Consider the following 87212-nt stretch of genomic DNA (forward strand, 5'->3'; position numbering starts at 1 on the left):
GCCGCGACGACGTCCACGCCGGGGGCGCTGATGTCCGGCTTGAGCAGGTCACCGGCGCTCAACCTCGACGGGCCGGCCGAGGAGAACGCGGCGACGGAGGGCGCCTCGACCGTCTCCAGGGTGCTCGCCGAGATGGTCGCCGTGGCGTTGCCGGCGGCGACGTACGTGAGGACCGTCGCGGCGTCGACCTCGTTGATGTGCACCGACGGAACCGCGTGGACGTCAGCGTTGAGCGAGTTCAACGTGTCGTTGTACATCACCATGCCGACTCCCCCGGCCCGGGCGACGGCGATGCTCTTGTCGGCACGCGGGATCTCGCCGCGCAGACACATCACGATCTTGCCCTTGACCTTGGCCGGGTCCAGGACGTCGTCGGCGCAGAGCTCGGCGGCGTAGGTGTTGTTCGGGTCGATCGCGCTGTCCCGCGCGGTGACCAGCGGCGCCGGCCCGACACTCGTCTCGCCCATGCCCACGCCCTCGACGGTGGTGCCGTCGCCGAGGGTGAGCGTCCGGGTGTACTGCTGGTCGGTGGCGCTCGCGGCCACCGTCGTCACCCACGGGGTGGAGTTGTCGACGGTGCTCGGCGTGGGACCCGCGTTGCCGGCGGCAGCCGACACGAACACCCCGGCCACCGCGGCGTTGAAGAACGCCGCGTCGATCGCGTTGAGGGTCTCGTTGTCGTCACCGATCGAATAGTTGATGACATCGACTCCGTCGGCGACCGCGTCGTCGACGGCGTGCACGATGTCGATCTCACTGCCGACCGCCGAGCCGGCGCCGTCGTCGTACAGCGCCTTGTAGACCGCGAGCCGGGCGGCCGGCGCCATGCCGGAGATCGTGCCGAGGTCGCGGCCGCCCGAGGTAGCCCGTACGCCGTTGTTGCCGGCGGCGGTGCTCGCCGTGTGGGTGCCGTGGCCGTTACGGTCGCGGGGCGAGAGGAAGTCGTCGGGGAACGCCTCGGCGATCCCGCTGTCGTTGTACCAGCGCGCCCCGATCACCTTGTTGTTGCAGGTGACCGGCGCTTCGACGCCGACGTCGCAGGTGCCCTTCCACTTGCCGTCGATGACCGCCTGGTCCGGGCGCGGGGTGGGCAGCGGCGCGAAGCTCGCGCTCTCCGGCCAGAAGCCGCTGTCGATGACCCCGATGATCATGCCTTCGCCGGCGTGCCCGACGTCGCCGAACTCCCGCCGCCACACCCCGCTGCGACCGGTCAGGCCCAGGTAGTCGGGGGTGTGCGAGGTGAGCGCGTGCACCTTGCGGTCCGCGTAGACCGCCTGCACGCCGCGGGTGGCGCGCAGCCGGGCCGCCTGCGGCCCGGTCAGCTCCGCGACGAAGCCGTTGAACGCCGTCTCCATCGTGACCCGCGGCTGCGCGGTGACACCGACACCGCGGAGCACGTCGGTGCGTTCGCGGCGCAGGTGCTCCCGGTACGCCCGGGCGCTGCCGGAGTCCCGGTTCAGCTTGCCGCCACGGGCCGGCCTGGTCGCCGCGATCCCGGCCACGCCGCCGGTGTAGGTGGCCAGCGGCTCGTCGTCGAGCTGGACGAGATAGCGGGCCGTCGGTCCGCCGCTGCTGGTCGGCGCGGCCGCGGCGGCACCTCCCGCCACGCTCGTCAGGATCGCCGCGACCAGTGCCGCGGCGGCCAGCATGCTGACCCCGCGCACGGTGCGCCCGGACCTCTGCACGTTCGGTTCTGGCACGTCGTTGTCCTCCGCGTTGTGTGCCGGCCGTCACGCGGATGGTGACGGTGGCCGAAAGGTAGGAGCGACGAACGATCATGCGGAAGCGCCCGTAACCCAGCCGTTACCTCGGAAACAAGCTCGTAACGTAACGGGTACTTTCCATGTCATTTGGCGGGCCGCGAGCCGCGTCGAGCGACCGTTCGGTCACTCCCGGCCGACCGCCGGGAGACCCGGCAGACATCGACCGGTTCACCCTCCACGGCGGACGTTCAACGAGCCGTCCACCGCTCGTCCGCACCCCGCCAGGGCACCTATCCAGTAGCTGACTGTACGGAATTCGCCGGTCACCCGGCGCATACGCTCCGACGTGCCTGCCCGTCCCACCAGGCATTCTTCCCGTCGGCAGCCCGATCCCCGGGGATCCGGGCCACCTGCTCGAATGAGGTCCGCATGGCCAAAGTGGTGTACGTCGCCGAGCCCACCGTGGGCTGGCGACGACGTCTGGGGGCGATACCGGTCGTCCCGGTTCTCGTCAGCGCGTTGCTGCCCGTTCTGGTGCTGAGCAGCCCGGCAGCGGCAGCCGATCTCAACATGACCGTCCGGGTGACCGTCGAGCGCGTCGAAGGCCACGACTTCGGCGAAGACCCCGACTTCTACAGCTACGTGGAGATCGCCGGAGAGTCCTTCAACAACGAGGACACCCCGGCGACCGACCCGTTCGAGGACACCTACACGATCGAACCGAACTGGGAGTTCTCCAAGCAGGTCGCCCTCTCCAGCGGCACCGTCCCCATCTACCTGGAGATCCGCGACGAGGACGGCTTCCTCCGATTCGACGACGACATCGCCGACCTCGACCCAGACGGCGACGACCCGGACGACCCCTCGGACAACGACGACGACACCGACCAGTCGCTCGGCTTCACGCTCGACCTCAACACCTGCACGGTGACCGGCGACCTGAACGGCGCCTGCGGCGTGTTCACCAGCACCGGAACGCCCGACGAGTCGGCCTCCATCCGGCTACGGGTCGAGGTGACCGAACCACCGGCCGCCCCGGGCATCCGGATCAGGTGCATGCACACACCGCTCTTCCCGCAGGTCGGCGACACCGTCACCATCACCGCGGAGTTCCTCGACGGCGCGCTCAGCCCGGCACGGGCCGACACGCTGGAGATCTGGGTCAACGATCGCACCGCCCCGGACGTGAGCGCGGCCAACTCGCTCACCCTCACGTACAACCACACCATCACCGGCGGAGGCAGCTTCAGCTACGGCTGCCGCGGCGTCGACGGCAGCGTCCCCATCTTCACCGGATGGCGGTCGGTGGCGGCGACCGCCGGTGCCGGCGACGAGGTTCCGGTGCTCTACACCGGCAGCACCTACAGCCGGGTGGACTGGGTGTTCGTCGGTGACTCCGACGACTACAGCGGCGCCGGTGACCCGCAGTTCCAGTCGGATGTGCAGCAGATCATCTACAACTCGTTCTACAGCTACGACCCGTTCCTGGTGCACCAGGACGCGATGAACTTCTGGCTCCAGGTCGGCACGGGCCAGGCGGACCCGGCCGAGGACGGCTGCGACCACGTCGTACCCGACTCGGGCTGGGCCGACAGCGTGATGGTGGTGCACGTGGACTCGTTCCGCGACTGCGCGATGGGCGGCTCGAACGTCTTCTCGGGAGAGAACAACAGTTTCAGCACCATCCGCCACGAGTCCGGGCACCGCCCGTTCGGGCTCGCCGACGAGTACTGCTGCGACGGCGGCTACTACCAGCAGGACGTCTACCCCAACGTCTACGAGGAGCCGGAGGACTGCGCCGACGACGCGCCCGACCTCGGCCGGACCGCCTCGGACTGCCGCGAGTTCGAGGAGGAGATCGAGAACTGGGACGACTTCGACTGGTCGGTCTCCGACCCGGCCACGAACGACCTGATGGTGGACAACACCACCGCCCAGGCGGCGGACATCAGACGCATCGAGTGGTACTTCGCCGAGTGCCGCGGCGCGAAGTGCTGAGGGGATGAGGACGATGCGCATGACAACCAACTCACGCCGTCGCCTGGCCTGGTGGCTGCTGCCGGTCGCGGTCGGCGTGGCGCTCTGGGCCGGGGCCCCGGCCTTCTCGGATCCGGCCGACGACCCGACGATCCAACCGATTCCCGACTTCGCCGCCGACACCGCGGCCGACGAGGCCAAGTCGATAGTCGTACGGGTGTCGTTCAACGGCCGCACCAACGCCACGGTCACCGACATCCAGGTGGTCGACGAGCGCGCCCCCTCCCACCTGGGCGCACCACCGCTGTCCAAGGTGGACGTTCTCGGCGAGTCGGGCGACCTGATCGGCACCTTCAACGACTGGCACCCGATGTGGGAGCTGGGCGAGAAGACAGCCGGCGGCGGTGAGACCCGCCGGCTCAACCCGCACGCGTCGGGACGTTGGATCACCCCGTTCGACCGGGACGCGACCACCATCGTCGTCACCGACATCGCGGCCGCCGACGAGATCGTACGGGCCGACCTCACCGACGCGATCCACGACTTCTGCCTGGCCCACCCGGACGACGAGGACTGCCTTCAGGCGGACCTCGCGGTCGAGGCGGTCACCGTGACCGCCGCGCCGCCGATCGGCCTCGTCGGGAAGGACGCCACCGTCACCGTCGGCACCGTCGTGACCAACAACGGCCCAGACGGCCCGGCGGACGCGGCCCTCACCACGACGGCGACGGCCGGTCCGGGTGTGACGGTGACTCCGGCCACCCGGACGGCGACGCTGCCCGGCGTCCCGGTCGGCGCCGACGTCACCGAGTCCGACCAGTGGACCGTGCGGTGCGACACCCCGGGACAGCACACCGTCACCTTCACCGCCACGGTGGCGACCACCCACCCGGCCGACGTCGACCTGGTTGCCGCGAACAACACCAGGTCCACCACCCACACCATCGACTGCGCGGTGCCGGTCACCGTCAACATCAAGCCCGGCGGCGACCCGAACAGCATCAATCTGGGTGCCGGCGGGAACAACGCACCGCTGGCCGTGCTCACCACGACGGCGGGCGAGTACGGCAACCCGCTCGCCTTCGACGCGCGCACCGTCGTCGCCACGACGGCCCACTTCGGGAACCGGGCGGTGGTGCTCGGCGGCGGAGGCGCCGCCGAGACGCACAACCGGCGGCACGACGAGCGCAGCTACGAGCTGGACGAGCGGACCCGTGACGCCGACCTCGACGCCGTCCTGCACTTCCGTGCTGCCGACGGCGGCTTCACAGCCGGCGACACCGAAGGCTGCCTGATCGGCAAGTTCACCGACCCGGCCGGCACCTTCACCTTCTTCGGTTGCGGGCCGGTCCGCATCGTCCCCTGACGTCGGGCCCGGCCGGCCGTGGTCCTTCCGGACGGGGTGGGGAGGGACCACGGCCGCCGGACAGGCCGGACGCCGGGTCACGGCTACCGCGGAGTGGACCAGATGCACTACGGCTCGTCACCGGTGTCGGTGACGAGCCGTGGACCTTCTGCTGAATATGGTGGGCGATACTGGGTTTGAACCAGTGACCTCTTCCGTGTCAAGGAAGCGCGCTCCCACTGCGCCAATCGCCCGTGGTGACCGCCCGGCGCCCGGGACAGCCGGGCATCGTCGGTCGAATCTGCGAGCGGACGACGGGATTCGAACCCGCGACCCTCACCTTGGCAAGGTGATGCGCTACCAGCTGCGCTACGTCCGCACGTCCCCGGGCGAGCGCCGGCGACAGGGAGAACTCTACCCGATGCCAAGATCGGCCCGCACGGCACCCGGCGGTTGCGTGGTTGCGCCGTGCAGCGGCGGGGTACTGAGTCCCCCGACAGCGCACCACATCCCCGCAGAAGGAGGCTGTCATGGGTATCGGAACCAGCATCTTTCTGATCGCGGTCGGCGCGATCCTCACCTTCGCGCTCGACGCGAGCCCCGGCGGGTTCGACCTCGACGTCGTCGGCTGGATCCTGATGGCGGCCGGCGTGCTCGGCCTCATCATGACCACGATCATCTGGGGCCGTCGCCGGTCCGCGGTGGTCACCACCGACCAGCCGGTCCGCCAGGTCGAGGAGCCGGTCGAGTACCGCCGGGTCGAGGAGCCGGTGGAGTACCGCCGGGTGGAGGAGCGCCGGGACGTCGCCCCGCCGCTGTGACGCCGGGCGCCGCCATCGACCTGCCGAGCCCGGCGGACTCGAGCATCGGGCGAGCCGACCCCCTCATGACGAGGTGGTCGGCCCGCCCGATCGGTGCCGCCTTCGTCAGGACTGGCGGATCGCCTCGGCCGCGATCTCGATGCGGACGTTCTTGCCGACGAGTACGCCGCCGCCCTCCAGCGCGACGTTCCACAGCAGGCTGTAGTCCTCACGGTCGAACTCGGCGGTCGCGGTGAACCCGAAGATCTCCTGCCCGGATAGGTCCGTACGGGTACCACCGAACTCCACCTGGAGGTCGACCGGCCGGGTGATGTCCTTGATCGTCAACTCACCCTTGAGTACGAAGCGACCGGAGGCACGAGCCGGCGGTGCGCCGAGATCGCTCCCGACGCGGCGCCCGAGGCGGTTGTTTCCGCGCAGCCGTGCCCAGAAGAAGATCGGATCGACCTCGTCCTGGGGTACCACCCCGGTACTGCGGTACTCCAGCGCGGGGAAACGCTCCACGTCCAGGAAGTCGGGACTTTTCAGGTGCACGTCCCGGTCGTCGTGTCCGGTGACGATGCTCGACGATCGGATGGTGGCCACCACCGAGGAGCGCAGTGGGTCCTCGTCGACGACGATCCGGGCCTTCCCCTCGGTGAACTCGCCACGCACCGGGCTGACCATCATGTGCCGGCCCACGAAGCCGATGCGCTTGTGCGCCTGGTCGAGTTCGTAGGTGCCGGCGGCTGGGATCGTCATGCCCTTCCACACCCGCGTGGCTGGACCCGTCATCGTGTAGTGCCTTTCCCTGACTTTCGGGTCCGCCTGGCCGCTCGCCGTACCTGCCGCGAGGGCCGCGGACGCCTGCCCCGGCGCTCAGACTAAGGCGTGTCGAATTCACCTTGGGGGGAGCGAAATTGATGGCGGGCATTGACTGACGCCCGCAACCGTGACGATCGCACACCCCTCCCGTACGGCGGATCCCCTGGCAGCAAAGGGATTCGGTGCGACGGGGCACGCCCGGGGCGACGAAAGCCGTCGATCCCGCCGACTTCATCCACTTCTGCGAAGCAGTTCAGTGCCGTGAAGAATCTCACGGGCGTACGAGAACTGTTTGTCCTTGTGCACGTACGAGAAAGCCAGCAATTGCGACAGATTCGACCGCCGCCCGCGCGCGAATACGAGTGGCAGTGAAGTACACGCCGGACGGAGTCGCCACGTCCACTCCGCGCCCCACCCGTGGGGGCCGCCGGAGCGCGGGAGATCGACTAGAGTTCGCGGCCATGACCGCCGTGGAGGCGCCCGTCGCGCCGGCGCCCGCCGCCCCGATGGAAGCAGTGACGCCGCCGCCGGTGACCACACCGCGCCCGCTCGGTCTCGCCGGCTGGCCGCGCGTCGTACGGATGCTGATGATGATGGCCGGCGCGGCCGTGGCGCTCGGGGTCGCCTACACCAGCCCCGACCGGCTCCTGCCCGAGTCCCGCAACCAGTGGCTGCTGTGGGCGTCCGCGGCCGGGCTGCTCGGCGCGCTCAGCGGATCGACCATCGGCTCCGGGGTGGCCCGCTGGCACGACCTCCAGCAGATCCAGCACGTCCCGGTCCGCCGCGTCTTCTCGTCGGTGCTGGTCTTCCTCGCGTTGGTGGCCGGTGCGGTGGCCGCCGCGCACGCCATCCTGGGCCGCGGACTGACCTGGCGGTTCGGGGTCTTCCTCGGCATCGTCATACTCGGGTCCCTGCCGGCCGGAGCGACCCTGGCGGGGCTGCGCGTCGTCTCGATGCGCGGTCTCACCGGCACTCCCGGCGAGCAGCTGGCCGCGCTGATGCGGCTGCGCCGGATCCTCGCCCGGGTGCTGCAGATGATGGGCTCGTTGCTGCTCGTACTGGTGCTGATCGGCGCCGCGTCGGTCGGTTGGGGCAGCTCGGAGACGATCCCCCAGTCCACCGCGCTCGTCATCGGCGCCGCCGGCTCGATCCTCATCGCGTTGATGCACATCCCGTCGGCGACCCTGCTGCGTCGGCGCTGCCAGGTGTACGTGGACGAGTTCTCGGACATCGCCCACGCGCCCAAGACCAACCTGATCAGCGCGGCGGAGGACCGGATCAAGCTGGAGGAGATCCTCGGCGTCAACCGCACCAGCCTGAGCGAACTCCAGTCGGGGCTGGTGATCGTCGGCCCACTCCTCGCGACCTCGATCGCTGCGGTCATCCCCAAGCTCTGACCGGTCCGGTCGTTCCGCCCTGCCGTCGGGACTCGCCGGCGGCAGGCAGCGGCGGTTCCTCCACCGGCCCACCGGCCCACCGGCCCAGCGGCAGGAACGAGAACAGCTCGCCACCGATGTCCGGTGACGAGCTGTTCTCACTACTCATCCAGCTGGTGGGCGATACTGGGTTTGAACCAGTGACCTCTTCCGTGTCAAGGAAGCGCGCTCCCACTGCGCCAATCGCCCGAGTCTCTGTCTTACGAGGTGGGGACGGGATTTGAACCCGCGTACACGGCTTTGCAGGCCGTTGCCTCGCCTCTCGGCCACCCCACCGAGGTTGCCCCCGTCATGCGTGGCGGCATCTCCGAGCGGACGACGGGACTCGAACCCGCGACCCTCACCTTGGCAAGGTGATGCGCTACCAACTGCGCTACGTCCGCACGCCATCGGTGTTCCCCGGTGACGGATGGGAACTCTAGCCGAGGTGGCGAGCCGTTGCCAACTCGGGGTGCTCAGTCGGCGCGTCCCTACCCCGTTCGACCGGTTCGGTCACGACTGGGCCGTACGTCGCAGCCGGCCGGGCATCCTAGGAGACTGGTCCAGTCGCCGGCGGTCCGCCGACCGGCGAACGGCGCCGACCGAAAGCCTGGGCGAAGTGTCCGCCTTCCGACTCTTTGACAAGCCGATCAACGCTCGGCGGTAACTGCCCGTGTTCATCCGGATGGGTTACGGTAACCGGCGTGATGAGACGTGCGGCCGAGATCCGCCTGGATGCCCTGCTGCGCACGGCCTGCGACGTGATCGCTGAACGCGGTCTGGCCAATACCCGGACGGCCGACGTCGCGCAGGCCGCCGGGGTGAGCCAGGCCCTTGTCTTCTACCACTTCGCCACCAAGGAAAGGCTGCTCGCCCAGGCCTTCGAGTACGCGGTCGAGCAGGACCTGGCCCGCCTGGACGCGGTGGTCCGCTCCCCCGCCCCACCGCTGACCAAGCTGCGCCGGATCCTCAAGCTCTACACCCCGGCGGGGCGCCCGACCTCCTGGTCCATGTGGATCGACGGATGGTCGGAGTCGCTGCGTACCCCCGAACTGGAACGAGTCTCCCGCCGGCTGGACCTGCGCTGGCGGGAGGACCTCGCCACGGTCATCGCCGACGGCGTACGCGATGGCACCTTCGAGTGCGCCGACCCGGCCGGGGCGGCCTGGCGGATCAGCGCAGTGATGGACGGCCTGGCGGTTCAGCTGGCGGTGCACGACCGGGTGATCTCCCGGCGGCAGTTCACCGAGTGGGTCCGCCTGGTCACCGTCCGCGAGTTGGGCCTGGACCCGGCCGAGCTGGACTGATCGAGCAGCCCCACGTGGGAAGACCGGGCATAGCCGCTCGGTCCGCCCCGGGTGGCCGCGACAATCGGCCTCATGGACCTGCTGGAGAGCTATCGCCGCAGCCTGGCCGACTTTATCGACCGGGTCGAGCGGGTCAGCCCCCGGCAGTGGTCGGCGCGGACGCCCTGCCCGGACTGGGATGTCCGTACGCTGGTCAACCACGTGGTGAACGAGGCCCGGTGGAGCGTTCCGCTGTTCGCCGGCCGCACCGTCGCGGAGGTCGGTGACCGCTTCGACGGCGACCAGCTCGGCGACGATCCGATCGCGGCCGCCCGGGAGGCCGCGTCGCAGGCCGAGATCGCGGCGTCCCACCCCGGCGCGCTGGCGCGCAGCGTCCACCTCTCCTCCGGCGACCTCCCGGCGACCGAGTACCTGCATCAGCTCCTCGCCGAGCACCTCGTCCACGGCTGGGACCTGGCTGTCGCCATCGGCGACGACCCCCGGCTGGACGCCGACGCGGTCCGGGAGTGCGCGAGATGGTTCGCGACGCACGCCGGCGACTACCAGCGCGTCCAGCTGACCCGGCTCGGTGTGGAGGTGCCCGCCGACGCCGACGCGCAGGACCGCCTGATCGCCGCCTTCGGCCGCGACCCGCGCTGGACGCGGGCCGGCTGAACCACCCACCGGGCACCGGGCCGATTATCACCACGAGGTTGATGCGGTGTTCGCCTTCAGCCGCCCCACCGCCGGGCAGGACGTGGCCAGCCGGCACAGCACGCGTAGCGCTCACGCGAGGACGACTCGCACCGCGGGCCGCCCCTCGCGGGGTCGGCCCCGGGCCGCCGCCGGGTCGTTCTGCGACTCCACACGGAGACCTGCCTGTCAGGTGACGCTCCCACCAGCGGAAATGGACGTAGGCCCATAGCCACCGCGACACTGGATCGTTTCACACCGGGATGTACGGGATAAGTTTCCGCGCCGCCGATGCGGCGAGGCGTCGTGCGAACGGGTGGGGCGGGAACATGAGTCAGCAAGGCCGCGTCAACCGGTCAGCCTTCCGTGGTGACATCGAAGGCCTGCGGGCTCTGGCAGTGCTGCTCGTCCTCGTGGGTCACACCGATCTCGCGGCCCTACCCGGCGGCTTCGTCGGCGTGGACGTCTTTTTCGTCATCTCGGGCTTCCTGATCACCGGTCTGCTCGTGAAGGAGTTGTCGGAGACCGGCCGGATCTCAATCGCCGGCTTCTACGCCCGCCGGGCCCGCCGGCTCCTTCCGGCCGCGGCCGTGGTCCTCGTCGCCAGCCTGCTACTGGCGTACCTCTTCCTTCCCCGGTTGCGGTGGTCGAGCACGGGCTGGGACGTCGTCGCCAGCGGGCTGTACGCGATGAACTGGCGGCTGGCTGAACAGTCGGTCGACTACCTGCAGTCAGACGAGGCACCGAGCATCCTGCAACACTTCTGGTCGCTTGCCGTCGAGGAACAGTTCTACCTGGTCTGGCCGATGCTGCTGGTAGGTGTCACGTGGACGCTCTTCCGGCGCGTCCGCCGCACCGGACCGGCCAGCCGGCGCCGCTTCGAGCGACGCCTGCTGATTGGACTCGCGATGGTGGCCCTCCCGTCGCTGGCCTGGTCGATCCACCTGTCCCAGAGCAACCCCGCCCAGTCGTACTTCCACAGCACCACGAGGATGTGGGAGCTCGCGCTCGGCGGCGGTCTGGCCATCCTCAGTCACCACCTGACCCGGCTACCACGCCCGCTCGCTGTGGGACTCGGCTGGGGCGGCGTTGGCGCGATCATCGTTGCCGGACTGGCCATCACACCTGACCTGGCGTTCCCCGGTTATGTCGCCCTGCTGCCCACCCTCGGCGCCGCGGCCGTGATCGCCGCCGGGCCGGCCGCCGGCCGCGCCGGCCCGACAGCGCTGCTCGGCCTGGCCCCGATTCGCCTCATCGGGGCGCTCTCGTACTCGTTGTACCTGTGGCACTGGCCGCTGCTGGTGGCCGCCGAGGCGCAGTTCGGCGAACTGGCCCCGGCGCAGGCTGCCGTGGTGGTGGCGCTCTCGGTCGTGCCGGCCGCGCTCACGTACCGGCTCGTCGAGAACCCCGCCCGCTTCTCGCTCCGCCTTCCCCACCAGGCCGCCAAACTCGCGGCGGTGGCCACCGGCATACCCGTCGTCGCGGCCATCCTGTTCCAGCTGACCGTCTGGCCGCCGGCGCGGTCTCCGGCCGATCTGACGACGGTCATGCCGCCGCTGGCCGTGACCGGCTCCGCCGAGGCAACTCAGCCGAACTTCGGCGCAGGAGCTCTCGGCGACGATCCACGGGGCAGCGCCGCCGGCGAGCCGGTCGACCGGGTGGAGACGATGACGCCGGACGCCCTCGCCGCCCGGGAGGACTTGCCGGCGACGTACCGCGGGCGGTGCCTGCTCCAGGTGACGGAGGCAGCGTTGAAGGCGTGCGTGTACGGCGATCCGAACTCGAGCTTCAAGGTCGTGCTCGCCGGTGACTCGCACGCCGCGCACTGGCTGCCGGCGCTGCAGCCCGTGGCCGTGGCGAACAACTGGCGGTTGGTCACGCACATCAAGGGCAGCTGCCCCGTACTGAGCGAGCCGATTCTCTACCGGAGCAAGGCCTTCGACACCTGCACCGAGTGGAACGAAAAGTTGCGGAGCGCACTGACCGGACCCGAGCGCCCTCAGCTGCTCATTCTGTCCAGCCTCACCTACGACCCTGCGCCGGGCGGCCAGGTGCTCACCGGCGCCGCAGCCGAGCGGGCCCGGATCCAGGCCATGCGCGACACGTGGACGCAGTACGCACAGGCTGGTCTGCGGGTCCTGGTGATTCGGGACGTGCCCTACCCCGGCATCGACGTACCTGAGTGCGTCTCAGAGAACCGCACCAAGCTCAGCCGCTGCGCTGTCCCGAGGGAGGAGGCGTTGCGCCTGAGCGAACCGCAGGTCGAGGCCGCCAAGGGCGTGAAGGGCGTACGCCTACTCGACTTCACCGACTCGATCTGCCCCGCGCAACGATGCGCCCCGGTCATCGGCGGCGTGCTGATCTATCGGGACGAGGGACATCTCACCGCGACGTACGCGCGCAGCCTGGCCCCCCGGCTACGGGACGCTCTGCGCAGCGAGCTCGAATGAACTGAAAGAACCGGCGTGCCGCTCCGGGCCTTGCCGCCCCGCCCACCTCCTGGTATTCACAGATGCACATGCGTGCGCATGCACGGCCGGCGGGGTGCCGGTCGGTCGCTCCACGAGGAGGTCCCGTGCCACACCCGGAGTGGTCACCTTGGATGAGCCGGCGGCGCCGCCGGCTCATCCCCGTCCTGGCGGCGACCGCGGTGGTCGCCGCGCTGCTGCCCACCGGCGTCAGCTCCGCCGCGCCGGCCGGCGGCGCCGCCCCCGCGGAGCGCCGCTCCGGTCCCTTCGCCGAGGGATACCAGCACGCCGATGTGGACAACCGCGCCGGCAGCGCCGCGCCCGACGCCCGCCAGCGTGGACTCGCCCGCAAGGCCGACCCGGACGTACGGTGGAACAAGCTGGGCACCCCGCACTCGCTCGGCCCCGGCGCCGCCCCGCTCGCCAGCGGCCTGCCCGCCGAGCCGGAGGCCGCCGCCCGCGCGTACCTCGCCGACAACCGTGACCTGTTCGGGCTGGACGCCGCGGCGGTGGCCGACCTGGAGCGGGTGCTGGTCCGCCCGATCGGCAGCGGCGCGGTGGTCACCCTCCGGCAGCGCTTCGGCGACCTTCCCGCCGGGTACGACGGCCTGGTCACGCTCGCCGTCAGCAAGGGCAAGGTGCTCTCGGTCAGCTCGTCGCTGTCCCGGGACGCCGCGACGCCCACCCCGGCCACCCTCAGCGAGGAGCAGGCGTACAAGGCCGCGCTCGCCGACGCCGGCCTGGACGCCGCCGCGGTGGCCAGCCACAGCGTCCGCACGGTCGCGGTGCCGACGCCGCTGGAGGGCCCGCGCAGCGCGTACGAGGTGACGCTCATCGGGTCGGACACCGATCACCCGGCGGCGTTCACCACCTACATCGACGGCATCACCGGGAAGGTGCTGGTCCGGGAGGACCTGGTCGACTTCGACTCGGAGAACCCCAGCTGGGCGGTCTTCCCGGCCACCCCGCCACGCGACCTCGGCCCGGGGAAGGACCCGCGGGTCCGCTGGTGCGCCGACCCGGCGCCGGGCTGCCGGGAGTCGTACCGCGACCCGGCGACCGGCAACGCGTGGGACATCGACGCGGCCACCGACACGCCGACGTTCACCTCGCGCGGCAACTCGGCCAACACGGTGGTCTCCTGGGGCGCCGGCAACCCGATGGTGCCCGCCACGACCAGCCCGGAGCGGCGGTACGAGTACCCGTTCACCGACCAGTGGCACCAGGCGAAGTGCAACCCGGAGGTGTTCACCTCGGCACAGCGCAACGACACCGACGCCGCGATCGGCAACCTCTTCGCCATGCACAACCGGATGCACGACTGGGCGTACCAGCTGGGCTTCACCGAGTCGGCGTGGAACCTGCAGGCGGTCAACCTGACCCCGGACGGTCTGGGCGGCGACGCCGAGCAGGGCCGGGCCCAGCAGGGCGCGCTGAGCGGCAACCGCAACAACGCCAACCAGGGCACCCCGCGCGACGGCCTGCCGCCGACCACCAACATGTACCTGTGGCAGCCGCAGGCCGGCGGTCCGTACCCGCCCTGCGTCGACGGCGACTACGACATGACCGTGATCGGTCACGAGTACACCCATGCCATCAGCAACCGGATGATCGCCGGCCCGGACAGCGGGATCGGCGGCCACCAGGGTGGATCGATGGGTGAGTCGTGGAGCGACCTGCTCGCGACCGAGTTCCTGTTCCAGCACGGCCTCCGGGCGCCCGGTGAGACGCCGTTCATCGTCGGCGGATACGTCACCGGCAACCTGGTGAGCGGCATCCGCAACTACGACCTCAGCCGCAGCCCGCTGAACTACTCCGACGTGGGCTACAACACCGGCGGCCCGGCCGTGCACGCCGACGGGGAGATCTGGGGCGCCACCAATTACCGGGTCCGCTCCGCGATGGTCAAGCGGTACGGCCTCGGCACGCCGAAGCTCCAGCTGGAGTGCGCGCAGGGCAAGGTGCCGGCGGACCGGTGCCCGGGCAACCGGCGCTGGTCGCAGCTGGTCTTCGACTCGTTCCTACTTCAGGCGGCGAGCCAGGTGAGCATGCTCGACATGCGCGACAACATGCTCACCGCCGACCTGCTGCGCTTCGACGGGGCGAACCAGGACCTGATCTGGGCCGAGTTCGCCCGCTCCGGCATGGGCCGGGACGCCGTCACCAACGGCGCCTCCGACACCGACCCCACGCCGAGCTTCGCCTCGCCGAACGGCGGCAACGCGACGTTCAAGCTGCGTCCGCGCGGGGAGAGCGCCGACGCGCCGATCCGGCTCTACGTCGGGGCGTACGAGGCCCGAGCCATGCCGATCGCGGACACCGACCCGGCGACGCCGCTGGGCGACACCGTCGATTTGGTGGCCGGCACGTACGACCTGATCGCGGTGGCGCCCGGCTTCGGGCACCAGCGGATGCGCGTGAACGCCAAGGCCGGCCCCAAGGCGCGGCACCTCGACCTGAAGCTCGACCGTAACCTCGCGTCCACCGCGTCCGGCGCCACGGTCAGCGGTGACGGGGTCAACCTCGACCGGATCGCCGACGACACCGAGGCGACGAACTGGGCCTCGCGCGACGGGGTGGCCGGCAAGCAGGTCACCGTGGCGCTGCCCGGCGACAAGCCGCACGTGGTGAAGCGGGTGAACGTCAGCGCCATGCTGCGCCCGGCCATCGGTGGGGACGCCGACGCGGGCAACCAGAACGCGCTCAGCTCGCTGCGCTCGTTCGCGGTGCTGGCCTGCAACGCGAAGAAGGCCGATTGCACGAACTCGGCGAACTTCAAGCGCGTCTACACGAGCAAGAACGACGCGTTCCCGGGCGGGGCGTACCGGGCGTACACCCGGGACATCAACCTCCGCGAGTTCCGGGTGCCCACCACCCTCGCCACCCACCTGCGGCTGGAGGTCCTGGCGAGCCAGTGCACGGGCGGGCCGGCGTACGCCGGTGAGCAGGACAACGACCCGGCGACCACGACCGACTGCGCGACCGCGAGCCCGGCGCGCGACCAGGTCCGGATCGCCGAGTTCCAGGTGTTCTCGAAGTGAGCACCGCCGGGGCCGGCCCACGGGCCGGCCCCGGCCCCGACGAGCGGCCCCGTCACGACCGTGGCGGGGCCGGTTCGTTGCCGGCTCTCGGCAATTACCGCTCGTGGTGGTGCCGTCCGGGCGGGGCCGTCCCGGGCCGCCGGCGGTTTGGCAGAATCGGCGGGTGTCCGAGCTCAACAGCACCTTCGTCCGGCTGCACGCGCGTCTAACCCCGGTGCCGTTCGTTCCCGAGGTGCGGCTGCACCAGGCGGACGAGCCGATCGGGCTCTGGGAACTGACCGAGGGTGAGTTCCGCAGCGACCAGCCGCCGCCCTTCTGGGCCTTCGCCTGGGCGGGCGGGCAGGCGCTCGCCCGCTACGTGACCGACCACCCCGAGCTGGTCGCCGGCCGCCGGGTGCTCGACCTCGCGTCCGGCTCCGGGCTCGTCGCGATCGCCGCCGCGCGGGCGGGCGCGACCGCCGTCCGCGCGGTCGAGGTCGACGAACTGGCGGTCGCGGCGGTCGCGCTCAACGCCGAAGCCAACGGGGTACGCGTCGACGCCGAGTTCGGCGACATCCTTGACGGCGACGCCGCAGGGGCGGAGGTGGTGCTCGCCGGGGACGTCTTCTACAGCGAGGAGATGGCCCGGCGGATGCTGCGGTTCCTGCTCCGCGCCGCCCGGGCCGGGGCGCGCGTGCTGGTCGGCGACCCCGGGCGGGCGTTCCTGCCCCGCGACCGCTTCGACGAGCTCGCCGCGTACGACGTCCCGGTGCCACCGGCGTTGGAGAGCGTCCCGGTCAAGCGCACCACGGTGTGGGAGCTGCGACCCGGCCGGCCGAAGGCCGACGGCTAGCGAGCGGGATCCGGCCGCCTGACGAAAGTCAGGTGCGGGTGATGCCGTTCGGGCGCGGCTGAGCGCGCACCCGAACGCCTAGCGTCGGCGCATGATCACATTACGTGGGTTGACGAAGCGGTTCGGGCGTACCACCGCCGTCGACGCCCTGACCGTCGACATCGCACCCGGCCGGGTCACCGGGTTCCTCGGCCCGAACGGCGCCGGCAAGTCCACCACCATGCGGATGATCCTCGGACTCGACCGGCCGGCTGCCGGCCAGGCGCTGATCGGCGGGCGCGCGTACCGGGACCTCCGGCACCCGCTGTTCGAGGTCGGCGCGTTGCTGGATGCCAAGGCCATCCACCCGGCCCGCTCCGGGCGGGCACACCTGCTGGCCACGGCCCGCAGCAACGGCATCCCGGCGCGCCGGGTCGACGAGGTGCTCGCCACCGTCGGGTTGGACGACCGCGCGGCCGCCAAGCCCGGGCGTACCCTCTCGCTCGGCATGGGCCAGCGGCTCGGCATCGCCGCCGCACTGCTCGGCGACCCGCCGGTGCTGATGTTCGACGAGCCGGTCAACGGGCTCGACCCGGACGGGGTGCGCTGGGTACGACAGCTCATGCGCCTCCTCGCCGAGCAGGGACGGACCGTCTTCGTCTCCAGCCACCTCATGACCGAGATGCAGCTCACCGCCGACCAGTTGGTCGTGATCGGGCGCGGGCGGCTGCTCGCCGACGCACCGATCGAGGAGGTCATCGCGGGAAGCGCGGGCGCGGTGCGCGTTCGCAGCCCGCAGCCGGACGGGCTGGCCACGCTGGCGGACCGGCTCACGGCGGCCGGCGCCACCGTCGAACCGGCCGGGCCCGACGCACTGGCCGTCACCGGCTCCACCGTCGATCGGGTCGGCGACCTGGCGTACGAGTTGGGCGTACGGCTGCACGAACTCAGCCCACACGACGCGTCACTGGAACGGGCGTTCATGGAACTGACCGCCGACAGCGTCGAGTACGCCGGCGTCCCCGGTCCGGAAGGAGAGACCCGATGACCGCCACCCGCATCCGGCCCACCACCCGCTCGGCCGGTTTCGGCGGTACCGTCGCCGCCGAGTGGACCAAGCTCTGGTCGGTACGCAGCACCTGGTGGACGTTGCTCGCCGCGGTGCTGGTGACCGCGGCGACCGCGGGGCAGCTGGCCATCTACGCGGCCAACGCGAACACCAACGACGACCCGGCCGACGACCGTGGGATCGTCACCGTCGGCAGCATCGTCATCGGCTCGATGGAGCTCACCCAGTACGCCGTGCTCGCGCTCGGGCTGCTCGTCGTCACCAGCGAGTTCACCAGCGGAACCATCCGTACGACGTTGCAGTGCACGCCGTCGCGCGGCCGCGTACTGCTGGCGAAGGCCGTCGTGACCGTGGCGGTGACGTTCCCGCTCGGCCTGCTGCTCGGCGGAGTCGGCGTGCTGGTGGCCGGGCCGGTGCTCGACGAGTGGGGCAGCGCTCCGATGGCGGGCACCCTGCGCGACCTGCTGGCGGTCTCCGCCTACCTGGCGTTGGTCGGGGTGCTGGCCCTCGGGCTGGGCGCGGCGCTACGCAGCGCGGTGCTCAGCCTGATCGTGCTCGTCGCCACCCTGATGATCGTGCCGCTGTCGCTTCAGGAGCCGGACATCACCCTGCTCAACCGGATCGCGGACGGCTTCCCCGGCGTCGCGGGCGGGCACTTCCTGGCGGGCGACACCGAGCCCTACCGAGCGGTGTGGGGCTTACTGCTGCTGGCCGGTTGGGCGGTCGCCGCGCTCGTGCTCGGCCGGGCCGCACTGCGCCGCCGCGACGCCTGAGCCGGCGGACCGGAACATCGGATTCGCCCGGGCGGCAACCTTTTGGATCGTGAGCACCGTTCAACCGCGTGTCGTCACACCACGTTCGTCGCTTCCTCGCCGTCCTCTCGTTACTGACGCTTTCCGCGTCGACCGCCTGCGCGGACGGGGCTCGGCCCGCCGCCGGCAGCCCGCCGGTCTCCGGTGGGCCGAGCCAGTCCGCGCCGCCGTCGCCCGCGACAACGCTCTCCGGTCCGCCCGCGAGCCCGTCCGCCCCGCCCGCGCCCAAGACGTTGGCCTGGTACCTCGCCCAGGTGCCGGCCTTCCCCCCGGCGCGGCCGCCGCAGCGGGTGCAGCTGACCCCGGGTCCCTCGGTTCCCCTCTGGTTCCGGGTGCCCACCGACCAGAAGGTCGCCTTCATCACCATCGACGACGGTGCGCTGGCCCGCCCACCCGCGGTGATCGACTTCATCCGCGAGGCGCACATCCCGGTCACCATGTTCCTGAACTCTCCCGCCGCTGCCGCGCACCCCGACTACTTCAAGCAGATCGAGGCGGCGGGCGGAATGATCGAGAACCACACCATCTCGCACACCTCGCTGCCCGGCCGGTCGTACGCCTACCAGAAGCACGAGATCTGCGGAGCGGCCGACAAGCTGGAGCAACTGTTCGGCAAGCGACCGACGTTGTTCCGCCCGCCGTTCGGCAGCCGCGACGCGAACACCCTGAAGGCCGCCCGCGACTGCGGCATGATCGCGGCCCTGCACTGGCGCGAGACCGTCGACAAGGGAAAGGTGCGCTACCAGACCCCGACGAAGGTAGTCAAGCCCGGCGACATCATGCTGATGCACTTCCGGCCGGCACTCATGGATGACCTACTCGGAGCGCTGCGGGCGATCCACAAGTCCGGGCTCACTCCGGCATTGCTGACGGACTACATCCAGTGACGGACCCGGCCGCCGCCGCTCACTGCCCGACCAGCCCCGCCTCGTAGGCGATGATCGCGGCCTGCACCCGGTTGCGTACCTCGAGCCGGGTGAAGATGCTGGTCAGGTACGTCTTCACCGTCCCCTCGACCAGGTGGAGCCGGCGGGCGATCTCGGCGTTGGACAGGCCCGCCCCGACCAGTCCCAGCACCTCCCGCTCCCGCTCGGTGAGCGCGGCCGTCCGGTCCCGGGCCGCCGGACGCCGGGCCAACCGTTCGCCACCCAGGTCGATCACCCGGCGTGCCACCCGCGGCGACAGGTACGCCCCGCCGTCGGCGACCGCGTGCACCCCGGCGATCAGCTCGCGCGGGTCACCTGCCTTCAGCAGGAAGCCGCTCGCCCCGTGCCCGAGCGCCCGGGCGATGTGGTCGTCCTCGCCGAACGTGGTGAGCATGACCGCTGCCGTCTGCGGCACCAGGCGGCGGATCTCCGCTGCCGCGTTCAGCCCGTCCAGCTTGGGCATGCGGATGTCCAGCAGGGCGACCTGGGGCCGGTGCGCCCGGACCAGCTCGACGGCAGCGCGGCCGTCACCCGCCTCGGCGACCACCTCGATGGTCGGATCGGTGGCCAGGATCGCCCGTACGCCGGCGCGGATCATCGCCTCGTCGTCGGCGAGCACCACCCGGACCGGCGCTGCCACGTCAGTTGTCACTGGTCGATCCGCTCCTTGCTGACGAGCCGATTTCCGGCGAAGCAGAGCCGCCACGTCGGCTGGGCGAGGGGAAAGTTCCCGTCCGTGTAGTACTCGCACCCGTCCCGGTCGGCGCCCGTCGGCCGGTCGAGCTGCCGGTGCGGCAGCCCCGGCAGGTCGGCACGCGACGCACCCACCCGCAACCCGTCGAAGGCCGCCCGGTCGAGCACCGTTCCGGCCGTCGCCACCGGGTAGTAGACGAGCGAGAGCACCAGCGCGAAACCGGCCGGGGCGCCCAGCGCCGCCAGCAGGCTGCGCCGGACCCGCCGCCGGGCGTCCTGGAGCCGCCGCTCCGCCTCGGTCGGCGCCTGCGCCGGCCGCACACGGTCCGGCGCGAGCCCCTCGCCGTCCATCGGCCACCTCGACGGGGACACCGGAGCCGACGCGTCGACGGGGGCACCGGGCTCCGGTCCCTGCCCGTCCCGTGGCCGCACGGGCAGCCGGGCCCGCACGGCGAAGCCACCGTCGTCGCGGGGACCGGCGTCGAGCGTGCCGCCGGCGAGGCGTACCCGCTCGGCGAGCGCCAGCAGGCCGCTGCCGTGCGACGGCGGACCGGGCAGCGGACCGGCCGGTGGCGGGGCGTTGACCACGGCCACCTCGATCCGGTCACCCGCCCGGGCGAGGCTGACGGTCACCGCTGCGCCCGGCGCGTACCGGGCCGCGTTCGTCAGCGCCTCGCGGACCACGCGGTGCGCGGCGTGGCCGACCACCGTGGGCAGCTCGTCCGCGTCGAACTCGGCGTCCAGCCGTACCGCGATCCCCGCCTCACGTGCGCCGTCGACCAGCTCGGCGACGCTCTCGTCGGCCGGCCGGGTGCCGGCGCCCTCCTCCCGGAGCAAACCGATGATCTCGTGCAGCCGCTCCGTCGCGGTAGCGACGCTGGCCCGCAGCTCGCCCGCCGCGACCCGGTGCCGGTCGTCGAGGTCCGCCGCGACCTCCAGGGCGGCCGCGCGCAGCGCGATCAGGCTGAGATCGTGACCCAGCGAGTCGTGCATCTCCTGCGCGATACGAGCCCGTTCCCGCAGCCGGATCCGCTCGGCCGCGCCGCGCTCCTCCCGGGCCGACGCCTCCGCGTGTCGGCGACCGGCCTCCACCAGCTCCTGCTGCTGCCGCCGGTACCGGCCGACCAGCCACGGGAAGACCCCGGCGAAGAGCAGCACCGAGGCGAGCAGGAACCAGGTGGCCGCCGCCGTGCCGAGCAACGCCAGGTTCAGCACCGTGCCGCCCGCCGCGATCAGCGCGAAGACGACGACGGCCGGGGCGGCGGCCGCACTGCGCCGGCCGACGAGGTAACTGAACACCGGGATGGCGAAGACGAAGTTGCCGTCGACCAGCGAACCGAGCACCACCAGCACCATTGCGACCAGCGGCCGACGCCGGCTCACGGCCACCGCCGTCGCGAGCATCAGCAGCTTGACCACCAGCAGTGGCAGCGCGTACCGGGGATGCGGCGGGGTGACGCCGGCGTAACCGACCGGCGCGGCGAGCACCGCGAAGAGCAGCACGTCCCGCACGACGGCGGTCCACCCCGCCACCGCGTGCCCGACCGCACGCTCCCACAGTCGGGGCCGGTGGCCCGGCGGGCCACCTTCCTCGCGGCGGTCCCGGACACCTCGCCAGCTGGTCACGGCGGCCAGGCTACCCACCGCCGACCTGCCCGGACACCGACGAAAGTCAGATGTTCAGCCGATCTCCTCGGCCCAGGCACGCCAGTCGTCCAGCACCCCGTGCAGCGCCGGGGTGAGCCAGCCCGGGGCCGAACGCCGGAACACGCCCGGGTCCATCGCGCCGGCACCGGCCGGCAGCGCGCCGAGCAGCTTCGGCACCAGATCACTGAGGTTCGTCCAGTGGACCAGCTCGGGCGCGGTGGGCCAGGCGCCGACGACCACCCCGGCCGGCACCGCGCGGCGGTCCAGCGCCTCCAGGGTGAGCGCCGTGTGGTTGAGCGTCCCCAGCCCGGCCCGGGCCACCACCACTACCGGGGCACCCAGTGAGACGGCCAGGTCCGCCACCGTCCACGGCTCGCCCGACGGGCGCAGCCCCATCGGCACGAGCAGCCCCCCGGCTCCCTCCACGAGCACCAGGTCGTGCTTCTCGGCCTCCTCGCGGACCGCGTCGACGGCCGTGTACAGCTCCAGCGGCTCCAGCTCGGCCACCCGGGCCGCGGTGAGCGGGGCCAGCGGATCGGGGTAGCTCGCCAGCGTCCGTCCGGTGAGCGGGGCGGCCAGCCGCTGCACCGCGTCCACGTCACCGGGCAACCCGGGGGCCGTACCCGTCTGGCCCGGTTTGACGACCGCCACCCGCAGGCCTGCGGCCTGGGCCGCGGCGGTGATCGCCGCGGTCACCACCGTCTTACCCACCCCGGTGTCGGTGCCGGTCACCACCACCGGTCCCTGCCACGGCTCGGTCTCTGGGCTCACGGCGCACACCCCACGACGACGTCCAGGGCGGCGACGCCCAGCCGTTGCGGTGCGGGGGCCGCCCGCTCGGCGCGGCGGTCGCGCGCATCCAGCAGGTTCGCCACCGTCACCCCCGTCGCCTCGTACGCCGGTCGCCACCGACCGCCTCCGCCGGCCGAAGTTACCACCCGCCGGGTCCCGCCCCGCGGATCCACTCGGCCCGTCCGGGGCCACCGTCACGCCCAGCGACCGGGCGTTACGCGGGGCGGAAGGCTTGTAGGGTGAGCGATGCCAGAGAATCCCCGGCGGTACGCAGTGGACCGCCCAAACGACGACCGCGCGCCGGCGCGGCACCGGAGGCGGACGGCGCTGCCGCCGCTGCCGGGCGGCCGGTCGACGACCGACGTCGAGCATGGCGAGATCGGGGGCTGAGTCCGGTGCCGGAGCTGCAGGGGCGAACGGTGACACTGCGACCGGCCACGGCCGCGGACGTGCCGGCACTGGCCGAGATCCGGGCCACGCCGGAGGTCCGGCGCTGGTGGCGCGGCGGCGACGACCTCGCCGCCGCCGTCGAGGCCGACATCGCCGACGAAACGACGACCGTCTACACCGTCCGTCGAGACGAGCAGGTGGTCGGCGCCATCCAGTGGTCCGCCGAGGAAGATCCGGACTACCGGCACGCCAGCCTCGACATTTTCCTCGCCCCGGACGTGCACGGTCTCGGGCTCGGCCCGGACGCGATCCGTGCGCTGGTGCGCCACCTCGTCGAGGCGCACGGCCACCACCGGTTCACCATCGACCCGGCCGCAAGAAACACCCAGGCGATCCGTGGTTACGCCAAGGTCGGCTTCCGCCCGGTGGGCGTGTTGCGCCGGTACGAGCGCGGCGAGGACGGACGTTGGCACGACGGGCTGCTGATGGAGCTGCTCGCCGACGAACTGGCCCACTGACGAGCCGTCTCCACGAAATCCTGGACGGTCCGTCCTGGCATACGGGCGTACGGTTGCTGGCCCGCCCCGGAACGCGCGACAGTACGCGACACCAGCGGTGCCATCGACGCCGCCGCTCCCCTGGATGATCCTGAGGAGAACGCGATGGCACTACGACTCGCTGAGGGCACCGCCTGGCCGGACACCCTCGCCCGTGCGGTGGCCGCCGTCCCGGAGTCGTTCGGCGCCGAGGTCGACGGTGTGTCCAGCCTGCACAACCTGATCGAGGGCGACTGGCGCGCCGTCGGCGCACCCATCCCGGTCCGGACCCCGGTGGACAACACGGTCCTGATCAACCTGGCCCGGCTGGACGCGGAGAGCGCGCGGGCCGCCGTGAGCCACGCCGCCGCCGCGCACCGGACCTGGGCGCAGACGCCGCTCGCCGAGCGGAAGGCCCGGGTCATCGAGGCGCTGGACGCGCTCGGCGCGCACCGCGACCTGCTCGCCCTGCTGCTGGTCTGGGAGATCGGCAAGCCGTGGCGGCTCGCGTGCGCCGACGTCGACCGGGCGCTGGACGGCGTCCGCTGGTACGTCGGTGAGATCGACCGGATGCTCGCCGGTGGCCGGGAGGCGTTGACCGGGCCGGTCAGCAACATCGCCTCGTGGAACTACCCGATGAGCGTGCTCGTGCACGCCGAACTCGTGCAGCTGCTGGCCGGTAACGCGGTCATCGCCAAGACCCCGTCGCAGGGCGGCGCGGTCTGCCTCACCGTGGCGCACGCGCTGATGCGCCGGGCCGGGCTGCCCGCGACGCTGCTCTCCGGCGGCGGCGAGGAACTCTCCGAGGTCCTGGTGCGGGCACCGGAGATCGGCGCGGTGGCGTTCGTCGGCGGACGCTCCAACGGCGGGAAGGTGGCCGCCGCGCTGCTCGACTCCGACAAGCGCCACTTCATCGAGCAGGAAGGGTTGAACGCCTGGGGGATCTGGAACTTCTCCCAGTGGGACCTGCTGGCCGGGCACCTGAGGAAGGGCTTCGAGTACGGCAAGCAGCGCTGCACCGCGTACCCCCGGTTCGTGGTGCAGCGCGACCTGGTCGACGAGTTCCTCGACATGTACCTGCCGGTGGTCCGCTCGGTCCGGTTCGGGCATCCGCTCGCGGTCGAGGAGGACTGGCGGCCCGGCGACGCGCTGCCCGAACTGGACTTCGGGCCGCTGATCAGCGCCGGCAAGGCCGACGAGCTGCGCCGCAAGGTGGACGAGTCGGTACGGGGCGGGGCCGTGCCGCTGCACCGGGGCAAGCTGGACGGCGCGCCGTTCCTGGCCGGGCAGGACACCTCCGCGTACGTGGCGCCGGCGGTGCTGCTGGCCCCACCCGGTCGGTCCCGGCTCATGCACGCCGAGCCGTTCGGGCCGGTCGACACGATCGTCGTGGTCGACACCACCGACGAGCTGCTGGCCCAGATGAACGCGTCCAACGGCGCCCTGGTCGCCTCGCTCGCCTGCGACGACGAGGAGTTGGCCGGCAAGCTCGCGGTCGACCTCCAGGCGTTCAAGGTGGGCGTCAACAAGCCCCGCTCGCGTGGTGACCGGGAGGAGCCGTTCGGCGGCCGGGGCGCCTCCTGGAAGGGGGCGTTCGTCGGCGGCGACCTGCTCGTGCAGGCGGTCACGCAGGGCGGCGACGAGCGGCTGTACGGCAACTTCCCCGACTACAGCCGCTACCCCACCACCTGACCGGCGCGGTCAGCGGCAGGGTGAGCGTGAGGATCCCGCCGTCGACCTCGGTACGGACCGCACTGTTCAGTCGGTCCACGGTGCGCAGCATCGCGGTGTCGTCGGCCTGCACGTGCAGCACCAGCGCGGCGTACCCGGCCCGGTCGGCGTGACGCACCAGTCGGCGCAGCAGTGCCGAGCCGAGCCCGCGGCGCTGCCAGTCGTCACGTACCAGCAGTGCCACCTCGGCCTCGTCTCCCTCGCCGAGCAGGTTCGCCACGGCGACCACCGACTCCGCCGTACCGTCCGCGGTCACCGCGACCAGGGTCAGCCCTCGGGCGGGCTCCAGCAGCCGGCGTATCCGGGCTGGCGGTGGCGCGGCGGCGGCGCCGAGGTAGCGCCGGTACCGGCTGCGTTCCGAGCACCGCTCGTGCAGGTCGCGTACGCCGGGCAGGTCATCGGCGACCGACGGCCGTACGGAGACCTCGGCCCCGTCGGGCAGTACCAGGGTGACCTGCTCGGCCCGCCACCCGGGTCGGCGATCAGCATGGTGCCGCGCCCGATCCCGGCGACGGCGCCCGACGTCTCCGGCCGCCAGGTCACCGTGTCCGCGGCGAGCAGGGCGCGCAACGTCTCACCGGCCGCCTCCGGGTCGCGGACCAACCGGTTGGCCAGCCCGAGCACCCGGTGGGCTGGTCGGCGGGGATGTTGACCCCGCGCAGGGCGAGGCTCGCCGTGCGCACCGACAGGTAGCCCGGCCGGTCGTCCACGGTGGCTCGGATCCGCCACAACGTCATGGTTGGCTCCCTTCCCCGGGTACCACCCTCACCGGTGCCTGTTGCCGGCCGATTGCTCCGCCGTGACGTGTCACCTCCCCGAGGTGACGTGCGACACGCGCCGGCTCGACCGGAGGCCGTCGGGACCGGCGGGAGAACGCCACGGCAGGGCCCGGCCGGCCCTGCGGGGACCTCTTACTCATACGCTTTCGAGCTGATGTCGCGCACGCATCAGAGTCACGCACGCATCAGAGTCTTGACGCGTCAGCGCCGACACGTGATGTCACAGACGACTCAGCTCCAAAGCCTCCGTGGGGCTGAGCATCGCGCCTCGGCTGAGCGTCGCGCCTCGGCTGAGCATCGCCCCGAGGCGACGAGCCAGCGGTGCCGGCGGCGGCTCAGGCGGTCCCCGGGGGCTGGCCGACCAGGTCGAGCCGGTCGCCGAGGATCACGGCGCTGGCGCGCACCAGCTGCGCCAGCCGATCGACCTCGGTGGCGTGGAACGCGGCGGCGGTGAGCGGTTCGGTGTGCTCACGCGCCACCACCAGCACCAGCCCGGCCCGGCCGAACGGCGCGACCGCGTGGTGGGTGCCGCCGGGCGAGGACATCGAGCGGGCCCGCAACGGGGTCACCTCCGGCAGGGCGGGTGGTACGGGCGCACGCCAACTGGCGTGCGCCACGGTGGCCGCACCGCCGCCGGTGCGGGACGCCCAGTCCATCGGCACCATCGCGGCCACCGCCCAGTCGGCGGCGAGTAGTCCGGGAACCGCGTCGACCAGGGTGGCCAGCCCGTCGGCCGGGTTCGCCGCCACCTGGGCCAGCAGCTCGGCGTCCTGGCCGGTGGTGGTGGGCGCGCCGATCGCCCGCCACACCCCGTCCACCCGTACGCCGGGAATCGCCGCGAGCCCGGCGAGCAGCCGCTCGACGCGGGCCGCGCCCGGCCAGACGACGGTGAAGTCGTCGATGGCCCGCCCACCCAGCCGCTCCAGCACCACCACCTGGACGATGTCCGCCCCGGACACGCCCAACGTGCGGGCCACCTGGCCGAGGGTGCCGGGACGATCGGGAAGGGTGACCCGTACTCGCAGCAACATGTTCGTCCCTCCGCTCGGCGGGCCGGCGGTGAACGGCCGGCAGGCTGGCCCCCAGCCTGGCCAATGCCCATTTCGTCCCTGTTGCCACGGCATGTCCCCGAGGCAAAACCGGACCTTGACAACGTGAGTGAGCTGCCATCAACTAATCGGATGACCGATCCGGCCGGTGTCGACCTCGATCGGCTCGCCGACTACCTGGCCCGTCACCGCCCCGACCTGGCCGCCGGCCCGCCGCACGCCCGGCTGATCGCCGGCGGGAAGTCGAACCTCACCTATCTGCTGCACATCGGCGACCGCGAGCTCGTGCTGCGTCGTCCGCCGCTGGGGCACGTGCTGGCCACCGCGCATGACATGGCCCGGGAGTTCCGGGTGATCTCCGCGCTGGCGCCCACCGAGGTGCCGGTGCCGGGCGCGCTGCTGCACTGCCCCGATCCGGACGTGATCGGCGCGCCGTTCTACCTGATGGAGCGGATCACCGGCGAGGTCTACCGGACCCGGGCGCAGACCGATCCGCTCGGCGGGCGGCGGCGCCGCGAACTCGCGATGGCCATGATGGACACCCTCGCCGCGCTGCATCGGGTCGAGCCGGAGGCGGTCGGCCTGGCCGACTTCGGCCGCCCCGAGGGCTACCTGGAGCGGCAGGTACGCCGCTGGACGGGGCAGTTGGAGCGATCCCGCAGCCGGCCGCTGCCGGGCGTCGACGAGCTGCGTGACCGGCTGGCGGCGACCGTGCCGGCGAGCGCCAACGCCGGACGGATCGTGCACGGCGACTACCGGCTGGACAATCTCCTCGCCACCGTCGAGCCCGTGGCGGTCCGCGCCGTGCTCGACTGGGAGATGGCGACCCTCGGTGACCCCCTCGCGGATCTGGGGCTGTTGCTGACCTACTGGGACGTGCTGGGCGGCAGCGAGACGACCGAGGGCAACCCGGTCGCCGATGGTCTCGGTCCGCGGGCCGGTTTCCCGACCGGCACGGAACTGATCAAGCGGTACGCCGACCACAGCGGCGTCGACGTCGGTCCGCTGCACTGGCATGTCGCGCTGGGTTGTTTCAAGCTCGCGGTGATCTGCGAGGGCATCCACTACCGGCACACGCTCGGACAGACCCTCGGAGAGGGATTCGACCGGATCGGCGAGATGGTGGCGCCGCTGATCGCGTACGGGCTGACCGCCGCCGGGGAGCGCTGATGGATTTCGCGTACGACAGCCGCACCGAACACCTGCGGGCCGAGCTGACCGCGTTTCTGGAACAGCACGTCTACCCGGCCGAGGCGCTGCACGCCACGCAGGTGGCCGAGGCGGGCGACCCGTGGGCGCGTCCGCCGGTCATGGCGGAGCTGAAGGCCGAGGCGCGCAAGCGCGGGCTGTGGAACCTCTTCCTGCCCGACCGGCGATACGGCGCCGGGCTGACCAACCTCCAGTACGCGCCGCTGGCCGAGCTGACCGGGCGCAGCCCGCACCTGGCTCCCGAGGCGCTCAACTGCGCTGCGCCCGACACGGGCAACATGGAGCTGCTGGCCGAGTTCGGCTCCGAGCGGCAGCGGGAGCGCTGGTTGAGTCCGTTGCTGGAGGGGGAGATCCGCTCGGCGTTCTGCATGACCGAACCGGACGTCGCCTCGTCCGACGCCACCAACATCGCCACGCGGATCGTCCGGGACGGCGACCACTACGTCGTCAACGGTCGCAAGTGGTGGTCGTCGGGGGCGATGGATCCGGATTGCGCGGTCTTCATCGTGATGGGCAAGACCGACCCGGACGCCGACCGGCACCGGCAGCAGAGCATGGTGCTGGTGCCGCGGGACACTCCGGGCGTCTCCGTCCGGCGGGGCATGAGGGTGTTCGGCTACAGCGACGCGTCGCACGGCGGGCACGCCGAGATCGACTTCTCCGACGTACGGGTGCCGGTGGAGAACCTGGTCGGCGAGGAGGGCGGCGGCTTCGCCATCGCCCAGGCCCGGCTCGGCCCGGGACGGATCCACCACTGCATGCGCCTGGTCGGCATGGCGGAGCGGGCCCTCGAACTGCTCTGCCGCCGGGTCAGCGAGCGGGTCGCGTTCGGCCGGCCCCTCGCCGAGCAGGGCGTGGTGCGGGAATGGATCGCCGAGTCACGGGTCCGCATCGAGCAGGCCCGCCTGCTGGTGTTGAAGACCGCGTGGCTGATGGACACCGTCGGCAACAAGGGCGCCCACACCGAGATCCAGGCCATCAAGATCGCCACGCCGGCGATGGCCGAGTGGGTGATCGACAAGGCAATCCAGGCGTACGGTGCGGCCGGCGTCAGCCAGGACACGCCGCTGGCCGCCCTCTGGGCCGGCGCCCGGACCCTGCGTCTCGCCGACGGCCCCGACGAGGTGCACCGCGCCTCCCTGGCCAGACGTGAACTCCGCCGCCGGCCCTCCACGCACGCCTGACCCAGCCCACCTCGGCACCGCACACCCCGTCACCCGCCGCCGCTGATCATGAGGTTGGCGGTGCGGGAGCCCGGTTCGTCCCCGCCAACCTCATGATCATCTGGCGTTTCGCCGGAGGTTGCGGGGTCAGGCGGAGGTGCGGTGGACCAGGTGGGTGTCGAGCAGGACGTGGGGAGCGGGCAGGTCGTCGCCGCGGATGCGGGCGACCAGCAACCGGGCCATCTGCCGCCCCATCTCCTCCACCGGCTGGAAGACCGTGGTGAGCGGCGGGTCGGCCTGCCGGGCGATCGGGGCGTCGTCAAAGCCGACGACGGCCACGTCGTCCGGCACCCGGCGGCCCGCCTCGCGCAGCGCACGCAGCGCGCCGAACGCCATCAGGTCTGACGCGACGAAGACCGCGTCGACGTCCGGCCGGACCTCCAGCAGCCGGCGCATGGCGGCCGCCCCGCTCTCCTCGCTGAAGTCGCCGAACGCGACGAGGTCGGTGTCGATCCCGCCACGGGTCGCCGTGATCGCTTCGGTGTAGCCGGTCAGCCGGGCCAGGCCGGCGCCCATGTCCTGGGGACCGGCGATCGTGGCGATGCGCTGCCGCCCGCGTCCGGCCAGGTACTGCACGGCCTGCCGGGCGCCGCCCACGTTGTCCACGTCGACGAACCACGCCGGCCGCGCTCCCGGTCGCAGCATCCGGGCCGGCCGGCCGCCGAGCACGCTGGGCACGCCCCGCTCCTCGAGCAGGCCGGGAAGCGGGTCCGCGTCGTGCAGGGAGAGCAGGAGTACGCCGTCGACGTGCTGGTTGGTGAGGTGGTGCTCGACCCGCTCACGCTCGACCGCCGACTGCGCCATGGCCAGCCAGAGCTGCATCGGCGTCTGCAACAGCGCGGAGCTGATCCCGCGGACGATGGCCGCGAAGAACGGCTCGGTGAAGATGCGGTCCCCGGACTCGGAGACGACCAGCGCGACGGAGTCCGTACGCCGGGTGACCAGTGCCCGGGCCGCCCGGTTCGGCACGTACCCCAATTCGGCGATGGCCTGCTGCACCGCGGCCCGTGCCTCCGGACTCACCTGGGGGGATCCGTTGACCACGCGGGAGACCGTCCCGCGGCCGACGCCGGCGCGGGCGGCGACCGCGTCCAGGGTCGGCCGCCCGAGCGACCGGGTGCGCTGCGTTGTCATCGTCTGCTCCTCCGGCGGAGGACGACACCGGTGCCCACCCCGGTCGGGGTGGGCACCGCGCCGTCCGTTGGTGGCTGGCCCCTGCCTATTGTGCGGCCAGACCGTTGCCGTGGGATGACCTCGGTGTGCACCAGGTGGCCGCAGCCGGCCACCGCGGATCACACCGAACCGTCTCGAACACCCCGGTACCGCTCGGCGTCCGCCCCGGAGCGCCCCTGTGCAGCGGCCGCGTGGCGACCACCGGACCGGGTCACCAGCCTCGGAAGGAGCCTTCCATCCTGGCCTCGTTGACGAACTGTTTCCAGGCCTGCTGCTTGGTCGCCTCGCCGCTCTCGTACGCGCGCAGCGCCGGCTCCAGGGCGTTCTCCTTCACGGCCTGGTGCTTCGGGCCGAGGTGCAACGGCTGGATCCGCCGAACGCTCTCTCCGAAGATCTTCCCAGTCGGCGCGTTGTTGAAGTACTTGTTGGTGTAGCCGGTGAAATCGGCGTTCTGCAGCGCGTCCAGGTTGGTCGGCAGGGGGCCCTTGAGCTTGAACGCGGCGATCTGACTGTCGGCGCTGGTCAGGTACTCGGCGAGCTTCGCCGCCTCCTTCGGATACCGGCTCTGCGTCGGCACGCCGAGCCAGGAACCGCCCCAGTTGCCGGCGCCGCCGGGGACCGGCGCCACGTCCCACTTGCCGGCGTTCTTCGGTCCGGAGTTCTCCGCCACGACGCCGAGCATCCAGGAGGGGCAGAGCGTCGCGGCGAAGGTGCCCGTCTTGAAGCCGCTGGACCACTCCGGGGACCAGGTGGCCGCCGCGGCGCTGATCTTCGCGTCCGCCATGGCGATCGCAGTGTCCCAGGCGGCCTTCACCGACGGGCTGGTCTCGGCGACGATGTTGTCGCCGTCGTCGTAGAACAGGTCGCCGCCCTTCTGGTACATGACCGCGCTGGCCGCGGTGGTGACCGAGTCGAGCATCCCCTTGCCGGTCGCCTCGCGGTACTTCTCGCCGGTCTCGATGAACCCCGTCCAGTCCCGCCAGAGCGCCGCGACCTTGTCCCGCCTGGTCGGCAGCCCGGCGGCCGCGAAGAGGTCCCGGCGGTAACAGACCGCGAGGCTGCCCACGTCGGTGGGCAGGCCCAACAGGCTGCCGTTCGGGGTGACGCCCAGGTCGTACTTCCAGGCCAGGTAGTCGTTGCTGTGGTCGGCGACCAGGCCGCGGAGGTCGACCCAGTTGTCCGGCTCGACCTTGAACTCGTTGAGGATGCCCTCCTCGAGTGCGACCACGTCCCCCGCGCCCTCGCCGGTGGCGATCGCCTGTACGAGCTTCGGCCGGTAGTCGTTGAGTTGGGCGGTCTTCCGCAACTCGACCTTGATGCCGGTGTCCTTCTCGTACTGCTTGACGATCTCGTCGTAGCCGAACTCACCGAACGTGTCCACGACCAGCTTGGCGGGCTTCTCGCCGGCGGCGTCCTCGCCACAGGCCACGAGGCCGCTGAGCGCGGTGATCGCGGCCAGGGCGGCGGCCGTCAGCCGGACGCGCCGCATGGTGAGGCTCATCGGGACCCCTCTTTCGATGGTGAGGCTGGGTACGGGTGGTGGCGGATCCGCACCGGCCGCCGGGCCGGTGTGACGACCGGCGCCGGCAGTCGCGAGAGGACCGGGCCACCAGGGTGGAGCGCTCCCAGCGAGCGTGCTGACGAGATCCTCGCCTGTCAATGCTCGGGTGGGAGCGTTCCAACAAACGTTACCGTGCCCGGTGGAACCGGCCGCTCAGCGCCCACGGGCCACCAGGAACCGTCCCGGATCCACAGCCCTGAATCCGGGAGGCCGGCCGCGGCTCACGGCCCGAGGGTCAGCAGAAGCGGCGCAGCAACGTGCCGGCCCGCCCGGCGTCGAAGGCCACCGGGTCGAACGACTCCCCCGCCCACTCCCGCATCGACGCGTGCTCGGGGTGCGCCGGGTCGGCCAGCGCGGCGAGCAGCAGCTGGTAGCCGGCGACACCGCCGACGCCCTCCGGCGGGCAGGCCCGCTCCCCGTCGACGCAGGCCGGGTAGCGCTCCTCCGGGTCGGCGGTCAGCGCGTCCTCGATGACGACGTCGTGCTCCCACCAGTCGCCGAAGTCGTAGGTGTACTGGAACCGGCTGCCCTTGCCGAGCACCTCGTCCAGGCGTACGTCCAGCTCGTCATCGAGCGCCAGCTCGCCGTCCGGGTCGGGTTCGCCGTACTGGAGGCCGTCGATATCGAACGAGTGCAGACGACAGTCGCGCCACCCCATCGAGTGCTGGATCACCCGGTGCAGCCGGTCCAGGGTGTAGCCGGCCGGCACGAGCACCCGGCGCCAGACCGGTGGACGGACTCCGGTCAGAGAAATCCTCAGCTGGAAGATCTGGCGCGACATGCTGTCCCATCCTCCTCGGCATAGGCTGCGAGCATGATCTGCCGAGCGTGCCGAGCGAGACGGCACGACGACTGTCCGGGGCGGAACTGGTGCGACTGCCAGCACCGTACCCCCCGACCCACCCCTCCGGTCAGCGGTCCGGCCAGCGAATGAGCGTCGGAATCCCGATCGGTCGAATCTGGCCCGTACCGCCGGCGGAGTCGCTGACCGACGCCACGCTGACCGAGCTCTACGGGCGGGCCGACCAGCCACACCTGCGGGTGAACTTCGTGTCGAGCCTCGATGGCGCGGTGAGCGTGGACGGCTACTCGGCCGGCCTCTCGGGGGAGCCGGACAAGCGCGTCTTCGGCCTGCTCCGGATGCTCTGCGACGCGCTGGTGGTGGCCGCCGGCACGCTGCGGCACGAGGGCTACCGGGCGATACGGCTGGACGAGCGCCGGCGGGCCTGGCGGCGGGAGCAGGGCCTGCCCGAGTACCCGACACTGGTGGTCGTCTCCGGCTCACTCGACCTCGACCCCGCCCAGGCCGCGTTCGCCGACGCGCCGGTACGGCCGTTGGTGCTCACGCGCGCCGAGGCCGCACCGCCACCGGGGCTGACCGAGGTGGCCGAACTCGTCCGCTGCGGCACCGACCGGGTGGACCTCGCCGCGGGCCTCGCCGAGCTGCGCCGGCGCGGCCTCGACCAGTTGCTCTGCGAGGGCGGTCCGCAACTGTTCGGCGCGCTCACCGCCGCCGACCTGGTCGACGAGCTCTGCCTCACCGTCGCTCCACTGCTGGCCGGCGCGGGCCCCGGCCGGATCACCGCCGGCCTTCCCAGTCCGCCCCGGCGGCTGCCGCTGCGGCACGCGCTCGCCGCCGAGGACGGGACCCTCCTCCTGCGCTACGCCCGCGATCGCCTCGCACCCCACGACGCGCCGCCCGCTGCCGCCCGGTGACACCGGTCTCATGATCACCTGGCTGGCGTGGGGCGATGACGGCAGCGGTGAGCGGTGGGTACGGATGGTGGTGGCACTGTGACGCTCCGCTGGGCGGAGGGCGGACCGGCGTGGCGTACGCCGCGTCGCGTGGCAACCTGTCGTACTCCTCGGGCAGGATGCACCACGTGTGTGCCGACCGCGATGACCGACCGAGCGGAGTTGCCCGATGAGCGATGACGGGTTCGACGCCCCGGTCGAGGGGGTCGGCCGGGTGCTCGGCACCGCCGACGCCACCCCGCTGCAGTTCTGGACGGCCGTCTCCCCCGGCAGCTACCTCCAGCTCGACGACGTAGTGGTGACCCGGCGCGAGCTGCCCGACCGTGAGCCGGTCACCATCGCCGGCGTGGTCACCCAGGTACGGGCCCGCCACGAGGGCGCGCAGTTCGACTCCGACGTCTTCGCCATCGCCGACGGCACTCTCCCCGCCCAGGTGCAGGAGGCCGCCGAGGTGACCACCACCCGGGTCGATCCGGAGTTCTACGTGCCACCGACCCCGGGCGCGGTGGTGCACCGGGCCGAGGGCGACGCCCGGGCCCGCGCGTTGCACTTCGACCGGATGGAACGCCGCATCCCGATGGGGATGGGCCGCGACGGCGTGCCGGTCTACCTCAACGCCGACTTCCTCGACGGCACCCGCGGCGCACACGTCTCGATCTCCGGCATCTCCGGTGTGGCCACCAAGACCAGCTTCGCCACCTTCCTGCTCTACTCGGTCTTCCGTTCCGGCGTGCTGGGCGGTGACGCGGTCAACGCCAAGGCGCTCATCTTCAACGTCAAGGGCGAGGACCTGCTCTTCCTCGACCACCCCAACGCCCGGCTGGACGACGACACCCGGGCGGCCTACGCGCGGCTCGGCCTCGACGCCGGCCCCTTCCCCGACGTCCGCGTGTACGCCCCGCCCCGGGTCGGCGACTCCTCCGGCACGCCCGACGTGAGCAGCCGGCTCACCGGGGTCGACAGCTTCTACTGGACGCTCAGCGAGTTCTGCGCCGACCGGCTCCTGCCGTACGTCTTCGCCGACGCCGACGACGAACGCCAGCAGTACACGATGGTGGTCCACTCGGTCACCGCGCACCTGGCCCGCTACGCCCAGCCCGCCGACGGCGGGGTGAGCATCGACGGGGTTCGCCTCAGCGGCTACGCCGACCTGGTCGACCACATCGTCGAGCAACTCAACGACGACGAGACCCGCTCGGAGTGGGCCGGCAGCGCCGTCGGCCTGGGCACCGTCAACGCCTTCGCCCGCCGCCTCATCGGCAGCAAGAAGGACCTCGGCCGGATGATCCGGGGCGACCTCGCCACGCGCCGCCCGCACAGCATCAACACCGCGGAGAGCGCCCAGGTCACCGTCGTCGACCTGCACAACCTGCCCGACCGGGCGCAGCGGTTCGTGGTCGGCGTGACGCTGCGCAGCGAGTTCGAGCGCAAGGAGAAGGCCGGCACCGCCAAGCCGCTGCTCTTCGTGGTGCTCGACGAGCTCAACAAGTACGCCCCCCGCGAGGGCTCGTCGCCGATCAAGGAGGTGCTGCTCGACATCGCCGAGCGGGGCCGGTCGCTCGGCGTGGTCCTGGTCGGCGCCCAGCAGACGGCGAGCGAGGTGGAACGGCGGATCGTCACCAACTCGGCGATCCGGGTGGTCGGCCGGCTCGACCCGGCCGAGGCGTCCCGCCCCGAGTACGGCTTCCTGCCCCCGGCCCAGCGGCAGCGCGCGCTGCTCGCCAAACCCGGGACCATGTTCGTCAACCAGCCGGACATCCCGGTGCCGCTCTGCCTGGACTTCCCGTTCCCGGCCTGGGCGACCCGGGTCAGCGAAGCGGGCCGGGCGCCGTCGCAGACTCTGCGCTCGATCACCCAGAGCGCGGATCCGTTCGCGGTGGTGGGCTCGGCCGGCGGCACCGACGACGACATCCCGTTCTAGGGGGCCTGGTGAAGATCCTGCACACCTCGGACTGGCACGTCGGCAAGGTCCTCAAGGGGCGGTCGCGGGCCGAGGAGCACAAGTCGGTGCTCGCCGGCGTGATCGACATCGCCCGTGCGGAGCAGCCCGACCTCGTCATCGTCGCCGGCGACCTCTACGACACGGCCGCACCGACGCCGGAGGCCACCCGCCTGGTGACCCGGGCGCTGACCGCGCTGCGGCGTACCGGCGCGGACGTGGTCGCCATCGGCGGCAACCACGACAACGGCGCCGCGCTCGACGCGCTGCGTCCGTGGGCCGAGGCGGCCGGCATCACGCTGCGCGGCAGCGTCCGGGAGAACCCCGACGAGCACGTCATCGACGGCACCACCGCCGGCGGGGAACGCTGGCGGCTGGCCGCGTTGCCGTTCCTCTCGCAGCGGTACGCGGTCCGCGCCGTCGAGATGTACGAACTCACCGCGGCCGAGGCCAACCAGACGTACGCCGACCACCTGCGCCGGGTGTTGGGCCGGCTCACCGAGAGCTTCACCGAGCCGGACCGGGTCCACCTGGTCACCGCGCACCTGACGGTCACCGGGGCCGCCGCCGGCGGTGGCGAGCGGGACGCCCACACCGTGCTCGGCTACGCGGTCCCCGCGACGGTCTTCCCGGCGACCGCGCACTACGTCGCGCTGGGGCACCTGCACCGCGCCCAGCGGATCGACGGTCCGTGCCCGGTCCGCTACTGCGGCAGCCCCCTCGCCGTGGACTTCGGCGAGCAGGAGAACGTCCCCTCCGTGACGATCGTCGAGGTCACCGCCGACACGGCCGCCCGCGTGCGGGAGGTCCCCGTGACGGCGGCGGCGGCGCTGCGCACCGTGCGGGGCACCCTCGCCCAGCTCGCCGAGCTGGAGCAGCCGGACGCCTGGCTGCGGGTGTACGTACGCGAGCAGCCCCGGGCCGGGCTGCGCGAGGAGGTGCAGGAGCTGCTGCCGCGGGCGCTGGAGATCCGCATCGACCCCGAGCTGGTGCCCGCGCCGGGCAGTGGCGCCCGGATCGCCCAACGTTCCGGCCGCTCCCCCCGGGAGCTGTTCGGCGACTACCTGAGCAGCCGCGGGCACGCCGACGACGGCGTGCAGGAACTCTTCGACGAACTGATCGAGGAGGTCGACCGCTGATGCGACCGATCCGGCTGGACATGGCGGGCTTCACCGTCTTCCGGGACGAGACCACCATCGACTTCACCGACGCGGACTTCTTCGCGCTCGTCGGCCCGACCGGCTCCGGCAAGTCGACGGTGCTGGACGCGATCTGTTTCGCCCTCTACGGCACCGTGCCGCGCTGGGGTGGCACGCGTGGCCTGGCCAACGCGCTCGCCCCGTCGACGGCCGAGGCCCGGGTACGCCTGGTGTTCGAGTCCGCCGGGGCCCGTTACGTGGCCACCCGCGTGGTGCGGCGGGACAGCCGGGGCAACGTGAAGACCGCGAACGCCGGGTTGCAGCTGATGCCACCCGGGTTCGACGTGACGAAGCTGGACACCGGGCTGGCCCCGGAGGACCTGGGCGAGGTGGTGGCCGGCACGCCGGCCGAGATGGACGAGGCGGTGCTGGAAGCGGTCGGGCTGCCGTACGAGCAGTTCACCAGCTGCGTGGTGCTGCCGCAGGGGCAGTTCGCCGACTTCCTGCACGCCAGGCCGGCCACCCGCCAGCAGATCCTGGTCAACCTGCTCGACCTGGGCGTCTACGAGGCGGTGCAGAAACGCGCCACCGCCCGGGCCGCGCAGGCCGAGGCGAAGCTGGAGGCGGTCGACCAGCTGCTGACCGGGCTCACCGACGTGGACGACGACACGCTCGACCAGGCCACCGCCCAGGTCGACCGGATGCGCAAGCTGGCCGAGGCGGTGGCCGTGGCCGTACCCGAGCTGGAGGCGGCACGGGCCTCGGCGCGGGGGGCGACCGCGGCGCTCGACGCGCTAGACGGCGAGCTGGCCGTGCTCGGCGCGGTCCGGGCGCCGGAGGGGGTGGCCGAGGTGGCCCGCGCGGTGACGGCCGCGCGCGCCGACGCCGAGGCGGCCGTCGACGCCGTGTCGCTCGCCGAGGAGCGCGAGGAGAAGCTCCGCGGGGAGCTGGCCGCCGCCGGTGACGAGAGCGCGCTGCGGGTGCGACTGACCGCGTACGCGGAGCGGGAGAAGCTGACCGGGCAGGCCGAGACGGTACGCGCGGCACTGGCCGCGGCCGACGCCGAGCATGACGCGGCCGTGCGGGCGCTGGCCGAGGCGCGGGCGGCCGCGGACCGGGCGGAGCAGGAGCTGGCTGCGGCGTTCCTGGCCCACGAGGAGGCGAAGGCCACCGACCAGGCGATGGCGTTGCGGGCGCACCTGGTCGACGGGGCGCCCTGCCCGGTCTGCGAGCAGGTGGTCGCCGGTGTGCCGACGGTGCCCGCCGGTTCGGCGGTGGCCCACGCGGTGGAGGCCGGCAGGGCGGCGCGGGTGGCGAGCGAGGCCGCGAAGCGGGTCGTGCAGGAGCGCGACGCGGCGGCACGCGAGCTGGATCGGGCGCTGGTACAGGCTCGGGCCGGGCAGGAGCACCTGGACGCGCGGCTCGCCGAACTGGACGGGCAGCTCGCCGGGGCGGCCGGCGTTGAGGCGCTGCGGGAGCAGCTGGCCGAGCACGCCCGGCTCCGGCGGGCGCTGGACGAGGCGGGCGCCGCGGTTCGGGCCGGGCGGGAGGCGGCTCGCCGGGCGCGTGGCGCGGTGGACTCCGCCGAGGAGCGGCTACGGGCGGCCTGGCGAGGTTTCGACGGCACGCGGGACGGGTTGGCACGCTTCGGCCCTCCGGCCGCCGACCGGGACGACGTGGCCGGGGCGTGGGCGGTGCTGACCGAGTGGGCCGGCGCGGAGGCCCGGCGGCGTGCGGCCGAGCGGGCGGGGCTCGCGGCGGCGGTCACCGAGGCGGAGGCGGCGGCGACCGCGGTGACGGAGCGGATCGCCGGTGTCCTCGCCGACGGCGGCCTGCCCGCCGCCGAAGATCCGGTTCGGGTCGCCGCGGTCGCCGTCGAGCGGGCCGAGGCGGACCGGCGCCGGTTGCTGGAGCGCCGCGAGCAGGCCGCCGAGCTGCGCGGGCAGCGGGCCGGACACGAGCGGCAGGCTCAGGTGGCGCGGGCCCTCGCGGGGCACCTGCGGGCCAACAACTTCGAGCGGTGGCTGCTGGCCGAGGCGCTGGACCTGCTGGTCGACGGCGCGTCGCGGATCCTGCGGGAGCTCTCCGGCGGCCAGTACGACCTGGTCCACGACAAGGGTGAGTTCTTCGTCGTCGACCACTACGACGCCGGGCTGCGCCGGGGCGTACGCACCCTCTCCGGCGGCGAGACGTTCCAGGCGTCCCTGGCGCTTGCGCTGGCGCTCTCCGAGCAGCTCGCCGGCCTCTCCAGCACCGCCGCGAGCCTGGAGTCGATCGTGCTGGACGAGGGCTTCGGCACTCTCGACGCGGCGACCCTCGACACGGTCGCCGCCACGTTGGAGAACCTGGCCGCCAAGGGTGACCGGATGGTCGGGGTGGTCACCCACGTGCCGGGGCTGGCCGAGCGGATACCGGTGCGGTTCGAGGTCCGCAAGGACGCCCGCTCCGCCCGGGTGGAACGGACCGGCCGGTGACGTCGCCCGGCGGCCGGTTCTACGTCGACACGTGGGACCCGTCGTACGGCGCTTCCTTCGAGGCTTCGGCGACCGGTCCGGCCGCACCGAGCAGTGCCCAGGTCGAGACGGACGCGGAGCTGCCGGCGGTGGACTGGCGGGCGATCGACGTACGCCCCGGGGTGCGCGCGCCCGACGTGGTGCTGCTCGTCGACGGGGTACGCCGAATCGATGCCAGCCTCTGGACGGCCGAGGCCGACGGTGGTTCCTTTCCGGGTGTGGCGGCGTCGTACGCGGCCGGTGTGGTCCGGTGCGACCTGGAGCGGGGTGCGGCGCAGCTGGCCGGTACCCGGGTCGGCCGGGGATTGTTCACGGCGAGCCCGTCGGCGGAGGACGTGGTGGCCGGCTCGATCCGGTACCCGGTCCACCGGGTCAGCGGCACCGGGGAGCTGGCCAAGCTGCCGGCGGCCGTGCAGGCGCCGCTGACCGCGCTCGAGGTGGCGGTCTCCGACGCGGCCCGCAGCGACGGGGATCTTCTGGTGGTCGACGGGCCGCTGCGCAGCCGCCGTAACCTGCCGCGCACCCTCGGCTACATCAAGACGCAGCACAGCCAGTACCTCGACGCCCGGCTGACCGCGGTGGTGACCGGCCTGGCCGCCGGGCAGCGCTCGCCGGTGTTCCGCGTCGGTACCGCGTGGGGCGGCTGGTCCTGGTATCTGCGACTGCCGGTCATGGCCGGCGCCCCGTGGGCGGGCATCGTCCGGGTGGAGTGCTCACCCGATCTCGAGATCTCCGAGGCGATCGAGCTGGCCGACCGCTCCCTGGTCACGCTCCCCCGGTTCGCCTCGACCCCGTACAAGGATCCGCGGGCACCGCAGAACCTGATCCCGATCGCGGGGCTGGAGCGTCGGCTGCGCGCGCTGCTCGGCGACTCCCGGTTGCTGCATCGGGCGCTCACCGCCGCGGCTCGCGCCGGCGCCACCCGCCGCTGACCGCGGGCCGGGCGGGTCACAGCACCGTGTCCCGGCAGGACCCGACTCGACGTCGCGGCCCGGGGCCACGCGGCCGACAGCCGGCAATACCGTCACCAGCCGTAATCGACCCCCTGCCGCCAGACGCTGCTACGGACCGTAATCGACGGCGCGACAACATCACCTGCTCGAATGGCCGCCGATCAAGTATCACCCCCACCAGCTGCGGTTAATCCGATCGACCGCGCGGGACAGCGAACCCGCTACCCCGCCCTTTGCTCTGCACCCCCATGCGCGCCAGCTACACCTAGTAACCGGCGCGTATGAGGGTGCAGAGCAAAGGGGACACGAAGGGGGCGGCGGCCGAGCGGGACCGTCACTCTCCGCGCAGCCAGCGAGGAAGCGTCGCACCGAAGCCGCGACCGGCGAACGCGGCCGGCGTTAGGACGTCGCCGTCCCGGCCGGTGGTGGCCCGGCGATGATCGAGGGTACGAGGGCGGCAGGGATACTGGTGTCGTGGGGCGGAAACGGGCCGACGGCCGGGTGATCGAGCAGGTGGAGACCGGCCGGGCGGAGCTGGTCCCGGACCGGGACCGCGCGGGCTCGTGGACCCTGCTGCTGGACGGGGCCCCGCAGTCACACGTCGACCTGACCGACCCCACCCACCTGGAGTTCGAGTACGTCCGTCGCCTGGCCACCGCGATCGACCTGGTGGCACCCGCCGGTGCTCCGCTGCGGGTGCTCCACCTCGGCGGTGGGGCGCTCAGCCTGCCCCGGTACGTGTCCGCGACCCGTCCGGGTTCGACGCAGCGGGTGGCCGAGGTGGACGGGCCTCTGGTGGAGCTGGTCCGCCGGGTGCTTCCCCTACCACCTGATCCCCGGCTGCGGGTGCGGGTGGCCGACGCGCGGGAGGTGCTCGCCGGCAGCCGGGACGGCAGCTACGACGTGATCGTCGCCGACGTCTTCGCGGGTGCCCGCACTCCGGCGCACCTGACGTCGGTCGAGTACGCCGCCGAGGTCGCCCGGGTGCTGCCGCCGGGCGGCTGGTACCTGGCCAACCTGGCCGACGGTCCGCCGCTGCGGCACGCCCGCCGGCAGGTCGCCACGGTCCGCTCGGTGCTCCCGCGGGCCGTCCTGATCGGCGACGCCGCGGTGCTGCGGGGCCGCCGGTACGGCAACCTGGTGCTGGTGGCCGGGCGCACCGAGCCACCGGTGCCGGAGCTGACCCGCCGGGCCGCCGGCGACTGGTTCCCGGGGCGCGTCGTCGCCGGTGACGACCTCGACCGGTTCGCCGGCGGGGCGGCCGTCGTCCACGACGCGGACGCCACCGACTCCACCCCGCCACCACCGGGCCTCTTCTCCACCGGCAGCTGACCAGCGGCGTCGGCGCCTGCGTGACCACGGCAGGAAGAACCTCAGCTGCCTGCCCGAGGGGACGCCGAAGGCGCTTCTGCCGCCCTCGGACAGTGCCGGTTCCGACTACGGAGACTCCGGCTACTCGTACTGACCCACGCTCACGGTGGCCGGTCGCAGCCGGAGCGGGCGAGGCCGGCCACCGGCACGTCAGGGGACGCCGGACACACCGCCCGGCCCGTACGGCCGGGTCGGCCCGCGCTCGTGGCACAGTGGCGGGATGACCGGGACCGAGCCGAACGCCCGCCGGGTGCTGCGCCCACCGGCGGAGTACCGGCTCGCAGCTTCGGTACGCCCGCTGACGTTCACCCCGAACGACCCGTGCGCCCGGATCGTCGACGGCGCCCTCTGGTGGGCCACCCGCACACCGGCCGGTCCGGCCACGCTCACCCTGCGTCCCGAGCCCGGTGAGCTGGTGGCCGAGGGGTACGGGCCGGGCGCCGAGTGGGTGGTGGAGCGGGCGGACGCGATCGCCGGTCTCCGCGACGACCTGACCGGTTTCGCCGAACTCGCGGTGGCCCATCCGCTGGTGAACCGGCTCGCTCGGGAGCACCGGGGAATGCGGATGCCGGCCACCGGGCTGGTCTTCCCCCGGGTGCTCCGGGCGGTGTACTCGCAGAAGGTCACCGGCAAGGAGGCGTACCGCGCCTACTCCGCGACGGTCCGCCACTTCCGCGAGCCCGCGCCCGGCCCGATGCCGCTGCTGCTGCCGCCGGAGCCGGCCGCGATCGCCGCCGCCCCGTACTGGGTCTTCCACCCGTTCGGTGTCGAGCAGCGCCGGGCCGAAACGCTGCGCCGCGCCGCCGCCGTCGCCGAGCGGTTGGAACGGTCCGTGGACGCCGTCGAGGCGACCCGCCGCTTGACCGCCGTGGCCGGGATCGGTCCGTGGACCGCGGCCGAGGTGGTCCGGGTGGCGTACGGCGACCCGGACGCAGTCAGCGTCGGCGACTACCACGTGCCGAACACGGTCGCGTGGGCCCTCGCCGGCGAGCCCCGGGCCGACGACGCCCGGATGCTCGCCCTGCTGGAGCCGTTCCGTGGCCACCGGGGCCGGGTGTGCGTACTTCTCGAGGCGGTCGGCATCCATGCTCCGAAGTACGGGCCGAGGATGCCGATCCGCTCGTTCGCCCGCTTCTGACCCAGCGGTCGGCGGTGGCCGAAATGCCAGATCCAGGTGCCCGCCCCTGCACGGGCGGGCACCTGGATCGTCGTCGAAACTCAGTCGACCAGGGCGGGATGCTCCTCGGCCGGGCGCAACTGGTCCTCGACGGTCGGCGGTTCCTGCGGCTGCGAATCGTCCTCGACGACGCGGAACTCCTGCAGCTGCTCCGTCGGCACCACCGGCACCGCTCCGCTGGCCGGCAGGGCGGGAACGGGCTCGTTGAGGAACACACGGCGAACGACCCGCTCGGATGCATGCCCGTCGTCCAGGTAACAGAAGCGCTCTCGGAATACCTTCCGGGCGACGGTCGCCTGCTCGCCGAAGACGGCTCCGGACCGGAACAGCTCGACGAGTTCCTCCTCGGTCCGCGCGGCGGCGCCCGGCCCCTCTGCGAACACGTCCAGGTAGGCACCCCGGTTGGCGCGGTAGGTCTCCCAGTCCGCGGCGAAAATCACGAGGGGGCGGTCCAGCACTGCGTAGTCGAACATGACGGAGGAGTAGTCAGTGATCAGGACGTCCGCCGCCAGATAGATGTCCTCGACCCGCGGGTGGTCGCAGACGTCGATGACCCGGGGGTGGTCACCGGCGACGATGGTGCGGTCGAAATGGTGCACCCGGACCAGAAGGACCGTCTCGGGCGACAGCTGGTCGGCGAACCGCCCGACGTTCAGCAGCGCGTCGCTGCCGAACTCGTAGTCGCGGTACGTCGGTAGGTACGCGACGGCGAGCTGCCCCGGCTTCAGCCCGAGCCGCTCACGCGCCTCGGCCACGTCTTGCTCGGTGGCGTTGGCGAGCACGTCGTTGCGCGGGTAGCCGACCTCCAGGGTCTCGTAGCCGCACGGGTAGGCCCGCTCCCAGATCTCCGTGGTGTACGCATTCGGGCTGATGCTGTACGTCCAGCGGTCGCAGCGCTTCAGCAGCCAGCTCATGTTCATGCCGCGGATGCCGGCAGGGAACTTCAACTGGTCCACACCCATCGCCTTGACGGGGGTGCCGTGATTCGTCGACAGGTGCACCGCGCCGGGCCGCTTGCGGACCCAGCCGGGGTAGTTCACGTTGCTCACCAGGTACTTCGCCCGGGCGAGGGCCCGGTAGTGCGGGAGCGTGCCGATGGTCACCGTCTCGACGCCGGGGGGAACGGATCGCTCCTGCCCGCGCTTGACCTCCCACACGCCGCGGACGCCGGGCGCCAGTTCGGTCATCTTCTCGTACACCGCGCGCGGGTTGCATCCGTAGCCCTTGCCCCAGTACATGGAGAAGACCGCCAGGTTTTCGTCCATCGGCCTGCGCACGTGGTAACGGTAGTAGCGCATCCGGAGCCGGCTACGCAGCCGCACCTTCCGCTTCACCCGCGTCACCTTGGTCTCGATCTTGCGGCGCAGGCCGAACAGGACCCGCATCACCAGCCAGACCGCGAAGGCGCCGCGGGCGACGAGCAAGTGCTTCACCCGTTCCCGGCCGTCCGGCTTCGAATACCCCTCCGGCGGCACGTGCCGGGCGAACGCCTTCGCCAGCCCGTGGAAGAACGCCCGCTGTTGGGACGTTGCGACGCGGTCCGGGTTCTCCAGGACGAGCAGGCACTGGTACATCATGCGCTCGAAGACCAAGCGCCGGAACGGGGCGGCGCGCTCTCCGATGCCGTCGAGCACCGAGAACAGCCGGTCGTACTGGTCGAAGACCTCGAAGTGCCGGTAGCCCGGGGTCGAGGTGATCGCGCCCTGCCGGCGCTGGCGGTAGTAGATGCACACCCGTTCGAGAACGGTGATCCGGTCCGCCAGGATAAGCACGGGATAGCCGACCGGCACGTCCTCGTACAGCCCGCCAGGGAAGGAGATCTCGTTGCGCACGAGGAAGTCACGCCGGAAGATTTTGTTCCAGGCCACGTGGAACAGCTTGATCATGTTCGGGTACTCAGCCAGCGTGAACACGCGCGGCAGCGCCTCGTCCCGGACCAGGTTGGAAAGCTTGCTGCGCCGGCTCTTGTTGTTCCACCAGACCTTGGCGTAGTCCACCACCAGCACGTCTGGGTCCACCGAGCGGAGGCGGTCCGCCACCGCGGCCAGCGCGCCCGGGGCGATCCAGTCGTCGCTGTCGACGAACCAGACGTACTCGCCGGTCACGTGCCGCATCCCGACGTTCCTGGCCTCGCCCAGGCCGACATTCTCGGCCAGGTGCACGACGCGCAGCCGGCTGTCCCGCGCCGCGTACTCGTCGAGTATCGCTCCGCAGTGGTCAGGGGAGCAGTCGTTGACGGCGATCACTTCGACGTCCCTGAAGGGTTGCTGCAAGATCGAGTCGAGGCACTCCCGGAGGTAGGCCTGGACCCGGTAGACGGGGAGAACGATGCTCAGCAGCGGCACCTGATCACACCTTTTTCTCAAGCGGGATACGTCGACGGAGGTCCACGGGGTTGTCGCCGGACCGTCGCCGGCGTGGAAACGACGCCGCATGGGCGCGGTCAACGCCCGCCAACTCGCCGATCGCCCTCTCACCGCATCCCCGTGTACCACTGGCCAGTGCGCATCAGGCGCACCTCGACACCCGGCTCCAACGGGCGACCCCGCGTGAGCGGGGTCGATGTCGGATGCGGGCCGAATCGTTGTCGCCCACACCGGACAGCGGCCGCGGTGACGCTAGCAGTCTGGCCGATAAAGGTCATCCGCCGAGTCACCGCGACCTGACGTGACTGCGGGGGCTTTGATGATATTTAGCTGAACTACGCAAAAATTTTTTAGCCGTTCGGCCGAGCTGCGGGTGCCAATTCGGCCGAGTGCCGCGATGTGCGCCGAGCCAGGCGGCCGCGCGCTGCGGACTCGGGGCATCGGGATCGAATCCGGGCGTCACGCACCGGCCTCGGTCACCCCCGGACTGACCATGAACGGCTCCTCGCCCCGCGCCGGCTCGCCGCTCGTCGTTGACGGCCCAGCGCGCTGGCCGCAGCCTCGGCTGCCCAGCCGGGCAATGGCGCCCACTGCCGCCGCCACCGCCGGGACGCCGGCGCGGCCGAGCACCGGCCCCGCGCGGGCCGGTGCGTTCAGGCGGCCTCGCGGAGGTCGGCGAGGGTGAGGGGGGTACGCCGGCGCAGCAGTTCCTCCAACTCGCTGATCGAGCCGACCTCACCGAGCACATTCTTGCCACCGCCGAACTGGCGCGGGTAGCGGTGCACCAGCCGGTAGCGGTAGCGGCCCCGGATCAGCTCGACGCTGACCCGGTACCGCTCGCAGCAGGCGCAACTCCACTCCGGCACCCCGCGAAAGTAGCTCTGACCTGCGGTTTTGTGATTCGCCCGCGGTGTGACGAGGGGGACGGCGGCGGACACCACGCGCACCGCCCGGCGGTGATGTGCCTCACGGTTGTCGGTGCCGTCTGGTTGACTGGTCGCCGTGGAGCTGCCCATCAACCCGCCGGTCGAGCCGATGCTCGCCAAGAGCGTCCCGCGGATCCCCACCGCGCCCGGGATGACGTACGAGCCGAAGTGGGACGGCTTCCGGTGCATCATCTTCCGCGACGGCGACGAGGTGGAGTTGTCCAGCCGGGGCGGCAAGTCGATGACCCGCTACTTCCCGGAGGTCGTCGAGCAGGCGCGACGGCAGCTGCCGGCGCGCTGCGCCGTCGACGGCGAGCTCATCGTGATCCGCCGGGACGGCCCGGGCGGGCAGCCGCGGCTCGACTTCGAACTGCTGGGCCAGCGCATCCATCCGGCCGCGTCCCGGGTGAAGCTGCTCGCCGAGAGCACCCCGGCCGACTTCGTCGCGTTCGACCTGCTGGCGATCGACGACGAGGCACTGCTCGACCAGCCCTACCCGCGGCGTCGGGCCCGGCTGGAGGCGGCGCTGGCCGGCGTACGCCCGCCGGTGCACGTCACCCAGGTCACCACCGACCCGGACACGGCACACCGCTGGTTCGACGTCTTCGAGGGCGCCGGGCTGGACGGGCTGATCGTCAAGCCGGCCGACCTGCCGTACCAGCCAGGCAAGCGACTGATGCTCAAGGTCAAGCACGCGCGCACCGCCGACGTGGTGGTGGCCGGCTTCCGCTGGCACAAGTCCGGCCCGGTGGTGGGCTCACTGCTGCTCGGCCTCTACGACGACGGCGTGCTGCACCACGTCGGGGTCAGCGCGTCCTTCAGCATGGCCCGCCGCAAGGAGCTGCTCGACGAGTTGGCGCCCTACCGGGACACCGGCGGCGAGCACCCGTGGGTGCACGGCGACCACGAGCGCGGGCAGCGCATCCCCGGCGGGGTGAGCCGGTGGACCGGCACCAAGAACCTCGAGTGGGAGCCGCTCCGGCCGGAGCTGGTGCTCGAAGTCGGCTACGACGCGATGGAGGGCGACCGGTTCCGGCACACCGCCCAGTTCGTCCGTTGGCGGCCCGACCGCGATCCCCGGTCCTGCCGATACGACCAGCTCGACCGCCCGGTGCGGTTCGACGTCGACCAGGTGCTCCGCGGCGACCCGGCGGCCACTGCCACGCCGGCCGCCTCCGGCCCGGCGTAGCCTGGCCGCGAGACGATCACGGAGGGCCGACTCGTGTACCGCACCACCGACCGGCTCCGCCGGGTCCGCTTGGTTCTCGCCGGGCTCGCCGCCGTCGTGCTGCTCACCGCCGGCTGCACGTTGCCGACGTTCGCGCCGCGCGTCGAGTCCGCGGGGGAGCCCTCCGGTGCGGTCGCCGCGCCGGGCGCCGCGCCGACCTGGCGGGCCTGTCCGGAGGTCGCCGATCAGCTCGTCGGGCGCGGCGCGCCCGACATGCGCTACGAGTGCGCGCGGATCGCGGTGCCGCGCAACTGGGGCACCGGCGGCGGCGCCACCGCGGGTCCGGGCACCGGCGAGACGTTCGAAATCGCCCTGCTGCGGGCCCGCTCGACCAAACAGCGCGACCGGATCGGCTCGCTGGTGATCAACCCGGGCGGCCCGGGCGGGTCCGGGGTGGACACCGCCGTCTTCCTGTCCTTCGGACCGGCGTTCGGCGGGCTGCCCTCGGCGGTGACCGAGCGTTTCGACATCGTCGGTTTCGACCCGCGTGGGGTTCAGCGCTCCAGCCCGGTCGAGTGCATCTCCGACGGCGACCTCGATGCGAGCTTCGGCTACGACCCCGACCCGCGCGCCCAGGAGTCGTTCGACGGCTTCGTGGCGCTGAACCAGAAGGTCGGTCAGGGCTGCGGCGCGAAGTACGGCGACCAGTTGCCGCTCTACGGCACCGAGCAGGCGGCCCGTGACATGGACGCGGTGCGGGCCGCGGTCGGCGACGACAAGCTCACCTACCTCGGCTACTCGTACGGCACTCTGCTCGGCGCCACGTACGCCCAGCTCTATCCGCAACGGGTGCGGGCGCTGGTGCTCGACGGGGCGATCGACCCGCGGCAGGGGCCGGTGGCCGGCTCGGAGAGCCAGGCGAAGGGCTTCGAGCGGGCCTTCACGAACTTCACCAAATGGTGCGCGGCGAACGCCGGGCGCTGCCCGATCGCCCCGGACGCCCGGGCGGCCGTGACCTCCGCGATCGACAAGGCGCGGGTCTCCCCGGTGCGCGGCGCCGACGGGCGGGAGGCGACCGCGGGCTGGGTATTCTACGCGGTCATCTCCTCCCTCTACACCGAGCAGGGCTGGCAGGAGCTGGCCCGCGCCATCGAACGGCTCGAGGGCGGTGACCCGAAGGACGTGTTCCGCCTCGCCGACTCGTACGCCGGCCGCGACAGCGACGGTCACTACTCGAACCTGTTCGACGCCAACCTGGCGGTCAACTGCGCCGACGAGGACGAGAAGCCGAGCGTGACGCAGATCCGCCAGTTGCAGTCGCAGTGGCGGGAGAAGTATCCGCTGTTCGGGCCGGCGCTGGCGGTGGGCCTGCTCGGCTGCGCCGAGTGGCCGGGCGGGCGGGACCCGTACCCGACCGGTGCGGCCGACGGCGCGCCGCCGATCGTGGTGGTGGGCACCACGGGCGACCCCGCCACCCCCTACGAGCAGACCGGTGCGCTCGCCTCGATGCTCGGGGTCGGCCGGGTGCTGACCTGGGAGGGTGAGGGGCACACGGCGTACCCGCAGACCTCCTGCATCACCGACGCGGTGGACGCCTACCTGATCGACCTGACGGTGCCCCGCGAAGGGCTGCGCTGCCCGGCCCGCTGACCCGTCGGTGGGGCGGGCGCCCCCCGGGAGCGCCATGATCGTTGTGCGAGGCTTACCGCATGGCTGACGTGATCTTCCGGGAGGCGGCGCAGGCCGACCTGCCCGCCGTGCTCGCCCTGCTCTCCGATGACGTGCTCGGCAAGGCGCGCGACTTCGTCGAGGTCGACGCCGCATACGAGAAGGCGTTCGCCGACATCACCGCCGACCAGCGGAACCAGTTCATCGTCGCGGACGCCGACGGCGAACTGGTCGGCTGCTTCCAGGTCACCTACATTCCGGGCCTCAGCCGGCACGGCGCCGAGCGGGCACTGATCGAGGCGGTACGGGTTCGTTCCGACCAGCGCGGTCAGGGGCTGGGCCGGCGGATGATGACCTGGGCGATCGACCAGGCTCGGCAGCGTGGCTGCGCCCTGGTGCAGCTCACCACCGACAAGTCCCGCCACGACGCGCACCGCTTCTACCTGAACCTCGGGTTCGTCGCGAGCCACGAGGGCATGAAGCTGGCCCTCTGAGCGCCCGCACGGCCATCGTGCGGGCGAGGCGGGTGGCCCGCACGCGGCGCGGTTGTGGTGCCCGGACCAGCCGGAACACCACAGCCACGCCGTCGACCACGTACGTGACGATCAGCCGTCGACCAGCCGGCCGTCGCGGATGGTCAGGGCCCGGTCGGCCAGCTCGATCAGGTTGAGGTCGTGGGTGGCGACCAGGATGGTGGTGCCGCGCGCCTGCACCACCGCCCCGAGCAGATCCATGATCGATCGGCCGGTCTCCGAGTCGAGCTGACCGGTCGGCTCGTCGGCGATCAGCAGATCGGGGTCGTTGGCGAGCGCGCGGGCCACCGCGACCCGCTGCTGCTGCCCGCCGGAGAGCTCGTACGGCCGCTGCGCCGCGTGCCCACCGAGCCCGACCAGTTCGAGCAGCATGGCGACCCGCTCCTCCCGCTCGGCGGCCGGCACCTTCGCCAGCCGCAGCGGCACGCCGACGTTCTCGGCGGCGGAGAGGATCGGCACCAGACCGAACGTCTGGAAGATGAAACCGATAGTGCCGCGCCGCAGCCGGAGCAGTTCCTTCTCCCCTGCGGCCGTCACGTCGTGCCCGGCCACCACAACCCGGCCGCTGTCCGGCCGGTCCAGGCCACCGATCATGTTGAGCAGGGTGGTCTTGCCGGCCCCGGAGCGGCCGCGGACAGCGAGCAGCTCGCCCCGCACCGCGGTGAACGACACGTCGCGGACCGCGTGCACGGCGTGCTCGCCACGACCGAAGGTCCGGCTGACCCCCTCGACCCGCACCACCTCTTCGACGGACCGCGTGGCGGTCGTGCCGAGCAGACCACTCGCCACCGTGCCGTCCCGGCCGTCCGCCGAGCCGGCGACCCGACCGGCCGTCCCGTCCCACCCGTTCATGCCTCTGCCTTTCCTTCGCCACGGGACTGCTCGCCCGGCCGCACCTCCACGTGGTCCGGCTCCAGGTTGAGCCGGACCCGGTCCCGCAACTCCAGCGCCTCCACGAACGCGGCCGGCAGCTGCATCCGGCCGGTCCGGTCGAGCACCGCGTACTCCTCGCTGACCAACTCGGTGCTGCCGTCCGCGCCGACACGGGCGGTCCGGCGTACCTCCGAGGCGGTCCGGCCGTCGCGGATCGCGACGGTCCGCCGGACCTGGCTGGCGACCGCCTGGTCGTGGGTGACCACGACGACGGTGACGCCCAGCTCGGCGTTGATGGTGCGCAGCGCCGCGAAGACATCCGCGCCGGTGGCCTCGTCCAGCTCGCCGGTCGGCTCGTCGGCGAAGAGCACCTCCGGGTCGTTGGCCACCGCCACGGCCACCGCGCAGCGCTGCTGCTCGCCGCCGCTGAGCTGGCCGGGCCGCCGATCCGCGCAGTAGCCGACGCCAACCATCTCCAGCAGCTGCCGGGCCCGCTCACGTCGCGCCCGGCCACCACGCCGGCCGGCCAACTGCATCGGCAGCTCCACGTTCTCCAACGCGGTCAGGTACGGCATCAGGTTGCGTCCGGTCTGCTGCCAGACGAAGCCGACCGTCTTGCGCCGGTAGCTCAGCCGCCGCTTCACGGAGAGGTTGAGCAGGTCGTATCCGGCCACCCTGGCGATACCGGCGGTCGGGGTGTCCAGACCGGAGAGGATGTTGAGCAGGGTGGACTTCCCGGAGCCGGAGGCGCCTACGATCGCCACCAGTTCACCCCGGTCGATGACCAGGTCGAGCCCCTGGAGGGCGACCACCTCCACACCTTCGGTCTTGAAGATGCGGACCAGTCCGTCGCAGACGATGTGTCCGCGCAGCCGGTCACGGCCGCCGGCCCGCTCGGCCGCGCGCTGCGCGGCCCGCTTCTGAAGGTCGGCCAGGTCCGGCACGACCGGTGTCGCCGCGGTAGCGGTCATCTCAGCTCTCCTCTCCGAGCCGGAGCACCTCACCGAGGCGCAGCCGGCGGTTGTTCAGGGCTTCTATGGCGACCGCGAAGCCCAGGGCGAGCGCCCCGAGCGCGACGACCGCGAGCACCAGGCCCGGTTCGAACGCCACCTGGACGGGCATGCCGCTGGTGAAGGCGGACAGGCCGAGCAGTGGCGTGAGCAGCAGCGGCAGCAGCGCACCCACGAAGGCGCCGGTGAGCACCGCGACGCCGACCAGCGGCGCCAGCTCGACCAGGAGCAGGCCCCGCCACTGCCGGCGGGACAGGCCGAGCGTACGCAGCCGGGACAGCACCTGCCCGCGGGCGCGGGCGCCGGCCAGCACGGTGAACGCGATGGCGAGCAGCCCCAGCACCGTCCCGCCGGCCGCTCCGGCGGCGAAGCCGAACGCCAGCAGGCCGTTGGCTCCGCTCTCGCCGACGCGTTGACGGCTCGCCGCCCAGGTCTGCACCTCCGCGCCGCGCGGACGCTCGCCGCCGGACACGACGCCTCCCCTCTGGTAGCGCTGCTGGCCCTCGTCGCCGGTGCGGCGCAGCGCCTCGGCGTCCAGGCCGTCGCCGGCCACCACGAAACCGGTCGGCACCGCGACCGTGGGCCGGTCCGGCAACGCCTGCAGCGGCAGCACGACGAACCGTTCGGTTCCCGGCGTCACCAGCGGGAAGCTCTCCGCCGTGTCGGCCACCCGGAACTCGTACCGCTGGCCCTGCAGGGACAGGAACGCCGACCCTTCCAGGCCGGCCCGGCTGAGGTCGATCGCGACGGCCGGTGAGACCAGTGCGGGCAGGGGCCCGTCGCCCGTCCCGGCGAGCATCGCCGCAGGTATGGACAGCTCCCGTCCGGCCGCCCCGCCGACCCGGGCCAGGGCCGGAGCGTCGACCGCCAGCACACTCACCTGGTTGATTCCGGCGTCGAGGCCGGCCTTGGTGCGCGCCGGGCGCTGCCCTGGCTCGGTGGCCAGCGCCGCCACCGCCCGTACGCCGCTCAGGCCGCTCAGGGCGTCCGCCGTGTCGGGGGCCAGCCGGTCCCCGGTGACCAGGGCGTCGCCGGGAATCCGCTCGCTCGCGGCCCGGTCCCGGCTGGCTTCGATCCCCGAGGAGACGACCGCGCAGAAGCCGGCGGTGGCGATCGCCAGCACCACCACCACCAGCGGTGCGGACACCACGGAGCGGCCGGCGCGGGCGGTGCCGAGGAAGGCGACGCTGCCCCGGGCGCGCGCCGCGAGCCGGCTGACCAGTTGCAGCGGCCACGGGTACGCGCGCAGCGCCAGCACCGCCACCGCCACCGCGAGCAGGACCGGCACCGCCACCAGCAGCGGGTCCACCTCGCCCAGGGTCAGGCCCCGGCGGCGCAGCAGCACCACCGCGAGCCCGGCCAGGACCAGCAGCGACGACTCCAGCGTGAGCTGCCGCGCGGACGGGCGCAGCCGCACCAGGTCGCGGCGACCCGCGCCGCCCGCCGTGACGATGGCGGCGACGGGCAGGGCCAGGGCGATCAACACGGTCGCCACCACGACGTACGGGACAGTGGGGTCGGGGGCGCCCGGCACCAGCGTCCCCAGCAGCCAACCGATGGCCGCGGCCGGGACGGTCACCAACAGCGATTCGGCGAGGGTCCGCCGGGCCACCGTGGTCGATCCACCGCCACGCGCGCGCAGCAGGGCGAACTCGTCACGGCGACGGCGCGCGGCCAGTCCGGCGGCGAGCAGCACCAGACCGGCCAGCGTGGCGAGCACGCCGGCGGCGATCACCGCGAGCAGCGTACGGGCCGAGGCGAGCGCGTCCCGGAACTCGCGCAGTGGCACGTCCACCCCCTGCACGACCTGCAGACCGGTCGGCGCGGTCTGCTCCAGGCGCTGCAGCTCGTCGATCGTGAGGTCCAGCCGTCCGGCGTCGAGCGCGTCGCCGTTGACCCGGTACCGCCAGCTGTGCGTCAGCCACACCCGGTCGGCCGCCTGGTAGTCCAACGCGCTGATGGTGGTCAGCCCGACGGCGATGAACGGCGCGCCGTCGGCGAGCGGCTCGGCGGCCCGGAGCAGCTGCGGCAGGGTGTCCCAGACCCCGTCGGACTGATCGTTCGGGGTGAAGATCCCCACCACGACCACCGATACGGCGGGAACTTCGCTGTCGTCCGGCAGGGCGAGCCGCAGCTTGCTGCCGACGCGCAGGTCCAGCTTCCGGGCGGTGTACGCGCTGAGCGCGATCTGCGTCGGCTCGTCGCGCGCCACGTCGTCCGCCGGCCAGTGCCCGTCGACGATCGTGGCCGCCTCCGGCACCGCGGGCATGGCTCGCAGGCCGAGCTCGACCAGGAGGTTGTTCCGCTTCAGGTCCGGTCCGGTCAACCGGCCGACCGGGCTGTCGGCGACGTACCAACGCTCCGACACCGCAGGCCGGACCTGGTCCGGCATCGTCTCCCGGATGACGTCCAGTCTGTTCTGCCCGGCGCTCGCGTTGGACGGGACGGAGCTTCCCGCGTCCGGCCCAATCGTGTACGTGATGTCGCGCCGGGCCGGCAACTGCTGGGCCATGTGCTCCCGCAGCCCCTGCTCGGCGAGCCGGTTCGTGATCCGGGGCACGCCGCTGATCAACAACGTGATCACCAATGTCAGGACTCCGAGGAGCAGGAACTGCCCCCCGTACGCTCGGATGCGGCGGACGACCGCGCCGATGCTCACCGTTCTCCCCCGATCCGCAGCTGTGCCGCAGACACCCGCCGCCGGATGCCGACGGCGATGAAGGTGCTGGCGGCGAGCGCCGCCAGCAGCAGGCCGACCGCGGTCAGGCCGATCGGCAGCCACGGCAGCGTGAAGACCGTCTCGGGCACCGGCCGGCCGGCGGCCGGCGTGAGGATGACCAGGGGCGCCATGGTGGCGCCGACCGCCGCGCCGAGCAGCAGCCCCACCCCGACGCCGATACCGGCCAGGAAGGTCTGTTCGGCGAGCAACGCCCGGGCCAGCAGCCGGGGGGTCGCGCCGAGCGTGTTCAGCACCGTGTACTCGGACAGCCGGCGTCGGGCGGTGGCCCAGACGTCGACCAGGAGACCGACCAGGGCGAGCAGCACGGAGCCCAACGCCGCGGCGAGCAGGCCGACGTGGGCGCCCCGCCAGTATGGGTCCTGCTCCGCCGCCTCCGCCACCTGCCGGCGGTCGAGGACGGTGACCCCGGACAGCCCGGCGGCGGCCTGGGCCGTGGCGGCCTCCTCGCCGGCGGTCGAGCCGACCCACCATTCCACCGTCGGCCGGACCGTTCCGCTGTTGCGGATCAGCCAGTCGACCGCCGCCGGGAGATCCAGCAGCACCCCGTCACCGGTTGTGCCGGGGAGCGCGTCGACCTCGTCGACGAGCTTGACCGGCAGCGTGGCGCCGGACAGCGGCAGGTCCACCGTGTCGCCGATGTGCAAACTCAACTCCTCCCGGACCCGCGGGGTCATGAGGGCCGGTACCGGCGTGTTCTCGCCGTCGGGCACCACGGCGAACCGCGATGCCGGCTGGAACGCGAACTGCCCACCCGGGAGGGTGATCGCCGACCGGTCGGCGGCGATGCTGGTACCCGTCGCGTCGACCCGTTGCGGCAGATCGCTCTCCGGGACGCGGAGCACCCAGGGGCCGGTGAGGCTGGTCGGCTGCGCCGATCCGTCCGCACCGACCAGCCGCAGGTCGGACATCCGCAGCCGGTAGATGCTCCCCGCCGTGTCGCCGCCGTCGGCCTCGAAGCCGGCCAGTCGCAGCGGCACGCCGACGTCAGGCAGTTCGACGTCGAACCGTACGGCGTGGCCGTCACTGGTGCCGGTCGCCGCCGGCAGCCGCCAGGCGTCTCCGTTCGGGCTGGTCACCAGCATCGAAACGGCGATCCGGAGGGGTCGCTCCGCTCGATCGACGGGGGTGCTGACGACGCCGGTGATCTTCTTGGTGCCGGCCGGCAGGTCGAGCCCGGCGGCGGTGCCCCGGGCGTCGACCATGCGCTGGTAGAGCCGCGACACCGGTTCGTCGGCCAACCGATCGTTGAACCGCACCGTGCCGGCCGCGGCGGCCGTGTCGAGGCTGAGCACGGTGACCGGGAGGTTGGCCCGCCCGATCCGCACCTCGTCCCGCCAGGCCGGCAGGGCCTTCTCGACGCCGGGCAGCGCCGCGAGCTGACCGGCCCGGTCGGCCGGGGCGACCCCGTTGCGCTCGGTCAGGCGCAGGTCGGCACCGACCGTGTGGTCGGCCTGGTCGACCTGGGAACGTTCGCCGGTGGCCACCAGCGACCAGGCGAGCGTGCTGCCGCCGACGGCGAGCGCGAGCAGCAGCACCGGGCCGGCGTGCGGGCGTCGACCGGCCTGCCACATGCCGAACATGGTCGCGGTCCACGGCCGCCGGTCCACGAACCGCTCGGCGAACCGGGTGGCTGGCGGCAGCAGCCGCAGCGCCACGACCGCCCCGGCGAGCACGCCCAGCGTCGGCGCCGCGACCAGTAGCGGGTCGATGCCGAGCTGGCCGCCGGCCCCGGCCAGCGGTGAGGCGTACTGGTGCAGCTGCACCCAGGCGAGCACGGCGAGGGCGACCAGCACCAGGTCGACGCTGGCGCGTTGGACGGCGGCGCCCCGCTTCGGCCGGGAACGGGCGGCCATGTCGGCCACGTACGTGCCGGCGTCGCGCAGCGTGGGAGCGACCATCGCCACCAGACAACCCACGGCGGCGGCTGCGGCGGCCGCCCAGAGCAGGCCGCTGGTGACGGAGGCGGCGCTCGCCTCCGAGCCGACCGGCCGCAGGTGACGCAACGCCTCCCCGGCGGCCAGCGGGCCGAGCAGGGCGGCCGGGGCGACCACCAGGGTCGCCTCCCGGGCGGCAAGTCCGGCGAGCTGCCGGCGGGCCGCACCGCGGGCACGTAGCAGGGCGTTCTGCGCCCGGCGATCCTCGTGCAGCAGCGCGGCGACCAGCACCAACGCGTACCCGCCGAGCACCACGATGAGCAGCAGCGGAGTGGTGAGCGCGGATCGGCCCACCAGGTCGGCCCGGCTGATCCGGTCCAGCAGTTGGTCGATCCGGGTCACGGTCTGCGCGGACGCGCCGAGGTCCGCCGCTGCCGGCAGGTCGGCCGTGACGTCGGCGACGGCCTGCCGGACCGTGGACAACCGGGACGGCTCGACGGTGGTGAGATCCGGCTCCACCGTCCAGGAGGCGGAGACGGAGCCCGGGAAGGTCGCCTCGAAGTCCTTGGCGTCGAGCACGAAGGGGCCGTAGGACGTGCCCGAGGTGGCGGCCGCGTCGTCGCTGGCGGCAGCGGTGCCGACACCGGGCGCGAGTCGCCAGTACGGGTCTCCCGGATCGTGCGGACGCCAGGTGCCGACGAGGACCACCGCCTCGTTCCGCTCCGTCCGGCGGTCCCGCAACGGCACCCGCTCGCCCGGTTCGAGCCCGAGCGCGGCGGCGACCTTCTCCGGCAGCGTCACCTGCGTGGGCCGCGCACCCGGCACCGGCCACGCGCCGGCGACCAGGTCGGCGTGCCCGGCCAGGTTCTCCAGCGTCGACAGGTTGGCGAAGACCGGGTCGCCGTCGGGCCGGACCGCCGGGCCGAGGTCGCCGGTCAACTCCCGGCCGGTGCCGTAGCGGGCGGCGGTCACCGTGACCTGCGCATCCCCGAGACCGTGCGCGAACTCGTCGCGGACCTTCCGGTCCCGGGTCGCGAACTCGTCGGCGTCGGCCCCGCCCGACCCGCTGACCAGCAGGCTCCGCTCTTCCGCCGACGCGGCCGCAACCAGCGCACGCTTCCCCGCGTCCACCGCTCGGCGGTTGTACTCGGAAAGACCGGTCACGAGCGCCACCGCGACCAGCGCCGCGATCAGCGCGGCCGCCAGCAGCCCCCGCGCCTCGCGGGCCCGCCTCCACATCAACTTCATCCGATGCCCTCCCCTGGCCCCTGGGCCGAATCGACCAGGAAGAGCTGTCACGGCACGGAAAAGGTTCCGCCCGTTACATGATCGTTACCCTTGACGCTCGCCCGCGGTCACCGGGGGCGGTCGCGGTCGCGTGAGGGCTGCACCCTTTTGGGCTCGCCCGGCATCTTCGGGTGGTCCGGCGGGTAGGGCAGATCACCCTGGCCCGCCGCGGCGTCGCGGTCGGCCCACTCGAGCAGCGGGGTGATGTCCCACGGGTCGTCGTCGACACCGGCGTGCGGGTCGCCCTGCTCGGCCAGCCGGGCCGGAACGGTGGCCAGGTCGAAGTCGTCCGGGTCGACGTCGGGCAGTTCGTCCCAGGTGACCGGCGTGGAGACGGTGGCCCGGGCGTTGGCCCGCAGCGAGTACGCGCAGGCGATGGTGCGGTCGCGGGCCATCTGGTTGTAGTCGACGAAGACCCGGCTGCCACGCTCCTCTTTCCACCAGGAGGTGGTGACCAGCTCGGGGCGGCGCCGCTCGAGCTCCCGGCCGAGCGCGATGGTGGCCCGGCGCACCTGCACGAACGTCCAGCGGGGCTGGATACGCAGGTAGACGTGTACACCCCGGCCACCGGAGGTCTTCGGCCAGCCGGCGACGCCCAACTCGTCGAGGACGGCGCGCAACTCACCGGCGGCCTGGGCGGCAGCGGCGAAGTCGGTGCCCGGCTGCGGGTCGAGATCGATGCGCAGTTCGTCCGGGTGGTCGGCGGTGGCGGCCCGTACCGGCCACGGATGGAACACCACGGTGCCCATCTGCGCGGCCCACGCCACGTGCGCGAGGTCGACCGGGCAGAGTTCCGCGGCCGTACGCCCGCTCGGGAAAGTGATCTCGGCGGTCTCCACCCACGGTGGCACGCCCCGGGTCGGTATCCGCTTCTGGAAGAACATCTCCCCCTCGACGCCCTCGGGGAAGCGCTGCAACGTCGTGGGGCGGTCGCGCAGGGCGCGCAGGATGCCGTCGCCCACGGACAGGTAGTAGTTGAAGACGTCAGCCTTGGTGAAGCCCCGTTGCGGGAAGATCACCCGGTCGGGACTGGTCAGCCGTACCGTGTGACCGGCGACCTCGACCTCGGTGACGGCTGCCTTCGTGGTGCCACCCATCAAGCGACCATATGCGAAGCCTCCGACATCCGGCGTACGGTTGCCGGGTGAGTCTGGAAGACATTGAACTGCCCCGCACCGAGGACGAGTGGCGTGTCCGGCTGACTCCGGAGGAGTTCCGGGTGTTGCGGGAGGCCGGCACCGAGCGACCGTTCACCGGCGAGTACGTCGACACCAAGACCCTCGGGGTCTACCACTGCCGGGCCTGCGGGCTCGAACTCTTCTCCAGTGACACGAAGTTCGATTCGCACTGCGGCTGGCCCAGCTTCGACGACGCCATCCCCGGCCGGGTCAAGGAGATCGAGGACCGCACCCTCGGGATGGTCCGTACGGAGATTCGCTGCGCGCGCTGCGACAGCCATCTCGGGCACGTGTTCCGGGGCGAGGGTTTCACCGACAAGGACACCCGGCACTGCGTCAACTCGGTCTCCATCCGTCTCGAACCCCGCTGAGCGGTGGCCGACGTGAGTCGGCCACGCACCGGTTCATCGGACGCCGGCAGGTCGGCCCGTGATGAGCCGCACCTCGGCGGTACGGGACTGCTCGATACGCCGGGCGAGGTCGCGTACCCGCTCGTCGGTGCCGGCGGTCAGGTGCGCGCGGGCCAGGTCGGCTGCCGCCCGCTGGTGTTCGGCGAGCACCTCGCGTAGCACGCGGTCGACCTCGGTGCCGGTGGCGTCACGCAGCCGGGCCAGGTCGGCGGCGGACAGGCCGTGCCCCGAGTGGTCGTGCCGGTGCCGGTCCGCCACCGGACCGGCCGCTCGCAGCCAGGCGCGCATGGTGGCCAGTTCGTCGGTCTCGGTCGCGCCGATCGCGGCGACCAGCGTCCGCAGTTCCTGATCGGAGATCCGGTCCCGGGTCAGCCGGACCATCTCCAGGGTCTGCTCGGTGTGCGCCGCCATCATGCCCAGGAAGATCAGGTCGAGCCCGCTCGGCGTCCGCGGCGCGGCGTGATCGGGTTCCGGTACCGCGGTCGCCGGCGGCGCGGGCGGATCGGGCGCCGGGCCGGCCGCACATCCAGTGGCCAGCAGCACGGCGACGAGCGGCGCCGCCACGGTCAGCCGGGTCATGTCGCTATCCCACGTCGGGACGGCACGGGTACGGGCACGGCTCGACGCTGGGACGCCGGCCGTGCCCGTGCGGTCAGATCTGGCTCCACAGCGCGGGCACCTTCGGCGGTTCCCAGCCGGCGATGGCGGTGTGTGCCTGCCGGCAGCGGTACGTCGATCCGCCGTAGGTAACCTGATCGTCGACCTGGTAGGCCCGGCCCGCCGTCCAACTGCCGCCCGACGCGGGTGGCGGGGTGGGCCCGGGGGTCGTCGGAGTCGGCGTCGGGGTGGGTGTCGGTGTGGGCCCGGGCCCGCCACCTGCGCCGATCTGGAGGTCGACGCAGGAGTAGAACGCGTTGGCGGTGTCGGCGATGTTCCAGATGGCGAGGAGCTTGTGCCGTCCGGAGAAGCCACTCAGATTGACGGTGTGGGACACCGTCGCCCCGGGCTGCTGGCCGTTGCCGTTGACGACGGCCACCCGGGTGTTGCCGATGTAGTACTCCCAGTTGCTGGTGGCGTGCCGGGCGGTGTTGATCCAGGTGAACGTCACCGTGCTGCCGACCGAGGTGGCGGGCCAGCCCCGGCTGTCGTCGTTGAGAACTGCGAATTGGGCGATGTTGGCGTGGCAGTTGCGCAGCCCCTTCGGGCCCTCGACGCTCTGCGGCTCGTACTTGATCTGCCCGCAGTCCGGGACCCGGTTCTGCGCGCAGAGCGCCTGCCGGCTCGGTGGCGACGACACGTAGCCGTGGGCCTGGGCCGGGGCCGCGACGGCGAGCGAGGACAGGACGGCGCCCGCCGCCACGACCGGGAGGGTGATCCTTCGACGCATGTGGCACCTCCGCGGGGTGATGAAGATGCCATCAACATAAATTAAACTTTGTTAACTGTAAAGACTCTCATCGATGCATTGGGAAGGTTTGCCGAGGTCTCAGATCACCAGGGTGCAGCCCCGCTCGTCCACCCGGTCGGCCGTGTCGTCGTCGAGCCAGACCCCGCCGGTGGCCAGATAGCGGAACCGGTACTCCCCCGGGCGCAACCGCACGGTCACCGTCCGGGTGCCGTCGCGCCGTGGGACGAGCTCGTGCCGACCCGGCTCCCAGTCGTTGAAACTGCCGACCACGCTCACCGCTCCGGGCGGTGCGTCCCGGGGCAGGCAGAAGGTGACCCGGGTCTGGTTGCCGAAGAGCCTGCTGCGCTTGATCACGAGGTACCTCCAGGGGCTCAGGGCGGTCTACCAGGCACAACGGGCGACACGCGGGAGCCGACACGCCGCCGACGGCGACGCTGAAAGCGGCATTCCTCCTGCCCCCGCCACCACCTTGGCGCACTCTGAAGGCAACTGTCCTGATACGGGAGGTTTCCATGGCGACCTGCGAGGTCTGCGGCAACGACTACTGGATGGCGTTCGAGGTGCGTACGGTCAGCGGTGACACGCACACCTTCGACAGCTTCGAGTGCGCGATCCACCGGCTGGCGCCGATCTGCGAGCACTGCCAGATCAAGATCATCGGCCACGGGGTCGAGGTCAACGGCCGATTCTTCTGCAGTGGGCACTGCGCCCGGGCGGTCGAGGGCGCGCAGGGCGCCGAGATCCGCGACGCGGTCGGCGTACGTCCCGCCTGACGCGCGCCCACGGTACGGTCTAGCGATGCGGCCTTTCCTGGGCGTCCTGCCTCCCCCGCGCTCCTGACCGGAGCGCGCCGCCCCACGCCGACCGATTGACCCGGATCGGCCATATCGCTGTGCGCTCCGCCGACGTCGTCCCCCGTCAGCGGCTCACCCTTTCGGAGCGCACACATGCCCGCTTCCCGCACCGCGCCGGCCTCCCGACCGGCGCCGGTCACGCCTGCCTCGCCCGTCCGCACCGGACTGATCCAGATCACCGTCGCCGGGGTGCTGTGGGGCACCACCGGGATCGTCGTGCACGTCGTGCACGAGACCACCGGTCTGAACCCGGTCAGCATCGGCTTCCACCGCCTCGCGATCGCCGCGCTCGTCCTGTCGGCGGTCGCCGCCCCACGACTGCGGCCGACGCTGGCCGCCCTGCGCGCCGCGCCGCTGCCGCTGCTGGCGACCGGGGTCGGGCTCGGCATCTACCAGGCGCTGTACTTCGCGGCGGTCGCGTTCGCCGGAGTCGGCGTGGCCACGCTGGTCAGCATCGGTCTGGCCCCGGTGCTCGCCGTGGCCTGGGAGTCGCTACGGGCCCGCCGGCTGCCCGGCCCGTTCCGGCTGGCCACACTCGCGGCCGCGGTCGCCGGACTCGCGCTGGTCACCGGGGCTTCGGCCGAACCCACCTCGGCGGCGCCCCGACCGCTGCTGGGGCTGCTCGCGGCGGCCGGGTCCGGCCTCGGGTACGCCGCGACGACCCTCGTGAGCCGGCACGTCTCCCGAACGACCCCACCGATGACGCTCACCACCATCTCCACCGTGATCGGCGCGCTGACCCTCGCCCCGTTCGCCCTGTCCGCAGGGCTGACCGTGCCGGCCCGCCCGGACGTCGTGGCGCTGCTGCTGCACCTCGGGTTGGTCACCACCGCGCTGGCGTACGTGCTGTTCAACGCCGGGCTGCGAACCGTCGAGGGCAGCGTCGCCGCGGTGCTCACCCTCGTGGAACCGCTGACCGCCGCGGCGCTCGCCGTCGTGCTCCTCGGCGAGCCCCTGCCGCTCCCCGTGCTCACCGGCGGGGTGCTGCTTCTCACTGCGGTGGCCGCCACGTACCTGGCTCCGGTAGCCGGTGGACCTACGATCGCAGGATGCCTCCGCAGACGATCGAGGTCCGCACCGCCGCGTTCCCGGACCTGACCACCCGCACGTTCCACGACCTGCTCAAACTGCGGATCGACGTGTTCGTGGTGGAGCAGAACTGCCCGTATCCGGAACTCGACGGCCGCGACGTCGAGCCGGGCACGCGGCATCTCTGGCTCACCGACGGCGGCACTCCGCTCGCGTACCTGCGCATCCTCGCCGACCCGGGTGGCGTGGCCCGGATCGGCCGGGTGGTGGTGGCCACGCACGCCCGCGGCGGCGGGTACGCCGGCCGGCTGATGACCGAGGCACTGGCCCTGGTGGGCGACCGGCCCTGCGTGCTGGAGGCACAGTCGCACCTCGTCGGCTTCTACGCCCGGTACGGCTTCACGGTCAGCGGCCCCGAGTACGTCGAGGACGGCATCCCGCACACCCCGATGCGCCGCGCCACGGATGGGAAACAGGTGGCGTAAAAGGCGAACCGGCACGAGCATGCCTACCATGATCGACATCAGGCTGCTCACCCCCGACGACTGGAAGCTCTGGCGCGAGGTCCGCCTCGCCGCGCTGGCCGAGGCCCCGTACGCGTTCGGCTCCCGGCTCCGCGACTGGCAGGGCGACGGCGACCGCGAGGAGCGCTGGCGGTCCCGCCTGGAGATCCCCGGTTCCCACAATCTCGTCGCCGAGCTCGGCGGACGACCGGTCGGCCAGGCCAGCGGCGTCCCCACAGCCACCACCGGAGTCGCGGAACTCATCTCGATGTGGGTGCGCCCGCAGGCCCGCGGCCACGGCGTCGCGGACGCACTGGTGGACGCCGTGGCCCGGTGGGCACGACAGACCGGCAACGACCGGCTGCGGCTGACGGTGATGGCGGGCAACGAGCGGGCCGCCAGGCTGTACCGGCGCCACGGCTTCGTGCCCACCGGTCAGTTGGGCGACCTCATGCCCGACGGCGTGCGGCGGGAACAGGTGATGGCCCGGGACCTGCGCGGATCGTGACCCGCGCGCGCCGCGACCTGCACGGCCCTCGACCTGCGCGGGTCGCGGGTCAGCGGGCTTCGGGGCCGGGTGCCCTCTCCGGGTCACCCCATCCGGACGCTGTCGACCTGCCCCAAAAGCGCGTCGGCTCAGACCAGGCAGTTGACGATCTCGGCGATCGACCGGCGGCGACCGGTGTAGAACGGCACTTCCTCGCGCACGTGCCGACGTGCGGCGGAGGCGCGCAGGTCGCGCATCAGGTCCACGATCCGGTGCAGCTCGTCGGCCTCGAAGGCGAGCATCCACTCGTAGTCGCCGAGGGCGAACGAGGCGACCGTGTTGGCGCGCACGTCCGGGTAGCCGCGGGCCAGCCGGCCGTGCTCGGCGAGCATCTCCCGCCGCTCCGCGTCCGGCAGCAGGTACCACTCGTACGAGCGGACGAACGGGTAGACGCACAGGTAGGCGCGGGCCTCCTCGCCGGCGAGGAACGCCGGGATGTGGCTCTTGTTGAACTCGGCCGGCCGGTGCAGGGCCATCTGCGACCAGACCGGGGTCATGCTCCGGCCCAGGGTCGTACGGCGGAAGCGCAGGTACGCGTCCTGCAGCGCGTCGCTGGACGCGGAGTGCCACCAGATCAGCAGGTCCGCGTCGGCGCGCAGGCCGGACACGTCGTACGTGCCACGGATCGTCACGTCCTTGCCGGCCAGCTCCTCGAAGAGCGCCTCGACCTCGGCGGTGACGTTGTCGCGCAGGGACGGCAGCGGGCTGCTGGCCCGGAACACCGACCACATGGTGTAGCGGATGGTCTCGTTCAGCTCCCGCAGCCGGGCCGCGTTCGTCTGCTCGGTCATGTCCCCGATCCTCCCAATGCACTGATGATCTCGTCGGCCGCCGTCTCGCCGGAGCGGACGCAGACCGGGATCCCGACCCCGTCGTAGCCGGCCCCGGCCAGGGCCAGGGTGGGATGGTCGGCGCGCAGCGCGGCGCGCACCGTGGCCACCCGGTCGGTGTGTCCCGGTGCGTACTGCGGCAGCGCGCCGCCCCAACGCTGCACGTGCCCGTCGACCGGCGCGGGCAGCGGCGTGCCGAGCACCGCGGACAACTCCCGGTGCACGGTCGCGGCCAGGTCCTCGTCCGGGCGCTGGAGCTGCGCCTCCTCGCCGTACCGGCCCACCGAGGCACGCACGAGGGCCAGCCCGTCCGGGCGGCGCAGATGCCCCCACTTGGTGGTGAAGAAGGTGGACGCTTTGATCAGCAGCCCTTCGGTGCCCGGCACCAGGAGCCCGGAGAGCTCCGGCAGCCGCGGCTGCGGCAGGGCCAGGGTGACCAGCGCGACGCTGGCGTAGTCCAGCTGCCCGACGACGCCCGCCAGCTCGGTCGCCGGCCCGGCGAGCAGCCTCGCCGCCGCACGTGCCGGCACGGCGAGCACCACGGCGTCGACCTCGACGTGTTCCGGGTCACGGGTCGGGCCGACGGTCAGCCGCCAGCCGGACGGCGTCGGATGCAGTTCGCGGACGGTCGCGTCCTGGCGGATCGTCGCGCCACTCTCGCGCACCGCCGCGGCCACCAGGGTGCCGAGCCCGCCGACCAGGCTGCCGAAGACCGGGACGCCCGGTGCGCGCGGCGCGGCGGCCTGCGCGGCACGGACCGCTCCGACCAGGGTGTGCTCGACCTGGGCGGCCCGGGCCAGCGCCGGCATCGTGGTCACCAGCGACAGGTCGTCGGCGCGGCCGGCGTACACCCCGCCGAGCATCGGGTCGACCAGTCGGTCGACCACCTCGTCGCCGTAGCGCTTGCGGACCAGCGAGCCGACGCTCACATCCTCGTCGGAGCCGAGCAGCGGGCGGCCCTCGTCGCGGTCGCCCGCCGCGTCCGGCTTGGCCACCGCCGCCACCTTGTCCAGGTCGCCGGGTACGCCGACCAGCGTGCCGCCCGGGACCGGGCGCAGCCCCCCGTCGACGACGAGCGCGGCCTGCCCGACCGTGGGGTGGACGATCCGCTCGGTCAACCCGAGCCGGCGGACCAGCGCGACCGCGGCGGACTCCCCACCGGCCGGGTCGCGCATCAGGAAGGACTCGGCGCCGAACTCCACCGGCTGGCCGGCCAGCTCGCCGGTACGCAGCTTGCCGCCGAGCGTGCCGGACTGTTCGTACACCGTGATCTCGGTGCCCTCGGGGGCGTTGTCGCGCAACCGGACGGCGGCGGCCAGCCCGGCGATCCCGCCACCGACCACCGCCACTCGCGCCGGACGTCGCATGCCGCTCAGCCCCGCTCGACCAGGCCGGCGGTGAGCTCGTGCACCAGCGCGACCACTCGCGTCAGCACGTCCGGGTCGGTCTCCGGCAGGACGCCGTGACCGAGGTTGAACACGTGCCCCGGCGCGGTCCGGCCCTGCGCCAGCACGCGACGCACCTCGGCCTCGACGACCGGCCACGGGGCGAACAGCACCGCCGGGTCGAGATTGCCCTGCACTGCGCGCTCCGGCCCGATCCGGACGGTCGCCACGTCCAGCGGCGTACGCCAGTCGACGCCCACCACGTCGGCGCCGGCCTCGCCCATCGCGGCGAGCAGTTCGCCGGTGCCCACCCCGAAGTGGATCCGCGGCACGCCCGCGTCGGCGAGCCCGGCGAGCACCGTCGTCGAGTGTGGCAGCACGTACCGGCGGTAGTCCGCCTCGGAGAGCGCGCCCGCCCAGGAGTCGAAGAGCTGCACCGCGGAGACCCCGGCCGCCACCTGGACCCGCAGGAACGCCAGCGTGATCTCGGCCAGCCGGCTGCAGAGCGCGTGCCACAGCTGCGGATCGCCGTACATCAGCGCCTTGGTCTTCGCGTGCGTGCGCGACGGCCCGCCCTCGACCAGGTAGCTGGCCAGGGTGAACGGCGCGCCGGCGAAGCCGATCAGCGGGGTGTCGCCCAGTTCGGCGACGAGCATCCGGACCGCCTCGTCCACGTACGGGACGTCGTCGCGGCCGATCGGACGGATCCGTTCGACGTCGGCGGCGGCGCGTACCGGCTCGGCCACGACCGGCCCGGTGCCCGGCACGATGTCGAGCTCGACCCCGGCCGCGGCGACCGGCACCACGATGTCGCTGAACAGGATCGCCGCGTCCACACCGTGCCGGCGTACCGGCTGGAGGGTGATCTCGGTGACGAGGTCGGGGCGTCGGCAGGACTCCAGCATCCCCACGTTCGCGCGGATCTCCCGGTACTCCGGCAGGGAGCGGCCGGCCTGGCGCATGAACCAGACGGGGGTGTGCGGCCCGGCCTGGCGGCGGCAGGCCCGGACGAAGGGCGAGTCGCCCGGTCCGGTGGGGGCGGTGTCTCCGTCTCGGGTCGCGATGCCCGTGCTGTCCGTGCTCATCGCGGCAATCGTGCCACGCGCCACGACACCCCCGTCGGGCCCGCCCCCACTTTGTGACCCGTTCCCGGCCGCGCGGTTCCGCCGCCGTACGCCGCCCCCGTGTCGGCGCGCCGTCGCGGCGGGCGGGGGCGCGGCGGCATAGGCTGCCGACATGGCCCCCCCGATCGCGCCCCCGGAGACCTTCGCCCGCGCGGTCGCCGGGCTGCGATCCGCGACACCCCGTCCCGAGATCGTGCTGGAGGAGGTCGGCGCACCGAAGCGGCTCGCCCCGTACGCCTTCGCGCTCGCCGCCGGCGTGCTGCGCGACGAGGACGAGGTGGCCACCGGGCGGCTGATCCTGCTCCACGATCCGGCCGGGCACGAGGCGTGGCAGGGCACCCTGCGACTGGTCACGTACGTGACCGCCGAGCTGGAGGTCGACCTGGCCGCCGACCCGCTGCTGCCGGGGGTCGGCTGGACGTGGCTCACCGACGCGCTCGACGCCCAGGACGCCGCACACCGCGCCATCGGCGGGACGATCACGCAGACCATGTCGACACGCTTCGGCGAGTTGGCCGGGCCGCCCGCCGTCGGCGACATCGAGATCCGCGCCTCGTGGACGCCGGTCGACGACGACCTCACCCCGCACGTGCTGGCCTGGTGCGCGCTGCTGGCCTCGACGGCCGGGCTGCCACCACCCGGGGTGACCGCGCTGCCGGGGCGTCGCCCCGCCGGCGCGGCCTGACCCCGTACGGGCGGCGTCAGAGGTAGTTCTCGGCCTCGTCGCAGACCTTGTCGAGGCCGCTCATGGCCTTGTCGTACGCGCCCTTGTCGTTGGCCGCAGCCGCAGCCAGCGCGGTCGTCAGCTTGTCCAGGCAGCTGGCGATGACCTTCTTCTGCCGGGCCTGCTCGTCACGGTCGTTACGGGTACCGGTGAGGTCCTGCTCGGTGTCGGCCAGCTTGTCCTGCACGCCCTGCAGGTCGGTCTTGAGCTTCTGGATCTCCTGGGCGTTCGTGGCGATCGTGCCGTCGCGCTCGCTGACCTGGGCGGAGAGGCGCCGCTCGGTCCGGTCCAGTTCGTTGTTCTTGGTGACGTAGAGGCCGGTCATCACGCCGCCGAGGACGAAGAGCAGGCCGGCCACCAGGGCCAGAACCAGGACCGCCCGCCCCTTGCGGGCTGCCGGCGCGGGCTGCCCGTACGGCGGCATCGAACCGGGCGGCGCGGACATCGGCGCGCCGTAGTAGGGACCGGCGGCCGGCGGCACCGACATCGGCTGGCCGACTCCGGGGCCGGAGACCGGCGGCGCGGAGACCTGACCAGCGTACGGCGGTACGCCGGCGGGCGAGACGTACCCGCCCGGGGCGGGCGGAGCGGAGAAGGGCTGCGTCGGAGCGGCCTGGGCCGGGATGGGTTGGGTCGGCGCCGTGGGCTGGACCGGCGGCATGGGCTGGGTCGGCTGCCCGGCGCCGTGGGGCGCGGGCTGCTGCGGGAACTGGGGGTTGCCGTCGTACGGCGGTTGACCGGGCACGGCCGGGGGCTGCGCCGGGTCCGGCGGGGGGTAGCCCTGCGGCCCGGTCGGTGGTTGGGTCATCTCTCCTCCAAGTGAGCCGATCCGGCGTGACGGATGCCACCGGACCTCCAGTGGTACGACGGCCGGTCAACAGGACCCGGCCGGTTGTCGGCAGGGGTGGCCGAGGCGGGACAGGGCTCGGCGCAGCCCGGGCACGGCGGTGGTCGCCGCCCGGTCGGCACGGCGCGGCGGTCAGCAGATCTTGAAGCCGTCGCAGGCGATCTTGATCGGCACGGCGAGGCCGATGCCCTCGGCGTCGCGGGCCTTGGCGGTGGCGATCCCGACGACCTGCTTGCTGCCGTTCACGACCGGGCCGCCCGAGTTTCCGGGATTGATCGGCGCATCGAACTGGATGACCGGCCCGGAGCCGTCCTGTGCGTCGCGGAACGCGCTCACCACACCGGTGGTGACGCTGTCCTCCAGCCCGAGCGGCGCGCCGACCACGACGATCTGCTGGCCGGACTTCACGGCGTCCGGCGCGGCCGTCAGGCCGGTGAACCGACCGGTGGTGCGCAGGTGGGCGATGTCGTTGGTCTTGTCGACCTTCACGATCGTGGCCGGGAAACGCTGGTCGGTGCGTTCCAGGAAGACCTCCCGGTCGCCGGCCTCCCAGACCGCCTCCACCACGTGGAAGTTGGTGAACAGGTTCGTGCCGCCACCGGCGGCCGGCTTGCCGATGGCGAACGCCGTACCGGTGAACTGCCCGGCGCGGACCCGGAACACGCTGGGCAGCACGGCACCGGCGACCGCCTCCGAATTGAACGTGGCCCCGGCCTGCTGCTCCAGCGCCCCGGCCCGCTTCTCCAGGCCGTCGAGGCGGGCGCGGTCGTCGCCCTGGGCCTCGGCCAACCGCCGGTCGGTGTCCGCGAGCCGGTCGGTGAGCCGGTCGATCTGGTACGCCTGGAAGCCCGCCAGCCCGGCCAGCAGCAGCACGACCAGCGCCGCGACGAGGCTGGTCCAGCGCCGACGGTGCGCTCCGCTCGGCGGCACCGCCGGCTGACCCGGGTGCGCTCCGGCGCCGGCGGGCCAGGCCGGTCCGCCGGGGGGCAGCGGCCCGGCCGGGAAGTACGGCCCGGAGGCCCCGGACGGCGGCGCTCCGGCCGGTCCGTAGGGCGCCGGCGCGGCGGGATCGGCGGACAGGCCCAGCGTCGGCGCGCCGGGTTGAGTCGGAACGGGGCCGCCCGGCTGCACCGGTCCGGCCGCGCCCGGCGGGAACGGAGCGGCGGCCTGCGGCTGAACGGGCAGGCTGGGCTGGAACGGGTTGGCAGCCTGCGGCGGAACGGGCGGGCCGGACTGGAAGGGACCAGCGGCCTGCGCCGGAACGGGCGGGCCGGACTGGAACGGCGCTGGAGCGCCGGGCGCGGGCCAGGCGGGCGCCGGACCGTACGTGGGCTCGATCCTGGGCGGCAACGGTCCGGGACGACTCGTCGTGGGGCGCTCCGCCGACTCGTCGACGCCGTGCCCCACCGGCTCTCCCTCCGCCGGACCGTGCCCACCGGCACCGTGACCAACCGAACCGTAGCCATCCGTCATGATCGCCACGCCCTCCCCGTTGAAGCCTTGCCGCCACCCGCGCCGGTACGGTCCAACGACCCGGCGGGCGGCTCGATGGACCGTACCGGCGCGGTCGGGGTTTGTCTCCCCCGTTGTCCGTACTCAGATCACCGTCTGCGGCATCCGGCGGGCGCACACGCCGACCGGCTGCACCCGCCGGTCCGCCGGGCGCACTAGGGTTGTCAGGTGACCGACGAACCACCCCTGCGCCGTCGGGCCGCCGAAAGCCGTCCGGGCGACGCACCGCACCACCCGCCGTCAGTTCAGCCGGAACCGGCGGACGCGGGCAACGACCCGACGGCCGGTGGCCCCGAACTGCTGACCGCGCCCCGTGAGGGCACCCCGCAACCGGTGGCCACCCCGGAGGAACTCGCCGAGGTCGTCGCCCGTTTCGCCGCAGGCAGCGGCCCGGTCGCCCTGGACGCCGAACGCGCCTCGGGCTACCGCTACAGCCAGCGGGCGTATCTCGTGCAGCTGCGCCGCGCCGGCGCCGGCACCGCCCTGATCGACCCGCTCCCCCTGTCCGACCTGACCACGCTCGACGAGGTGATCGGCGAGGCGGAGTGGGTGCTCCACGCGGCCAGCCAGGATCTGCCCTGCCTCGCCGAGGTGGGGCTCCGGCCGCGCCGGCTGTTCGACACGGAACTGGCCGCTCGGCTGGCGGGCTTCGAGCGGGTCGGCCTGGCCGCGCTGACCGAACAACTGCTGGGGTTCAGCCTCGAGAAGCACCACTCGGCCGCCGACTGGTCGAACCGGCCGCTGCCCGAGTCGTGGCTGACCTACGCTGCGCTCGACGTGGAGCTTCTCGTCGACCTGCGGGACGCGCTCGACGCGGAGCTGACCCGGCAGGGCAAGTCGGAGTGGGCGGCGGAGGAGTTCGCGGCGCTGGTCCGTACCGGCGCCCGGCCGCCGCGGGTCCGCGCCGAGCCCTGGCGGCGTACCTCCGGCATCCATCGGGTGCGGGGGGCGCGGGCTCAGGCCCGGGTCCGGTCGATGTGGTACGCGAGGGACCAGATCGCCGCACGTCGGGACGCCGCGCCGGGTCGCGTACTGCCGGACTCGGCGATCATCGCGGCCGCGGAGCTGGACCCGAAGGACGAGAAGGGCCTGCTCACGCTGCCCGGCTTCGGCGGCCGGTCGGTACGTCGGCTGGCCCGTACCTGGCTGGCCGCGCTGCAGGACGCGCGGCAGCTGCCCGAGGACGCCCTCCCGGTCGCCCCGGTGGTCGAGGGCCCGCCGCCACCGCACCGGTGGGCCGAGCGGGATCCGGTGGCCGCGGCGCGGCTGGCCCGGTGCCGGGAGGTGGTGCTGCGGATCTCCGGGGAGCATCGGCTGCCCGCCGAGAACCTGATCGCCCCGGACTCCATACGCCGGCTGGCCTGGGTGCCGCCGGAGGAGGTCACCGAGACGACGGTCGGCGAGACGCTGCGCGGTTTCGGCGCGCGCGAGTGGCAGATCGACCTGCTCGCCGTCGACCTCACGGCCGCCCTCACCGGTCCACCTCCCAGCACGACCACGGTGACCGAGTGATCGTGGGGTTGGCGGTGGTTCTGTAGATCGAACTCGCCGCCAACCCCACGATCGACGAGAGGTGGCCGGCTCCGGGGCCGGGCGGAACCGCTCGGGCGGACGGTGTGGGGTGTGCCACACGGGGCGCGGTGCCAGGGTCGGTTACTGACAAGTAGCATCCGAGGAACCACGCCCGTGCCGGCGACCTGTTCGGTCCGTGCTGCCACCTGTCGGCGCGGAGGCCGAGTCATGGTCGAAAAGGAGGCTCAAGTGCCCCGTGAAGTTCGGGATGTCGTCTTCGTCGACGGCGTCCGCACCCCGTTCGGCAAGGCGGGTGGCATGTACGCCAACACCCGCGCCGACGATCTGGTGATCCGCTGCATCCGCGAACTCCTGCGACGCAACCCGCAGCTGCCGCCGGAGCGGGTCGAGGAGGTCGCGATCGCCGCCACCACCCAGATCGGCGACCAGGGCCTCACCATCGGCCGGACCGCCGCCCTGCTGGCCGGCCTGCCCAAGACGGTGCCCGGGTTCGCCATCGACCGGATGTGCGCCGGCGCGATGACCGCGGTGACCACTGTGGCCGGCGGCATCGCCATGGGCGCGTACGACGTCGCGATCGCCGGCGGCGTCGAGCACATGGGTCGCCACCCGATGGGCGAGGGCGTCGACCCGAACCCCCGGATCCTCGCGGAGAAGCTGGTCGACCCGTCCGCGCTGGTCATGGGCGCCACCGCGGAGAACCTGCACGACCTGGTCCCGCACATCACCAAGGAGCGCACCGACGCCTTCGCGCTCGCCTCGCAGCAGAAGACCGCCAAGGCGTACGCCAACGGCAAGCTCCAGGGTGACCTGGTGCCCGTCGCGGTGCGCGACCCCGAGAGCGGCTGGGGTCTGGCCACGGTGGACGAGGCTCCACGGGACACCTCGATGGAGAAGCTCGCCACCCTCAAGACCCCGTTCCGCCCGCACGGCAAGGTGACCGCGGGCAACGCGGCCGGCCTGAACGACGGCGCGACGGCGAGCCTGCTCGCCGCCGAGACGACGGCCCGCGAACTGGGCCTGCCCGTCGCCATGCGGCTGGTGTCGTACGGCTTCGTCGGGGTGGAGCCGGAGGTGATGGGCGTCGGCCCGATCCCGTCCACCGAGAAGGCGCTGCGCATCGCCGGCCTGACCATCGACGACATCGGCCTGTTCGAGCTGAACGAGGCGTTCGCCGTGCAGGTGCTGGCGTTCCTCGACCACTTCGGCATCGCCGACGACGATCCGCGGGTCAACCAGTGGGGCGGCGCGATCGCCGTCGGCCACCCGCTCGCCTCCTCGGGCGTACGACTGATGACCCAGCTCGCCCGGCAGTTCGCCGAGCACCCCGAGGTCCGCTACGGCCTCACCGCCATGTGTGTAGGCATCGGCATGGGCGGCACCGTGATCTGGGAGAACCCACACTGGACGGAGTCCAGCACGCCGGCTCAGCGGGAGGGTGGAGACAAGTGAGCGCGCTCGCCGCACCGAACGAGGTCGTCACCCGGGCGCTGCTGCGCCAGGTGAACGTACCGGGGCTGGACCGTCCCGCCGCACTGATCACGCTGGACAACGGTCTCGATCACACCAAGCCGAACACCTTCGGCCCGGCCGGCCTGACCAGCCTGGACGAGGCGATCACCGCCGCCCTCGCGGCGAACCCGGCGTTCGTCGCGGTCACCGGCAAGCCGTACATCTTCTGTGTCGGTGCGGACATCACCGGCCTGCCGCTGCTCGCCGACCGGGAGCAGGCGCTGGAGATCGGCCGGCTCGGCCACCGGGTCTTCGCCCGGCTCAGGGACAGCAGCGTGCCCACGTTCGCGTTCATCAACGGCGCGGCGATGGGCGGCGGCCTGGAGTTGGCGATGCACTGCCACTACCGGACGCTCTCCGGCGGCGCGGCGGCGCTCGCCCTGCCCGAGGTCTCGCTCGGCCTGGTACCCGGCTGGGGCGGCACCCAGCTGCTGCCGAACCTCATCGGCATCCCGGCGGCGACCCAGGTGATCGTCCAGAACCCGCTCATGCAGAACAGGATGCTCAAGCCGAAGCAGGCTGCGGAGATGGGCATCGCGGACGTCCTGCTGGAGCCGGCCGACTTCCTGGAGCGCTCGCTGGAGTGGGCCGCCGGCGTGGTCCGCGGCGAGGTCACCGTCACCCGACCCGAGGTGGACCGGGCCATGTGGGCCGGCGTGCTCTACTTCGCCCGGCAGACCCTCGACCAGCGACTGCACGGAGCCGTTCCCGCGGCCTACCAGGCCCTGGACCTGCTCGACACGGCGAAGGACGCCGACTTCGCCACCGGCACCGCCGCCGAGGACGAGGCACTGGCCGACCTCATCTTCTCCGAGGAACTGCGCAGCGGCCTGTACGCGTTCGACCTGGTGCAGCGGCGCGCCAAGCGCCCGGCCGGAGCACCCGACAAGGGCCTGGCCCGCCCGGTCACCAAGGTGGGCATCGTGGGCGCCGGCCTCATGGCGAGCCAGCTCGCTCTGCTGTTCGCCCGTCGGCTGCAGGTGCCGGTGGTGATGACCGACCTCGATCAGGCCCGGGTGGACAAGGGCGTCGGATACGTCCACACCCAGATCGAGAAGGCCGTCACCAAGGGCCGGATGGACAAGCGCACCGCCGCCAAGCTGTACGGGCTGGTCAGCGGCGCGCCGAAGGCAGAGGCGTTCGCCGCGGCGACGCCGGGCCAGCGCACTTCGTTCGCTGACTGCGACTTCGTGATCGAGGCGGTCTTCGAGGACCTGGCCGTCAAGAGGCAGGTCTGGGCCGAGCTTGAGAAGGTCGTCGCGCCGGAGGCCGTACTCGCCACCAACACCTCCAGCCTGTCCGTCACCGCGATGGCCGAGGAGCTGGAGCACCCGGAGCGGGTCGTCGGGTTCCACTTCTTCAACCCGGTCGCGGTGCTGCCGCTGCTGGAGATCGTGCGGGGCGAGCGCACCGACGACGCCACGCTGGCCACCGCGTTCGCGGTCGGCAAGCAGCTGAAGAAGTCGTCGGTGCTGGTGAAGGACGCTCCGGCGTTCGTCGTCAACCGGCTGCTCACCCGATTCCTCGGCGCCGTCTTCGCGGCTGTGGACGCCGGTACCCCGCTGGACGTGGCGAACAGCGCACTGGATTCGCTGGGCCTGCCGATGCGCCCGCTCGCCCTGCTCCAACTGGTCGGCCCGGCCGTCGCGTACCACGTGGGCGGGACGCTGCACGCCGCGTTCCCGGACCGCTTCGGGGTCAGCGAGAACCTCAAGCGGATCGCCGACTCCGGCCATCCGATCATCGTCGACGACGAGGTGAACCCGGAGGTGGCCAAGCTGCTGGTGGTCGGCGACGCACCGCTGGACGCCGAGCAGGTCCGGCAGAACGCGCTGGACGCGCTGGCGCAGGAGATCCGGCTCATGCTCGACGAGGGCGTGGTGGCCGAGGCGCAGGACATCGACCTGTGCCTGATCCTCGGTGCCGGTTGGCCGTTCCACCTGGGCGGGATCACCCCGTACCTGGACCGGACCGGCACGTCCGAGCGCGTCACCGGCCGACGCTTCCTCCCCCGCGGGGCGGCCAGCCTGCCCGCCTGACCCGCCGCTCCCCCCGGAGAGCGCGGTGGCCGACAGCGTCCGTCCGGACGCCCGGCCGCCGCGCTCTTCTGCCTGCCGGCTTTCGGGGCAGCGAGCGCGGACCGGGCGTGGATAACATCACGCGTCCCGCTTCTCTCACGGGAGCTGCCCGATGTCGTACCCGCCGGCTGATTCCTATCCCCCGGTTCGCGCAATCGCGGCGGCCGGTCAACGCCCCGCGGCGGGCTTCGCCCCACCCCGACCGTCCGCTGCCGCGGGGGCGCCCGGGACGGCGTCGGCCGAGGGCAGCCGTACGGTCACCTCGAGACCACCGCCGGGCTGGGCCAGCGCCTGCACGGTGCCGCCGTGCGCGTCGCAGACCGCCCGGACGATCGACAGTCCCAGCCCGGATCCCCGCGCGCCGGTACGCTCCCGCCCACCTCGGCGGAACGGCTCGAAGAGTCCGGGCACGTCCGCCGGATCCACCTCGAACCCGGTGTTGCCGACCACGAGCCAGGAGTGCCGCCCATCGGTGCCGGTATGCACCCAGAGCCGCCCGTGCAGATGGTTGTAGCGGACCGCGTTCTCGATGAGGTTCCCGGCCAGCCGGTCGAGCAGCCCCGGATCGCCGACGACGGATGCGGTCTCCAACGACGTCTGCACCCGCAGCCCGATCCGCTCCATCTCGCGGCGCATCGCCGAGAGCGCGTTCGCGGTCCCGCCGGCCAGGTCGCACTCGGTACGCCGGCCGAGCCGGCGGCCGGCCTGCGCCTCGCTGCGGGCCAGCACCAGCAACGCGTCGACCAGCCCGTTCGCCCGTTCGGAGGCGTCCCGGACGACGGTCGCCATCCGGCGGTACTCGGCGATGTCCGCCTCGTCGTCGCTGAGCGTCACGTCGATCTCGGTACGCATCACCGCGAGCGGCGTACGCAGCTCGTGCGAGGCGTTCGCCACGAAACGCTTCTGCGTCTCGAACGCGGCGGCGATGCGGTCCAGCATCGCGTCGAACGTCTTCGCCAGCTCGGCCACCTCGTCGTCGGCGCCCGAGTAGCCGATGCGCTGGTCGAGGGTGGCCTCGCCGAGCCGCTGCGCGGTGGCGGTGACCTGGTGCAGCGGGCGCAGCGTACGGCCGGCCACCGCGTACGCCCCGGCCACCCCGACCACGCTGATCGCCAGCAGCGCCACCAGGCCCTTGACGAGCAGCTCGCCCGAGGAGATGTCGACCAGCTGCCGCTGCCACTCGCCCGCGTCGACCGTACGACCGTCGGCGAGCACCACGGTGCTACCGGGCAGCAGTTCGTCGGTCGGGCGCAGCGCGTCGCGTACCAGCAGCCAGGCGAGCAGCACGAGGATCGCGCCGGCGCCGACCAGCAGCACGCCGTTGAGCAGGGTGAGGCGCAGCCGCAGAGTCGGGCGCGGCCGGAGCCGCCGCAGCCGCCGGTCCGCGTCGGCGCTCCCGGTGGCGGTGGCGGCGAGCCCCGTCATGCTGCCACCTCGGCCGTCCGGTAGCCGGCACCCACCACCGTCTCGATCAGCGGCGGATCGCCGAGCTTCTTGCGCAGGGTCATCACGGTGACCCGGACGATGGTGGTGAACGGGTCCGTGTTGGCGTCCCAGACCCGCTCCAGCAGCTCCTCGCTGGAGACCACCGCGCCGCGCGCCTTCAGCAGTTCGCGGAGCACGCCGAACTCCTTGTTGGTCAGGTCGATCGGCACACCTGCCCGGGTGGCGACGCGCCGTGCCGGGTCCAGCACCAGGTCGGCCAGGGCGAGCACCGGTGGGGCGGCCGGCGTGGCCCGCCGGGCGAGCGCCTGCACCCGGGCGACCAGTTCGTCGAAGGCGAACGGCTTCGGCAGGTAGTCGTCGGCGCCGAGTTGCAGGCCCTCCACCCGGTCCGCCACCGTCCCGCTGGCGGTGAGCATCAGCACCCGGGTCAGGGTGTCCGAGGCCGCCAGCTCGGCGCAGATCTGGTCGCCGTGCACACCGGGCAGGTCGCGGTCCAGCACCACCACGTCGTAGCGGGTCACGAAGGCCAGTTCGTGCCCGGTGTCACCGTCGTAGGCGACGTCGACCGCCATGCCCCGTTTGCGCAACCCGCGCGCGATCGCGTCGGCGAGGTTGCGCTCGTCCTCCACCACCAGTACCCGCATGCCGATCTCCTCGCTGCCGACCTCCCGACAATCTAGGGCCTGGCGCAAAGATCCCGGCGGGCCGCCGTTGCCGGGGACCGTCGGCGTACGCGATGCTTCCGGCATCCGGCACAGCGACGAACGGACGGCACCATGAGCACAGCAGCCCCGCCCCGGACCCGGGACATCGCCTACCGCGGGTTCCGCCTCCCCGTTGAGCAGGGCTCCGGTGCCACCGAGGGGCTGCGCGGGGACGCGCGCGGGCTGCTGATCGCCGAGCCGGCCGGCGTCCGGCCCGGTCCGCCGGGCGACGAGCGGCGGTACGAGTGGGGAGCGTGGACGTCACCGCCGGTGCCCACCGGCTTCGCCGTCGGCGAGGTGGTCCCGTCGTGGACCGCGGAGACCCCTGACGGCTGCTGGATCGAGGTGGAGCTGCGCGGCTGGCACGGGGACACCCCGGCGACCGGCTGGTACCTGCTGGGCCGCTGGGCGGCCGACGACCGGACGGTGCCCCGCAGCTCGGTGCCTGGCCAGCGCGACGGGGCCGCCCGGGTGGACACCGACACGCTGGTCGTCGGCGAGGCGACGGTCAGCGGCTGGCAGTTGCGGGTGACGCTGCTCCGACCGGCCGGCAGTGGACTCGGCCCGGTGTTGCGTACGGTCGGCGCCGTCGCCACCGGCCGGCCGGACGCGGATCCCCCGGCGGCGGACGCGGCTCACGTGCCCTCCTCGACGACGGACCGGCCCACCTCTGCGGCCCGCGGTCCGGGCAGGGTGCCGGGTGTAACCGGCGCGGACCGGCCCAGCGACGCCTGGGGCGTCGTGCTGGACGTGCCCCGGTACTCGCAGCGGCTGCACGGCGCGTACCCGCACTGGGGTGGGGGTGGCGACTCCTGGTGCAGCCCCACCTGCACCTCGATGGTGCTCGCGTTCTGGAACGCCGCCCCGCCCGCGCAGCGGTACGCGTGGGTCGACCCGCCCGGCCCCCGCCCGGTGGTGGTGCACGCCGCCCGGCACTGCTACGACCACGCCTACGGCGGGGCCGGCAACTGGTCGTTCAACACCGCCTACGCCGGCCTGCACGGGGTGGACGCCTTCGTCACCCGGCTACGGTCGCTGGTTGAGGCGGAGGCGTTCATCGCCGCCGGTATCCCGCTGGTGGTGTCCGCCGCGTTCCGCGCGGGCGAGGTGCCCGGGCTGGAGTACGACACCCGCGGGCATCTGATCGTGCTGGTCGGCTTCACCTCCGACGGGGATCCGGTGCTCAACGATCCGTACGCCCCGGACGACGAGGCGGTACGCCGGACCGTGGACCGGGAGCGCTTCGAGCTGGTCTGGCAGCGCGGCAGCGGTGGGATGGCGTACGTCGTCCGTCCGGCGGAGGTGCCGCTGCCGCCGGCGCCCGACCAGGCCAACTGGTGAACGGCGCGCCGGGGCAGGTCGTTCAGGGTTTCAACCGCCACAGTCCGAACCCGCCCGCCGGCTTCCGGCAGGCCAGCTGGTAGCCGATGCTCTGACAGTTCCCGGAGGCGTCGGGCAGCACGTCGAGCGGTCGGGCTGCCCCGGCGGCCAGGTCCAGTTCGGCGACGAGCAGCCCTCCGCCCGGTCGCGGCCGGACACCGATGATCGGCCCGCCGGCGTCCGCGGGTGTGACCAGGTCCCACCGGCCCAGCTGTCCGCGTACCGCGCCGGTGACCGGGTCGAGCACCGCGAGCTCCGCTCTGCTGTCGTTCCCGACCGCGACCACCAACCCCGCACCGGTCGAGATGGCGATCCAGCCGGCGCCCGTCCAGAGCTGGCGACCGGTGGCCGGATCGACCGCCCGGAGGTCGCCGGAACGGCCCTGGAAGCAGAGGACCGGCCCGCACTCCGACGAGTAGGCGGCACCGTCGAGTTCGGTCCGCCAACGCCGGTCCAGCCGGTCCAGGCCGTACGCGGTGACCGTCGTGGACCCGCCGCCGAGCGTGACCAGCAGGTCCCCGACCACCTGCGCACCCATCTCGAGGCCCTCGGTCGGCTCGCGACCGTCGGCGGAGTTCCACAGATCCGCCTCCGCCAATACCACTCCGGTGCTCGCGTCGCGTACCACCACCCGACCGTCGGCTGTGCTGTGCACCAGCCGGTCGACACCGGACCCGTTGAATCGGAAGGTGAGGTACCCCGTCGGTGTGTCCGCCCGCCAGCGCACCCGGCCGCAGCAGCTGTCCACCACGCGCAGCGTCCCGCCCCGCTCCACGTCGCCCGTCTCCAGCAGCAGGCCGCCGCCACTGACCGGCAGTGGAGATCCCGGCTGCTGCCACCGGGATTCACCGGTGGCCGGATCCAGGGCGATGGTCACGGTGCCCGGCGGGTCACCCTCGGTGGCCTCGTAGCCGGCGACCAGCAGCATTCCGTCCCGCAGCGACATTCCCCAGTACCGCCCCCGCACCGGCAGCGGCACCTGCCAGATCCGCTCGCCCCCCGGCAGCCGGTACGCGTCCAGCCGGCGCTGGGAACCGTCCGAGCCGGTCGGTTCGACCACCAGGTACAGATCACCGGCGATCAGTGCCTCGGAACCGAGAGCCGCCGGCAGGGAGAGCACCTCACGCCGCGGCAGCGGAACTCCGGAGACCAGGGTGGCCAGCAGGAGCAGGAGCACCAGCGCGCCGCGCAGCGGCCGACCGGCGGCCCGCGGCGGCCGGGGCAGCGGCTCCTCCGGCTCGGCGCCGTGCCGCAACTCGCCGAGGTCGATGACGCGGTCGCTCACTCCGACCACCGCCGGACCTCGAACGACGCGCCGGCGGTGCGCTGGCAGATCAGCGTCGGACCCGCGCCGGCTCTGCGGCTGCCAACCGCACCGGTGATCACGTCCAGGGTGCGGACACCCGCAGCCGCGAGATCGAAGGTCGGCACGAGCAGCGAATCGAAGGCTGTCCACAGCGGACGCCGGGCCACCCGCAGCCGGGACCGGGACGGGCCGAGGCACGGGCCTGGCTCCTCGCACAGCTCACCGAGATCGATGGTTGCCAACGTCACCCTCCTTGTCGTCCGCAGCGCGTGGCCTCTACCCGGCAAACCGGCCGTCGCCGTGCCTGCCCGGCAAATGCCCCGGATCCGGCCTGTACGATGGCCCGTCGTGGCCGTGCCGGTGATAGACCCTTCGCTGAGACCCCTTGCCGACAACGACCAGGCCGAGGTCGGCCCGTCGCGACCGAGCCGACGTCGGCCGGCGCGAGCCGACCTGCTGGCCCTCGGAGCCTATGTGTTGCTCGGGGTTCTCGTCTGCCTCAACTACTGGGGCGACGTGCAGGGCCGGGTCTCCTCACACCTGCCCACCGACCACAGTTGGTTCGAATGGCTGTTCGCGCACGGCGCGTACTCGGTGCGGCACTTGGAGAATCCGCTCTTCACCGTGCGGCAGAACGCCCCGCTCGGGGTGAACATGATGGCGAACACCTCGCTGCTCGGGGTGACGCTGCCGCTGGCGCCGCTGACCATGCTGCTCGGTCCGCAGGTGATGTACGCCCTCTACCTGGGCGGGGCACTGGCGGCCACCGCGGCGACGAGCTACTGGGTGCTCTCCCGGCACCTGGTGCGTTCCCGCGCGGCGGCCTTCGTGGGCGGCGCCTTCCTCGGCTTCGCGCCCGGCATCGTGCACCACGCCAACGGCCAGCCCAACTTCGTCTCCAACTTCCTGCTGCCGCTGATCGTGTCGCGGGTGTTGCGGCTCGGCGAGCCGGGACGGTGGCGGCGCAACGGCCTCGCGCTCGGTCTGCTGGTCGCGTACCAGATCTTCATCAACGAGGAGATGCTGCTGCTCGCCGCGTTGGCGTGCCTGGTCGTCGTGGTCGCGTACGCGGTGCAGCGGCCGGCCGCCGCGCGGGCTGCGGCGGGCACGTTCACCGCGGCGCTCGGCCTCGCCGGCGGGGTGGCGCTGCTGCTCACCGCGTACCCGATCTGGTTCCAGTTCAACGGGCCGCAGTCGTACCGGGGCCTGCAGGGCGGGGTGTTCCACAACTGGGGCGAGGACCTCACGGCGTTCGTCACCTTCCCCCGGGACTCCCTGGCCGGCGACCCCGCCGTCGAGCAGACCATCGGGCTCACCGAGCAGAACTCCTGGTTCGGCTGGCCGCTGGTGCTGGTCGCCGTGGTGGCCGTGGTGCTGCTGGTCCGCCGGTCGCTGGCGGCGCGGATCACGGCGCTGCTGATGGTGCTCTTCACCGTGGCCGCGCTCGGCCCGCGGATCCGGTTCGACGGCGAGGAGACCACGGTCAACGGTCCGTGGCACCTCATCCCCGACGACCTGCCGCTGGTCGAGATGATGATGCCGACCCGGCTGACGCTGGTGGTGGCGGCCGCGGTGGGCGTGCTGCTCGCGCTCGCCTGGGACGCGCTCACGCCCGCCGGCCGTCCCGTCGTCGTGAAGGTGCCGGCCCAGCGCAGCGGCGAGCCCGACGCGGCGGAGCCGGCTGCCACAACGGCCGGGACGGCCCGCACGGCGGCCATCGGGCGGCGGTGGCTGCGCCCGGTGGGGTACGCGGCCATCACGCTCGCCCTGCTGCCACTCATCCCGCGGCCGCTTCCGGCCCAGCCGGTGCAACCGCCGCCGCACTTCGTCACCGCCGGCGGCTGGCGGCCGTACGTCCCGGCCGGACGGACCCTGGTGCCGGTGCCCATCCCGAGCAACGTGCACGGCCTGCCGACGTTGCGCTGGAGCGTGCTGACCGGGCAGGAGTTCCCGATCCCGGCGGGCTACTTCATCGGACCGAACGAGGAGGGCGAGGGTGTCTTCGGCGCCCCCAACCGCCCCACCAGCACCCTCATCTACGCCACGATGGACTCCGGCAGGGTGCCCACGCTCACCGAGGAGAACCGCCGGCAGGCCGTCGAGGATCTGCGCTGGTGGCGGGCGTCGGTGGTGGTGCTCGGCGCCCAGCCGAAGGAGGCGGTGCTGCGGGAGTTGATGACCGGCCTGCTCGGGCAACCGCAGCGGGTCGACGACGTCTGGCTCTGGGACGTCCGCCCGCTGGTGGATTGAGCAGGACGAACCGCCGCCGGTCAACGGACCCGGTCGCGGACGTCCCACACCCAGGCGCCGTCGATCTCCCGCCCGGGACCGACCAGCGCGTCGAGGGTACGGCGCACCGCCGCACCGTGCCGCAGGTCGCCCTGCACCACGATCGCGGCCCGCCAGTGGCGCAGGTCCTCGATCGCCTGCCGGTGGTGATCGTCGGTCACCACCGGCACCTGACCGGTCTCGGCCACCCGCCGCAGCAGGATCGCGGTGGGCCGGTCCGGCGGGCCCCAGCGTGCCGCCGGGTCGTCCGGGCCGCTCGGGCCGATGAAGTATCCGCCGGGGACCTGGAAGGCAAGCCCCGTACGGGCCGACCAGAACATCCCCGGGCTGACCGCCGCGCCGGTGATCGGCGGCACCGGGACCACGGTCCCACCGGCCGGTACGTGTTCCCGCCACCGCCGGTCGGCGAGGAACGCCGGGACGGTGGGAGCGGGCACGGTGCGGATCGGTGTCGGCAGCAGCGGCAGCAGCGCGGCGGCCACCGCCCCGGTCCACAGCAACCGCAGCGGCAGGCCCGGTTGGGCCACCGCACCCGGACCGGCCGGGGAGCCGCCGGGCTCGGGGGTGGTACGGAGTGGATGCACCCGGTCCAGCGAGAGAGCCAGCAGCACCCCCAGCACCGGTACGCAGACCAGGGCGAAGCGGGCCGGCACCGCCAGGTCCAGCGGGGGCAGTGCGGCCACCAGCCGGTACGGGCCGGGGATGCCGGTGTCCGTGCCGTGCACCCGGATCTCGGCGCCGAGCGACAGCAACGCGAAGAGCAGGCCGCAGCCGGCCAACGCCCGCACCAGCGCACGCCGCCCCAGCCAGAACACGATCATCGCGGCGAGCAGCAGGAGCGCGGGGCCGAAGAACGAGCTCTCCTCCGTCGGGTTCGGCGCGAGCAGCCCCGCCGGGTGATCGTTCCCGATCACCGTCTGCCGGGCGGCGGCGGTGAACGAGGCGGCGTCGAGCCGGTAGCTGTGCGCGGCGAACGGCATCCCCCGGTAGTGCTGGGGGCCGGCGAACTGGAACCAGAGCGGGTACGCCAGGAGCACTCCCGCCACCACCGCGCCGACCCCGACCCGGCCGAGCAACGCCGGTGCCGCGCGGCGGGCCACCGCCAGGTCGGCGAGCGCGTACCCGAATGCGAACACCACGACGGCCAGGGCGAGGAAGGCCAACGTCTCCTCACCGATGAAGGCCTGCCAGGCGACCAGCAGACCGAGCCAGACTCCGGGCCGGATCACCGGGCCGGGCACCGGCCGGAACAGCCACGCCAGGATCGCCGGCACCAGGAACTGGGCGGCGATGTGCAGGTGCGCGCCGGCCTGGGAGATCATCCCCGGGGCGAAGCCGCAGAAGAGCCCGCCCACCACCGCGGCGGTGCGGGAGGTGACCAGCCGGCGGCGCAGCAGCACGTACCAGGCGGTGGCGGTGCCCGCCAGGCAGCAGACGACCGCTGTGAGGAACGCGGCCTGCGAGCCGAACAGCAGGGTGACCGGGGCCAACGGCACACCGAGGCCGAGCACGGAGGTGTTCGCCATCAGGTTGATCCCGTCCGGCGCGTTCAACGCGGTGCTGTGCAGCGGGTTCTGCGGTGTGACCACCGACCGGGCCGCGTGCGCCAGCATCCACTCGAAGAGGATCTGGTCGCCCGCCTGGTGGAACAACCGCTCCGGGCGGCCCCACTGGCCGCTGGTGAGCAGCACGGCCAGCCCGACGTACCCGGTCACCACCAGCGCGTCCGCGGTCCACCTCGCGCGGCGTGGACGCCCCGCGTCCGTCGTGGCCCGAACGGACGTGCTGACGCCGGTGGACATCAAGCTGCGCGGCTGCTCAGCGTCCGCACGTCCCAGACCCAGACGTCCAACTCCCGGCGGCCGGGGCCGACCAACTGCTCGACGGTACGCCGCAGCGGCTCGACGTTCTGCTGGCTGAACGGAAGCACCAGGATCGCCGCCCGCCAGTGCCGCAGTTCGTCCAGGAATCGGCGGCGCTGCCGGTCGTCCAGCTTCGGCGTACGCCCGGTGGTGGCCACCTCCTGCAGCAACTCCCCCACACCGCTGGGCCGGCCGCCGAAGCGACCCGGGTCACCGGTGTTGCCGTTGCGTGGGGCGAGGAAGTACCCGCCCGGAATCTTGAAGTCGAGGTTGGTGGCGGCCGCCCAGCGCATGCCGTTGGTGTTGCCCATGCTCGGCACCGGGATCGGCACCAGCGTCTGGTCCGGCCCCACGTAGGCCCGCCACCGGTCGGCGGTGATGAACTTCGGCACCGGCGGGCGGGAGACCACGCTCAGCGGCAGGGGCACGATCGGCAGCAGCGCGAGGACCAGGCCGGCGACGGTGAGTGTCCGGGCGGTACGCCGGTCCGGCAGCCGCAGCGACCAGGCCCGTTGCACCGCGAACGCCAGCAGGATGGCCACCGTCACGGTGGTGATCAGACCGAACCGGGTCGGCACCACCGCGTCGAGCAGCGGCAACCGGACCAGCCACTCCCACGGCCCGGTGGCCACCTCCCGGTGCCACCAGGAGACCCGCTCGCCGAGGGAGAGCACGGCGAACAGGGCGCCGGTGACCGCGAGCGCCCGGACCATGACCTCCCGGCGCAGCCAGCACACGATGCCGACGGCGAGCAGGGCGAGGCTCCACCCGAGGAAGGCGTTCTCCTCCGAGTAGTTCGGCGCCAGGCCGACGTTCGCCCGTTGGTTGCCACCGAGCGTGGGCGAGCCTGGGGCGAAGAACGCGGCGATGTCGTTGCCGTAGTCCCGCACCGCGTCGCTGAGCCCGTGGTACGCCATCGGCCCGGCGAACTGGATGTGCAGCGGGTACGCCAGCAGCGCACCGGCCAGCAGCGCGCACACGAACAGCCCCACGGCCATCGGCCGCCACGCCGCCGCCCAACGGTGCGGCTCCTGCACGACCACCGCTAGCAGGAACACCGCGCAGGCCAGCGCGGTGAAGAGGAGGATCTCCTCGTTGATGAACGCCTGCGCGGTGACCAGCAGGGCGAGCAGCAGTCCGTCCCGGACCGGTCGGCGGGTGCGAGAGAGCACGAGCACCCGCCAGACGATGAACGGCAGCAGGTACTGGCTGATGATGTTCGGGTGCCAGTTGGCGTGCGACAGCATCGCCGGGGAGAAGCCGCAGACCCAACCGCCGACCGCCGCGGCCAGCCGGTTGCGGACCAGGTGCCGGGAGAGCACGTGGTACCAGGTGGCGGCGGTGCCGGCGAGGCCGAGCGTGACCAGCAGCACGAAGGAGACCGCGGGGCCGAAGAGGAGGGTCACCGGCACCAACGGGATGCCCAGCGCCAGGATGGCGGTGTTCGCCATCAGGTTGACGCCGTCGGGGTAGTTGAACTGGTCGGTGTAGAACGGGAACTCGCCGTGCAGCACCACCCGTACGGAGTGCGCGAGGAAGAACTGCACCTGTGCCGGGTCGCTGCTGTAGAGCGATGCGACCCGGCCGGCCGGGTCCATCCAGATCCGACTGGTCACCCAGAGCGCGGCGAGCAGGAAGACGGCGTACACCGTCAGATCCTGCCGGCGGGTGCTCCACCGCCGCCATCGGGCGGCCACGGGCGCGGTGCCACCGGTCCGGGTCGCGCCGGCCGTGCGGTCGGTCTCCTCGACCGGCGACCGCCCGGTGTCCGGGGCGGGTGGCGCATCGATGGTGGCCACCGCGGTCGCGCCGGCGCCCGCGGCGCCGCCGGCACCGTCCACGCCCGCGCAGGCCACGCTCCGATCGGGTCGGACGCCCGTGGCGGCGTCGTTATCCAGGGCGGATGCGGCGCGGGGCTCGACAGACGTCACAGTCGGCGGAGTCTACCCGAGCGGCGAAAAGGCGGAAAAACCATGGTGTCGGTCCTTTGTGGTGCGCCGTCCGGTGCGCACGGCTGGTCCGGCACGAGGTGCTGCGTCATGTTGATCGGACATCTCGTACTATGGCGCTTCCGACTTCAGGGCGAGCGATCGGGGGCGTACAGGTGGCTCCAGTCCGCCGACGCGGCACGACGGCCACCGCGCTGCTGGCCGTACTGCTGGCCACGACGGCCTGCGCTCCGGTCGCCGACCGTCAACCCGGAGACCTGCGCGTCGGCTACGACAGCCTCGACGGCACGCTCGCGATCTGGCCGCCGCGAGGCGACCTCGCCGACGACGCTTCCGTGACCGCGGCGATCACCGACGCGGTACGGGACTGGCGGTCACCGGCCGACGACCGGGTGCACCTACCCTCCTCCGGCATCCTCTTCTCCGGCGAGGTCGACGGCGCGCCGCTGGCTCTGGTCGCCGCCGACGTGCCCGGCCACAGCGCCTCCTGGCTGTTGCAGCTCACCCGCGACGGCGACCGCTACATCGTCGCGCGGGCCGCCGAGTACACCGACCCCGGTTATCTGGTCTACTCCGACGTGCTACCCGTGCTGACCAGGGCTGGGCGCCGCTATCTGGTCTCCGACCGGGTACGACGCCTCGCCGGGCCCGACGGGAAGACGCTGGCGACCAAGGACGGCGTCAGCGCGCCGGTCAAGGTGCCGGCCTGCCGCGCGGTGCCGGTGACGGCCAGCCTGCGAACCACCGAGTCGTTGCCCCGGGGTCGGGAGACGCAACGCCTGCTCGACCTCGGCACGGGCATCGACGACCCGCGCTACCCGCTGGTCGACGACGAAACCGGCTCCGGCCGGCGGGCGCTGACCGGGCTCGACACCTGTGCCCTCGCCGGGGAGCGGGGGCCGTTCGGCAGCATCCCGCGCCGCATCGGCGACCGGGACGCACCGGGCTCGGTCCCCGAGTCGTGGCCGATGTCGAAGGTGGCGGTCCGATCGCTCGGCGAGTTGACCCTGGGCCGGGGCGAGCCGGGCGAGCTCGAACAGCTCACCTGGCAGAGCGCCACCGACACGATGACCGCCGTGGTCTACCGGCCGTCCGGGCGCGACGCCCCGGTGCTCTCCCCCGCCGACCGGGTCGGCCCGTTGCAGGCCTACCGGCTACCGGTACCCGACCAACCGCTGGTGGTGTTGAGCTGGCGTTCGACGCGCGACAGCTCCCTGTCGGTGGCACCGGGTACGCCGCTGCTGGTGGAGCGGCCGGGGTTGGCGGTGATGTCGGAGCCGGAACGGCCCGAGACGGTCAGCCTGGCCGGCACGGAGAAGACCCACTACCGGTCGGTCGGCGGTCGCTGACCGGCGAGCCGCGCGCCCCGGTGGCGGGTGTCCGCCGGAGCGCGCCGGTACGCGATCCGGGTGCCGCCGCGGGGCGGCAGCGCGACGGGGGGCGTGCCGTCCCGGTGCCCCGCCCCGGGGGGCCTGAGTTGTGGCCGGCCCGGTCGTGGGCGGCGAGCCGCTCCCGCTCGTGCGACGCGCGCGCGAGCCCCGGGTTCGCGCCGGTGA

Annotated in this window: 70 protein-coding genes and 5 tRNA genes (1 of these 75 running past the window's edge); 39 read left to right on the forward strand and 36 right to left on the reverse strand. The window is 72.8% G+C overall.

Annotation, left to right across the window (positions count from 1 at the left end; genetic code table 11):
• On the reverse strand, nt 1-1700 hold the 5' portion of the coding sequence (locus ABZS42_RS12715; protein WP_355144614.1) for a S8 family serine peptidase. Its footprint begins 1381 nt before the window's first position; the window shows 1700 of its 3081 coding nt (coding positions 1-1700); its start codon is at nt 1698-1700; its stop codon lies beyond the left edge, outside the window.
• Between the two features lie 432 nt (nt 1701-2132).
• Between ABZS42_RS12715 and ABZS42_RS12720 the strand changes: the two genes are divergently transcribed.
• On the forward strand, nt 2133-3701 hold the full coding sequence (locus ABZS42_RS12720; protein WP_355144616.1) for a hypothetical protein: 1569 nt from the start codon (nt 2133-2135) through the stop codon (nt 3699-3701).
• A gap of 19 nt (nt 3702-3720) precedes the next feature.
• Nucleotides 3721-5046, forward strand: a complete 1326-nt coding sequence (locus ABZS42_RS12725; protein WP_355144618.1) for a hypothetical protein — start codon at nt 3721-3723, stop codon at nt 5044-5046.
• A gap of 158 nt (nt 5047-5204) precedes the next feature.
• On the opposite strand, the gene ABZS42_RS12730 is transcribed toward ABZS42_RS12725, so the two are convergent.
• Together ABZS42_RS12730 and ABZS42_RS12735 are read right to left on the reverse strand one after the other, a co-directional pair.
• A tRNA-Val gene (locus ABZS42_RS12730) sits at nt 5205-5279 on the reverse strand.
• A 52-nt stretch (nt 5280-5331) separates the two neighbouring features.
• Nucleotides 5332-5404 (reverse strand) — tRNA-Gly (locus tag ABZS42_RS12735).
• A gap of 151 nt (nt 5405-5555) precedes the next feature.
• Between ABZS42_RS12735 and ABZS42_RS12740 the strand changes: the two genes are divergently transcribed.
• Nucleotides 5556-5846 (forward strand): DUF6458 family protein, encoded by a 291-nt coding sequence (locus tag ABZS42_RS12740; protein ID WP_355144620.1) that lies wholly within the window; start codon nt 5556-5558, stop codon nt 5844-5846.
• 105 nt (nt 5847-5951) lie between these two features.
• On the opposite strand, the gene ABZS42_RS12745 is transcribed toward ABZS42_RS12740, so the two are convergent.
• Nucleotides 5952-6587, reverse strand: coding sequence for a YceI family protein (locus ABZS42_RS12745; protein ID WP_355144622.1), 636 nt, complete (start codon nt 6585-6587; stop codon nt 5952-5954).
• Between the two features lie 524 nt (nt 6588-7111).
• On the opposite strand from ABZS42_RS12745, the gene ABZS42_RS12750 reads away from it, so the two are divergent.
• Nucleotides 7112-8047: a hypothetical protein gene (locus ABZS42_RS12750; protein WP_355144624.1), complete on the forward strand. Its 936-nt coding sequence runs from the start codon at nt 7112-7114 to the stop codon at nt 8045-8047.
• A 153-nt stretch (nt 8048-8200) separates the two neighbouring features.
• Here the strand turns inward: ABZS42_RS12750 and ABZS42_RS12755 are convergent.
• The 3 genes from ABZS42_RS12755 to ABZS42_RS12765 all read right to left on the reverse strand — a co-directional run bounded on the left by ABZS42_RS12755 (nt 8201) and on the right by ABZS42_RS12765 (nt 8469).
• Nucleotides 8201-8275 (reverse strand) — tRNA-Val (locus tag ABZS42_RS12755).
• Nucleotides 8276-8291: 16 nt separating this feature from the next.
• Nucleotides 8292-8362 (reverse strand) — tRNA-Cys (locus ABZS42_RS12760).
• 34 nt (nt 8363-8396) lie between these two features.
• Nucleotides 8397-8469 (reverse strand) — tRNA-Gly (locus ABZS42_RS12765).
• Between the two features lie 300 nt (nt 8470-8769).
• Here ABZS42_RS12765 and ABZS42_RS12770 point away from each other — a divergent pair.
• The 8 genes from ABZS42_RS12770 (at nt 8770) to ABZS42_RS12805 (ending at nt 19132) form a co-directional block, all read left to right on the forward strand.
• On the forward strand, nt 8770-9372 hold the full coding sequence (locus tag ABZS42_RS12770) for a TetR/AcrR family transcriptional regulator (protein WP_355144626.1): 603 nt from the start codon (nt 8770-8772) through the stop codon (nt 9370-9372).
• Nucleotides 9373-9444: 72 nt separating this feature from the next.
• Entirely contained in the window at nt 9445-10026 is a 582-nt protein-coding gene (locus ABZS42_RS12775; protein ID WP_355144628.1) for a TIGR03086 family metal-binding protein, read from the forward strand.
• 347 nt (nt 10027-10373) lie between these two features.
• Nucleotides 10374-12494: an acyltransferase family protein gene (locus ABZS42_RS12780; RefSeq protein WP_355144630.1), complete on the forward strand. Its 2121-nt coding sequence runs from the start codon at nt 10374-10376 to the stop codon at nt 12492-12494.
• 125 nt (nt 12495-12619) lie between these two features.
• Complete coding sequence (locus ABZS42_RS12785; RefSeq protein ID WP_355144632.1) at nt 12620-15553, forward strand: M36 family metallopeptidase; 2934 nt, start codon at nt 12620-12622, stop codon at nt 15551-15553.
• Between the two features lie 163 nt (nt 15554-15716).
• Nucleotides 15717-16385 carry a 50S ribosomal protein L11 methyltransferase gene (locus tag ABZS42_RS12790; protein WP_355144634.1) on the forward strand — a complete coding sequence of 223 codons (669 nt, stop codon included), beginning with the start codon at nt 15717-15719 and terminating at the stop codon, nt 16383-16385.
• A gap of 91 nt (nt 16386-16476) precedes the next feature.
• A complete protein-coding gene (locus ABZS42_RS12795) occupies nt 16477-17412 on the forward strand; it encodes an ATP-binding cassette domain-containing protein (protein ID WP_355144636.1) in 936 nt (311 codons plus the stop codon).
• Nucleotides 17409-18206, forward strand: coding sequence for an ABC transporter permease subunit (locus ABZS42_RS12800; protein ID WP_355144637.1), 798 nt, complete (start codon nt 17409-17411; stop codon nt 18204-18206). Before ABZS42_RS12795 ends, ABZS42_RS12800 begins: the two co-directional genes overlap by 4 nt.
• A 68-nt stretch (nt 18207-18274) precedes the next feature.
• On the forward strand, nt 18275-19132 hold the full coding sequence (locus ABZS42_RS12805) for a polysaccharide deacetylase family protein (protein ID WP_355144639.1): 858 nt from the start codon (nt 18275-18277) through the stop codon (nt 19130-19132).
• A gap of 19 nt (nt 19133-19151) precedes the next feature.
• Here the strand turns inward: ABZS42_RS12805 and ABZS42_RS12810 are convergent, their stop codons facing one another.
• The 3 genes from ABZS42_RS12810 to bioD are packed head-to-tail and all read right to left on the reverse strand — an operon-like array spanning nt 19152 to nt 22249.
• Nucleotides 19152-19823 (reverse strand): response regulator transcription factor, encoded by a 672-nt coding sequence (locus ABZS42_RS12810; RefSeq protein ID WP_355144641.1) that lies wholly within the window; start codon nt 19821-19823, stop codon nt 19152-19154.
• Nucleotides 19820-21490: a histidine kinase gene (locus ABZS42_RS12815; protein ID WP_355144643.1), complete on the reverse strand. Its 1671-nt coding sequence runs from the start codon at nt 21488-21490 to the stop codon at nt 19820-19822. Before ABZS42_RS12815 ends, ABZS42_RS12810 begins: the two co-directional genes overlap by 4 nt.
• 54 nt (nt 21491-21544) lie before the next feature.
• A complete protein-coding gene (bioD, locus tag ABZS42_RS12820) occupies nt 21545-22249 on the reverse strand; it encodes a dethiobiotin synthase (RefSeq protein ID WP_355144751.1) in 705 nt (234 codons plus the stop codon).
• Nucleotides 22250-22722: 473 nt separating this feature from the next.
• Here bioD and ABZS42_RS12825 point away from each other — a divergent pair, with 473 nt between their 5' ends.
• Together ABZS42_RS12825 and ABZS42_RS12830 are read left to right on the forward strand one after the other, a co-directional pair.
• Entirely contained in the window at nt 22723-23211 is a 489-nt protein-coding gene (locus ABZS42_RS12825) for a GNAT family protein (protein WP_355144645.1), read from the forward strand.
• A 144-nt stretch (nt 23212-23355) separates the two neighbouring features.
• Nucleotides 23356-24921 carry an aldehyde dehydrogenase family protein gene (locus tag ABZS42_RS12830; RefSeq protein ID WP_355144647.1) on the forward strand — a complete coding sequence of 522 codons (1566 nt, stop codon included), beginning with the start codon at nt 23356-23358 and terminating at the stop codon, nt 24919-24921.
• Here ABZS42_RS12830 and ABZS42_RS12835 read toward each other — a convergent pair.
• Complete coding sequence (locus ABZS42_RS12835; RefSeq protein ID WP_355144649.1) at nt 24854-25216, reverse strand: GNAT family N-acetyltransferase; 363 nt, start codon at nt 25214-25216, stop codon at nt 24854-24856. The two genes, ABZS42_RS12830 and ABZS42_RS12835, sit on opposite strands and share 68 nt — an antisense overlap.
• A gap of 114 nt (nt 25217-25330) precedes the next feature.
• Here ABZS42_RS12835 and ABZS42_RS12840 point away from each other — a divergent pair, with 114 nt between their 5' ends.
• Nucleotides 25331-25612: a hypothetical protein gene (locus ABZS42_RS12840; RefSeq protein WP_355144651.1), complete on the forward strand. Its 282-nt coding sequence runs from the start codon at nt 25331-25333 to the stop codon at nt 25610-25612.
• Between the two features lie 462 nt (nt 25613-26074).
• Here ABZS42_RS12840 and ABZS42_RS12845 read toward each other — a convergent pair whose 3' ends face one another.
• A complete protein-coding gene (locus ABZS42_RS12845; RefSeq protein ID WP_355144653.1) occupies nt 26075-26770 on the reverse strand; it encodes an amino acid-binding protein in 696 nt (231 codons plus the stop codon).
• 150 nt (nt 26771-26920) lie between these two features.
• Between ABZS42_RS12845 and ABZS42_RS12850 the strand changes: the two genes are divergently transcribed.
• Together ABZS42_RS12850 and ABZS42_RS12855 are read left to right on the forward strand one after the other, a co-directional pair.
• Nucleotides 26921-27958 carry a phosphotransferase family protein gene (locus ABZS42_RS12850; protein ID WP_355144655.1) on the forward strand — a complete coding sequence of 346 codons (1038 nt, stop codon included), beginning with the start codon at nt 26921-26923 and terminating at the stop codon, nt 27956-27958.
• The gene (locus ABZS42_RS12855) at nt 27958-29181 is read left to right on the forward strand and encodes an acyl-CoA dehydrogenase family protein (RefSeq protein ID WP_355144657.1); all 1224 of its coding nucleotides are present in this window, start codon (nt 27958-27960) and stop codon (nt 29179-29181) included. The genes ABZS42_RS12850 and ABZS42_RS12855 overlap by 1 nt, the downstream gene beginning before the upstream one ends.
• 126 nt (nt 29182-29307) lie before the next feature.
• On the opposite strand, the gene ABZS42_RS12860 is transcribed toward ABZS42_RS12855, so the two are convergent.
• The 3 genes from ABZS42_RS12860 to ABZS42_RS12870 all read right to left on the reverse strand — a co-directional run bounded on the left by ABZS42_RS12860 (nt 29308) and on the right by ABZS42_RS12870 (nt 32735).
• A complete protein-coding gene (locus ABZS42_RS12860) occupies nt 29308-30354 on the reverse strand; it encodes a LacI family DNA-binding transcriptional regulator (protein ID WP_355144659.1) in 1047 nt (348 codons plus the stop codon).
• A 250-nt stretch (nt 30355-30604) separates the two neighbouring features.
• Entirely contained in the window at nt 30605-31894 is a 1290-nt protein-coding gene (locus tag ABZS42_RS12865; protein ID WP_355144661.1) for an extracellular solute-binding protein, read from the reverse strand.
• Between the two features lie 295 nt (nt 31895-32189).
• The gene (locus tag ABZS42_RS12870) at nt 32190-32735 is read right to left on the reverse strand and encodes a plasmid pRiA4b ORF-3 family protein (protein ID WP_355144663.1); all 546 of its coding nucleotides are present in this window, start codon (nt 32733-32735) and stop codon (nt 32190-32192) included.
• A gap of 149 nt (nt 32736-32884) precedes the next feature.
• Here ABZS42_RS12870 and ABZS42_RS12875 point away from each other — a divergent pair, with 149 nt between their 5' ends.
• The 7 genes from ABZS42_RS12875 to ABZS42_RS12905 all read left to right on the forward strand — a co-directional run bounded on the left by ABZS42_RS12875 (nt 32885) and on the right by ABZS42_RS12905 (nt 42762).
• On the forward strand, nt 32885-33670 hold the full coding sequence (locus ABZS42_RS12875) for a pyrimidine reductase family protein (RefSeq protein WP_355144665.1): 786 nt from the start codon (nt 32885-32887) through the stop codon (nt 33668-33670).
• Nucleotides 33671-33878: 208 nt separating this feature from the next.
• Nucleotides 33879-35630 carry an ATP-binding protein gene (locus ABZS42_RS12880; protein WP_355144667.1) on the forward strand — a complete coding sequence of 584 codons (1752 nt, stop codon included), beginning with the start codon at nt 33879-33881 and terminating at the stop codon, nt 35628-35630.
• A gap of 8 nt (nt 35631-35638) precedes the next feature.
• On the forward strand, nt 35639-36787 hold the full coding sequence (locus ABZS42_RS12885) for an exonuclease SbcCD subunit D (RefSeq protein WP_355144669.1): 1149 nt from the start codon (nt 35639-35641) through the stop codon (nt 36785-36787).
• A complete protein-coding gene (locus ABZS42_RS12890; RefSeq protein ID WP_355144671.1) occupies nt 36787-39261 on the forward strand; it encodes an SMC family ATPase in 2475 nt (824 codons plus the stop codon). Before ABZS42_RS12885 ends, ABZS42_RS12890 begins: the two co-directional genes overlap by 1 nt.
• Nucleotides 39258-40232, forward strand: a complete 975-nt coding sequence (locus ABZS42_RS12895; protein ID WP_355144672.1) for a hypothetical protein — start codon at nt 39258-39260, stop codon at nt 40230-40232. Before ABZS42_RS12890 ends, ABZS42_RS12895 begins: the two co-directional genes overlap by 4 nt.
• A gap of 495 nt (nt 40233-40727) precedes the next feature.
• A complete protein-coding gene (locus ABZS42_RS12900; protein ID WP_355144674.1) occupies nt 40728-41585 on the forward strand; it encodes a fused MFS/spermidine synthase in 858 nt (285 codons plus the stop codon).
• A 259-nt stretch (nt 41586-41844) separates the two neighbouring features.
• Nucleotides 41845-42762, forward strand: coding sequence for a DNA-3-methyladenine glycosylase 2 family protein (locus tag ABZS42_RS12905; RefSeq protein ID WP_355144676.1), 918 nt, complete (start codon nt 41845-41847; stop codon nt 42760-42762).
• A gap of 80 nt (nt 42763-42842) precedes the next feature.
• Here ABZS42_RS12905 and ABZS42_RS12910 read toward each other — a convergent pair whose 3' ends face one another.
• Both ABZS42_RS12910 and ABZS42_RS12915 read right to left on the reverse strand, forming a co-directional pair.
• Complete coding sequence (locus ABZS42_RS12910) at nt 42843-45146, reverse strand: bifunctional glycosyltransferase family 2 protein/CDP-glycerol:glycerophosphate glycerophosphotransferase (protein ID WP_355144678.1); 2304 nt, start codon at nt 45144-45146, stop codon at nt 42843-42845.
• Between the two features lie 674 nt (nt 45147-45820).
• Nucleotides 45821-46033 (reverse strand): hypothetical protein, encoded by a 213-nt coding sequence (locus ABZS42_RS12915; protein WP_355144680.1) that lies wholly within the window; start codon nt 46031-46033, stop codon nt 45821-45823.
• 136 nt (nt 46034-46169) lie between these two features.
• Here ABZS42_RS12915 and ABZS42_RS12920 point away from each other — a divergent pair, with 136 nt between their 5' ends.
• From ABZS42_RS12920 to ABZS42_RS12930, 3 genes are all read left to right on the forward strand, one after another.
• The gene (locus ABZS42_RS12920) at nt 46170-47282 is read left to right on the forward strand and encodes an ATP-dependent DNA ligase (protein ID WP_355144682.1); all 1113 of its coding nucleotides are present in this window, start codon (nt 46170-46172) and stop codon (nt 47280-47282) included.
• A 69-nt stretch (nt 47283-47351) separates the two neighbouring features.
• A complete protein-coding gene (locus ABZS42_RS12925) occupies nt 47352-48911 on the forward strand; it encodes an alpha/beta hydrolase (protein ID WP_355144753.1) in 1560 nt (519 codons plus the stop codon).
• A 59-nt stretch (nt 48912-48970) separates the two neighbouring features.
• On the forward strand, nt 48971-49423 hold the full coding sequence (locus tag ABZS42_RS12930) for a GNAT family N-acetyltransferase (protein ID WP_355144684.1): 453 nt from the start codon (nt 48971-48973) through the stop codon (nt 49421-49423).
• Between the two features lie 111 nt (nt 49424-49534).
• On the opposite strand, the gene ABZS42_RS12935 is transcribed toward ABZS42_RS12930, so the two are convergent.
• The 5 genes from ABZS42_RS12935 to ligD all read right to left on the reverse strand — a co-directional run bounded on the left by ABZS42_RS12935 (nt 49535) and on the right by ligD (nt 58343).
• The gene (locus ABZS42_RS12935) at nt 49535-50314 is read right to left on the reverse strand and encodes an ABC transporter ATP-binding protein (RefSeq protein WP_355144686.1); all 780 of its coding nucleotides are present in this window, start codon (nt 50312-50314) and stop codon (nt 49535-49537) included.
• On the reverse strand, nt 50311-51306 hold the full coding sequence (locus ABZS42_RS12940) for an ABC transporter ATP-binding protein (protein ID WP_355144688.1): 996 nt from the start codon (nt 51304-51306) through the stop codon (nt 50311-50313). Before ABZS42_RS12940 ends, ABZS42_RS12935 begins: the two co-directional genes overlap by 4 nt.
• A gap of 1 nt (nt 51307) precedes the next feature.
• On the reverse strand, nt 51308-54004 hold the full coding sequence (locus ABZS42_RS12945) for an FtsX-like permease family protein (RefSeq protein ID WP_355144690.1): 2697 nt from the start codon (nt 54002-54004) through the stop codon (nt 51308-51310).
• Nucleotides 54001-57207: an FtsX-like permease family protein gene (locus tag ABZS42_RS12950; protein ID WP_355144692.1), complete on the reverse strand. Its 3207-nt coding sequence runs from the start codon at nt 57205-57207 to the stop codon at nt 54001-54003. Before ABZS42_RS12950 ends, ABZS42_RS12945 begins: the two co-directional genes overlap by 4 nt.
• Before the next feature lie 107 nt (nt 57208-57314).
• Nucleotides 57315-58343 (reverse strand): non-homologous end-joining DNA ligase, encoded by a 1029-nt coding sequence (gene ligD, locus ABZS42_RS12955; RefSeq protein WP_355144693.1) that lies wholly within the window; start codon nt 58341-58343, stop codon nt 57315-57317.
• 47 nt (nt 58344-58390) lie between these two features.
• On the opposite strand from ligD, the gene msrB reads away from it, so the two are divergent.
• Complete coding sequence (msrB, locus tag ABZS42_RS12960; protein ID WP_355144695.1) at nt 58391-58795, forward strand: peptide-methionine (R)-S-oxide reductase MsrB; 405 nt, start codon at nt 58391-58393, stop codon at nt 58793-58795.
• A gap of 33 nt (nt 58796-58828) precedes the next feature.
• On the opposite strand, the gene ABZS42_RS12965 is transcribed toward msrB, so the two are convergent.
• The 3 genes from ABZS42_RS12965 to ABZS42_RS12975 form a co-directional block, all read right to left on the reverse strand.
• Nucleotides 58829-59413, reverse strand: a complete 585-nt coding sequence (locus ABZS42_RS12965; protein ID WP_355144697.1) for a DUF305 domain-containing protein — start codon at nt 59411-59413, stop codon at nt 58829-58831.
• 73 nt (nt 59414-59486) lie between these two features.
• On the reverse strand, nt 59487-60221 hold the full coding sequence (locus tag ABZS42_RS12970) for a lytic polysaccharide monooxygenase (protein ID WP_355144699.1): 735 nt from the start codon (nt 60219-60221) through the stop codon (nt 59487-59489).
• Between the two features lie 99 nt (nt 60222-60320).
• Nucleotides 60321-60596 (reverse strand): isoamylase early set domain-containing protein, encoded by a 276-nt coding sequence (locus ABZS42_RS12975; protein ID WP_355144701.1) that lies wholly within the window; start codon nt 60594-60596, stop codon nt 60321-60323.
• Between the two features lie 158 nt (nt 60597-60754).
• Here ABZS42_RS12975 and ABZS42_RS12980 point away from each other — a divergent pair, with 158 nt between their 5' ends.
• The 4 genes from ABZS42_RS12980 to ABZS42_RS12995 all read left to right on the forward strand — a co-directional run bounded on the left by ABZS42_RS12980 (nt 60755) and on the right by ABZS42_RS12995 (nt 63136).
• On the forward strand, nt 60755-61015 hold the full coding sequence (locus tag ABZS42_RS12980; protein ID WP_355144703.1) for a Prokaryotic metallothionein: 261 nt from the start codon (nt 60755-60757) through the stop codon (nt 61013-61015).
• Nucleotides 61016-61189: 174 nt separating this feature from the next.
• Entirely contained in the window at nt 61190-62194 is a 1005-nt protein-coding gene (locus ABZS42_RS12985; protein ID WP_355144705.1) for an EamA family transporter, read from the forward strand.
• Complete coding sequence (locus tag ABZS42_RS12990) at nt 62146-62610, forward strand: GNAT family N-acetyltransferase (RefSeq protein WP_355144707.1); 465 nt, start codon at nt 62146-62148, stop codon at nt 62608-62610. The genes ABZS42_RS12985 and ABZS42_RS12990 overlap by 49 nt, the downstream gene beginning before the upstream one ends.
• 28 nt (nt 62611-62638) lie before the next feature.
• Nucleotides 62639-63136, forward strand: coding sequence for a GNAT family N-acetyltransferase (locus ABZS42_RS12995; protein ID WP_355144709.1), 498 nt, complete (start codon nt 62639-62641; stop codon nt 63134-63136).
• Between the two features lie 128 nt (nt 63137-63264).
• On the opposite strand, the gene hemQ is transcribed toward ABZS42_RS12995, so the two are convergent.
• From hemQ to hemE, 3 genes are read right to left on the reverse strand one after another with little or no spacing between them, the layout of a single operon-like run.
• Entirely contained in the window at nt 63265-63966 is a 702-nt protein-coding gene (hemQ, locus tag ABZS42_RS13000) for a hydrogen peroxide-dependent heme synthase (protein WP_355144711.1), read from the reverse strand.
• Nucleotides 63963-65372, reverse strand: a complete 1410-nt coding sequence (gene hemG, locus ABZS42_RS13005) for a protoporphyrinogen oxidase (RefSeq protein WP_355144713.1) — start codon at nt 65370-65372, stop codon at nt 63963-63965. Before hemG ends, hemQ begins: the two co-directional genes overlap by 4 nt.
• Before the next feature lie 5 nt (nt 65373-65377).
• Complete coding sequence (hemE, locus tag ABZS42_RS13010) at nt 65378-66475, reverse strand: uroporphyrinogen decarboxylase (protein ID WP_355144715.1); 1098 nt, start codon at nt 66473-66475, stop codon at nt 65378-65380.
• Nucleotides 66476-66626: 151 nt separating this feature from the next.
• Here hemE and ABZS42_RS13015 point away from each other — a divergent pair, with 151 nt between their 5' ends.
• Nucleotides 66627-67199 (forward strand): DUF3000 domain-containing protein, encoded by a 573-nt coding sequence (locus tag ABZS42_RS13015; RefSeq protein WP_355144717.1) that lies wholly within the window; start codon nt 66627-66629, stop codon nt 67197-67199.
• A gap of 16 nt (nt 67200-67215) precedes the next feature.
• Here ABZS42_RS13015 and ABZS42_RS13020 read toward each other — a convergent pair whose 3' ends face one another.
• Both ABZS42_RS13020 and ABZS42_RS13025 read right to left on the reverse strand, forming a co-directional pair.
• Nucleotides 67216-68046, reverse strand: a complete 831-nt coding sequence (locus ABZS42_RS13020; protein ID WP_355144719.1) for a hypothetical protein — start codon at nt 68044-68046, stop codon at nt 67216-67218.
• A gap of 171 nt (nt 68047-68217) precedes the next feature.
• On the reverse strand, nt 68218-69270 hold the full coding sequence (locus ABZS42_RS13025) for a trypsin-like peptidase domain-containing protein (protein ID WP_355144755.1): 1053 nt from the start codon (nt 69268-69270) through the stop codon (nt 68218-68220).
• 495 nt (nt 69271-69765) lie between these two features.
• Between ABZS42_RS13025 and ABZS42_RS13030 the strand changes: the two genes are divergently transcribed.
• The 3 genes from ABZS42_RS13030 (at nt 69766) to ABZS42_RS13040 (ending at nt 74681) form a co-directional block, all read left to right on the forward strand.
• Complete coding sequence (locus ABZS42_RS13030) at nt 69766-71109, forward strand: ribonuclease D (protein WP_355144721.1); 1344 nt, start codon at nt 69766-69768, stop codon at nt 71107-71109.
• Between the two features lie 249 nt (nt 71110-71358).
• Entirely contained in the window at nt 71359-72582 is a 1224-nt protein-coding gene (locus ABZS42_RS13035; RefSeq protein ID WP_355144723.1) for an acetyl-CoA C-acyltransferase, read from the forward strand.
• Nucleotides 72579-74681: a 3-hydroxyacyl-CoA dehydrogenase NAD-binding domain-containing protein gene (locus ABZS42_RS13040; RefSeq protein WP_355144725.1), complete on the forward strand. Its 2103-nt coding sequence runs from the start codon at nt 72579-72581 to the stop codon at nt 74679-74681. The genes ABZS42_RS13035 and ABZS42_RS13040 overlap by 4 nt, the downstream gene beginning before the upstream one ends.
• Before the next feature lie 207 nt (nt 74682-74888).
• On the opposite strand, the gene ABZS42_RS13045 is transcribed toward ABZS42_RS13040, so the two are convergent.
• Both ABZS42_RS13045 and ABZS42_RS13050 read right to left on the reverse strand, forming a co-directional pair.
• A complete protein-coding gene (locus tag ABZS42_RS13045) occupies nt 74889-76145 on the reverse strand; it encodes a HAMP domain-containing sensor histidine kinase (RefSeq protein ID WP_355144727.1) in 1257 nt (418 codons plus the stop codon).
• On the reverse strand, nt 76142-76810 hold the full coding sequence (locus ABZS42_RS13050) for a response regulator transcription factor (RefSeq protein WP_355144729.1): 669 nt from the start codon (nt 76808-76810) through the stop codon (nt 76142-76144). Before ABZS42_RS13050 ends, ABZS42_RS13045 begins: the two co-directional genes overlap by 4 nt.
• Before the next feature lie 132 nt (nt 76811-76942).
• Here ABZS42_RS13050 and ABZS42_RS13055 point away from each other — a divergent pair, with 132 nt between their 5' ends.
• A complete protein-coding gene (locus ABZS42_RS13055; RefSeq protein WP_355144731.1) occupies nt 76943-78211 on the forward strand; it encodes a C39 family peptidase in 1269 nt (422 codons plus the stop codon).
• Between the two features lie 22 nt (nt 78212-78233).
• Here ABZS42_RS13055 and ABZS42_RS13060 read toward each other — a convergent pair whose 3' ends face one another.
• The gene (locus ABZS42_RS13060; RefSeq protein ID WP_355144733.1) at nt 78234-79535 is read right to left on the reverse strand and encodes a PQQ-binding-like beta-propeller repeat protein; all 1302 of its coding nucleotides are present in this window, start codon (nt 79533-79535) and stop codon (nt 78234-78236) included.
• Nucleotides 79532-79798, reverse strand: a complete 267-nt coding sequence (locus ABZS42_RS13065; protein WP_355144735.1) for a hypothetical protein — start codon at nt 79796-79798, stop codon at nt 79532-79534. The genes ABZS42_RS13060 and ABZS42_RS13065 overlap by 4 nt, the downstream gene beginning before the upstream one ends.
• Before the next feature lie 106 nt (nt 79799-79904).
• Between ABZS42_RS13065 and ABZS42_RS13070 the strand changes: the two genes are divergently transcribed.
• On the forward strand, nt 79905-81806 hold the full coding sequence (locus ABZS42_RS13070; protein WP_355144737.1) for a hypothetical protein: 1902 nt from the start codon (nt 79905-79907) through the stop codon (nt 81804-81806).
• Nucleotides 81807-81826: 20 nt separating this feature from the next.
• Here the strand turns inward: ABZS42_RS13070 and ABZS42_RS13075 are convergent, their stop codons facing one another.
• Together ABZS42_RS13075 and ABZS42_RS13080 are read right to left on the reverse strand one after the other, a co-directional pair.
• Nucleotides 81827-83647 (reverse strand): hypothetical protein, encoded by a 1821-nt coding sequence (locus ABZS42_RS13075; RefSeq protein WP_355144739.1) that lies wholly within the window; start codon nt 83645-83647, stop codon nt 81827-81829.
• Nucleotides 83647-85404 carry a hypothetical protein gene (locus ABZS42_RS13080; protein WP_355144757.1) on the reverse strand — a complete coding sequence of 586 codons (1758 nt, stop codon included), beginning with the start codon at nt 85402-85404 and terminating at the stop codon, nt 83647-83649. The genes ABZS42_RS13075 and ABZS42_RS13080 overlap by 1 nt, the downstream gene beginning before the upstream one ends.
• Before the next feature lie 407 nt (nt 85405-85811).
• Between ABZS42_RS13080 and ABZS42_RS13085 the strand changes: the two genes are divergently transcribed.
• The gene (locus ABZS42_RS13085; protein WP_355144741.1) at nt 85812-87005 is read left to right on the forward strand and encodes a hypothetical protein; all 1194 of its coding nucleotides are present in this window, start codon (nt 85812-85814) and stop codon (nt 87003-87005) included.
• Nucleotides 87006-87212: the final 207 nt, after the last annotated feature.

The sequence above is a fragment of the Micromonospora sp. NPDC005367 genome (genome assembly GCF_040606825.1).
GTDB lineage: Bacteria > Actinomycetota > Actinomycetes > Mycobacteriales > Micromonosporaceae > Micromonospora.

Coding starts and splice junctions, on each gene's coding strand:
- ABZS42_RS12750 (WP_355144624.1), top strand. CDS start 7,112: ATGACCGCCGTGGAGGCGCCCGTCGCGCCGGCGCCCGCCGCCCCGATG.
- ABZS42_RS12720 (WP_355144616.1), top strand. CDS start 2,133: ATGGCCAAAGTGGTGTACGTCGCCGAGCCCACCGTGGGCTGGCGACGA.
- ABZS42_RS12740 (WP_355144620.1), top strand. CDS start 5,556: ATGGGTATCGGAACCAGCATCTTTCTGATCGCGGTCGGCGCGATCCTC.
- ABZS42_RS12870 (WP_355144663.1), bottom strand. CDS start 32,735: ATGTCGCGCCAGATCTTCCAGCTGAGGATTTCTCTGACCGGAGTCCGT.
- ABZS42_RS12830 (WP_355144647.1), top strand. CDS start 23,356: ATGGCACTACGACTCGCTGAGGGCACCGCCTGGCCGGACACCCTCGCC.
- ABZS42_RS12930 (WP_355144684.1), top strand. CDS start 48,971: ATGGCTGACGTGATCTTCCGGGAGGCGGCGCAGGCCGACCTGCCCGCC.
- ABZS42_RS12745 (WP_355144622.1), bottom strand. CDS start 6,587: ATGACGATCCCAGCCGCCGGCACCTACGAACTCGACCAGGCGCACAAG.
- ABZS42_RS12965 (WP_355144697.1), bottom strand. CDS start 59,413: ATGACCCGGCTGACCGTGGCGGCGCCGCTCGTCGCCGTGCTGCTGGCC.
- hemQ (WP_355144711.1), bottom strand. CDS start 63,966: ATGACCGAGCAGACGAACGCGGCCCGGCTGCGGGAGCTGAACGAGACC.
- ABZS42_RS12725 (WP_355144618.1), top strand. CDS start 3,721: ATGACAACCAACTCACGCCGTCGCCTGGCCTGGTGGCTGCTGCCGGTC.
- ABZS42_RS12860 (WP_355144659.1), bottom strand. CDS start 30,354: ATGACAACGCAGCGCACCCGGTCGCTCGGGCGGCCGACCCTGGACGCG.
- ABZS42_RS12845 (WP_355144653.1), bottom strand. CDS start 26,770: ATGTTGCTGCGAGTACGGGTCACCCTTCCCGATCGTCCCGGCACCCTC.
- ABZS42_RS12935 (WP_355144686.1), bottom strand. CDS start 50,314: ATGAACGGGTGGGACGGGACGGCCGGTCGGGTCGCCGGCTCGGCGGAC.
- ABZS42_RS13075 (WP_355144739.1), bottom strand. CDS start 83,647: ATGTCCACCGGCGTCAGCACGTCCGTTCGGGCCACGACGGACGCGGGG.
- ABZS42_RS12940 (WP_355144688.1), bottom strand. CDS start 51,306: ATGACCGCTACCGCGGCGACACCGGTCGTGCCGGACCTGGCCGACCTT.
- hemE (WP_355144715.1), bottom strand. CDS start 66,475: ATGAGCACGGACAGCACGGGCATCGCGACCCGAGACGGAGACACCGCC.
- ABZS42_RS12950 (WP_355144692.1), bottom strand. CDS start 57,207: ATGAAGTTGATGTGGAGGCGGGCCCGCGAGGCGCGGGGGCTGCTGGCG.
- ABZS42_RS12890 (WP_355144671.1), top strand. CDS start 36,787: ATGCGACCGATCCGGCTGGACATGGCGGGCTTCACCGTCTTCCGGGAC.
- ABZS42_RS13045 (WP_355144727.1), bottom strand. CDS start 76,145: ATGACGGGGCTCGCCGCCACCGCCACCGGGAGCGCCGACGCGGACCGG.
- ABZS42_RS12985 (WP_355144705.1), top strand. CDS start 61,190: ATGCCCGCTTCCCGCACCGCGCCGGCCTCCCGACCGGCGCCGGTCACG.
- ABZS42_RS12795 (WP_355144636.1), top strand. CDS start 16,477: ATGATCACATTACGTGGGTTGACGAAGCGGTTCGGGCGTACCACCGCC.
- ABZS42_RS12855 (WP_355144657.1), top strand. CDS start 27,958: ATGGATTTCGCGTACGACAGCCGCACCGAACACCTGCGGGCCGAGCTG.
- ABZS42_RS12990 (WP_355144707.1), top strand. CDS start 62,146: ATGCCTCCGCAGACGATCGAGGTCCGCACCGCCGCGTTCCCGGACCTG.
- ABZS42_RS12865 (WP_355144661.1), bottom strand. CDS start 31,894: ATGAGCCTCACCATGCGGCGCGTCCGGCTGACGGCCGCCGCCCTGGCC.
- ligD (WP_355144693.1), bottom strand. CDS start 58,343: ATGGGTGGCACCACGAAGGCAGCCGTCACCGAGGTCGAGGTCGCCGGT.
- ABZS42_RS13055 (WP_355144731.1), top strand. CDS start 76,943: ATGAGCACAGCAGCCCCGCCCCGGACCCGGGACATCGCCTACCGCGGG.
- ABZS42_RS12880 (WP_355144667.1), top strand. CDS start 33,879: ATGAGCGATGACGGGTTCGACGCCCCGGTCGAGGGGGTCGGCCGGGTG.
- hemG (WP_355144713.1), bottom strand. CDS start 65,372: ATGCGACGTCCGGCGCGAGTGGCGGTGGTCGGTGGCGGGATCGCCGGG.
- ABZS42_RS12800 (WP_355144637.1), top strand. CDS start 17,409: ATGACCGCCACCCGCATCCGGCCCACCACCCGCTCGGCCGGTTTCGGC.
- ABZS42_RS13020 (WP_355144719.1), bottom strand. CDS start 68,046: ATGACCCAACCACCGACCGGGCCGCAGGGCTACCCCCCGCCGGACCCG.
- ABZS42_RS12995 (WP_355144709.1), top strand. CDS start 62,639: ATGATCGACATCAGGCTGCTCACCCCCGACGACTGGAAGCTCTGGCGC.
- ABZS42_RS12775 (WP_355144628.1), top strand. CDS start 9,445: ATGGACCTGCTGGAGAGCTATCGCCGCAGCCTGGCCGACTTTATCGAC.
- ABZS42_RS13015 (WP_355144717.1), top strand. CDS start 66,627: ATGGCCCCCCCGATCGCGCCCCCGGAGACCTTCGCCCGCGCGGTCGCC.
- ABZS42_RS13050 (WP_355144729.1), bottom strand. CDS start 76,810: ATGCGGGTACTGGTGGTGGAGGACGAGCGCAACCTCGCCGACGCGATC.
- ABZS42_RS12850 (WP_355144655.1), top strand. CDS start 26,921: ATGACCGATCCGGCCGGTGTCGACCTCGATCGGCTCGCCGACTACCTG.
- ABZS42_RS12905 (WP_355144676.1), top strand. CDS start 41,845: ATGACCGGGACCGAGCCGAACGCCCGCCGGGTGCTGCGCCCACCGGCG.
- ABZS42_RS12980 (WP_355144703.1), top strand. CDS start 60,755: ATGGCGACCTGCGAGGTCTGCGGCAACGACTACTGGATGGCGTTCGAG.
- ABZS42_RS12970 (WP_355144699.1), bottom strand. CDS start 60,221: ATGCGTCGAAGGATCACCCTCCCGGTCGTGGCGGCGGGCGCCGTCCTG.
- ABZS42_RS12780 (WP_355144630.1), top strand. CDS start 10,374: ATGAGTCAGCAAGGCCGCGTCAACCGGTCAGCCTTCCGTGGTGACATC.
- ABZS42_RS12875 (WP_355144665.1), top strand. CDS start 32,885: ATGAGCGTCGGAATCCCGATCGGTCGAATCTGGCCCGTACCGCCGGCG.